The sequence below is a fragment of the Marinobacter sp. EVN1 genome (assembly GCF_000475375.1).
Lineage (GTDB): Bacteria > Pseudomonadota > Gammaproteobacteria > Pseudomonadales > Oleiphilaceae > Marinobacter > Marinobacter nauticus.
Window position 1 is genome coordinate 111,080 of the sequence record NZ_AXCB01000070.1, and the last position, 114,490, is coordinate 225,569.

Here is a 114,490-nt window from a genome sequence, read left to right on the forward strand (position 1 = left end):
CTGCACTCCACCCGCGCTGCCGTTGAAGAAGGCATCGTAGCTGGTGGTGGTGTTACCCTCATCCGCGCTATTGCGGCTCTGGACAAGGTAGACGCCATCAACGACGAGCAGAAAGCCGGTGTGAACATTCTGCGTCGCGCCATGGAAGCTCCGCTGCGTCAGATCGTATTCAATGCAGGCGGTGAGTCTTCTGTGGTGGTTGCCAAGGTAAAAGAAGGCGAAGGTTCCTTCGGCTTCAACGCTGCTACCGAGCAGTATGGCGACATGCTGGAAATGGGTATCCTGGATCCCGCCAAGGTAACCCGTTCTTCCCTGCAGGCAGCGGCTTCTGTCGCTTCTCTGATCATCACCACCGAGGCGATGGTTGCAGACGAGCCGGAAGACGAGAAAGCCGGCGGTGGTATGCCGGATATGGGTGGCATGGGCGGAATGGGAGGCATGGGCGGCATGATGTAATGCCGGCCAGATCCCGAACAGGTCTCAGTTTCTGAGGCCTGGCCCGATCTACCCCTGAAAACCCCGCGCTGGTTCACACTGGCGCGGGGTTTTTCGTTTTTTTGTCATGAACTTGCCCAATGGCTTTGTTAGACTCGGCTACCGGTTTTTAAATGTGCCAATTGCAATGACTGAATCCCGACCAAAATCCTTTCTCGGCCCTGGCAAAGTGGTTCTGCTGCTGTTGCTCGGTCTGCTGGTTTACGGGATCACGCTGATTGTTCTGGTTCCGGCTGGCTGGCTCTGGCAGCAGGCCTCGGCCCAGGTGCAGCTGCCAGAGCAGGTTCGGGTGCAGCAGGTATCCGGGCGTCTCTGGGATGGGGCCGCAGGGGTTGTTGTGGCTGGTTTTCCGGCGCGCCTGGAATGGCAATTTGGCTGGCCATCGTTGTCCGGGGTGACATTACCGCTGCAATTTTCTGTGTCTTCATCACAATCCCGCGTGGAAGGGGTTGCCCGTGCCGGTTGGCAGGGTAATTTTGAGGTCAGTGCCAATGGGGTGGTAGCGGTTGCCGAGTTCGAGCAGCTGATACGCCAGAGCGGTGGCGCCATGATTGAGGGAACCGTGTCTGTGGATCGCTTCGAGATGTCCTGGGCAGACGGTCGCCTGAAGTCAGCAGACGGGCTCGGGCGCTGGGATGGTGGTAGGGTTACCTGGCCGATGGGCAATCAGGTGGGCCAGGCCGTGTTTCCGCCCATGCAGGCAGACCTGGACACCGTGGACGGAGGCGTTTCATTGGTAGTGGCAGAGCAGGGTGCAAGCGGGCCGGCGGCTGATGCCAGCATACTCTGGGATGGCATGATGGAACTGCGGGTGTACAAGCGCATGGTCGATCTGGCGCAACAGCCCTGGCCAGATTCTGCAAGGCCGGGTGACGTAGTGTTCCGGGTCCGGCAGCCATTGCTGCCCGGAGGCCTGTAATATGATGAAGCTGTCGGTGGGGCGTCAGGAGCGGTTCTCGCGTACATTGGCGAATCTGCTGTTGCTTGCGCTGGTGCTTTACCTTGCGGTAGAGCTGGCGAAACTAACCTGGTTGATTGCCTGGAACGACCGGCCTGTACCGGAAATCTTCGGGCAGACGGCTGCCGGCGCTGAGGTCCGTAGCCGAGTGGTAGGGGCTCCGATCGCCGGTTATGAATTCTTCGGGCGACCGGAAAATCAGGCTGGCGTGGCCGATGTGGTGCGTCGATCGGCACCGGAAACCGGGTTGCGCCTGAGGCTGGAGGGTGTGCTAGTCGGGCAGCGTCCTGAGGACTCCGGTGCTATAGTTGCCGGAAGTAACGGCGAAACCGAATACTATCGGGTTGGCGACCAGTTGCCGGGCAATGCTGAGCTGGCGGAAGTCGAAGCTGGACGAATCCTGCTACGCCGGGGAGGAAGGTATGAATCCCTGGCGTTTGAGGAACAGATGGATACCGGAGCTCTGGTTGCGGAAGAGCCTGTGCAAACGGCAGAATCGCCGGATACCTACCTGGAAGACGCCAGAGCGCGGCTGGACAGTGAAGGCGTGGCTGCATTGGCAACCTACGGTCTGCAGCCTGCAGAGGATCGCGGCGGGTATGTGTATGATGGCTCGAACGCCATGCTGAACGCCGTGAATCTGCGTCCGGGAGATATCATTACCTCGGTGAACGGTCAGCCTCTGGGCGACATCGAGCAGGACAAGCAGCTGCTGGACAGTTGGCGCAGCCAGCCGCAGCTGGATATAGAAATTGAACGTGACGGAACCCTGCTGACGGTCAGTTACGCCATACCCGAACAATGGCGCTGACAGGGTACTCAAAATAACAGGACGATATCGCCAGATGTATAACCACAAGATCAACCTCCTCCAGGCAATCATGTTCGCGCTTTTATTGCCGCTGGCTTCGCTGGCTCAGGCGCAGGAAGAAACCTGGAGGCTGAACCTCAAGGATGCGGACATTCGGGCCTTTGTCACCCAGGTGGCAGACATAACCGGCTACAGCTTTGTGGTGGATCCCCGGGTTAAAGGGAAAGTGACGGTATTGTCCAGTGCCCCCATGAACAAGGACGAAATATACGATCTTTTCCTGGCAGTGCTGAATGTGCACGGTTTTACTGCGATCCCCGGAGAGGAAGTCGTCAAAATTGTCCAGCAGGTCGATGCCAAACAGTCTGCAGAGAACCTGAACAGGTTTCCGCAAACGCCTTCCGAGCAATTGATTACCCGTGTTATCCAGATTGATAATGCCAACGCCCTGGAACTGGTTCCGATTCTGCGTCCCCTGGTCGCCAAATACGGCCATTTGGCGGGCGTGGCTGCGGCAAACGCCCTGATTGTCAGTGATCATGCCTCTAACATCGCTCGCATTGAACAGATCGTGCGGGAACTGGACAGCCCCTCTAAATACGAAGTGGAAGTGATTCAGCTGCAGGAAGCCTGGGTTGGTGACATGGTGACCCTGCTGCAGGAGCTGGCACCGGAAGAGCTTGGCCGCGCTGGCGGTGAGAATGCCGCACGCAAATACAGCGTGACAGCCGACGAGCGCAGCAATCGATTGATTCTGCGGGGCGACGAAACCTTTCGGGACAAGATGCGCGGTTTGATTCTCCAACTGGACCAACCGTCTGCAAGTGGCGGAACCACCAAGGTGATTCGTCTTCGTCATGCCGATGCCAAGACCCTGACCGAAATACTCAAAGGTGTGATGGGTGAGGTAGTGAAAGAGGGTAGCGCTGGCGGCAGTTCGGGTGGCTCTGCCGGGAATCCGGGCAGCAGCTTTTCAGTCTTTGCCGACGAAGGGCTGAATGCTCTCGTCGTCCGGGGGGACCCCTCCCTGATGCAGGAAGCCGAGCAGATTGTAGCACAGCTGGATGTGCGCCGTGCCCAGGTTATGATTGAAGCGGCCATTGTGGAAATCAGTGATGAGCTGGGGGATCAGCTCGGGGTGCAACTGGCGGCTGGCGATGAGTCTGCAGGTTCGTTTCCTGTACTGGGGACTAATCTGACGAGCAGTCAGGGTATGGTTGGGCTTAACTCAGTAATTGGGGCGTTGGTGGGTGACACCATCCCACAACTCGCAGGTGGATTGACGGTCGGTGCGGGACAGCGCGATGAGGACGGCGTTACTTGGGGTGTTCTTATTCAGGCGCTTTCCTCCTCGGCGGCTGCAAACCTGCTGTCCACACCCAGTATCATTACTTTGGATAATCAGGAGTCCGAGATTATCGTCGGACAGAACGTACCGTTTCGTACTGGGCAGTCCACTGTCACCGGAGACGGGACCACCAACCCGTTTACTACCATCGAAAGACGTGATGTGGGCCTTTCACTCAAAGTGACGCCGACCATAAGTGCAGATGGCTTGGTGCGACTTGTGGTTGAGCAGACGACTGAAGACATTTCCACGACCGCTGTAGATAACGCTTCTGATCTGATCACCAACAAACGTGAGATCAAAACTACCGTGCTGGCGGATGATGGTGAGACCGTGGTGCTGGGCGGTCTGATCAAGGATGATTATCAGGTCAGCAAGAGCAAGGTGCCGCTGCTGGGCGATATCCCGGTACTCGGCCGGCTGTTCTCTTCTGAATCCGAGACCCGCGTTAAGCGCAACCTGCTGGTTTTCCTGCGCCCCACGATTATGCTGGGTAAGGCAGATGCCGTGGCGGCGACCACTGAAAAGTTTAACCGCCTCTGGGATGTGAACCTGGAAGTGCGCGAGAAGCTTGGCTTGCCCCAGGAAGAAACCGATCCGTCAGTCGATATGCTGTTTGAAGGCCGTCGGCAGTAATCAAATGGTTCTGGCCAGACAGCGTGGATAACCACGCTGTCTGATACTCCCGTTGGCGATGTGAAGTGGAGCAGTGCTTTCGATTGCCCTCAGAGCGGGGGCATAGGGCAGTCCAGTTGGTCAGCGACCAGTCTCATTAATTCGTATTCCTTAACTTCCACCTTACCGTCGTGGCTGATGCAATGTCCGCAGGCATCAATAATGGCAGGCTTCAGCAGTGGTGAGAGCTGGCTGAGAACATTCAGAGCAGCTCTCAGGTTCTGCATGGTGATCTTGCTGTGCAGGGTTTCGTCGTTTCCGTTGCCAAACCCTGAAATAGCCTCCTGATAGAGCCCTTGAGCCTTTTCCGGTGCTTCGGTGCCGGCCCGGGCGAACAGGCTCAGCACTTGTTCTATGGCGGGTTTGACTTGCCGGAAGCTTCGGTATTTCACGGGCACGACCTGCCCGGAACCACGGCCCAGATGCCGCCACAAAAACGTGGTGAGCGCGAGCTCAAACAGGGTCACCCGGTTGTCCGCCTGAACCAGCTTCTGAACGTTTGCGAGAAGGGTATCCCTCTCCTCCGGATCGAGCTTTCGCAATGCCGGCATGGCCAGTTCAAGCATTGGAAAACGTGCACGCTCGCCAAGTTCGAGCAGGGATGGCAGCAGTTTGCCAAGCAATTCGGGTTGGGCGCCCAGCACGGAGTGCTCTGGAATGAGAGCAAGCCTCTCGGTTTGCTCGACGTCCGCCAGTTCGTAAATCACCAGGCCATAGCAAAGCTGTACAGCACCAGCCCGGGTGTATAACAGGTTGCGAAAGGTCGATGGCAGCCTCTGCAGGAGGTTGCTGGCGAAGCGCTCGCTGTCCGCGGAAACCGTGCCAACGCGGCTGGATAGCGCAGGGCCTGCCGTCGGAGATTCGTTGCTCAGGGAGCTTGCCAGAGGGGACAGGCTGTACTTTCGGGTGCCTTGAGCGGGTTCGACCACCTGGCTTACCAGGTCTCCGATGCCTGCCTTCTCCGGACTGGTGCCTTGCCCCTGCAAACGTGATCCCGGTTCGGTATCCCTGAGCCTGCTGCGCAGGCGGGCCATCAGCCCTGGCTGGATGGCGTTGATCCGCTCGTCAATGGGAGGGTGGGAAGCCAGCAGGGAAGTGAATTTCATCCGTGCCGCCTCGCCGAAGCACATGTGGTTCATATCGCTGGCGTGGCTGGTGGTGTCCAGATACCCGCCTTTCATTCCGATTTTGAACAGGGCTGCGCCAATGCCTTCGGGGTTACGGGTGAACTGAACGGATGAAGCGTCGGCCAGCATCTCCCGTTGGCGTGAGACGGCCGACTGAATGAGCCGGCCAAAGAACACGCCGACATAGCCGATCACCATCAAGGCCAACCCGATAAGGCCCATGGCAGCCTGTGCCCGGCCGTCCCGATTTCGGCTGCGTCCACTGCTGTAGAAGCCAGCTCTCAGGAGAAACTGGCCAATCTGGCCGATCATCAGGATGCCGGCCAGCAGGGCGATCAACCTCACGTTGATGCGCATATCGCCGTTGAGGATGTGGCTGAATTCGTGGCCTACCACGCCCTGGAGTTCGTCACGGTTCAGCTGTGTCAGGGCCCCATGGGTGACCACCATCACCGCTTCACCAGGGGTATAGCCGGCGACAAAGGCGTTGATGCCGGTTTCATGGTCCATCACGTAGAGTTCCGGTACCGGCACGCCGCTGGCAATCGACATTTCTTCCACGATGTTGCGCAGTTTGCGTTCTTCCGGATCGCGGGTATCCGGATCAATAGCTCGAGCGCCCACCATTCGTGCTACCCGGGTGCCGCCTCCGGCCAGATCCACCCAGCGTACCAGGGAACCGATGCCAATCAGCGCGACCACCGCACCGGCGGTCGTCAGGCCGTGGCTGGACAGCAGCCAGTAATGGAAGGGCAGGGCTGAGGTCTGGCTGCGGGTGACCATGTAACCCACCAGGCAGACCGCCAGAGTAATCAGGGTGACTGCGGTTAGAAACAGAACGACCAACAGGCCAGTGTTGCGCCGGGCATTGGCCTGGCGCTGGAAGAAACCGGGGCTCGCCATGAATCAGGCCTCAGAAACTGACTTTCGGAGCCTGGCGGGCCTCTGGAGATTCGAGCTGCAGCTGGGCGGTTTCCTTGAACGCAAACAGGCCGGCCACGATATTGTTAGGGAACTTCTCGCGGAAGATGTTGTACGTCATCACGCCATCGTTATATGCCTGGCGCGCGAACGCTACGCGGTTCTCGGTGCTGGAGAGTTCTTCCATCAGTTGCTGGATGGTCTCGTTGGCTTTCAGCTCAGGGTAATTCTCGGCCACGGCGTAGAAGTTGGCGAGGGCTTTGGTCAGCAGGTTCTCGGCACTTCCAAGGCGTTGGATCTTGGTACTGTCGCCTGGGTCTCGGGCGGCATCTTTCTGAGCACTGACCGCGTTATTGCGCGCTTCCATCACCTGGGTGAGGGTGGACTTTTCATGGTCCAGATAGGCTTTGGCGGATTCCACCAGGTTCGGGATCAGATCGTGGCGGCGCTGCAGCTGGACATCAATCTGGGCAAAGCCATTCTTGAACTGGTTGCGCAAAGAGACGAGCTGGTTGTAGATAAACACCAGATAGAGGATGACAACGGCAATTACTACAAGACCGATGACAGTCGTTCCCATGACTACTCCTAAGGGCTAAAGGTTCAGGCGTTATTTTCCACGATCCGGGCGTGGAAAGTCTGTACGAAATTCTCAAAATCTCTGGGTAACAGGGGCTTGGAGAAGAAATACCCCTGAGCAAGCGCGCAGCCACGCTGGCTGAGGTAATACTCCTGCTCTGCTGTTTCCACACCTTCTGCGACGACGGTCAGATTCAGGCTCTTGCCAAGGTCGATGATGGTGTTGGCAATTCGGGTATCTTCCTCGTTGATCAGCAGGTCCCGAATGAACTGCTTGTCGATCTTCAGATGCTGTACCGGCATCTGCTTCAGATAGGTCAGCGATGAATAGCCCGTGCCGAAATCATCAACCGCAATACTGATGCCGGCCCGATGCAGCCGATGCAGCTTGGCGACCGCATCGGTGAGGTTGGTCATAAAACTGGTTTCGGTCACTTCCAGTTCCAGGCGTCCCGCCGGAATATTATGACGTTTCAGGGTGTTGAGAATATCGTCAACAATGGATTCCTGGCGTAGCTGAACGGCGGAAAGGTTCACGGCGATTCTGAGGTGAGTACCTTCGGATGCCCAGCGAGCGGCCTGCCAGCAAGCCTGATCCAGGACCCATTGACCAATCTCGACGATGGAACCATTCGCTTCCGCTACCGGAATGAAAAGGTCCGGGGGAATCATGCCGTGTTCAGGGTGTTCCCACCGCAGCAGTGCTTCTGCACCAATAACGCGCCGGGTCTCCAGATTGATCTGTGGCTGGTAGACCAGATGGAATTCGTGGTTTGCGAGGGCCTGGGCCAGGTCCTTTTCCATCTGTTTGCGTTCGCGAATTTCCTTGTCGATGCTGGCCACATAGAACTGGAAGTGGTTGTGCCCGGTCTGCTTCGCCAGTGCCATGGTTTGTTCGGCGCTCTGGAGCAAGCGATCGGCCTGGTCGGCATCTGACGGAAACAGGGAAATCCCCAGGGTGGCGGTCATGGAAATCCGGTGGTTGCCCGAATTGATGGGGGAGCCGATGGTAGCGAGTACCTTCTCGGCGGTTTCTGCTGCCTGGAAGCCATCGCGCAGGTGCTTTTCAACGATGACAAACTGGTCACTGCCCAGTCGGGCGACATTGAATCTGTCTGAGGAAAGATTGGCGGTCAGGCGACTGGCGACGGTTTGCAGGATGGTGTCCCCGGTACGGAAACCGCACTGTTCATTGACGGATTTGAAGTCATCAATGCCACAGACCATAAGCGCGATCGAGCTGTGTCCTTCTCTGGCCCGTTCGATAGCGCCCTGCAGATCTTCCATAAAGGCATCCCGACTGGGCAGGCCGGTCAGTGTGTCGTAGCGGGCAAGGCGGGTGACCCGGTCTTCGGCTTCACGATGTTTTTTCTGGGTGTCGCCGATAGCCACAAGCAGATTGTTGGTGGCGTTAACCCAAAGGCCAAGCTCATCGGCCCGGTGTCCTTCCGGAATCGACACCAGACGATCGTCCGGATGTGCCGGATCAACCTTTTTGACCGACTGCACAATGCGCAGCAGCGGGCGGGTCAGCAGCAGATGGAACACCACGAACAGTACGATGCCAAGAATGAGTGCCAGGGCAATGCCTGATGCAAACGTCACCATTGCTCGGCCGAGCCAGGTTCGAGCATAGGGGGCGGTGTCGTAGTGAACCTCAAGATAGCCGTAGACAAGATCCGGATTGCTGCCTCGCGTGAGACTCTCGCGGTATTCGCGAACCTGGCCGAATATCGGATCAGTTAAAGGGCGAAACGGGGAGTCCTGCAGAGGCCGTAGCCGATCACCCAGTTCATCACCGTCGGGATGGGTGATTTTGGCCATGTGAATGGGTTCCAGGGCGAACAGTCCATCCACCACCTGTTGGGCGAGCGTGTCATCAATGCTGAAAACGGCCTGGGTGGCAGAGTCTTCCACCATGGCAAGGGTCTGGGCTGCATCACGCTCCAGTTCAGCGGATACCCTCTTTGCATCCAGCACCACCTGTACCGCGCTCATCAGAATACCGCTCAGCAACGCGACGAGCAGTACCCATCGGAGAATGCGGTATCCGAGGTGGTTCTCTACTTCAAAGGTTTTTTGCATCCGCTGTTCTTGGCTCATCTGTCTGATTGGTTCTGTCGGACCCTGCGGCAGGATCTATCACGCGGCACATGACAGTATGGTTCAGATTCCTTTCAACTTCATGGAGTATGGACGATTTTTTCAGAGTTTCTTGTGGATGCGTGTGTCGATTTGTTTCGGTTTCGTCGCATTCAGATACAGAAACGCCCGCAGGGGTTCCCGTGCGGGCGTTTGGTCAACGGTCAGGTTGTTGCTACCTACCGTTGTTCCGGCTGGATCAGGCCAGGTTTTCGTTCACGAAATCCCAGTTGACCAGGTTCCAGAACGCTTCCAGGTAATTCGGACGGCTGTTCCGGTAGTCGATGTAGTAGGCGTGCTCCCATACATCAACGGTCAGTACCGGCTTGTCGGCGCCGGTCAGCGGAGTTTCGGCGTTGCTGGTATTAGCGATGGCAACACTGCCGTCAGCTTTTTTCACCAGCCAGGTCCAGCCAGAACCAAAGTTGTTGGCGGCCTTGTCGTTGAATTCTTTCTTGAAGTCTTCGAAGGAGCCAAAGGCCTTCTCGATGGCTTCTTTGGCAGCGCCGGTGGGTTCACCGCCACCGTTCGGGCTCAGGCAGTGCCAGTAGAAGGTGTGGTTCCATACCTGGGCTGCATTGTTGAACAGCGGGCCGCTGGCGCTCTTGATGATGTCTTCCAGAGACTTGTTGGCATTCTCAGTACCTTCAACCAGACCGTTCAGCTTGGTTACGTAGGTGTTGTGATGTTTGCCGTAGTGGTACTCAAGGGTTTCCTGAGAGATATGCGGTTCCAGTGCGTTTTTTTCGTAAGGCAGTGCGGGAAGTTCAAATGCCATGAGGTCGTTCTCCCTGGTTCTCTCTGTTTATGTGAGTTGACACTCTCGCAATATAAGGGCGGTTTGAGTTAAATCAACCCTTTGTTGTGAGAGAGCTTTTAAACTCGGGGCTGCCGGGCAGAAACTGAGCGCAGTTCCGGACCCGCCAGACCAGCTCTTCATAACTGTCTGCCAGAATGTTCACATGCCCGAGCTTGCGCCCTGGGCGCTCCCCTTTATTGTAGAGGTGAAGATGAGCGTAGGGCAGTTCCAGCATCCGTTCAATGTCGCCGTGCTCGCCGATGATATTAATCATGCAGCTCAGGCCGCGTGCCTGAACATTGCCCAGAGCGTGTCCGCTGACCGCGCGAATGTGATTCTCGAACTGGCTGGTCATGGAACCCTCAATGGTCCAGTGCCCGGAATTGTGGACCCGTGGAGCCATCTCGTTTGCTACCAGGCCGTCCTCGGTCTCAAACAGTTCCAGAGTCAGTACGCCCACATAGTTCAATTCGTTCAATAGTGCCTTGATGTACTTTTCAGCATCTTGCTGGATGTGGGGTTGCAGTCCGGGTGCCGGGGCAATGGAGTAGCGCAGTATGCCCTCGTGGTGGCTGTTCTCGGCAATGGGGTAAAAGGCCACATCGCCATCCTCACCGCGAACAGCGATGATGGACACTTCGCGTTTGAAGTTAACGAACTTCTCCACGATTACCCTGGGGTGGCCGATGGCGGTCCAGGCTTCTTCTGCCTGTTCCGGATCTCTCAGGACGGCCTGGCCTTTGCCGTCGTAGCCCTCAGTGATGGATTTGGCTACCACCGGGCAGCCAAGTGCCTCGGCAGCGGCTTTCAGGGAAGCGGCGCTATCAGCGATTTTCCATTCCGGCGTTGGAATGCCAAGCTGGCCGAACAGGGTTTTCTCTGCCTCCCGGTTCTGGCAAACCTGAAGTGCCCTGGGGCAGGGGTGAACCGGCTTGTGTTGGGCCAGCTTCTCCGCCACTTCAACAGGCAGGTGCTCGAATTCGTAGGTTACGCGGTCGACGCGGGAGAGGAAGTCGTCCAGGTAGCTGCCGTCGCGATCCACAATGACTTCCCCCAGACCAGCGCTGGGGCTGCCGGACATGTCGTAGAACACAAATTCCTTTGCGAGGGGGTATCCGGCAAGGGCCAGCATGCGCCCGAGTTGGCCGGCTCCGAGTACACCGATTCTCATCTGGTTCTCCTGCTCTTTATTTGGGGCGACGCCAGAGCGGGCCGGGGAGGGCTTTCCAAAACTGTTGAGGGCCATGGACGGCCCGAAACAAGCGCACAGCGAGGTGCTTGTAGCGTGTTTTGGAAAGCCCTCCCCGGCCCGCTCGCCTGGTCTCGGTAATAGGTTATTGATCCCTGGGGTCAGGGTTGTCCAGAATCGTCTGGGTCTGGTTTTTCCTGAAGTCTTCCACTGCCTGGCGAACCTTGTCGTCGAACGTGCCAACGATCTGTGCTGCCAGCAGGCCTGCGTTGGTGGCGCCGGCCTTGCCAATCGCCAATGTGCCAACAGCAATGCCGCCTGGCATCTGCACGATGGAAAGCAGCGAATCCAGGCCATTCAGTGCTTTTGATTGTACGGGCACGCCCAGCACCGGCAAAGACGTTTGTGAGGCAACCATGCCCGGCAGGTGCGCCGCGCCGCCGGCGCCACCGATGATGACCTTCAGTCCGCGATCGGCCGCGGTCTTGGCGTAATCAAAAAGCAGATCCGGTGTGCGATGGGCGGAGACAACCCGGGTTTCGTAGGGCACGCCGAGTTTGTCGAGCATATCGGCAGCGTGTTCCATGGTGGGCCAGTCAGATTTGGAGCCCATGATGAGTCCAACAAGCGGCTGCATAAGCAACAGTCCTGTGATAATTGGAAAGCCGGCCATTGTATGTTCTGGCCAGTTGCCGTGCAACACGGCAAGCCCGGGCGTCCGGGTGCCGGAGCGCTTTCTTTAAAAGCCTTCATTTTAACCTGTCCGTAACTGCAGGTATTATCGTCGGTTATACAATTAAACCATCCATTTCCAGGAGCTGTAATGGAACCCATCCGCCCGGACGAAGATGAGCTGAGAGCAGAACCCCCGATCGGCGCCGGGGAAGCGCGAACCCCTCGTGCCAGTAAAGAGCGTGAGACTGGGCGTGGGGCTCCCAAAGCCAGGCCGCCAGGTGCAGCTGCGGGCTCTGGCGGAGGCGGTGGTCGTGGTGGACGAGTTCTTGTCTGGGGGGCGATTTTCGGGCTTGCGGTGGCTGCTGGCGCAGGGTGGTATAGCCAGAGTCAGCGCATCGCGGCGCTGGAGAGTCAACTGGAAGAGGCGGATTACTGGGCGCGGCAAAGTAAGCTGGCGCTGGCCCGTTTTGAGGGCGAGCTTTCGGAAACCGGGGAATCCTTGCAGGAGCGGGGTGCCTCTCTGGAGGAAAAGATAGCGGCCAATGCGGAAAAGGTTGAGACCGCCAACAGTGAAATCCGCAAGCTCTGGGTGGTTGCTAATGAGCGCAACCGGAAACAGCTTGAGGAGCATGGTCAGCGGCTCTCGGTGCTGGATCAGAATCTGGCCGAGACCGGCAAATCGGTGTCAGATCTGGAAACCACGCTCGAGCAGGTTCGTACCACGTTTGCTGGAGATATCGCCCAACTGAGCCAGAAGCTGGAGACGTCTGTGGCTGCGCTGGAGCAGGCAAATAGTGAGGCGACGTCGCAACTGACCAGGCTGAGTCAGCAGATCGGTGATATCGATCAGGTGGTAGAGAGCCGTATCCGCCGGTTTGAGCAGGAGCAGAAACTGGGTATCGATGGTATTGAAAGCCGGCTGTCCTCCGTCGAGGCTCGAACGGACGGCCTCGCAGGAGCCGGTGATGTTCGGGCGCTGCGGAATCGACTGGCAGAACTGGCCCGGACCGTGGAATCCATCGATGCTTCCCGTGCCCAACTTACCTCACGCCTCGTGCGCCTGTCGGAGGAGGTCAATCAGCTCAGGGCGTCGAACTCAGGGCAGTAACGGTTGCCGGGGGTGAATGTAACGGTTTGTATTCATCCCTTGCGGTAGCTCTCATTTCTTGTGGTGGCCAGTTGTTATGATCGTCCCTACTCGATAAGGGATGAAGAGTGCATAACAATGAAAATCCGAGTGCCTTTCGTTAAAAGTGCCGCCGTTGTGGCGTGCTTTCTGGTGTTGTCTGGCTGCACCGTTTATCAGTCTATCGGCAAGAGTGTGGGTGGCTTTCTCCACCCGGTGTCGGGCCATGATTTCGTGCATATCGACACCGATCAGTGGGATCAGGGCAATGCCTTGTTGTATTTCTACCGTACCCACTCCCAATGGGCGGCGGATGAGATCGAGTCTCCCAGCGTCTATATTGACGACAAGCACTATTTCAACATTCGCAATAACAGCTTTACCTGGCTGGAAGTGAGCCCCGGTGAACGGCACATCGCCATGCGTCGGCCTTTGCTTGGGCTTGAAGGCCTGAACTCCTTCAGTTTGAGCCTGATTGCGGATGCCACTCTGAAGGTGGAGCCTGGCAAGATCTACTACCTGAGATACAACGAACTGGAGGAGCCCTCGCGTCCTCATCCGGACCTGGATCCGGAGCACCCGCTGGCCTCCGGCGAGCTGCAACTGGTTACCCGTGAATACGCCATGCAGTCGGACGAAATTGTGTCCACGCTGTTCCTGAACAGCGATCTACTGGCGCCGAACCATGCCGCAACGTCGATTGTCGAAGTTAACGAAGATACCGACTACGAGAAGCGGAAGCTGGCTCTTGAGCAGGAGCGCGAGCTGGAGATTGAGCGTCTGCAGCAGCAGGGTAAATATGAGGAGACCTCCTGGTTCTGGCCATTCGGGGGTGGGCCAACGGTACCGCTGGAAGCCGATCGCAAGCTGAAGGCGCTGGAGCAGGAGTATGCCCAACTGGAACTTGAGCGCGAGCGCAGGGAAGAGGCAGAATCGGGAGGCTGGTGGATCTTCTAGGCAATGTCTACACTGGGGATGGTGTAGTGAAGAGAGATAAAAAAAATGTCCTTCAAAGATACGTTCCGGCTGCGTATTGGCAGGCTGGCCGGGCAGGTTGGTCCGTTGCTTGAGGAATCCTGGCGGGAGGCTCGGCAACGCCTGGATGACCTTAACCAGGCGCTTGCCAGTCAGGCGGTGCCTGGCGAGCGCCGGGCGCGAGTGAGTGAGCTGGCTCTGAAGCGAAAGGGGCAGCAGGCAGGCCAGAAGTCTGCGGAAATACGGCACTTCCCTGAGCAGGGTAAAACAGTACAACGTTCTGATTTTGATCAATAAATGTTCGCCTGAGAGCGTCTCGGAAAAAAGTTCAGTATTTTTCGGAAAAACATTTGACACAGTGAGCGAAATGCTTAAAATGCGCGTCTCACTTGGTTGAGACAGCAACGCTGACTCAGCAGGCGCCAAGCGCAGCAAGTGACTGTTTTGAGCCTGAAGTAAAGTAAGGCAGCGAAAGTGGGTGGTTAGCTCAGCTGGGAGAGCATCGCCCTTACAAGGCGAGGGTCGCAGGTTCGATCCCTGCACCACCCACCACTTTCAAAACAGAGTTCAGATTCGGCAAAGCTGAATCGATGCGGAGCGGTAGTTCAGTTGGTTAGAATACCGGCCTGTCACGCCGGGGGTCGCGGGTTCGAGTCCCGTCCGCTCCGCCACCTTACCCTGGGTGGTTAGCTCAGCTGGGAGAGCATCGCCCTTACAAGGCGAGGGTCGCAGGTTCGATCCCTGCACCACCCACCAGATTCTAAAAAGCAGACCAATCTGGTCTGCTTTTTTTATTCCCTCAGAAAACGCCAAGCTCCTTTGGTGAGCCGCAAAAAGGCCGGGCAGGGTTACCCTGACCGGCCTCTTCCTGTAGTGCCTTTTCTGAATTACTTGCCGATCAGGGATTGGCCACATACCCGAACCACGTTCCCGTTCACGCCCGCAGACGCTGGGTTGCAGTACCAGGCGATAGCCTCGGCCACATCAACCGGTTGCCCGCCCTGAGACAGGCTGTTCATGCGTCGACCGGCCTCACGGATGGTAAACGGCATGGCGGCGGTCATCTGGGTCTCAATAAAGCCCGGGGCAATGGCATTGATGGTGATGCCGTTCTTCAGATGACGGGCCATGGCTTCGACATAGCCGATCACGCCGCTTTTGGCGCAGGAGTAGTTGGTCTGGCCGAAATTGCCTGCGATGCCGCTGATCGAAGAAATGCAGACGATGCGGCCGTTTTCCCGTATCAGTTTGCGCTCAGCCAGTTCCTCGTCAATCAGCTCTTCTGCGGTCAGGTTGACGGCAATGGTCATATCCCAGAAATGTTCGGGCATGTTGCCTAGGGTTTTGTCTCTGGTGATGCCGGCGTTGTGGATGACGAAGTCGACACCGCCGGTTTCCTTTTCGATAAAGTCTGCGATCAGCTTTGGCGCCTTTTCGTCGGTGATGTCGCAGGCGAGCGCCTTGCCTTTCAGAGCGCCGGTTACTTTCTGCAATTCCTCGAGTGCCGGCGGAATGTCGAGCCCGATGACGGTTGCCCCATCTCTGGCGAGGGTTGCAGCGATAGCGGCGCCAATGCCTCGGGACGCGCCGGTCACCAGGGCCACTTTGCCTGCCAATGGTGCGACCGGATTGGTGGCTTTGGCTTCGTCGGCTTTGCCGATGCGAACCACCTGCCCGGAGACGTAGGCTGAGCGTGGCGACAGGAAGAACCGAACCGAGGAATCCAGCTGGTTTTCAGCATTGGGTGCTATCCAGACCAGGTTCGCGGTAGCGCCCTTTTTGCCGATCTCTTTGCCAACGGCTCGTACGAAGCCTTCCAGTGCCTGTTGTGCAGCGGCCTGGGGCGCCTTGCGGCAAGTGTGCGGGTCCTGGCCAATCACCAGAACCCGGCCATTCGTCGCCAGTTTCCGGATAGTGGGGTGGAAAAAGTCATACAGGGCGCGCAATTCATCCGGTTTCTGCAGGCCGGACGCATCGAAAATCAGTGCCGAGAACTTGCCGGAGACCTCGCCGGTGATATCCAGTGCCTGAGCCTTGTTGCTTGTCTTGGCCGATTCGGCCAGGGTTTCCGGCCCGGTGGCGTGGTGCAGGGTGGCCGGGCTGGCGCCAACAATGCTGCCAAGGGTGGCGATGGCGCGGGCACCATTGCCGGCTCCAATGAGGACGTCGCCCTCAATAAAAGGCTGATCCACTCGCTTGAGGCGTTTCAGCGGGGCCGGTGACGGCAAGCCAAGAGACTGGGCGGCGGTTTTTCCCACCGGGGTATTCACGAGTTTGAGGTAGAGGTCAGACATGTTTTCTTCCTTGTGCATCTGGTTGATTGCAAATTAGCCTAAAGGGTAAGGAATCTTCCAGCTATTGTATTGACTGAACGCAGGTTGTGCGTTGTCAGAGTTGCCAATGAGAGACTGCCGTCAGGCGCTAGACTCATCAACAGTATCGGTGAACCGAAACAGAATCATCTGACTCACAAGGAAACACAGCGATGGCACAGGCAAAGAAAACCTCATCACCCGTGAAAGGGGCAAGCCAGGGCATTCGACGGGTTGCCGTTATTGGCGGTAACCGTATTCCGTTTGCCCGCTCCAATACTGCCTACAGCAAGATCAGTAACCAGGAATTGTTGACTTCGGCGCTTCGTGGGCTGGTGGATCGCTTTAATCTGGACGGCATGAAAATGGGCGAAGTGGTCGCGGGCGCCGTGATCAAGCATTCCAGGGACTTCAACCTGACTCGTGAATCGGTTCTCAGCTGTGGTCTGGCACCTGAAACACCGGCCTACGATATCCAGCAAGCCTGCGGAACCGGCCTGGAAGCCGCGATTCTGGTGGCGAACAAAATCGCGTTGGGGCAGATCGAGTGCGGCATTGCCGGCGGCACCGATACCACGTCTGATGCGCCGATCGGGGTGGGCGAAGGGCTCCGGGAAATCCTGCTGGACCTCAACCGTGCCAAGACCACCAAGGAGCGCCTGAAAATTCTTGGCCGTTTCCGGCCGAGCCATCTGGTGCCGGAGATTCCGGAGAACGGCGAGCCCCGTACAGGCATGTCCATGGGGGACCACTGCCAGGTGACTGCCAAAGAATGGAGTATCGCCCGTGAAGATCAGGATCGCCTGGCCTGGGAGAGTCATCAGAAGCTGGCAAAGGCCTACGAGGAGGGCTTTTTCGACGATCTGATGACTCCCATGGCCGGTCTCGATAAAGATAATATCCTGCGTCCGGACACCACGCTGGAAAAACTGGCCACCCTCAAGCCCTGTTTTGATCGGGAAAACGGCACCATGACTGCAGCCAACAGCACGGCGCTGACCGATGGCGCGTCGGCAGTGCTGTTGGCCAGCGAAGAGTGGGCAAAGGCCCATAACATGGATGTCAAAGCCTGGCTGACCTTCTCCGAAGTGGCTGCTGTGGATTTCGTCGACAAGAAAGAGGGCCTGCTGATGGCGCCAGCCTATGCCGTACCCCGGATGCTGGAAAGGGCCGGCCTGACCCTTCAGGATTTCGACTTCTATGAGATTCACGAGGCATTTGCGGCACAGGTTTTATCTACCCTGAAAGCCTGGGAAGATCCGGGATTCTGCAGGGAGCGCCTCGGGCTGGAAAAACCATTGGGCACCATTGATCGCGACAAGCTGAACGTGAAGGGTTCGAGTCTGGCCACGGGGCATCCGTTTGCCGCGACCGGAGGCCGTATTGTCGCCACGCTGGCCAAGCTGCTGGAGCAGAAAGGTAGTGGTCGTGGCCTGATCTCAATCTGCGCCGCTGGCGGCCAGGGCGTGACGGCAATTCTGGAGCGCTGATCCGGGCGGGATAGGTAATAACCGAAATCCTCTTTGACAGCTGGCGGCCAGAGCTATAGTATTCGCGCCACGTTGATCGGGCCTCTACCTGATTGATGAAAAGTTTGATGCGGGATGGAGCAGTCTGGTAGCTCGTCGGGCTCATAACCCGAAGGTCGTTGGTTCGAATCCAGCTCCCGCTACCAAAAAAGAAAAAGGCAGGTCAGTTACCTTCACTGATCTGCCTTTTTTGCTTTCTGGGCGGCAGATTATTCCCATGGCCATTATTGCCGGGTGATGCCCCTTTCTGACCAAGCAAAAGGAGCCCAAAGATGTCTTCCCGGCGACTTGGCGTTGTACGCCCCCTGCTGCAGATGGGGTTGATACCCCAGATTACCATCGGAATCATTGCCGGCGTTTTGCTGGCCGTGATTTGGCCTGATACTGCCCAATCGGTTTCTCTGCTTGGCCAACTGTTTATATCCGCCCTGAAAGCGGTTGCGCCTATCTTGGTGTTTGCGCTGGTGACGGCAGCCATTGCCAATCACCAGCAGGGACAGCCAACCCACATTCGTGGGGTGTTGCTGCTCTATGTGATCGGTACGCTGGTGGCGGCTGTGGTAGCGGTGATCGCCAGCTTTGTCTTCCCCACGGAACTCACGCTGGAGCTTCCGGAGGTCAGCGGCAACCCGCCTGGCGGGGTCGTCGAGATCCTGCGCAATCTTCTGCTGAGCGCGGTGACGAATCCGGTCAGCGCCCTGATGGAGGGGAACTTCATTGCTATTCTGGCCTGGGCCGTTGGTCTGGGATTAATGCTGCGCCAGGGCCGTGACGCCACCCGGCAAGTGGTGAACGACCTGTCCGATGCAATTTCCGGCATTGTCCGGGCCGTTATCCGGTTTGCGCCCCTGGGAATCTTCGGGCTGGTTGCCAATACCCTGGCAGATGCCGGCATCGGCGCGCTGCTGGAATACGGCCGCCTTCTGGCGGTCATCGTTGGCTGTATGCTGTTTGTGGCTCTGGTGACCAATCCGTTGATTGTCTTCCTCCACACCCGCCAGAATCCTTACCCCCTGGTATTCGCCTGTTTAAGGGGCAGTGCCATCACCGCCTTTTTTACCCGCAGTTCCGCTGCCAATATCCCGGTTAACCTTAACCTGTGTGACCGGCTGGGGCTGGACCCGGATACTTACGCTATTTCCATCCCGCTTGGTGCCACTATCAATATGGCCGGTGCCGCCATCACCATCTCCGTGATTACCCTGGCGGCTGCGAATACCCTGGGTATTCCGGTGGATTTCCCGACCGCACTGCTGCTTTGTGTGGTTTCGTCTATTGCGGCCTGCGGGGTTTCCGGCGTGGCTGGGGGTTCACTGCTGCTTATTCCGCTGGCGACCAGTCTGTTTGGTATCTCCACGGAAGTGGCCATGCAGGTGGTTGCCATTGGTTTTGTCATCAGCGTGGTTCAGGATTCCACCGAAACCGCATTGAACTCATCAACCGATGTTCTGTTCACCGCGGCGGCCTGCCGTTCGGCAGAGGCTCGTGAAGCAGCATGACCATCGGGCGCAGAAATCTGGTGTTTATCGGCATGCCTGGCAGCGGCAAAAGCACCGTCGGGGTGTTGGTGGCAAAACGCCTGGGCCTGGGGTTTATCGATACCGATCTGCTGATACAGGAGCAGGCCGGGCGAACGCTGCAGGAGATCGTTGACCAGGACGGCTATCTGGCCCTGCGCCGGATTGAAGAGCAGGTACTGCTGGCTCTTGAGGTTGAAGGTCAGGTCATTAGCACCGGTGGTAGCGCGGTGTACAGTGAGGCCGCGATGACACACCTGAGGCAGAAGGGCACCGTAGTGTTTCTCGATATTTCTCTGGATGAGGTGCGCAGACGTATCGGCAATTACAGCCTCCGCGGTATCTCCCGTCGGCCCGACCAGTCGCTGGAAGCGTTATTTGAAGAGCGTTTCGCCCTTTATACCCGCTACGCGGACCTGGCCATCAAGGGCCAGGGGTTGAACCAGGAACAGGTCTGTCAGGCGGTCATCGATGGGTTGCCACAGTAACGAGCAACTCCTGTCAGGGCAGATTCTCGCGCCAGTGTTTGACCCGGACCTGGTCCTTGATGGCGTCGATCACCTCCAGTATCAGGTTGATTAGCGCTTCGTTTTCGGCCTCTTCCTGTTGTTGGCCAGGTTCGGGCAGGAACACGTTGACGATATCTTCAATAAACGCATGGTTAGAAGTGGAGGCCAGGTCTTCGAGAATCTGGTGAATCACATTGGCGACAATGTCACCCACCGCATTCTCCAGTGTGTCCTGGATGGTTGGCCCCACCACTGGCAGGTATTTCAATCGGGATAGCTCCAGATTCTGCTTCAAGGCCTGGTCAACCCGGTTTTCCAGGTAGGCCCTCAATGCGCTGCGATTTGGTACGTAACCCTCCTTGGCTGCCACTGCCACCCGTTCTGAAATCCAGTCTGACAGCATTTCCCGCCGCGGATAAAGAATATCCTGCTGGATACGCTCAAACAGAGGCGAGCCCCGCCGAACTTCTTCCTGAACACCGCTGAGTACTTTCAGGACAATCCGGTCAGACAACTCCTCCATGAATGCTTCGTAGTAGAAATTAACGAACCGGAACAGCCGGGTGTTGGTGAAATCGATGATCTTGTACTGATGCAGCCGGTAGATAATAGAGATCACCCTCAGGATTCTCAGAAACCGGAGGCTGCCAACCGGAATGCAGCCCACCAGATCGTACCAGTGGATGAACGGATAGAAGTACCAGCGGTCATAGACTTTTGCCCTGATTGAATAACCCCAGCGCAGTACAAATTCGCTCAGGAAAATGGCCACGAAGATCAGGTCGTAGAAGATGAAGCGTTCATGAATGGGGTGGTAGGCAGATTGCAGTGCCGGCGCGTAGTCTTTGAGGAGATTCTGCACAGCCACGAAGTTGTAGATGGAATCCCAGATGATGAACGAAAGGTTGACGATCAACAGGCCGAGCATCAGAAAGTCGATCACGAACCAGATCAGCTGATGACTGGATTTCAGGTTTTCGCGGTTTACATGAAGCATCCGTAGGACCTGTCTATGGCTCTATAAGTGTCTGACAGGTTAGCCTATTTCTGGAACGGGTACGAGACTGGCGGTGGCAACGGAAGCGGCGTTATGCTGCTAATCTTAATACGGCGGGCATGGATAGCGCCCCGGTCTTGCGGGTAAACTCTCGCCCCTGTGACAGGGAACACTCACTTTATCTGGTCAGGGCAGCCATCCTTTGATGCGGTTATTCGGGACTCACATTCAAGCAGCAATCAGGTCGGTGATATGGCTGCTGTTATGGCAGGCGAGTTCTGTATTAGCCAACCAGGTTCGGGTGGAGGTCGAGGGGGATTACGACCAATTACAGGAGAACGCGGAAATCCTGCTGGGTGAGGTGCAGGACAGAACCGCTGACGGACTTCGCCGCTATGCCTCCAGCGCCGTCTCTCAGGTGGAAGAAGCAGTCCGGGCTCTGGGTTATTACAACCCGACCATTCGCTGGCAGGTCAATGAACAGGATGAAGCGTCGGCGGAGCTGGTGCTGACCATTATTCCGGGCGAGCCAGTGCGCGTGCGGTCCCGGCGTGTGGATATTCAGGGTCCGGGGGCAGACGATCCCGACCTGGTGCAAGACCTTCCGGAGCGCCCTCGGGAGGGTGACATTCTGAATCATGGTGAATACGACGGTTTACGGCAGTCGATACAGAACCGGGCAGGGCGCCTGGGCTATTTTGATGGTGAGTATGAGACCCGAAAGCTGAAGGTTGACCCGAAAGCCAACGCCGCCGATATCCTGCTTACCTATCGCACCGGTGAACGCTACCAACTGGGTGAAGTCACCTTTCTCGAAGGCCATGGTTTTGAGGAGCAGTTGCTGAGGCAATTTGTGACCACAGAGCCGGGCGAGCCGTTTCATGCTGACAAGGTGGCGCGGCTTAACCGGGATCTGTCCAACAGTGGGTATTTTTCTGGCGTCGACATTGATGCCTCACCTTCCCAGGCCGAGGATCGTGTTATTCCAGTGAATATCGGTCTGACCCCAAGGCCTCCCAGGTCGGTCTCTGCGGGTGTCGGGTTCTCGACCGATGTGGGGCCGCGTTTCCGCGGCAACTGGCGTGAGCACTATATTAACTCCATGGGGCACAAGAGAGGGGCAGATACCGAGCTCTCTGAACTGCGCCAGAGTGTCAGTGGTTGGTACGAACTGCCTCTTGACCCGCCCATGACCGATTCCATCCGCCTGGGCACCGGGTATCAGCGGGAACATGTGGAAGACGTTGAGTCCGAACGCCTGACCTTCGGTCAGCAATGGAACCATCAACTGGACAACGGTTGGATGCAGGTGTTGTCGATGCGCTGGGAAGGCGAGCGCTTTCGCATTGGTGACGGTGAGCGAGGAACCTCCAGCCTGCTTCTGCCGGGTGTGAGCTATTCAAAGCTGCAGGCGGATTCGCCACTGGATCCGTCCCGGGGATTCCGTTTACAGCTGGATGTTACCGGGGCCCACCGGGCTGTGCTTTCAGATGCGGATATTCTGCATGTCAATCTGCTTGCCAAGGGTCTGTACACCTTGGCTGACAACCATCGTTTTCTTGCCCGATTCAACTTCGGCGGTGTTGCCACCAATAATTTTTCCGATGTGCCGCCCTCTCTGCGGTTCTTTGCCGGTGGTGACCAAAGCGTACGAGGGTATGGTTATGAGACGCTTTCACCGGAGGACAGCGATGGTGTGGCCGTTGGCGGTCGATATCTCATTGTGGGGAGTGCTGAGTACCAGTATGAGTTTGCCAGGAACTGGCGTGTGGCCGCCTTTGTGGATGAGGGTAATGCCGTGAACGATGTCTTTGATCCGCTGGCGACCGGTGTTGGGGTGGGGATTCGTTGGGTCAGCCCCGTGGGACCGCTTCGCCTGGATGTTGCCAGGGGTTTGAATGAGGAGCTTGGCGGTGGCTGGCGGATTCACTTTTCCATGGGGCCGGAACTGTGACCGAGGCGCAATCCAGAAATACACAGGCCCCGGATGCCGAACCGGAAACCCGAAAATCCCGGCATTGGTGGTTCTGGCCGCTGGTGATTGTCCTGGTACTGCTGCTGGTGCCCCTGTTGCTGGTGGTTGCAGTTCTGCTGGCCCTGCGCAGTGAGACGGGAACCGCCTGGGTCATTGAACAGGTACCAGGCCTGCGGACGGAAGCTGCCGAGGGCTCGATGCTGGGGCAGTGGCGGGCCGATGGCCTGGTCTGGCAGGGCTATGGTGTTGGCGTTCAGGTGAGCGAACCGGAAATTGACTGGTCACCGTCGTGCCTTTTTGAGCTGACGGTATGTCTGGACACGCTCAAGGCGGCCAGTATCGCGGTTACTGTGCAGGAATCCCCCGACCAGGCTGATCAGCCACGAGGTGATATCCAGTTGCCTTCAGTCAATCTGCCCCTGGGTGTGAATATCCGTGAAGTCCGGCTCGGGGCACTGACGGTAAATGACAACCTGGTCTGGAATCGGGTCGAGCTGGATTCCCGGGCGTCGGGTGCCACCCTGAACATTGACCACCTTCTGTATGAACGCGGTGATATTCTGGTGACCGCCAATGGCCGAGCCGAGATGCGTCGGGACTGGCCATTGAATCTTTCAGTCAACGTTACCTTGCCACCACCGAGCGGAGACGACTGGCAGATTGCCCTGGATCTGTCCGGCAGCGCCCGGGATCTTCGTTTGGCAGGCGCCAGCAGCGGCTACCTCGATGCCCGCCTTGAGGGGGAATTGGATCCGCTTGATGTCGATCTGCCGGCTACCCTGAAGCTTCAGTCGCCGAAATTTTGGCCGCACAGCGCCGTGCCTGAAACCCTGACGCTGGGCCAATGGCGGCTGGAACTCGATGGTAGCCTGGCTCGGGGCTTCGATACCCGAACCCGGGCGATGCTCCCGGCGTCCACCGGGCCAGTGGAGGCGTCAGTTCAGGGTCTGGTGACCCTCCAAGGCGCTTCCGGCGTCGAGGTTACGATGATCGCGCGGGATCGGGAGGGCAATTCCGATGGCCGCTTCGGTGCGAACGGCAAGGTATCCTGGCGTGACGGTATTGATGCCAGCGCAGACATAACCCTGGAGGAGTTTCCCTGGTACGGCCTGATTCCGGGCCTGGAGCCGCCACCGGTTGTGCTGAAACGTCTGGATGGCCAGGTTCAGTATGGTAATGGTCGTTATCAGGCAGCGCTGGATGCTTCAGTGGCGGGGCCCCTGGGTGAAGCCGAACTGACATCCCGGCTGATAGGGGATCTGCAATCGGTGAGCCTTAGCCAGCTGGACATGACCACCGGTGCCGGCGCGCTTTCCGGACAGGCAGAACTGGTGTTTTCCGGGCCGCTGAGCTGGGAGGCGCAGTTTGAGCTCGATCGATTCAATCCGGGCTTTTGGGTGCCGCAACTGGAAGCGCGTTTGAATGGAACGGCGGCTACCCGAGGCCAGTTGCGGGAGGGGGCGCTGCCCGAATTATTCGCAGATCTGGATCTCAGCGGCCAATGGCGGCAGCAGCCGGCACAGGCAAAAGGAACCTTGTCCACCCAGGGGCGAGACTGGGTTGTGCAAAACTTCAACCTGTCCGTCGGGGATAACCGGCTTGAGGGCAGTGGACGGTATGGCGAATCTCTGGCGGGCGACCTGCGCTTTGATCTTGCCGCACCGCAACAACTGTTGGCTGGTCTGGGTGGGGAGGCTGCCGGACGGCTTCGGCTGGCTGGCTCGCCGGAAGCTCCGGAAGCTGAGCTCTCACTGACGGCGGGCAATCTGGCCTGGCAGGATCAATTCCTGGTTACCGAGGCGCAGCTTGAGGCGGGACTTGATAGTGACGGGGTGCTGGACCTTGATCTGTCGGGCACTGAGCTGCGTCTCGCTGGCCAGGAACTCGACAAGGTTGTAGCGTCCCTCAGCGGCACCCGGGAGCGCCACACCCTGGCTTTGCAAGTCGATCATCCTGAAGCTTCGGTTGAGCTGGAATTCGCGGGCGGGCTGGGAGAGAAACTACCGGATTGGCGCGGACAGCTGACCCGGGGTCGGATTTCCGTACCAGAGCCAGGGCAGATCTGGCAGCTGGATACGAGAGCGGATCTCACCTACGTGGCCGGGACTCTTGAACTTGGCAGTCACTGCTGGCGCTGGCAGCAAAGCTCGGTCTGTGCGGCTGACCAGAGACTGTGGCCAGACTCCCGCATTGCTTATGAAGTGCGAGGTTTCCCGGCCAGTGCTTTGGCACCGTTGTTTCCAGAGACTTTTCGGTGGCAATCGACTATAGACGCCGACATTGCCGTAGCACTCACGGATGCGGGTCCTGATGGCACTATCCGGATTGATGCTGGCGCCGGCGAGTTCGGGGTTCTGGTGCTGGACGACTGGCAGCCCATCACTCATGACCAGCTAGTGGTTGAGGCTAATCTTAAACCGGATGAGGCCAATGTCAGCCTGGATTTCAGCGGCCCGGAACTTGGCCAGTTTGACCTGGATCTTGCTGTGGATCCTCTGGCCAGTGACCGCACGGTTGATGGTGAATTCCGGCTCCAGGCCCTTAATCTTGCCTTCCTCTCGGCATTTAACGGTATTGAAGACATTCAGGGGCGGGTTAATGGCAGTGGTCGTTTGAACGGTCCCTTGATGAAGCCTGACGTCACCGGCGAGCTGGTGCTTAGTGAAGGGCGAGTGTTTGATCCTGGCCTTCCCCTGCCACTGGAGGAATTGCTTGTAGTGCTTGAGTTTAGGGGGCAGTCGGCCGATATCAGCGGGCGCTGGAAAAGCAATGATCGCAGTAAGGGCCAGGTCTCCGGGAGCTTGGAGTGGGCACAGTCGCCGCAAGTCGCGATCAACCTGAAAGGCGAACGGCTGCCGGTGACGCTGGAACCTTATGCCCGGTTGGAGGTGGCGCCGGATCTGGATATTGCCTTCAAATCTGGAGAGCTGTCGGTCTCCGGCCGCGTTGAGGTGCCCAGAGGCGAAATCGAAATCCAGAGCGTTCCCCCATCGGCGGTATCGGTTTCCGAGGATGAAGTCATCGTGGGTGTCGAACGGGAAGAACCTGCCATTCGGTCGATGCTGATGGATGTGACGGTGGTGGTCGGTGAGGATGAGGTGTCGTTTGCCGCGTTTGGTGTCACCGGCAACCTCGAAGGCACGTTGCGCATTGGCAACAACATGGATACGCGGGGTGCGCTGCAGTTAGTGAATGGTCGCTATGAAGCCTTTGGCCAGGAACTGGACCTGCGCCGGGCACGGATTCTCTTTGTAGGTGCGCTGACCCGACCCTATTTGGACATTGAGGCAGTCCGTGAAGTTGATACGGTGGTTGCCGGGATCCGGTTGTCCGGCCCGGTGGATGAGCCGGAAACGGAAGTGTTCTCGGAACCGTCGATGCCGCAGAGTGATGCCTTGTCGTACGTTATTCTTGGCCGTCCGCCCCGGGGCCAGGGGGATGAGGGGCAGATGAGCCGGGCTGCGTTGTCACTGGGTCTTACCCAGGCCAGCAAGATCACACAAGGTATTGGAAACGAGCTGGGTATCCGTAACCTGACATTGGAGGCGGAGGGTTCAGGGGAGCAGGCCTCCGTGGTGGCGAGCGGCTATATCACAGACGAACTAAGCCTCCGTTATGGTGTTGGCATATTTGAACCCATTACCACGGTAGCCCTGCGCTACGATTTGGGCCGCTACTTCTATCTGGAGGCCGCCAGTGGTCTGGCGGCCTCACTGGATATTTTCTATACACGGAACTTCTGAGTGGCCAGGTCAGTCCAGCTCGAAGGTGGCGCTGACGGTGGCCTGGATTTCCCTGGGGCCCACGCTTGAAACGGCGTCACCGACCATTTTCGATTCCGCTTGCATCATCGGTACCGGACGATGGCCGCCATTCACATTCAGACTGACCACTTCGCCACAACGTTGCTCGAGTTGCTTGGCGACAAACTCGCAGCGGCTTCTGGCATCGGCGATGGCCCTTGCCAGAGCCTCGCGTTCCAGCCCCTGCTCGTCTGAGTGGAAAAACTGGTGGCTGCCAAGATGATATTGCAGCCCCAGCTTGTTGGCTTCACCAATCAACGGATTCAGCAGATCCAGATCGTTGATCGAGAAGCTGACGGTCTGGCTTGCCACCGATACTCGCTTCGGATCCTGGCCTTGTTCCCGTACAGGAAGCATGCGAGTGTAAACGCTGAGATCGGCATCAGAATAGTCGTCCAGCTCATTACGATAGGCCGCAATGGCCTGGCGCCACTCGTCCATGGTGTCGGACACCTGTTCAGAGGCCTTTGCGGCATCCGGGTGCTCGGCCGTGACCGAGAACTGTAGTCTGGCGCTGTCTGGTTCGTAACGAACAATACCTTCGCCACTCAGGCTCACTTCTCCGGCACTGGCTGCCGCGGGTATTACGGTGACGGCGGCGGCGAGCGCAAGTGGCAGTCGACGTTTGATCATGGTCATTCTCCTTATGAGTGGAACTCCTGGCCTTCCCGGTTATCCAGTCGTTCCAGTTTCCGGGCCCGGGCAGCGTGCACAAAGTGGCTGAAGATGCGACGGTGCCCGGTGTGGTAAAGCAGGTATTCGGGGTGCCATTGCACTCCCATCAACCATTGTCGGCCGGTGTTTTCGATGGCCTGCACAAACAGGTCGTTGTCCACGGCCGTCACTCTGAGATTCTGTCCAAGGCGCTTGATGGCCTGGCTGTGAATGCGGTTGGCGCCAATCACGTGGCTGTACATCAGGCCTCCCAGACGGCTGTCCCGGACCAGGCGAACCGTTTGGAGGGGTAATAACAAAGGTCGATGTCGGGTATGTACCCGCAACGGGGTAACGTTCTGGCACAGGGACCCGCCGTGAAAGACGTTGATAAACTGTGCACCGCGGCAGATACCCAGCACCGGAATGTTAATCGCCTCCGCCTGGCGGAGAAGCTCGGTGTCGGTAGCATCCCGTTTCAGGTCATACCTGGCCGTCACCTGGGGTTGTTGACCATAGCGGCCCGGATGCACGTGGGTGCCGCCCGAGAGTACCAGCCCGTCCAGTAGTTCGACGTTGGTACGGTCGCCCGGGCGGATGTAGTGTGTTCTGGCGCCATGCAGGCGCAGGCCCAGGCTGATCAGCCGATGGGCCATACTTCGCCGGGCCGGGCCACTGATGCCGATGGTGAGGCCGGGGATGTCCGTTTCGCTTTCCCAGTCAGACATAACCGTGCTGATGCAGCCATTCATCGGTGGTCTCACGCCAGGAGCGGGTGAGATTGCGGAAGCTGAACTTCCGGGAGTCGTGGAATTCGCCCCGCAGGGCATCAAGATCCTGACGGTTGTTGGCAAGCTGCTCCAGCACTACCCAATCGTTCCAGACTGTGGAGAAGTGCCAATTGGGATTGTCGATATCACAATCCGGCAGCCGGTAGTGCAGAGTAGGACGACTTTTGATCCTGGGGTCCTGAACGTATTCGGACAACAGCGATTCGTTCAGATGAGCGAACAGTGGCAGAAGATCCAATGCCTTGTTCCGGGTAGGGTTGTAGTGCAGATAGTCCCTCATCAGTGTGTCCAGGTCAGGACGGTAATCGTCCGCCATCAGCTTGTCTGTGTAGCGGCTGCTCCAGGGCTCGATGTAGGTGGTGAACTTCCGGCTGATATCCAGCTGATGCCGGGACTTGAGCCAGTCATACAGCAGTGCGAACGCCTGCAGGTAACGTACCAGGGTCTCTGGTTCAAGATCGGGCAGTTCCGGGTTAAGTTGAAGCCCGAACGCAAAATAGATGGCCTCCCGGCTGCCTTCAGCACCCAGGTCTCGCAGTTCGTCTACCAGATTTTCGATCATGCCCAGAGCCGACATTGCGAGCGGTGGCCCCACAATCTCTAACGGCACAATCTTCTCGGCGGCAAAATCAATGACGTCCATGGCGTGGTTGCCGAGTTCCCGAATGGATTCCGGGAGCCGCTCGTCGGCAAGATCCAGGTCTTTGATAGGATCAGAGTCCAGCTCAATGGTGAATGCTCCGGCGTCCGTATCCAGTCGGGTGACATAACGGGATGTCAGCTCCGGCTCGCCCCCAAGCAATCGGGCGGCATGCTGGACCAGGGCCTCGTAGGTCAGGCCGGACAGTTCAATCTCAACCCCGACTTTTCGTTCCTGGCCGTCCCGGTTTGTCGTTTGTTCCGGCATCTTGCAGCGGTCGTGTGCGGTCATGGTTGTGTGTGGCTTCCCTGTGTCTGGTTTGCGTCACCATAACATACAGGCTGTTGGTCGCCCGTTACAGGAAGGAAACGAAACGTAGAGGGCTTTACACTGGATAAAACACTGTATATAGTCAGTTCACTGTATAAAAAAACAGGATCGAAATTCCGGAGCCCGACTGATGAAACTGACCGCAAGACAATCCCAGGTGCTGGACATTATCCGACGTTACGTGGATGAAACCGGCTACCCGCCCACCAGGGCTGAAATTGCCGCAGAGCTGGGATTCCGTTCCGCCAACGCGGCGGAAGAACATCTGAGGGCTCTGGCAAGGAAGGGCGCCATAGAGATGGTCCCGGGGGCCAGCCGGGGCATTCGCTTGCCGGAGGCCGAAGAGGATCTGGGCCTCCCTGTCATCGGGCAGGTTGCCGCCGGCAGCCCGATTCTGGCGCAGGAACATATTGAAGATCACTGCACGCTGCAGCCGGGCTTCTTCTCTCCTTCAGCAGATTACCTTTTGCGGGTACGGGGGATGAGCATGAAAGACATCGGGATTCTGGATGGTGACTTACTGGCGGTGCACAGTACCCAGGATGTCCATAACGGTCAGATTGTTGTCGCTCGTGTCGGAGAGGAGGTCACCGTCAAGCGTTTCCGCAGGGAAGGCAACAAGGTCTGGCTGATTGCAGAGAATGAGGAGTTTGCTCCGATTGAAGTCGATCTCGCGGAGCAGGAATTGTTTATTGAAGGTCTCGGCGTAGGCGTTATCCGCCGCTCCGATCTTCACTGAATACCGTATTCGGCAGCGCATGGCGCAGGTAGGTGAGTAATGGAACAGTTGAGCTTCACTCAGAACATGGCATTTCAGCCGGCAGCTGTTGTTGCGGCTGGCGCGGTTTCCTCTGGCCAAAGGGCACCGGCGGCCAGGGCAGCAGCGTCCGGTTCGGAGCGACGTTCAGCGTCTGGCTTCGGTGGCAATGTTACCGAGATTATTCTTCCGGAGGAGCAGGTGGAGAATTTCCAGTTGCTGCTGCCAATGCTCACACAACTCAACCAGGAGAAACGTTGGCTGGCGTGGATTGATCCTCCCCAGTCCCTGGTGGCCAAGTGGCAGAAAATGCACGGCATTGTGGCCAGTGAGATTCTTGTGTTGCGGTCAACGGCAGAATTCCCGGCACAAGAGTTGGCTGAGCGAGCGCTGGGCGCAGGCACCTGCCATGCCGTTGTGCTCTGGACTCACAAGCTGGGCCGTGCAGCGCTGGAAACCTTGCAAAAGGCATCTGCCAAGGGTAATAGCCACGGTGTGGTGTTGCGCCAGAGATAACGGGTGCTCAATGCAAGGTGTAGTGGGGCTGATTGTCGGCGAACTCGCCTTCGTCCTCTTCCCAGTCAATGTCGTGGCTGATGTTGCCAGCGGCCTCGATGCCAGCGGCAATCATCGCCTTGGCGACGTTCATGTCCCGGTCTTCCAGCATTTCTCTGGCCTCGTCAGAGAATGAGATGCGCACAAGTGGAGCTGCGTCGTCATCAATCCGGCGAAGCGCGTAGTCGCCGTCGGCGAGTTGTACAATTTCAAAAAACGAAGGTGACATTCATTCAACCTATATCTGCTGTCAGCGTATGTTAATGGATTGGCTCCGGCAGGCGGATTACCACTCGCTGTGTTGCTCGTCTATCTCTCTGGTCAATACGGTCATGGCAGCCAGTATCTTGTTCAGAGCCTGAATGGACCGATCTGGCCCCTGATCCGCCGAAACCGCAATGATGTTTTCTTCCGTCACGGTTTTCCGTGTCTTGGGCGGTTCTCCAGCGGCAGCCTCCAACTGATTCAGCTGTTGCCACCAGCTGCCTGGTGTTTCAGCCAGTTCCTTCAACATCCCGCCTTCCGCAATCGCATAGGGAAACAGCGCCTCCAGCTCGTCAATGGAGGCCGGTCTGTCGACCTTGTTCTGGTGACATCGGGCAATCATTACCAGCAGGAGTCCGCGAGCCCGCAGCAACAACTCAATGGCACCTTGCAGTTGGGCTTCTCGTTCTGGCGCAGTCGCCGCTTCGTCTTGTTCAACCCGGACTAGTAACGTTTTGGCCAGAAACAGCTTTTGCGAAACCAGGGTGTGCCATTGTGATGCCATGAGGAAACCTGCGAACGAAAAACCAGAGAAACAGGGCCGGTAAAACTTTGGGAGTTTATCATTTTTGGCTGTTTATTTCTCGCTCTATCCGCTTTGTGGAAATGCTCTTGTCACAAGAAACTACAAACAACCACTTGAAACGGGCGTTTGAAACTGGCACAAAGAGCGTCAAATTGGGTGAGTATTGACCACTCATGTGACTCACGCTGGAGGTTGAGGATGCGAAACCGATTTATTGCTGCCATCGCAGTTGCTGTTATGGGGGCGTCCAGTCCGCTGCTGGCAAAGGTAACACAGGCTGAAGCCGCGCGCCTGAACAATGAGCTGACACCGGTTGGTGCCGAGCGCGCGGGCAACGCGGCGGGCACCATTCCAGCCTGGGATGGCGGGCTTGCCACGCCACCGGCGAATTGGCGCGAGGGGTCTGTAGAAATCAATCCGTTCCCTGGCGATGACGCCCTGTATGTGGTGACGGGGGATAACCTTGATCTTTACCGGGATAAGTTGTCGGACGGCCACATCCGGATGCTGGAGCAATATGGCCCGGCATTTTTCATGCCGGTGTATGAAACCCGTCGGACAGCGGCGTTTCCCGAACATGTATACGAGAAGTTTCGCCAGAATGCCCTGACCGCCGAGCTGCTGGATAATGGAAACGGGGTAAGAGACACCATCATGACCAGCCCGTTCCCCATTCCACAGAATGGTCTGGAAGCGATCTGGAACCACATTCTCCGGTATCGTGGTGAGGAAGTGTCCTTCCGTAGTGCTTCAGCCACCCCTCAGGAAGACGGTTCCTTCAACCCGGTGGTCAATCACTATGATTATTTCTTCGCGTACAGTCAGGTAGGCGCGGATCTTGCCGATATCGACAACAAGATCTTCTACCTGAAAACCGAGACGATCGCCCCAACCACGCTGGCGGGCACCATCACCCTGGTGCACGAGACTCTGGATCAGGTTCGTTCACCTCGCCTTGCATGGCGTTATGACGCCGGCTCCCGACGCCTGCGCCGGTCTCCGAACCTGGCCTACGAGACAGACCTGCCGAATTCGTCCTCTCTGCGTTCGGTAGACCAAAAAGATATGTATAACGGCGCTCCAAACCAGTATGACTGGGAACTCAAAGGTAAACGGGAGCTGCTGGTTCCCTACAACGGATACAAGCTTCACGATTCCAGTGTTCGCCCTGAGGACGTCATCCGCCCCAACCACATCAACCAGAGTCTTGCTCGCTATGAGCTGCATCGGGTGTGGGTGGTAGAGGCCAAGCGTCGTACCGGTATCGGCCACATTTATGAGCGCCGTGTGTTCTACATTGACGAAGATAGCTGGCAGATTCTGGTTTCTGAGGAGTACAACGAGAAGGGCGAGCTATGGCGCGTTTCCGAGGCTCACAATATCAGTTACTACAGCGAGCCGGTCTTCTGGACCACCATGGAAATGACGTATGATCTGAAGGCAAACCGTTATTACATTGATGGTCTGGACAATGGTTACCCCGCCTATGATTTCGCGCCGGGGTATCGTGGTAACGAGTTTACCGCCTCTGCGGCCCGTCGCGCTGCACGGCGTTAACCGTCCGCTTGCGGGGCGCCATCGTTTCCGGTGGCGCCCTTTCGTTGGCCAGTCTGTCCCGCAGACCCCGGAGATTGCCAATGGCCAACCCTGAAAACCTCCTTTCCGATCTGGATCAGCTTCAAAACGAATTAACCCTGGCCCTGGACAACCAGGATTGGGAACGCTTGGGCCAGCTTAATGCCCGGGTCCGACCGACGGTGGAACCGTTGATGGCTGAACTCGAGCAGGGCCGAATTGATGCCGCACTGGTGCGAGAGCGACTGGAAGCGCTGAATCGTTTTGTGGCCGAGGCTGATGCTGCCGCTGTGAAGGCCCGCGACGAGGCGAAAGCCTCGTTGAAGGGGGTCAGCCAGAACCGTAACGCCGCCAAAACCTATCAGAACGTCTCCTCGAATCGTCAAAGATAGCGTCATAAAATTGACTCGGGCCGGCATACGGTCTTAAATACCGCACAAATCCATGAAGAGATTCCTGTGAATGTCCAAAAATAACAAAGTGCTGGTGCTGAGTGAGGATGAAACCAGGCGGCGAGATCTGGTCACCATTCTGGAGTTTGTCGGTGAAGAGCAGGTGATTTCCGGCGACGAGGCTTTGGCGCTTTTGGCGAGTGACGATGATCAGGCCTGGGATAGTGTTTCAGTGGCGGTCGTCAACGGCACCGAATCCGGCGCCTGTTCCGCCATAGAGCAGGTATGCCGAGCCATGACCGGTGTGCCAGTGTTGCTGGTTGGCGACCCTGAGCTCAAGGGTTTGTCAGAGGACGATGCGGCACGAGTGATTGCACGGATGGAATGGCCGCTGAACTACACCAAGTTCGTGGATTCCCTGTACCGCGCACAGATCTATCGTGACCAGTTCAGCCGCAACCAGCAGCGCGGCCAGCAGCGTGGTGTGCAGCTGTTCCGCAGCCTGGTGGGAACCAGTCGTAAAGTCCAGCAAGTGCGCCAGTTGATGGAGCAGGTGGCCGACAAGGATGTGAGCGTGCTGATTACCGGAGAGTCCGGTACTGGGAAGGAAGTGGTTGCTCGCAATCTGCATTACCATTCTTCCCGCCGCGATAAGCCCTTTGTGCCGGTGAACTGTGGTGCTATTCCGGCAGAGCTGCTGGAAAGCGAGCTCTTTGGCCATGAGAAAGGCGCGTTTACCGGTGCCATTACGGCGAGGGTAGGGCGCTTTGAGATGGCGGAAGGCGGCACCTTGTTCCTGGATGAAATTGGCGATATGCCCCTGAACATGCAGGTGAAGATACTGCGGGTTCTGCAAGAGCGCACCTTTGAAAAAGTGGGCAGTAACCGCACCCAGACCGCTGACGTACGGGTGATTGCGGCGACCCACAAGCATCTTGAGGACATGATTGAATCCGGTGATTTTCGGGAGGATCTGTACTACCGGCTGAACGTGTTCCCCATCGAAATGCCGGCACTCCGGGAGCGAGTCGAAGACATTCCACTGTTGATCAACGAGCTGATTTCCCGGATGGAAAAAGAGAAGCGTGGTTCATTGCGGATGAACTCGGCGGCCATCATGAGCCTGTGTCGTCATGATTGGCCGGGCAATGTCCGTGAGCTGGCGAACCTGGTGGAGCGTCTTGCCATCATGCATCCCTATGGCGTGATCGGAGTGCAGGAATTGCCGAAGAAGTTCCGCTATGTGGATGATTACGATGAGAATCGCCCGGTAGAGGATTCCGGTATGCCCTCTTCCATACCAGGGCTGGTGGGGCTGGATGCGCCAGCGTTGCTGCCGGTGAACGGCATTGATCTGAAGGATTATCTCTCCAATCTCGAAAAGCAATTGATTCAGCAGGCTCTCGATGAAGCCAGCGGCGTAGTCGCCCGCGCCGCCGAGAAGCTACGGATACGGCGCACGACGCTGGTGGAGAAAGTGCGAAAGTATGGTCTGAGGGACGACTCAGAAGAAGCCTGATGACACCGGGGTGGCCGGTAAAAGGTGGCGTCAAAGGTTTGTAACCTGCGACGCCATTGTTGTTTCTGGCCGACGGTAATTCGTCACCCCGGGTATCGTTGATTTCGTTACTATCTGAAAATAAACAATAAATACTAATTGGCACGCTGTTAGCTTTAACCTTTCCGAACAAAAGTATTGATGGCCCCGCCGGGCCTGTCAGGGGGAAAGGTTATGAGCCACGCACATGTCGTTATGGAGTCCCGCCACCAGCCGGATGCCAACGCTGCGGCTGATGTCAACGACAAGGTGACAGCACTGTTTCCACAGCAGGACGATGAGGCTGTAGATTCTGCGCTGGAACTGTTCAATCGCATGTCTCGTCAGATTACCGATTCCTATCGCACACTCGAGTCTCGGGTGAACCAGCTGTCCGGTGAGCTGTCTTATGAATCGCGACAGCGCCAGCAGGAGCTGGAGCAGAAAGAGCAGCTGGCAGATCGCCTGTCTACCTTGCTCAATGCTTTGCCTGCGGGCGTGGTGGTGCTGGACAAACATGGTACTGTCAGCCAGAGCAACCCGGCCGCCATTGCCTTGCTGGGCGAGCCGCTGGAGGGCGAGCGCTGGATTGACGTAATCCGCCGCTGTTTCGCACCCCGTAACGATGATGGCCATGAGGTGTCCCTGAAGGATGGTCGCCGGGTCAGCATTGAGATCCGTACCATGGAGAATCAGCCGGGTCAGTTGATCCTGCTGACCGATCTGACTGAAACGCGCCAGCTCCAGTCGCAACTGGCTCATGCCCAGCGCCTCTCTGCCATGGGCAAGATGGTTGCCTCCCTGGCCCACCAGATTCGCACACCGCTGTCTGCTGCCATTCTCTATGGTGGCCATCTGAGCCAGCCGGATCTCGATGAGGAGCTACGTCAACGTTGCGCCTCCCGGCTGATGTCCCGCCTCACCCATCTGGAACAGCAGGTTCGCGACATGTTGATCTTCGCCCGGGGCGAAACCCGACTGGCGGAAGAGCTGGATTCGTCGCGCCTGGTGGAGGCGCTGGAGTCTGCTGTGGATGGGCTCAAGCTTGCGCCAGGTGTGCAGGTGGCCCTGGACAACCAGGTGCAGACGCCTTGCCGGCTGATGTGCAATCGCGATGCCCTGGTCGGCGCCTGTACCAATCTTGTGAATAACAGTCTGGAGGCGGGGGCCGCCGACGTTTCAATCGTTGTTTCCGCCACCTCCGGCCGCCTGGAGATCCGGGTTTCCGATAATGGGCCCGGGTTCGAGCCTGGTGAGGCAGGTCGGATTATGGAAGCCTTCTACACCACCAAGTCCCATGGCACCGGCCTCGGGCTGGCCGTGGTGCAGGCTGTGGTCAAGGCCCATCAGGGCGAGTTTTCGATTTCATCCCCCGGACAGCAAGGTGCCGACGCGATAGTTCGGCTGCCGATTCTGACAGCCCGGTTTTAAAGAACAGGTTGGAGGTGCATAACATGGCAAAGGCCCAGATTCTGATTGTGGAAGATGACCACGACCTGCGCGAAGCTTTGGTAACGACGCTGGAACTGGCGAAATTCCAGGTGCGGGAAGCGGCCAGCGCTGAAGATGCGCTGGCAAGCCTGGCCCGGGCGCCGGTCGATATGGTGGTCAGCGATGTCAATATGCCCGGCATGTCCGGCCATGAGTTGTTGGCGGAAGTTCAGCGCTTGTATCCGGGGCTGCCCATGATGCTGATTACCGCGTACGGCCAGATCAGCCACGCGGTGTCTGCCATGCAATCTGGTGCCATCGATTATCTGGTCAAGCCGTTTGAGCCTCAGGTTCTGGTGGAAGCGGTCAGTCGGGTCGTGGGCGGAAGCCGCCAAAAGTCTGGCGATGAGCCGGTGGCTGAGGATCCGGTCAGCAAACGCATGTTCCAGTTGGCCGCGAAAGTGGCGGCCAGTGATTCCACAGTGATGATTTCCGGTGAGAGTGGTACCGGTAAAGAAGTGTTGGCCCGCTATATCCATCAGCAGTCACCCCGAGCGGATTTGCCGTTTGTCGCGATCAACTGTGCCGCTATTCCGGAGAATATGCTGGAAGCCATTCTGTTCGGTCACGAGAAAGGTGCATTCACGGGTGCCGTTGCAGCCTCCCCAGGTAAATTCGAGCAGGCCAATGGCGGAACCATCCTGCTGGACGAGATTTCCGAAATGGATCTTGGTTTGCAGTCCAAGCTGCTGCGAGTGTTGCAGGAGCGGGAAGTGGAGCGCGTCGGTGGTCGCAAGACCATTCAGCTGGATGTTCGTGTGCTGGCGACCACAAACCGTGATCTGGCGGACTACGTGCGCGAGGGCAAGTTCCGCGAAGACCTTTATTATCGATTGACGGTGTTCCCGATGCGGTGGCAGCCCCTGCGGGAGCGGCCGCTGGATATTCTGCCCCTTGCCCGTTCACTGTTGAAAAAGCATTGCCGCAAGATGAAGCTGACCGGCATCACCCTGGCCGAGGATGCCCGTAAGGCACTGATGGCTCATGCCTGGCCGGGTAATGTCCGGGAACTGGACAATGCCATTCAGCGGGCGCTGGTGTTGCATCAGGGTAATGTAATCCACGCCGGCGATCTTTGTCTGGAGCTTGGGATTACCGGTGCCGCTGACTTTGGTGCTCCCGCCGAGCCGGCCATTTCCGCCAGATCCATTGAGGTCCCAGCGGCCGACTTGCCAGACCCCGAGGCGGGGCTGGAAGCGGATTCAGCGGCTGATGAGGCGATTGGCTCACTGGGAGATGATCTGCGCCAACAGGAGTTCCGTATTATTATCCAGACCCTCAAGAAAGAGCGTGGCAGGCGCAACCGGGCAGCGGAGCAGTTGGGCATCAGCCCGCGAACGCTTCGTTACAAACTGGCCCAGATGCGAGATGCCGGTATCGATCTTGATGCGGAGCTGGCCATGGCCTGAGTCAGGGCCTTTGTTGTCGACCTTATACTCCTTCGGGCACCCTTCGGGGTGCCGTTTTTTTACCCGCCTGCCTGGTCTTCTTTTTCGGTCTGGTTTCACTCCTGTCAATTCTTTGTCACGTAGACGCCTTCCACTGTAAAACGATTTATTAACCTGTTGAAATAAATGGTTTAATTGTTTCTGGCCTGTTGCTTGCTTCCAGTTAATTTGAGTCAGCAACAAGTACAGGCCCGACGGGGCCACCGGGAGAGTGTGATGGTTCAACGTGCCGACATAAACAATGTTCTGTCTGAGATCCGGAATCTGCGTACCCAGATGATGCAGAACCAGAGGATTGAACAGGATCAGTCCGTACGTGGCCGCATCGATGGCCCACGACAGGTTCAGGAAACCCAGGAAGTTCCCAGCTTCAGCGATATGCTGGGCAAGGCCGTCAACAATGTACACGAGGTCCAGAGTCAGGCCAGCGAACTCAGGACGGCCTATGAAATGGGCGATCCAAACGTGGACATTACCCGGGTAATGATTGCTGCGCAGAAATCTTCCGTGTCTTTTGAGGCTCTGACCCAGGTGCGTAACCGGGTCGTGCGCGCCTATGAAGACATCATGAATATGCCGATCTGATAACGGAGCAACAGCATGGCAAGCGTACCCGCGGAAACCGCCGCCTCTGACCTGCCGGCTACCCAGGAGAGTGATACTCCTGAGAGCCGTAGCAATCCTTTGCTCGGGTTCAACCGATTGAATCTGCTGCGCCAGGTCGGGCTTATGGTGGGGCTGGCCGCCAGCGTGGCACTGGGTTTGGCTGTGGTGCTCTGGGCCCAGGAGCCCAATTACCAGCCGGTGGTGGGGGATCTGTCTGCCTACAACCCGCAGGACGTGACCACCATCCTCGACAGCAATGGTATCGATTACAAGATGGACCCCCGCACCGGAGCATTGCTGGTGCCGTCTGAACAGGTCTATAACGCGCGCCTCAAGCTTGCTGCTGAAGGCGTAACCGACCAGAAGACCATGGGTTATGAGTTGCTGGACCAGGAACGTGGTCTGGGAACGTCCCAGTTTATGGAAACCATCAGCTACCGGCGCGGACTGGAGGGCGAACTGGCCCGGACCATCGCCGCCATGCGTGGTGTTCGAAATGCCCGGGTGCACCTGGCCATTCCCGAGCGTTCGGTGTTTATCCGGGATGCCCGTGAACCGACCGCCTCGGTGTTTCTTGAAGTGTTTGCGGGCCGTCGTCCTGAGCCAGAACAGATTCGGGCCATCGTCAACCTGGTGGCCGGCAGCATCCCGATGATGAACCGGGATCAGGTCACTGTAGTTGACCAGAACGGCAATCTGTTGACGGGCGATGATGTTCAGGCCGAAACGGATCGGATGAAAGACCAGTATGAATACACGTCCAGGGTTGAAGAACGGCTGACCCGCCGTGTCGCGTCCCTTATTGGCCCGATTGTCGGCGAAGGGCGTTACCGCGCGGAAGTCACTGCGGACCTGGACTTCTCGGCGGTCGAGCGGGCCGAAGAGTTATACAACCCGGAGCAGCAGGCGGTGCGCAGTGAGCGCGAGTTGTCTGAGCAGCGTGTGGCGGGAGCCCAGGGTGGCATTCCCGGTGCGCTGGCCAATCAGCCGCCAGGGGCCGCCACGGTTCCGGAGCAGGCCAATGCGGCCCAAGGTGAAGATGGCGCCCCCGCGGCTCCGCCGGTGAATGTCCGGAGTGAATCCACCCGGAACTATGAACTGGATCGTACCGTCAGCTACACCCGTCAGGAGCTGGGTGCGGTCAAGCGGGTGACCGTGGCCCTCGCCGTGGATGACATGAAAGTGGTCGACCCTGAAACCGGCGAGGTGAGCTATCAACCCTGGCCAGAGGCCGAACTGCAACGGCTGAGCATGCTGGTGCGTGATGCGGTTGGCTATTCCGCGTCCCGCGGAGACAGCGTTACCGTCATGAATACGGCGTTTGCCCCTGAGGAAGCGGTGGAGTTTGAAGCTCCGGGCTTCTGGGAGCAGCCCTGGTTCTGGGATTTTATGAAGCAGGTATTGGCAGGACTGGTCATTCTGATTCTGGTTCTTGGCTTGCTGCGCCCCACCCTGAAGACACTGTCCGGTGGCGGTCGCCGCGAGCGTGGTGAAGGCGGAGAAGAGGGTGAGTATGGTGGCCTTGCTGATATTGAAGGCGGGCAGGCACTACGCGATGCCATGTCGTCTCAGGATGACCTGCTTTTGCCGGGCGCCACAGACAGCTATGATAGACAGTTGAATGCACTCAAAGGCCTGATTGCGGAAGATCCCGCCAGGGTTGCACAGGTTATGCGCCAGTGGGTGAATGTCGATGACTGAAGAAAACGGCCAGTTGCAGGGGGATGCCCCGAAAAAGCCGCAGCGCAAGATTCCGCGAGTGGAGCAGGCGGCGATCCTGCTGATGTCTCTGGGTGAAGCGGACGCTGCTGAGGTGCTCAAGCACATGGGGCCGAAAGAGGTTCAGCGGGTTGGCGTCGCCATGGCGCAGATGAAAGACGTCAGCAAGGACGACGTCACCTACGTGCTTAACCAGTTTGTGGACGCTGTCGGCGGCCAGACCGGTTTGGGGGTTGGTAATGACGATTATATCCGGGCGATGCTCACCCAGGCGCTGGGTGATGACAAGGCCGCGAGCCTGATTGACCGAATCCTGATTGGCGGCAATACCACCGGCCTGGATACTCTTAAGTGGATGGAGCCCCGGGCTGTGGGCGATATTATCCGTTACGAGCATCCCCAGATTCAGGCCATTGTTATCTCCTACCTAGACCCGGACCAGGCCGCTGAAATTCTCGGCACACTTGATGAAAAAGTGCGACTGGATGTGATGATGCGGGTGGCGTCGCTGGAAAGCATTCAGCCACAGGCCCTGCAGGAACTGAACGACATCCTTGAGAAGCAGTTCTCCGGTGGCGCGGCCTCCCAGACCAGTCGGATTGGTGGCGTGAAGCGAGCGGCCGATATCATGAACTTCATGGATCGGGGGATTGAGGGCTCGTTGATGGATTCCATCAAAGACATGGATCCGGATCTGGCGTCCACCATTGAAGACCTCATGTTCGTGTTTGATAACCTCAAGGATATTGATGATCGGGGTATTCAGGCGCTGCTTCGAGAGGTCTCCTCGGAGGTGCTGGTGGTGGCACTCAAAGGTGCCGACGAAGCCGTCAAGGAGAAGATCTTCAAGAACATGTCCAAGCGTGCTGCGGAGTTGCTGCAGGATGATCTGGAAGCCAAGGGGCCGGTCAAGGTCAGCGAAGTCGAAGCGGCCCAGAAAGACATTATCACTGTTGCTCGCCGTATGGCTGAAGCCGGCGAGATCTCGCTGGGTGGTAGTGGCGAAGAAATGATGTGATGAAAGATTCCGATCAGGACAGCAAGCGCATACCGAAAGAACAGATGACCGCCTGGGAACGGTGGGAATTGCCCCTGCTTGATGAGCGCGGAAACCAGGTTGTCGAGGAAGAGGAAGTCAAGCCGCTGACCGCGGCCGACCTGGAAGATATTCGCCAGGCTGCCCGCGAGGACGGTTTTCAGGAGGGCCGGCAGGCCGGTTACGCGGAAGGCTTTGAGCAGGGTTGCGCAGACGGGCGCAAAGATGGCTACGCCGCAGGCGAGGCGGAGGGGCGGAGCGAGGGCGAGCAGCAGGCTGCGGAGCAGACGCGTCAGGAAGTTGCCTCCCGGATGGAACGGCTGGAGCATCTGATGGGTGAGCTGTTGTTGCCCATCGAGCGCCATGAAGACGAGCTGGAAGCGGTGCTGGTCAACCTCACTACCGTATTGGCCCGGGCGGTGGTCTTCCGTGAGCTCAGCATTGATTCCTCCCAGATTCGCCAGGTGGTGCGTCGGGCTCTGTCGTCACTGCCCTCTACCGCCGATAATCTCCGCATTCATATTCACCCCGACGATATCGAGCCGGTACGGGAAGTCACAGAGCGCCTGGAATCACCGGCGGTCCTCATTGAGGACGACTCTCTCATGCCTGGTGGCTGTAAAGTGGAATCGCGCCATAGTCTGGTGGATTACACCGTGGAGAAGCGCTTCCAGCGGGTGGTTCAGGCTATGCTGGAAGAACAGCTGGCGGAGCCTGTCGGTCCGGATCAGGAGGAGCTGGCACCCAGTATGGGGGAGCTGACCGATTTTCACCGGGATGTGCTGAGTGATTCGGGCATGACATCACCGCCAGAATCCGAGTCTGACGAATTCAACGACCAGGGCCAGGACGATGACATCACGCCTGGCTGAACGGTTACGGCAGCTTCAGGGGGCCATCAGCGACGAGCCGGCGCCAGAATTGTCTGGCCGGCTTACGCGCATGGTGGGTCTCACGCTGGAGTGCGTGGGTTGCCCGATGGTGGTGGGGGACCGTTGTCTGATTCAGGGTGATAGCGCCACCAGTGTTGAAGCGGAAGTGGTGGGGTTTGAGGAAGATAAGGTTTACCTGATGCCGCTGACCGCCATCGAAGGTCTCAAGCCCGGAGCCCGGGTGATTCCTCTGGCCTCGGCCAGCAGGGTGCCGGTGGGCCCGCAAATGCTGGGGCGAGTGGTCAATGGTGCCGGCGACCCGTTGGACGGCAAGGGACCGTTGCAGGCAGAGGCCAGAGTGCAGCTGACCGGCGACATCATCAACCCATTGAACCGGGCTCCGGTGCGTCAGTCCATGGATGTGGGAATCCGTGCAATCAACGCGTTGCTGACCGTAGGGCAGGGGCAGCGTCTCGGCCTGTTTGCCGGCAGTGGTGTCGGTAAGAGTATGCTGCTGGGAATGATGACCCGGTTCACGGATGCGGACATTACCGTGGTTGGGTTGATTGGTGAACGGGGCCGGGAGGTCAAGGAATTCATAGAGGACATTCTCGGCGATGAAGGCCTGGCTCGTTCCGTGGTTGTAGCCGCTCCGGCAGATGACTCGCCGTTGATGCGCCTGCGCGCTGCCATGCTCACCACCCGAATTGCCGAATACTACCGCGATCAGGGTAAGCGCGTTCTTCTTTTAATGGATTCTCTCACCCGCTACGCCCAGGCACAGCGGGAGATCGCCCTGGCCGTTGGCGAACCACCGGCGACCAAGGGGTATCCGCCCTCGGTTTTTGCCAAGCTGCCGCAACTTGTCGAGCGCACAGGCAATGGCCGACCCGGCGGTGGTTCCATTACCGCGTTTTATACCGTTCTGACGGAAGGCGACGATCAGCAGGATCCCATTGCCGACGCAGCCAGGGCCATCCTTGATGGTCACATCGTCTTATCCCGGCGGCTGGCGGAAGAAGGCCATTATCCGGCGATTGATGTGGAGGCCTCTATCAGCCGGGTAATGCCCCAGGTGACTGATTCTGAGCATTTCTCCCGGGCCCAGAGATTCAAGCAGGTTTACTCCCGTTACCAGCAGGCTCGTGATCTGATCAGTGTGGGTGCCTATGTGAAAGGTTCCGACCCGGAGACTGACTTTGCCATCCAGCACATAGGCAATATGAGCCAGTTTCTGCAGCAGGGGCTGAATGAAAGTGCTCCCCTCACGGAGGCGATTGAGCAACTGATGGCGGTAGTGCCGGAACGACGTTCACCGGAACGAAGAAAGACGGCGGTGCCGAACCCCGCCGGCAATCGGGATAATGTCTGATGCTGCGATCGAAACGGCTTGAAGTTGTCCTCTCCCTTGAAGAGCGGAAAGAACAGGAAGCGTTGGAGCGCCTTGGTGAGGCCCGTAAGCAGGTGGAGGCGCATCGCGAACAGGTGGAAAACCTGGAGCGCTATCAGCAGGAGTATCGTGACCAGATCCGCGCGAGCCAGCAGGGTGTTGTTCCTGTGGCGCGGCTGCAGGCCTGGCAGGCTTTTATTGCCCAGCTGGACCAGGTGATTGCCCAGCAACAGCGGCAGCTGCAACAGGCGGAACAGGTGTTTGAAGCCAGGCGCCGGGAGTGGCAACAGGCCTGGGAACGTCGCCGTGGTATGGAAAAATACATTGAGTCCTGTCGGCAACAGGAACAGCGGGAACAGGATCTCAGAGACCAGAAACTGGCGGACGAAGCTGCCGGTCGGGCCTTTGCCCGGCGACAGCGATAATTGTAGTCCCCGGTGATCTGCATCAGATAACCCGGATGCAATTTCCGTTTATTTGACTATCCTTTACCAGATAAGCTTGCCATCAATGGCTGGCAGCGAAGGAAAGTCATTGGTGGAATGTGCCGGGAGGTTCAGGAATGCCTATAGAGACACGCCGGAGCGATGACGGCAAGACCCTCACGATCTGCGTGGAGGGTCGGTTCGATTTCAGTACCCATCAATCCTTTCGGGATGCCTACGAGCACAGCGAACCCACCGTCAGCCACTACGTCATTGATCTTTCAGACACCACTTACCTCGACAGCTCTGCTCTGGGCATGTTGCTTCTGTTAAGGGATCATGCCGGCGGAGATGGCGCCCGCATCTCAATCGAGAACTGCAACAGCGATGTCCGGCGAATTCTCTCCATTTCCAACTTCGAGCAGTTGTTCAGCATTCGCTGAGGCGATTCCCTTGAAGGTACTTCTTGCCGAGGACAGTGCCAGCGACAGGTTGATTCTGGCGCGGCTTGTAAGCCGCCTGGGCCATACCGTGATTGAAGCCGAAGACGGTACCGAGGCGGTGGATCTGTTCCGGGAGACCCAGCCGGATCTGGTGTTGCTGGACGCCCTGATGCCGCGGATGGACGGAATGGAGGCCGCTCGTCAGATCAAGGCTCTGGCAGGCGAGCGCCTGGTGCCGCTCATCTTTCTCACCTCCCTGTCGGGGGCGGGCGATCTGGCCCGGTGTCTTGAAGCCGGCGGCGACGACTTTCTCGTCAAACCCTACAATCGCGTGATTCTTGAAGCGAAGATCAACGCGTTTAATCGTATGAGGGGGTTGCACCAGGCATTGTCGGACCAGCGTGACCATATTCGGCGCCAGAATCAGCAGATGCTGGACGAGCAGCGCACGGCGCGGCGGGTGTTCGATAACATTGCCCATACCGGTTGTCTGGATGCCCCCAACATCCGCCACCATGCATCCCCCCTCTCGGTTTTCAACGGCGATGTATTGTTTGCTGCTCAGCGCCCCGGGGGCGGCACTCTGGTGTTTCTGGGTGATTTCACCGGGCACGGATTACCTGCCGCCATCGGCGCCATGCCGGTTGCTGAAATCTTCTACGGGATGGCAGCCAAAGGCTTCGGCGCCCCGGATGTCCTCCGGGAAATCAACCGCAAGCTTCGGCGAATACTGCCGGTAGGCATGTTCTGTTGTGGTTTGATGGTTGAGGCTGACTTCAAACACAACAGCCTGCGTGTCTGGAATGGTGGCTTGCCGGATGGCTGGCTGTTGCGTGCCGCAGGCGACCGTGTCGCCATTCCGTCCCGGCATCTGCCGCTGGGTGTCCGGGAGCCGGACCAGTTTTCGGCCTCCATGACCGTGCTGGATGCGGCACCGGGCGACTGGCTGGTGATGATGACCGACGGGCTCCCCGAGGCGCCCAATAGTGGCGGTGAAAGCCTGGGCGAGGAAGGTGTCTTGAGCGTTCTGGCGGGTCTGGAAGCAGGGCAGGAGCCGTTCGAGGCCCTGCTGGAGAGAATGCAGCAGCACACCGGGAAGCCAGAGCTGGCTGATGACCTGACGCTCTGCTGCCTGCAAATGGTCCGGGCGGAGGCGCCAGAGGCAATGCCCGACAAGATTCCTGAATCGGCGTTGACGGGCCCGGCGGACTGGCGCTGCGTCTATGAGCTGAGGGAACAGACTCTGGCAGACTTCAACCCACTGCCGCTTTTACTGCATATCTGTATGGAAGTGCCCGGACTGAGGAGCCGAAGCGGTGAGGTCTACACCCTGTTGTCGGAACTCTACAACAATGCTCTTGAGCACGGTGTTCTGGCCCTGTCCTCAGAGTGGAAAACGTCACCTGGCGGTTTCAGCCGCTATTACCAGGAGCGAACGCGCAGACTGGGGAGCACCGATGGGCATTTCATACGGTTTTCTCTTGAGCATCAGCCCAGGGAGGGCGGAGGTACGCTTACCGTTGTCTGTGAAGACAGTGGTGATGGTTTTGATTTTGCTGAATATTCTGACACAGTGATGCAACAGCAGGCGGCTTCAACCGGCCGATACGCGGGCCGGGGGCTGGAAATCCTCCGGCGTATGACGCGAATTCTCAAGGTTCACGGACGGGGCAATCGCGTGGAAATCGTCTATGATTGGTGGTTCCCCGACGCGGCCATAATCAGTGGCGCCTGAGTGCCGACAAACGAGGATAGCGAATGAACGACAAACCCCATCTTGACGTGGAGGCGCTGGCCGAACTGCAGGATGTGATGGAAGACGAGTTTGATGTCCTGATCCAGACCTACCTGGCAGACTCCCGTTCACGCATTGACGGCCTGAGGGAGGCGCTGGCAACGGCCGACCCGGAGCACTTCGCCAAGACCGCGCACAGCTTCAAGGGCAGTTGCATCAATATCGGTGCTCCCAGGCTCGGAGGCCTGTGTTTTGAGGCCGAGCAACTGGGCAAGGACGCCACTCTGGAACAGGCCCCTGCAGTGCTTGAACAGATTGAGGCCGAGTTTTCGGAGGTGGCTAGACGTTTGCAAAACTTTGGCCAGGAGGCCTGAACGTCAGCCCGTGTGAAGGTTTGGCACCGCTTTTGCAGCTCTCAGGAAAACGCTCCGAACAGGGGCTACCTGAGATCTAAAGCGGCAAGAGGTTGCCATGCAACAGACCATACTTCCCCAGGCACCGGCGAAAACGAGTCAGCCAGAGGTCGGTGCAGCGAAATCGCAAGGCCGGAAGGACCCGGAGGCCGGTGACAGTCGTTTTGACGAGCTGTCCAGGGCCGAGCAGAAGCGGATGGATGCCAAGCGCGCCGAACGTCGGGATCAGGCTGATGCCGCGCAGGAACGCAAGGCGGCCGACCGGGCCGATGAGAAAGCCGAAGCCTCCGGTACCCGGCCAGAAAAAAATGATACGCCCACTGACCAAAAGCAGGTAGCGGACTCCGATTCACCGGCCCGTCCTTCCTCGGCCAGTGACACCAGCAATACCGGCGATACTGAGGCAGACGATGCCCTGGTCGTTGCCGAACCGCTGATGCCCCTGACATTCGCCAATCTTCAGTCGCTGTATCCTGCAGCCGCCAACCAATCCGGTACGGGCGGACCTGAGAGCCTGGCATCAAATATGGCGCTCACAGGAACTCAGGCCACTCCCGGACTGATCAAGGGCCTGCCGGGGCAAACATCTGCCGGGGGAGGCAGCACCGCTCTGGCTCCGGGCATGCAGCTAACCGACCTGCTTGCCGGTGCGACAAGCGCTGAGAGCGCCCGTCCCGTTGATCCGACCAGTCTGCTCTCCAATCCCAGATTCCAGAGTGTAATGGATACCGCAGCGCAGCAGGCAGCACAGCCCGGAAAACTGGCTGCGGACGCCAACATTCCGCTCCGGGGCTACACCACCTCGGTGGATGTGCCGGTTGGACAGGCGGAGTGGGGCGACAAGGTCATGGGCAAGCTCAGTTGGCTGACCGCCCGCAATATGTCGGTTGCCGAATTACACCTCACGCCTCCGGATATGGGGCCAATGGAAGTCAAGGTAAAAGTCCACAACGATCAGGCCAGCGTCACCGTGCATGCGGCCAACCCGGTGGTGAGGGAGCAGCTCGAACAGCACTCCCACCGGCTCCGCGACATGCTGGGTGAACAGGGGTTGTCCCTGGGGCAGTTTGATGTCTCTGACCAGGGCGGTCAGCAGGCCGGTGGCGAGAGTGGTGAGGCCGGTGAGGGCGATGGTCGGTCTTCTGGTGGATCATCCCTGGCCAGCCACGATGCTGATGCAGAGTCGTTGAGCACCGGCCAGCTTGATCTGGGCTGGCGGGGTGAAGTGGACGTCTTTGCCTGAGTCCGGATGATTTCTGACCAATTCAGCCTGCTGTCTTCCGACTTCTTTGCCCATCCCCTCCGGCAACGCTAAACTGCGGTTCTGAATACAGGGGATGGGCTGTCTGGCCCGGCCTTTGCATCACATCAGCGAAAGGTTGTTCGGAGCTTTCCGGACGCCAAAAAAGTGACAAGCGAGTGTTATGGCCGAAAATACTGCGACCGAAGCGCCTGCCAAAAAAGGCAAGCTGAAACTGATCATCATGCTGGTGATCATCATTATCCTGGCGGTGGGCCTTTCCGTGGTCGGGACACTCTGGTTCCTGGGCGGAGGATTGCCCGGCGCAGATGACGCCGAAACCACGACTTCGGCAGAGCCCGCGTTTGTCGCCAGCAGTTATACCGAAATTGAGAAAGCCCTGGTGACCACCGTTCAGGCTCAGGGTCGACAGCGCTATGCCCAGGTCTATGTATCATTCGAAGCCAAAGATCCTGCTGCACTGGCCGCCGCTGACGTTCATATGCCGCTTATCCGCAGCCAACTGGTGATGGTGCTGGGCAGCAGCGACTTCATGCAGTTGCAAACGCCGGAAGGTCGTCAGACGCTGGCCGACAGCATGCTGCAGACTGTGAATCAGGTGCTGGAGCAGGAAGGGGAGCCGGCAATCGACCGGGTATTGTTCCGGAATTTTGTGGTTCAGTAATCGTACCGGGCGGATAACCAACAGTTAGGGGCAGGAACAGGTATGCAGGATTTACTGTCACAGGACGAGATCGATGCCCTCCTCCACGGGGTGGATGATGGCGACATCGATACCTATGAAGAGACCGATGATACCGGCGTAAAGAACTACGACCTCGCCAGCCAGGATCGGATCGTCCGTGGCCGCATGCCAACGCTCGAGATGATTAACGAGCGTTTTGCCCGCTATACCCGTATCAGTCTGTTTAACCTGCTGCGCCGCAATGCCGATGTCTCCACCGGCGGTGTCCAGATCATGAAATTCGGTGAGTACATCCATACCCTGTATGTGCCCACCAGCCTTAACCTGTGCAAGGTTCGCCCGTTACGCGGTACATCCCTGTTCGTGCTGGATGCCAAGCTGGTGTTCAAACTGGTGGACAACTTCTTCGGTGGTGAGGGTCGCCATGCCAAGATCGAGGGCCGGGAATTCACCCCTACCGAAACCCGCATTGTGCAAATGGTGCTGAATCAGGTCTTCCACGACATGAAAGAAGCCTGGCATGCGGTCTTGCAGGTGGAATTCGAATACCTCAGTTCGGAAGTCAACCCGGCCATGGCCAACATCGTCAGCCCGAGCGAAGTGGTGGTGGTCAGTACCTTCCATATTGAACTCGATGGAGGAGGCGGCGAACTTCATTTTGCACTGCCGTACTCGATGATTGAGCCAATCCGCGATGTGCTGGATGCGGGTGTGCAGAGTGATATTGATGATGTCGACGAACGCTGGGTAAACGCCTTGCAGGAGGACATCAAAGAGGTCAATGTGCCAATCAATACCACCGTCTGCCGGCGCCGCATCTCTTTGCGCGACATTGCCCGGATGAAAGCCGGGGATGTGATTCCGGTAGAAATTCCCGAGCACCTGACGGTGACCGCCAATGGTATTCCAATCTACAAGGCAACGCTGGGCACCCGCGACGGTAAGTTGGCGCTGAGGATTCACGACCGGGCCAAGTTGCCCAAGGTAAAGAAACAACTGAAGGTGGGACGCAATGGCTGACGACGACAAGAAAGACGAGCAGGAACTCAGCGAAGACGAAAAGCTGGCGGCCGAGTGGGAAGCGGCAATGGACGAGTCTGGCGATGCAGAGGGCTCCCGGGAAGACGAGTGGGCAGCGGCTATGGCTGAGGCTGAAGGTGGCGACGACCAACCTGAAGCGGAACACCAGGACGTGCGCACCGCTCCCATGGAGGAGTTTGGTGCGGATCAGGGCGCTGGTGGTGGCGAGTCTCCGGACATCGACGTGATCCTGGATATCCCCGTCACCATCTCCATGGAAGTGGGCAACACCCAGATTCCGATACGCAATCTGCTCCAGCTGAACCAGGGCTCGGTGATCGAACTGGATCGGCTGGCGGGCGAGCCACTGGATGTGCTGGTCAATGGCACCCTGATCGCCCACGGTGAGGTGGTCATGGTGAATGAGAAGTTCGGTATCCGGCTGACGGACGTTATCAGCCCGGGCGAACGAATCAAACGGCTGCAGAAATAATATGGCAAGACTGATTGGCTGGTTGCTGCTTTGGGCACCGTTGCCGCTGTTGTCTGAGGAAGCGGCAAAGGCGGGAGATACCGCTGCCTCTGGCGGGCGTGCCCCGGATACTGTGGCGACGATACTGAGCCTGGGAGCAGGCCTGCTGGCGGTGGTGGCCATCATTTACGGTTGTGCCTGGCTGATCCGGCGGATGAGCGGCATGACCGGTATGAACAACAATGCCATTAAAGTGGTGTCCGTACTGGCCATCGGCGCCAGAGAACGTATCGCGCTGGTGGAAGTGGGGCAGCAGCAGATTCTGCTTGGTATCACACCCAGCACGATCAGAACCCTGCATGTGTTTGATGAACCGGTGGTGGATGCCGGCAATGCCGGTTCCAGTGACTTCGCCCGCAAGCTGCAGTCCATGATTGGCAAATCCTGGTCAGCGCCGGAAAGGAAAGACTAACGTCATGGTGGTGGCCATTCTCAAACGCGGTTTTCCCTGGCTTACCCTGATTGCCGGCCTTTGTCTTCCCGCCCTGGCCCAGGCTGATCTGCCCGGCATCCCCGCATTTACAGTTGAACCAGGTGAGAACGGCACCGAGGAATATTCGGTAACCCTGCAGATCCTGGCGCTGATGACCGCGCTGACCTTCCTGCCGGCCATGCTGATGATGATGACCTCGTTTACCCGGATCATCGTGGTCTTTGCGATTCTTCGTCAGGCTCTGGGGCTACAGGCCACACCCTCCAACCAGATCTTGCTGGGGCTGGCGCTGTTTCTGAGCATTTTTATCATGAAGCCGGTGCTGGAAGAGGCGAACCGGGTGGGCCTGCAACCATACCTGCAGGAAGAGGTGACTTCACTGGAGGCGGTGGAACTGGCCAGCCAGCCGTTTCGCAAGTTTATGCTGGAGCAGACTCGAGAAGACGACCTGGCGCTGTTCATGAGGATTGCCGATGTTCAGTATGAAACACCGCAGGACGTGTCTTTCTGGATTCTGATGCCGGCGTTTGTCACCAGTGAACTGAAGACGGCGTTCCAGATCGGGTTTATTCTGTTTATACCATTCCTGATCATCGACATGGTGGTGGCCAGTGTTCTGATGGCCATGGGTATGATGATGCTGTCACCCATTATCATCTCGCTGCCGTTTAAAATCATGCTGTTTGTGCTGGTGGATGGCTGGGCCCTGATCATGGGAACCCTGGCCGCCAGTTACGGGATCTAGGAGGTATCATGACTCCGGAAACGGTTATCGACATACTGCGAGAAGCGCTCTGGCTGATTGTTTTGCTGTCTGCCGTCATCATCGGGCCGGGGCTGGCGATTGGTCTTGTGGTCAGTACCTTCCAGGCTGCCACCCAGATCAACGAGCAGACCCTCAGTTTCCTGCCTCGCCTCCTGATCACACTGATCGTGATCATTGCCGCCGGGCCCTGGATGCTGACCACCTTGCTGGACCACGCCAACGGGCTGATCTCCCGCATTCCCTATCTGATCGGCTGAGCCCATGCTGCCGGCGGAGTTCAGTGCAGATCTGATCGGCCAGTGGGTGGGGCAGCATATCTGGCCATTGTTCCGGCTGGCCAGTTTTCTCATGGTCATCCCTGTTTTCGGTACTCAACTGGTGCCGGCGAGGGTGCGGCTGGGACTGGCGTTACTGATGACCATCCTGATTGTGCCCATGATCCCTCCCGTTCCCCAGGTGGAAGCGCTCAGTGCCGACGCGGTCGTCATCACGCTGCAGCAGATCCTGATTGGTGTCGGCCTGGGCTTCGCGCTGACCGCACTCTGGCAGTTATTTGTGATCGCCGGGCAGATGATTGCCATGCAGATGGGCCTGGGCTTTGCCTCCATGGTAGACCCCACCAATGGTGTTAACGTGCCAGTGCTGGCTCAGATCTACACCATCACCATTACTTTGCTGTTTCTGGTGATGAATGGCCATCTGGTGGCCTTCGAGGTGTTCATCGAGAGTTTCTACACCTTGCCTATTGGCCTGGAAGGGCTGGGGCAGGATGGTGTGTGGGCGCTGGCCCATCGCATTTCATGGATGTTTGCCTCTGCCATGTTGCTGGCATTGCCGGCCGTGACTGCGGTTCTGATTGTGAACATCTCTTTCGGTGTAATGACCCGTGCGGCGCCTCAGATGAACATCTTCGCCCTCGGCTTTCCGATTGGCCTGATTTTTGGGTTGTTTGCTATCTGGGTCTTACACGCCAATTTCCTGCCACACTTCGATCAGTACACGCGGGAAACGTTTGATTTCATGCGCGCTCTGCAAGGGCAACCCTGACCATGGCCGAAGAGAACGACAACAGTCAGGAAAAAACCGAAGAGCCTACCCCCCGACGCCTGGAGAAGGCCAAGGAGGAAGGCCAGACGGCTCGTTCCAAGGAACTCGCCACCATGGCGGTATTGCTGGCCGGTGCTGGCGGGCTTCTGATTTTTGGTACGTCGCTTGGCGCTTCTATTGAGTCCATCATGCGCGACTCCTTCGTAATCGAGCGCTCAGCGATTTTTGATACCCGGCATATGAGTGTTCAACTGATACTGGCGGCCAAAGAGGCGGCCTGGGCGCTGTCACCGATACTGGTGATGTTGCTGATTGCCGCCATTGCCGGCTCCATTGGCATCGGCGGTCTGCTGTTCAGTGCCAAGGCCATCGCACCGAAATTCAACCGGATGGATCCGATCAAGGGCCTGGGACGAATGTTCTCCATGCGCTCCCTGATCGAGCTGGTCAAGGCGATTGCCAAGGTGGGCCTGGTGATGGCGGTCGCCATCCTGATTCTGAACCTTCGCACCGAAGACTTGCTTGCGATTGCCGAAGAGCCGACCGTACCTGCCATGGAGCACGTGCTGTGGACGCTGGGCTGGAGTTTCTTCTTCCTGTCCTGCGCCACCATTGCTATTGCCGCCATCGATGTGCCTTTCCAGATCTACGATCACCAGAAAAAGCTCCGTATGACCAAGCAGGAGGTCAAGGACGAGTACAAGGACACCGAGGGCAAGCCGGAGGTCAAAGGCAAGATTCGCCAGCTCCAGCGGGAGATGGCCCAGCGCCGGATGATGCAGGACGTTCCCAAGGCCGATGTGGTGATTACCAACCCGACCCACTATGCCGTGGCATTGAAGTACGATCAGAAAACCATGGGCGCGCCAGTGGTGGTGGCCAAGGGGGCAGACGAGGTGGCCTTCAAGATTATGGAAATTGCCAGGGAGAACAAGGTCGAGGTCCTGCGAACACCGCCACTGACACGGGCGGTGTATCACAATACCGATATTGGTGAAGAGATTCCGGACGGCCTGTACATGGCCATTGCTCAGGTGCTGGCCTACGTCTTCCAGCTGCGTCAGTTCCGCAAGGGCCGGGGGCCGAAGCCCGGCATGCCGGACTTCCCGATTCCGCCCGATATGCGGCGTGATATCTGAAGCCCTCTATTCCGGGGATCGGAATAGAGGCAGGATATTGCTTTCCGCGGGGTCAGCTGGATTCGTGCTCGTGAATCCGCTTGCCCCAGGCTTCCCGTTCGCCCGGCAGGATCAGGTTAAGGATGATGGCAACCACTGCGCACAGGGCGATGCCTTCCAGTTGGCCCAGCGCCATGTTGCCGATACCAAAGACCAGGGTCACGCCTACGATCACCAGATTACGGGACTGGGACAGATCCACCTGATGTCGGATCAGGGTATTCAGGCCCACAACGGCGATTGAACCGAACAGCAGGCAGAGGATGCCGCCCATAACCGGTACCGGAATGGTCTGCAACGCGGCGCCGAACTTGCCGACAAACGCCAGAACAATGGCAACCACCGCCGCCCACCACATAACTTTCGGGTTGAAGTTCTTGGTCAGCATCACCGCACCGGTTACCTCGGAATACGTGGTGTTGGGAGGACCGCCAAGCAGCGAGGCAGCGCTGGTGGCCAGACCATCACCCAGCAGGGTACGGTGCAAGCCCGGTTTTTCCAGATAGTTCTTGCGGGTAACGTTACCGATGGCCAGAACGTCGCCGATGTGTTCGATGGCTGGTGCGATGGCGACCGGAATCATGAACAGGATAGCGCCCCAGCTGAACGCCGGTGCTACGAAGTTTGGCATTGCCAGCCACTCAGCCTGCTGGATCGGCGTTGTGTCAACAATGCCCATGATGGCAGAGAGAAGGTAACCCACGAGGACACCGAACATGATCGGGATCAGCCGGAAAATGCCCTTGGCCCAGACCGACATGATGATGGTCACGGCCAAAGAGATCATGGCAATCCATATGGCAGTGTTGTAGGGCACCAGCTGAGTCTGGCCGTCACCGGTTTTGCCTGTAGCCATAAACACGGCTACCGGAGCCAACCCCAGGCCGATGGTCATGATGACCGGTGCAATCACCACCGGAGGCAGCAGCCGGGTAATGAAGCCGGTGCCACGCAGGCGAATCGCCCCGGACAGAATGATATACAGAATGCCTGCGGCCATCAGGCCACCGAGGGTTTCTTCCAGGCCAAAGCGGCCTTTGGAGGCCAGCACCGGCGCGATAAACGCGAACGATGAAGCCAGGAAGATCGGGATCTGGCCACCGGTGACAATGTGAAAAATCAGAGTGCCCAGGCCGGCAGTGAACAGCGCGACGTTCGGGTCCAGGCCGGTAATCAGTGGCATCAGTACCAGGGCGCCAAAAGCCACCAGCAGCATCTGGGAACCGGCAATAGCCTGTTTCCAGACCGGATCGTTGTTATGGTCCTGCATGCTCAGACGTCCTTCTGCTTGGTGCCGAAGATCTTGTCGCCGGCATCACCCAGGCCCGGCAGAATGTAGCCTTTCTCGTTCAGGCGCTCATCCACCGATGCGGTGTAGATGGACACGTCCGGGTGTTTTTCCAGAACCTTTTCCACGCCCTCCGGCGCAGCCACCAGAACCAGAGCCCGGATTTCGGTGCTACCGGCCTTTTTGAGCAAATCGATGGTGGAAATCATGGAGCCGCCGGTAGCCAGCATCGGATCGATGATCAGGGCCATGCGCTGATCCAACTCGCCTACCAGTTTTTCCAGGTAGGTTTCCGCTTCGAGGGTGTCTTCGTTGCGGATCTGGCCAACCACGCTCACCCGGGCCACCGGAATCAGGCTCAGGACACCGTCCAGCATGCCCAGACCGGCACGTAGGATGGGCACGATGGTTACCTTCTTGCCGTGGATCTGCTCCACGGAGACCGGGCCGGCCCAGCCCTCAATGGTTTTTTCCTGAAGATTGAAGTCTTTGGTGGCCTCGTAAGTCAGCAACGCGCCAACTTCCTGTGCCAGCTCTCGGAAGTTTTTGGTACTGATGTCGGCGCGGCGCATGAGGCCGAGCTTGTGGCGGATCAGAGGGTGCTTCACTTCATGGATCGGCATGGGGTCACCTGTGTGTTCGGGTTTCTGGCTTGAATCGGGATAATGCAAATGGCGAAAGGATACCGTATCTGGGCCGCTGCGTCAGGCGTTGAAAGGTGCTCAGACGTCAAATTTTGCAAGGGCTGGTACGGTTCTTGCGATACCACCCGGAAAGCGACCCCCGGTGTCAGATTTTCGACCCGGAAAATGCCCGCAGGCACAGATACGTGGAGACAGACCCGGCATGGACAGAGCTCTAGTCCTTAACAACGTCAAATCCCTGACGCGGGGGAACCTCGGCATCCCCCTGATGCTGATGGGGCTGCTTGGCATGATGATTCTGCCCATGCCGGCGTTCCTGCTGGATGTGTTCTTCACCTTCAACATCACTCTGTCCATCGTCATTCTGCTGGTCTGTGTGTACGCCATGCGGCCGATGGAATTTGCCTCCTTCCCCACGGTATTGCTGGTGGCCACCCTGTTGCGGCTGGGCCTGAACGTGGCGTCCACCCGGATTGTATTGCTGAACGGCCATGAGGGCGGCGATGCTGCCGGTAAGGTGATCGAGTCCTTTGGTGAAGTCCTGATTGGGGGAAACTACGCTGTTGGTCTGGTGGTTTTCGCCATCCTTATGATCATCAACTTTCTGGTTGTCACCAAAGGTGCCGGCCGGGTGTCTGAGGTCAGTGCCCGCTTCACTCTGGATGCCATGCCTGGCAAGCAGATGGCGATTGATGCCGATCTGAACGCCGGGCTGATCAATCAGGACGAGGCCAAGTCACGCCGTTCGGAAATCGCTCAGGAAGCGGACTTTTACGGTTCTATGGACGGCGCCTCGAAGTTTGTGAAAGGCGATGCCGTTGCGGGGTTGCTGATCCTGGCTATCAACATCGTTGGTGGTGTGGCTATCGGCATGATGCAGCACGGGTTGGATTTTGGTCTGGCAATGGAGCGTTATGCCCTGCTGACCATCGGTGATGGTCTGGTTGCCCAGATTCCCTCGCTGTTGCTCTCCACGTCGGCCGCCATCATGGTTACCCGGGTAACGTCCAGCCAGGACATGGGTGGCCAGATCATTCAGCAGATGTTCAGCGCTCCCAAAGCGTTGGGCATTGCGGCCGGTATCCTGATTCTGCTTGGCCTGATTCCGGGGATGCCCCACATCGCGTTTCTCGGCCTTGGTTTGCTGGCCGCTGGCGCAGCCTGGTTTATCTGGAAGAAACAGCAGCAAACGGTTGAGGATGAAGGTGGTTTTGTTGGCCGCGGCGGCATGGCTGGTGGTGCGGCCCGGCAGGGTGCGGAAATTTCTCCGGATCGTCCGGGCAGCGAGGGGCAGGCACTGCCGGCGCCGGGGGAAACCCGCGAGCTCGGATGGGATGACGTGGCCACGGTGGACATTGTCGGGCTGGAAGTGGGTTACCGGCTGATCCCGCTGGTAGACAAATCCCAGGGTGGACAATTGCTCAGTCGGATCAAAGGGGTTCGTAAGAAGCTTTCGCAGGATCTGGGCTTCCTCATGCCTTCGGTGCACATTCGCGACAACCTGGATCTTATGCCGAACGTCTACCGGATTACCCTGATGGGCGTGACCATTGCCGAGGCCGAGATCCATCCGGAGCGGGAGCTGGCCATTGATCCGGGGCAGGTGTTTGGCAAAGTTGAAGGCATTGCCGGCAAGGACCCCGCCTTCGGCCTGGACGCCATCTGGATTGAGTCCGACAGGAAGGATCAGGCCCAGACCCTGGGGTACACCGTGGTGGATGCGAGTACCGTGGTGGCGACACATCTGAATCAGATCCTGCAGAAACACGCTCATGAACTGATTGGCCACGAAGAAGCCCAGAAGTGGCTGGACCAGTTGGAGAAGATTTCGCCCAAGCTGGCGGAGGAACTGGTGCCGACCACGATTTCCATCAGCATCCTGTTGAAAGTTTTGCAGAACCTGTTGAAAGAAGAAGTGCCGGTGCGGGATATGCGCTCCATTGCCGAGGCCATCGTGAACGTGCATCCAAAGAGTCAGGACCCGAAAGTACTGACCACGGTAGCCCGCCAGGCGCTGCGCCGGATGATTGTTCAGAGTATTTGTGGCAACGACGCCGAAATCCCTGTTATCACGTTGGATCCAGACCTGGAACAGTTATTGCTGAAGTCTGTTCAGCAGAGTCAACAATCCGGCGGTCAGGATGACATTGGTCTGGTGCTTGAGCCCAACATGGTGGAAAAGCTGCAACGATCCCTTCAGGACAGCGTGCAGCGCCAGGAAATGCTCGGCAAGCCCGCCATCCTGCTGGTTTCGGGGCCCTTGCGGCCAGTACTGGCGAAGTTTGCCAGCTACGGGGTAGAGCGTTTGCATGTGCTCTCTTACCAGGAAATCCCGGATAACAAACAGATCACGATAGTCGCTTCTGTGGGTCAATAAACCGACGGAGCATCGCGGGGAGCCAGAGTGCTTGCCGGTGGGAGGATGAAACAGCATGAAAGTAAAACGGTTTTTTGCGCAGTCCATGGCTGAGGCCCTGAAGCAGGTAAGCCACGAAATGGGGCCGGATGCCGTTATTCTGTCTAACCGCCGGGTTGATGGTGGTGTTGAGATCGTGACGGCACTCGACTACGACGAAAACATGGCGCGTCAGCGTCTTGGCGATAGGGCGGTTGAAGCCACCAACGGCTCCCGGCTGGCAGAGATGCAGGCCGAGCAGCATCGTCGGCTGGAAGAGGAGCTGAACCGGTCCCGCAGTCGCATTCGTGAGGTTCGGGAAAAGCGCGCAGGAAGTGGCGCCTCAGGTGGCGTGGCGTCGTCCTTGTCTTTCGAGACTGCCGATTTTCCGGCGTCACGTCCCAGTGATGAAGCGCTGGCAAAGCCGTTTGCGGGTAGCGAATCCGGCGCCGGTGGCTATGCCGATGAACTGGCCAGTATGCGTGCCGAAATCAGCTCTCTGCGTGATCTGGTCAGTGGTAAGGCTGCAACTGCCACGCCGACCGGCAACAGCGCAGTTCAGCAACGATTGGCCGAGCGCCTGCAGGAGTTCGGTTTGGGCGCGGAGCTGGCCGGCTCTCTGTCCCGTCGGCACCGGGCCGGGCGTCTGGAGGACGGCTGGAAGCAGTCACTGAAAATGCTGGCGACCGGCGTTCGTACCGGTCGCGAAGACTGGCTTGATGCCGGCGGTATCTATGCCCTGGTCGGGCCAACCGGGTCTGGCAAAACCACCACCATTGGCAAGCTGGCGGCCCGCTACGTCCTTGAGCATGGTCCGGATTCGTTGGCACTGGTGACCACCGACCGCTATCGTGTGGCCGCTCATGAGCAGCTCTTCGTGTTCGGCCGCATCCTGAATGTGCCCGTGCGTGTGGTGGATGAGAGCCATTCCCTGGATGACATTCTTGATGAGTTATCGGATCGACACCTGGTGCTGATTGACACTGCCGGCCTGACCAGTGCCGACCGCGGTTACCAGGAACAACTGGCGGAGTTGGCTCGCAGCGATCACAATATCCGTACACATCTGGTGGTCTCCGCCACCAGTCAGCCACGTATCATGAAATCCGTGTGGCATTGCTATAAGATGGCAAACCTTGCAGGCTGCATCATGACCAAGATTGATGAGGCCCTGACCCTGGGCGAAGCGCTCGGGTTCGTTATGGAGACCAGCTTACCGGTGGCCTGGTACACCGATGGCCAGAAGATACCGGAAGATCTCCAGAGGGCGGAGGCCATTCCGTTAGTGCGCCTGGGCGTAGAACGGCTTAAGGCCGTGCAGAGCGCACAGACAGTCGCCGAAGGTGCCTGAGCCTCGTTGGCGACCAGAATAAAACACCGGCACGCGTGCCCGTACAAGAACGTAGTAAGAGACTGATAACAGTATGAGCAGACCACATCCGGTTCAGGTGATTGCGGTTTCCGGCGGCAAGGGCGGTGTCGGCAAGAGCAATGTTTCGGTCAATCTCGGTATCGCCCTGGCCCAGAAGGGGCGCCGGGTTGTCTTGCTGGACGCGGATCTCGGGCTCGCCAACATCGATGTGTTGCTCGGCATTACCGCCAATCGAAATCTGCAAGACGTACTCAGCGGCGATTGTGATCTGAAAGACGTGCTGGTGAATGGCCCTGGTGGTATCAAGATTGTACCGGCTTCCTCCGGCACTCAGCGTATGACCCAGCTCAGCGCCATGGAACATGCCGGCCTGATCAACGCTTTCAGTGAGCTGGGCGACCAGATTGACGTTCTGATTGTGGATACCGCCGCAGGTATTTCTGAATCGGTGGTCAGCTTCCTCAGGGCCTCGCAGGAACTTCTGCTGGTGGTCTGCGACGAACCTACTTCCATTACCGATGCCTACGCGTTGATCAAGCTGATGAACCGGGATTATGGCACCAACCGCTTCCGTATCCTGGCAAACCAGGTCCGCAATGAGCAGGAAGGCCGCCATCTGTTTGAAAAACTGACCCGGGTCACCGAGCGTTTTCTGGATGTGGCACTACAATATGTAGGTATCGTGCCTTACGACGAGGCCGTCAAGAAAGCCGTCCAAAGACAGAAAGCGGTATTGGATGCCTATCCGAGGGCGAAAGCCTCGCTGGCTATCCGGGCTCTGGCCGAAAAAGTGGACAGTTGGCCTTTGCCGTCCTCTCCCAGGGGGCATCTCGAATTCTTCGTGGAGCGGCTCGTCGAAGTCTGATCTGAATCCAGTCCTACAAGAAAACCGGATACATGACATTGGCGAAAAATCTGGGAATTTACCATCAGGCCGGCGCCAGGAGCCCTTCAGCCCTGATTGAAGAGCATGCGCCGCTGGTCAAGAAAATCGCCCTTCATCTCATGGCCCGGCTGCCGCCATCAGTGCAGCTGGAAGACCTTATGCAGGCCGGTATGATTGGACTGCTGGAGGCCGCGCAGCGCTATTCTTCCGGCAAAGGTGCCACCTTTGAAACCTACGCAGGGATTCGCATCCGCGGCGCCATGGTGGATGAGATCCGCAAAGGCGACTGGGTGCCCCGCTCAGTGCATCGCAACGCCCGGCGAATCGCCAGTGCTATCAAGCAGGTGGAAGATCGTACCGGGCGCGAGGCCCAGGATGCCGAAGTAGCTGAAGAGCTTGGCATTGGTCTGGACGAGTATCATGCCTCACTCGCCGACGCTAACAGCGGTAGACTTTTTAGTCTTGATGAGCTCAATGAATCCGGCGAGCTGCCGATAGAAGAAGCAGAAGCGAGTGATAATCCGCTGGACGGTATTGCTTCAGGCGCTTTCCAGCGAAGTCTCGCAGACGCCATTGAGCAGTTGCCTGAGCGTGAAAAGCTGGTATTGAGCCTGTATTACCAGGAAGAGCTCAACCTCAAGGAAATCGGTGCGGTGCTAGGGGTCAGTGAGAGCCGGGTAAGCCAGATTCACAGCCAGGCGGCGTTGCGACTTCGCAGCCGGCTGGCCGAGTGGCGGGATGGTGACAACGACTGATCGGCCAGGTGCTGTGTTTCTCTTTCAGCAAGCTGTGTAGCTTTTGGTAAACGATGCTTTACAACGTGCGCAAACACCACACAATAAGCGCTTAAGGTAGCAGCCTGCTAGACTTCCAAAAGGCTGAATGAATTCCGGGTGTTACTGACTGGAGGTCCCATTGGACAAGAACATGAAAATTCTCATTGTGGATGACTTCTCCACAATGCGACGCATCATCAAAAACCTGCTGCGAGATCTCGGCTTCACCAATACGGATGAAGCAGACGATGGCAACACCGCGTTGCCCATGCTCCGAAGCGGCAAGTATGACTTCCTGGTGACTGACTGGAACATGCCCGGCATGTCGGGCTTTGACCTTCTGAAGGCTGTCCGTGCTGATGAAAACCTGAAGAACCTGCCGGTTCTGATGGTAACGGCAGAGGCCAAGCGGGACCAGATCGTGGCTGCGGCTCAGGCCGGGGTGAACGGGTATGTGGTCAAGCCTTTCACGGCAGCCGTGCTGAAGGAAAAGATCGAGAAAATCTTCGAACGAATCCAGTAACCAGAGGTCGGATGGCTCGCCATGAGTGATACCAAACAGAACCATCAGGGCCTTGATCCGGAGGTGGCGGAGAAGCTTCAAAAGCAGGCCTCCGACCTGGCCGAGAATGTAAACGCCGGGAATTATGCCAAGGCGATGACCCTGATCAATGAACTGAGCGAGGTTCGCGATCAGAGTCTGTATCGGGAAGTGGGGCGACTGACCCGCAGCCTCCATGAGGCAATCCGGAACTTCCAGATAGACCCGCGTAATGCCGAGCAGAAAGAAGTGCTGTCGAAGATGAGCGACGCTTCTGACCGTCTGGCCTATGTGGTTCAGATGACCAGCCAGGCGGCGAACCGCACCATGGATCTGGTTGAGGAAAGCATGCCGGTGGCTCACGCCATGCGGGATGAAGCGGTTGCCCTGCGGGATGAGTGGCAGCGTCTGCGCCGTCGTGAAATGGAGCCTGCGGAGTTTCGGGAGCTTTACGGTCGCATCGACAAGTTCTTCGCTGGCCTGACGACAGACTCCGACAGTCTGTACCAGAACCTGTCGGAAATCCTTCTGGCTCAGGATTTTCAGGATCTTACCGGTCAGGTTATCCAGAAGGTCACCGCGTTGGTGAAAGAGGTGGAAGACAACCTTCTTGGTCTGGTGGTGATGGCCAGCCACGTTGATCAACTGACCGGCACAGTGCATCAGATTGAAGAAAAAGAAGAATCGGCCGAAAAAGGGGTAGGGCCCCAGATCAAGGCCGATGAGCGGGAAGATGTAGTTTCGGGACAGGACGATGTGGACGATCTGCTGTCCAGTCTCGGATTCTGATAATAAAGAGGGTGACGCATGGCGTTAGATGCTGATGAAGAGATCCTGCAGGACTTCCTGGTAGAAGCCGGCGAGATACTCGAAAAGTTGTCGGAGCAGCTGGTGGATCTGGAGCAGCATCCCGATGACAGCGATCTGCTGAACGCCATTTTCCGTGGCTTCCATACCGTGAAAGGGGGCGCAGGCTTCCTTCAACTGGAGGCACTGGTTAATTGCTGCCACTCTGCGGAGAACGTGTTTGATATTCTCCGGAATCACAAGCGCAAGGTAACACCGGACCTGATGGACGTGGTGCTGGAGGCGCTGGACAACGTTAATGCCATGTTCGAAGAAGTCCGCAACCGGGAAGAACCGACGCCCGCGCCGGACGAACTGATTGAAGCTCTGGATGCACTCGCCAAACCCGAGTCCGAGGATGCACCGGCGGTGGAAGCACCAACCCCGGCACAGGAGCCGTCGTCTGCGGATGTCGGACAGCAAGGGGATCAGGGCGATATCACTGACGAAGAGTTCGAGCAACTGCTGGACGCGTTGGCGGATGAAAAATCCGATGGCCAGAAACCGGTCGGCAACGAGCAGGTGAGCACCCCGGCAGAATCCGCCGGCGGCTCAGACAGTGATGAGATTACCGACGATGAATTTGAGGCCCTGCTGGATCAACTCCACGGCAAGGGCCAGTTTGCCGGCGCGCCTGCGGAAGATGAAGCGCCCAAGGCAGATATCGACACCAGCGGTGGCTCGGAGAAATCATCCGGTGACGCCGATCTGATTTCCGACGACGAATTCGAGAACCTGCTGGACGAACTGCATGGCAAGGGTGCAGGCCCAAGCGCGGGGGCTGCCGCAGGTGAGCCCAAGCCTGCGCCGGCTCCATCAAGCAAGGCCGAACCAGCCCCGGAACCAAAGAAAGCGGAAGCCAAAGCCGAGAGCAAGGCCGCTGCCAAGCCGGCCCCTGCACCTGCCCGTGAGGCCGCACCAGCGGGCGAAACCACGGTTCGGGTTGATACCAAGCGCCTGGACGACATCATGAACATGGTGGGCGAACTGGTGCTGGTGCGTAACCGCCTGCAGCGTCTGGGTTCCGAAAGCGAAGACGAACACATGCACAAGGCAGTGGCCAATCTCGATGTGGTGACCACGGATCTGCAGGCTGCCGTCATGCAAACACGGATGCAGCCGATCAAGAAAGTTTTCGGCCGTTTCCCCAGAGTGGTGCGCGACCTGGCCCGCAGTCTGAAGAAAGAAGTGAATCTGGTCATGCACGGTGAGGAAACCGACCTGGATAAAAACCTGGTTGAAGCTCTGGCCGATCCCCTGGTGCACCTGGTGAGAAATTCCGTGGATCATGGTGTCGAGGCACCGGACGTACGGGAAAAGGCCGGCAAACCTCGCGCTGGAACCGTGACTCTGTCGGCGGAGCAGGAAGGCGACCATATTCTGCTGTCCATTGTCGACGACGGAGCCGGTATGAATCCTGATGTCTTGCGCCGCAAGGCGGTCGAGAAGGGCCTGTACGATCAGGATGCGGCAGACCGCCTTACCGATAACGAATGCTTCAATCTGATTTTTGCGGCCGGTTTCTCCACCAAGGACCAGATTTCCGATGTCTCTGGTCGGGGTGTCGGCATGGACGTGGTGAAAACCAAGATCGGCCAGCTCAATGGGCAGATCAATATCATGTCCGAACAGGGCAAGGGCACCAGCATTATCATCAAGGTGCCGCTGACTCTGGCCATTATGCCAACGTTGATGATCATGCTCGGTGACCAGTCTTTCGCGCTGCCGCTGGTGAATGTGGTGGAGATTTTCCACCTGGATCTGACCAAGACCAACATTGTCGACGGCAAAGAGTGCATTGTCGTGCGGGACAAAGTGTTCCCACTGTTCCACATCAAGCGCTGGCTGGTGCACGGTGCGGCAGGTCAGGGCGAGCCGGAGAATGCGCACGTGGTGATTGTGGCCATGGGGACCAAACAGGTCGGCTTTGTCGTTGATCAGCTGATTGGCCAGGAAGAGGTGGTGATCAAACCTCTGGGCCGGGCCCTGCAGGGGACGCCAGGAATGGCCGGCGCCACCATCACCGGTGATGGCCGTATCGCCCTGATTATTGATGTGCCGAGCCTCCTGCAGCACTACGGCTGAGCAGGAATTTCCGGGATTGTGTAGGAGAAATGGATGACAGTTTCTGTCCTGGTCGTGGATGATTCGGGCTTTTTTCGCAAACGGCTGACGGAAATCCTGACGGCCTCGGGCCAGATTAAAGTGGTAGGCGCCGCCACCAACGGGCGGGAAGGTGTCGAGCTGGCAGAAAAACTGCGCCCCGATGTGATCACCATGGATTACGAGATGCCGGTGATGGACGGCATCTCTGCCGTGCGCGAGATCATGCGCAAACATCCCACCCCGGTTTTGATGTTCTCGTCCCTGACCTATGAAGGTGCCCGCGTTACCCTGGATGCCCTGGAAGCCGGGGCAGTGGATTTCCTGCCCAAGAACTTCGAGGAAATTGCCAGGGACACCAGTCAACTTCAGAAAATCCTTATCCAGCGTATTCTGGATGTGGCCGGTAGCCGCCCGGGTGCCCGATCGGCGCCTGTGGCCCCGAGGCCGGCGGCACCGGCTACGGAACCTCGCCGTGAACCTGTCGAGCGCGCTGGTTCGCGCCTGCATCGCCCGGTAACGACGGAACCGCGTAAAGACCCTGCGACCTCCGAGCCGGTTCGTAAACCCGCCAGAAAAACGGCCGCCAGGCACTACAGTGTGGTAGCCATCGGCACTTCCACCGGTGGCCCCGTTGCGCTGCAAAAGGTGCTCACGGCGTTACCGGCTTCGTTCCCCGCGCCTATTGTGCTGGTTCAGCACATGCCCGCCAGCTTCACTCCGGCCTTTGCTGAGCGGCTCAACAAGTTGTGTCGCATTGAGGTGCGTCAGGCCGAGGACGGCGATGTGCTTCGTCCGGGACTGGCCCTGCTGGCGCCCGGTGGTAAGCAGATGATGATTGAAAGTCGCGGCGGGCAGGCGAAAGTGCGGATTCTTCCGGGTGATGACCGCTTGAATTACAAACCCTGTGTGGATGTTACCTTCGGCTCTTTGGCCAGGAGCTTCCCAGGCAAAACCCTGGGTCTGATCCTCACTGGTATGGGTTCCGATGGCAAGGAAGGCTGCAGGATGATGAAGCAGTCCGGTTCCGTGATCTGGTCCCAGGACGAGAAATCCTCCGTCATCTATGGCATGCCGATGGCTGTGGCCAAAGCCGGACTGAGCGACGAAATTCTGGCGCTGGAAGATATTGGCGCGCGGCTGGTTGAAGGTGTGAGCTGATGGATGTTCTGAGCCTGCTCGGAATCATCCTGGCGTTCGTGGCCATCCTGGGTGGCAATCTGCTGGAAGGTGGTGCTGTCAGTTCACTGTTCAACGGCCCGGCCGGGTTGATCGTGGTGGGCGGAACTCTGGCGGCAACCATCCTGCAAACCTCCTGGCCAATGCTCAAACGTGCCTTCGGTCAGGTTCGCTGGGTGTTTATTCCGCCCTATATCTCGTTGGAAGATGGCATTGGCAAGGTCATCGACTGGAGCGTCAAAGCCCGAAAACAGGGCCTGCTGGGCCTGGAAGGGCTTGCGGAGAGAGAGCCCGAGCCGTTCGCCCGGAAAGGGCTGCAGTTGCTGGTTGATGGTGCAGAGCCCGAGTCCATTCGCAGTATCATGGAAGTGGACCTGGAAACCCGGGAGCAGCGCGATCTGGAGTCGGCCAGGGTCTATGAGGCCATGGGTGGGTATTCCCCCACTATCGGTATTATTGGCGCGGTGATGGGCCTTATTCAGGTCATGACGAACCTGGAAGATCCCCAATCACTGGGGGGCGGCATCGCCACGGCCTTTGTGGCGACCATCTACGGCGTTGCCCTGGCCAACCTGTTGTTCTTTCCGGTGGCCAATAAATTGCGGGGCATCATCAAGGAACGCACCCGTTATGAGGACATGATGATCGATGGCATTATCGCCATTGCCGAGGGCGAAAACCCGAAATCCATCGAATTGAGACTGCGGGGCTTCCTGCAGTAATTCCGGGCCAGGGCTTCCTATGCGCCGTCGCAGACCACCCCAGGATGATCTCCACAACAAGGAACGCTGGCTGATTTCCTACGCGGATTTCATCACGCTTCTGTTTGCCTTTTTCGTGGTGATGTATTCGGTATCGTCCGTGAATGAGGGCAAGTACAAGGTGCTGTCGGAAACCTTCACCGGTGTCTTTAACGCCCCCCAGCGCTCATTGCAACCGGTCACCGTAGGCGGCCAGCCGGTCCGGGCGCCGCAACAACAGCATGAAGATGTTATTCCGCCGCCGGTTACCGAGGCGCCCCGTAATCCGGAACTGGATGCAGAGGGTCGCACCGAGGCTTTGCGAACCATGGCCAACCAGCTTGCCATGGAATTCGACGAACTGATCAATCAGGGGGTAGTGAGTCTGGAAACCAGCAGCGAGTGGATTGAACTCAATCTGCCGAACAGCATGCTCTTTGGCAGTGGTGATGCTGAGCCCCATTACGACTCTTTTGAAGTCATTGAAAAGATCGCCAGTGTACTGCGCAACCGCGACAATGCGGTCAAGGTGGAAGGCTTTACCGATAACCAACCCATTCGTACCAGCCGCTTTCCGTCCAACTGGGAACTTTCGACCGCCCGTGCAGCGGCTGTCGCCCGGATGTTGATGATGGAGGGCATCGAGCCAGAGCGCCTGGCAGCGATGGGTTATGGTCAATACCAGCCTGTGGCCCGCAACGATACCGAGGAGGGCCGGCGGCGTAACCGCCGGGTGGTTCTGCTGATCTCCCGGGATGCAAGCATCCGGGGGGCGGTGCGCTGATCACCTGCCGGTGGCAGATGCGTATGGCTGAGCTGGCACACTTCCTGTATTACCTGTTGTTCATCGTCCGAATCGGCAAGGGGTTGCCGCAAAACCATCGATTCGGCTTTCAAGTTACCCGTATCCTTGCCGATAAGTTGAACAGAGGCCGGCGCATGACGCCAGGCTGAGCCGTTACCGGAGAACAAAACGTGCGTATCTGGGCTGTAGCCAATCAAAAAGGTGGAGTGGGGAAGACAACCTCTGTGGTCGCCCTGGGCGGACTGCTGGCCCAGCGCGGCAAGCGTGTGCTGGTGGTTGATCTGGATCCGCACGGATCGCTGACCAGCTGGTTTGGTTATGACCCGGATACCATTGCCCACAGCGTATTTGACCTGTTTCAGCATCAGGGCAAGGTTCCTGAAGGCCTGCCGGCGCAACTGATCACCGATACCGGTTGCCCCGGGCTGTCGCTGCTGCCTGCCAGTACTGCACTGGCCACCCTGGAGCGTCGGATGATTGGCGTTGAGGGTATGGGGCTGATTGTCTCCCGTGCCCTGGCCCAGTTGTGGGATGATTTTGACTACGTGATTCTCGACAACACGCCGTCGCTGGGTGTGCTCATGGTGAATGCACTGGCCGCTGCCCAGTACCTGGTGATTCCGGTACAGACCGAGTTTCTGGCCATCAAGGGCCTGGAACGAATGCTGCACACCCTGCAAATGATCATGCGCTCCCAGAAGAACGAATTACCGTACATGATCGTTCCCACACTCTATGATCGCCGGACCCAGGCTTCGGTCAAGAGCCTTAATCTGTTGCGCAAGACCTATCAGGATACCCTCTGGCGTTTCGCCGTACCGGTTGATACCAAATTCCGGGATGCCAGCCAGGCCGGGGTTATTCCCTCGCAACTGGATGCGGAAACCCACGGTGTCCGGGCCTACGATCATTTGTTGGACGACCTCCTGAAGCGAACCGGTTCGGTGAAGGAGCGTCAGCATGGCTGACAGAAAAATGACGCAACTGGCAGCGCCGGAAGCGGCCATTGCCAGTTATCTGGATGAATTGCTGCACACCGCCACCAGCACTGCGTTGCAGGAAGAACAGGTACAGCCTGAGCCGGAGCCGTTAGTGGCGCAACCGGAACCGGAGCCGCCGAAACCGGTAAAAACCGAAGCAAAGCCTGTCACCAGAGCCCGTCCTCGCCCGATCGTTCAGGCACCTGTGGTGGAACAGAAAGCGCCGGAACCGGTTCAGACGGAGGCGCCGGTAACGGCCACGGGCAACGATGGCGAGGTGCCGCCGGCGCGCCCGGACTGGTCGGAAGAGCCGTTCGAGTGCCTTATTTTTACGGTGGCCGGGCTGCAGTTGGCAGTGCCACTGGTTCTGTTGGGCGCCATCCATCGTATTGAAGAAGAGATCAGGCCAATTCCTGGCAGTCCCCGGTGGTATATGGGGATACGGCCTGATCGGGACCACAACCTGCGGGTTGTGGACACCGCCGAGTGGATTATGGCTGGACGGGTACCGGCTGGGGCCCGGGACAATTATCGGTTTGTGATCCGGCTGGATGACAGTGAGTGGGGGCTGGCCTGTGACGATGTGGCCCAGTCTTTCACGCTGCGACCGGATGAAGTGCGCTGGCGCACAGCGCGCAGCAAGCGCCCCTGGCTGGCGGGCACCGTGGTTGACCACATGTGTGCGTTGATCGATGTGCGCACCATGGCGCATCTGCTGGTGCGGGCAGAGCGTGAACACCATCTGGATCTGAGTTAAACAGGTCCGTTACTCAATGAAACCGTGTGAGGCTGGCACGGTTTGTGCCCTTAACTATAGTATTGGGCACTGATGATGAATTTTTGACGATCAGGTTGCCCGCCGGGCAGCCGAGAAGGAGAGAGTGCTATGGCATCCCCGAGCGGACAGCAAAATCAGGCCCAGGACGATCAGGTACTGCAGTACGTGACTTTCCGCCTGGATGACGAAACCTATGGCATCAACGTGATGCAGATCCAGGAAGTACTGCGTTACACGGAAATCGCGCCGGTTCCCGGAGCCCCGGATTATGTGCTGGGGATCATCAACCTGCGGGGTAACGTGGTTACGGTCATCGATACCCGTCGCCGGTTCGGGTTGGCGGACGCGGAAGTGACCGATGCCACCCGGATTGTGGTCATGGAGTCGTCCAGCCAGGTGATGGGCATTCTGGTGGATTCTGTGGCAGAGGTGGTCTATCTCAAGGCCAGTGAAATTGAAACTGCACCGAACGTGGGGAACGAGGAAAGTGCCAAGTTCATCCAGGGCGTGTGCAACAAGAACGGCGAGCTGATTATTCTCGTCGAATTCGACAAGATGCTGTCAGACCACGAGTGGGCTGAAATCGCGTCGCTGTAACCGGCTTTTCACAGCGCAGTGATGGACGTCTCCCGTGGTCACCAACAACGGAGACGTCCACTATGAGTTTCACCATTCCCTCCTGGCTCCCCTGGGGCCTGACCGCTGCAGCCATCACCCTGGTTCTGGTTCAGGGCATTATCCATGGCCGTCGTATCCGGGCCTTGCAGGCTTCTGTCAAACAACGTTGCGATACCCTTGGCCGTGAACTGCATGCCACTACCAGTGGCAGCCTCGGCGTGGGGCAGCGCCTGGTAGCCTGTGAGCGGCAGATTCATGAGCTCAAGAACACTCTGGAAGAAATGCGGCAGAATGATCCGTTGCGAATTTCCTACGACGAAGCCGCGCGACTGGTTGATCTTGGCGCGGATATCGACGATCTTATGAATACTTGCGGAATTTCCCGTCCGGAGGCCGAGCTGGTATCTGCCCTGAAGCGGCGACAGGCGGCCTGATCCGGCGTTTTATCGGATGCTGCTGAATGAAGAAACTCTATCAGAGGGCCGTTGAGGCCCTCGCTGTTGTTTCCCGCCCCGATTTTGTTTCCGGTGCGGATCTCGTCCCCTCCATCACCGGCCACTCAATCCCCCGAGAAGAAACGGTTCGACACCTGCTGAGCCTGATGCCAGAGATCGAGCCCGATCAGGTCGTCATGCACGTTGGAGGCGGCTCAGGTTATGTGACCGCCGTGCTGGCGGATCTGGCTCACCGGGTGGTCTATGTTGACCGCAACCCGGCACTGGTGGAGAAAGCCCGCGAGCGCTTTTTCAAGCACGGCGTCCATAATGTGGATGTCGTTGAGGCCTCGGCAGATACCGGGCTGGAACTGGACTCGCCCTGTGACCTGATTCTGTGTACGACCTTCATCCAGGACCCCAAGGCGCTTCTGCCGAACCTGCGCGAGGGCGGGAACCTGGTGTGCCTGGAGGGTCGGGCGGGGCCGGTGCCCAGTGTCGCCATGTTCCAGCGCAAAGGCGACAAGCTGGAGCGGGTCAGAACCCTGGGCTGGGTGGATTTCAACCGTAACTCCGAACAGATTCTGATTGATCTTGGCGTGGTCTCCGAAGCGGCACTGGCGGATGCCCGCACCGAGGCAGCGACCAAAAACGAACGGGTGCTGGATGTCCTGCGTCGCCGGTTGAATCTGGAAGAGATTGATCTCTACCGGTCTCTTGCCCAGCAGCGGGGCATGACGTTTACCGATGGTGATGACGTACTCAGTCATCTGAATACGGACCTGTTCCGGCGTTTTTCCCGAACCTTTCTGGATCTCTCCCGGGTGATCCCGGTGTCGGAAGAGGACAGCACGTTGACCGTGGTCACCGACGACCCGGATGCACGCACCGATCAGATGGAACGGCTGACACCCAAGCATCGAATTGTCTGTCTGCTGGTGACACCGACGGACTTCCGGCGGATCTGGTCGGCGCTGGATCTGACGGTCAAAGGCAGCCGCTTTGTGGCGGAGCATGGCGTGTCGGTGGGCAGCACCGAAAAAACGGAGACATCGGGCAAGGATCTGCTCGGCAAGGACAGCAACAAACATATCAGCCCGTATCTGGTGTCGGTGTATGAGGCTATTCTGCTGGATGCCGTCAGCGAGAAGGCCAGCGATATTCATATCGAACAGTATGAGAACCGGGTGCGCATTCGCTTGCGGGTGGATGGCGATCTGCACGATTTACCGCAATACCAGTTGTCGGCCCGGGAAATTCGAGGCGTTATCAACGTCATCAAGCTCCGGGCGGAGCTGAATATCGCCGAGCACCGGTTACCCCAGGGTGGGCGTTCCAGGCTACAGCTCGGAGACACCTCCTACGATTTGCGGATCCAGACCCAGCCCTCACTGCACGGTGAGAACGCGATTATCCGTCTGTTGCCGCAAACCGGTCGAGCAATGACCATCGCTGAGTTGGGGATGTCATCGGCCATTGGTTCCCGTTATCAGCGCCTGCTGGATAACCCGGCTGGACTGGTGCTGGTGGTCGGGCCGACCGGGTCTGGTAAATCCACCACACTCTATGCGGGCCTGCAGACCCTGGCTGATGATGGTCGCCGTAAGGTGATTACCGTGGAGGATCCCATTGAGTACTCCATCGACAACATCCAGCAAACCCGAGTACGTTCTGAAATCGGGTTCAGTTTTGCCGATGCCATGCGGGCGTTTGTTCGGGAAGACCCGGATGTCATCCTTGTCGGTGAAATCCGGGATCAGGAGACCGCGCTGGAAGCCATTCGCGCCTCTCAGACCGGTCACGTGGTGCTCTCCACACTGCACTGTAATGACGCCGTGGATTCCCTGCAGAGACTTTACGACCTGGGCGTTCATCCCAACTCCATCGCCGGCGAATTGTTGGCAGTGATTGCGCAACGGTTGGCGAAGCGAATCTGCAAGCATTGCCGCAAGCCGGCCAGGCCCGATCCTGCCATTATGGCGGAGGTTTTCCCGGACGGTGCGCCGGCGGATTTCCGGTGTTTTGAAGGGGAGGGTTGCGACAAGTGTAACGGCCGGGGTACCCAGGGTCGGGTTGCGATTGTGGAGTACATGGAGGTGGACTCGGATATCCGTAATGCCATCTCCAGTCAGCCGCCCATCGGGGAGCTGCGCTGGCGAGCGCTGGATGCCGGCCTTGTGACCATGCGGGATAGTGCCCTGGATCATGTCATCGAGGGCATCATTCCGCTGGCTGAGTTGCCCCGAATTCTGCCCAGGGAGCGCATGGCTCCGGAAGTTCGTGGTGGCCGCAGGAGTATCGGATGAAAAATACCAGATCCAACAACAAGGCAGCCCAGCGCGAGCCGGCAGAAGTAACCTATCGCGAGGAACTGGACAAACTGATGTCCATGGATCCGGGCCCGATGCCTCCTGGCTGGCTGATGTCGCCCCGGGGCGTCGAGAAGTTTCTGCTGGGCGATGAAAAACTGGGTATAGAGCGTAAGTTTGTCGCCGACCGGGCCATGGTGGTCCGGATCATCATTTCCCTGTGTACGTCCCGGGGGTGCTTGCTGGTGGGGGAGCCGGGTACGGCCAAATCCTGGCTGTCGGAGCTGCTCGCTGCGGCGATTTCGGGTAATTCCACGCTGACCTTGCAGGGCGGCGCCATCAGCCAGGTCAGCCAGTTGCTCTATAGCTGGAACGAAGCTCTGCTTCGTACCGAGGGCCCCAGCCGAAAGGCGCTGGTGCCAACCCCGCTGTTGCGGGGCATGATGGAGGGGCAGCTGGTCCGGTTTGAAGAAATCGCCCGCTGCCCGCAGGCGCTGCAGGATGCCATGCTGTCTGTACTTTCCGACAGGGTCGTGGTGATCCCGGAATTGCCGGGGGAAGACGGCGTTATTCTGGCACGGGAAGGCTTTAACCTGGTGGCCACCTCAAACAGTGTTGATGAGGGTGTTCACAGCATGAGTGCGGCCCTGAAACGACGGATGGACTTTGAGGAAATCCGGCCGATACGGCACCTGAACGATGAGATCGATGTGGTTCTTCGGGAAGTGGCCAGAGCCAACCGGCGTGCCGGAATCGATGTGGCGCTGGAGCAGTCGGTGGTGGAAGTGCTGGTGACCATCTTCCACGAATTGCGTAACGGGCAGACTCTGGACGGGCGAAGCACCGACCGGCTGGCAGGGGCGGCCCTGTCCACCGCCGAGGCGGTATCCGTGGCCCACGCCGCCAGCCTGAATGCGTGGTATTACGGTGGCGGCGCCATGACCGTTGAACACATGATGCACCACGTTATAGGCTCGGCCCTGAAGGATCAGCCGGAGGACCGCCGACGCCTGAAGCATTACTTCGATACCACTGTGGCGCCACGCAAAGGTGAGCATTGGCAACAGGCCTGGGCGTTACGTTCCCTGATCCACTGACGGGTTATCTTCTTCTGGCCGGGCATCTCCGGGTGTCCGGCCCCGGATGTGGAAAGCAAACGCCAGAATCTCCGCGATCACCCGGTACAACTCTTCCGGAATCTCTTCATTCAGCGACAGACGCGCCAGAATGCCGGCAAGCTCGGCATTCTCGTACAACGGAACATTGTTGTCGCGGGCCATCCGGATGATTTCCTCGGCCAGTTCCCACGTGCCGGTTGCCGAGATAACCGGTGCCCGTTCACCGTCGTACTTGAGGGCGACAGCGGCCGGGATATTGTTCTGTGCGTTTTCGGTCATGCCTTGGTATCCACCAGTCGGTGCTCCAGCCGGGTTTGCATCTGCTGAGGGCTGCCCCTGCGACAATCCAGGTCAGCAACTTCCAGCCCGAGGTCGTTCAGGCTCTGGCGCAGCAGCGGCAGCTCGCGATGCACGGTTCTCAGGGTGGTCTGGTTTTCAGCCCAGACCATAGCGCTCACGGACGGCGGCCGGAAGGTGACATCGAAATGCAGCGGGCCCGCATCGTCCAGATCCATAGACAGGGACAATCGCCACTCACTGGCGCTGGTCCGTTCCGGTCGTTTGTTGCCGTCTTTCTCCTGTGAGTACTGTTCCAGTCGCAATTGTGCCGTTCGGGGTTCCTGTTGCGGCGTTAACCATGGCAGTTCAATCAGCAGAGTGTTCACGGGCACGCCAGGTTCGCCGCCGGCTCTGGCATTCAAGGTCTGGCTGTGCAACTGGTTTACCGTAATCCGGTTCAACATGCCTGCAAGCAGTCGCAGGGTCTGCCCGACCGTGGCAGGTTCCCCGGTGTTCTGAGAGGCCGCGGGCGCTGGTGCCCTGGGAAACTGTAATGGCGCCTGTAGCAAATCCTGGCTGGCCAGGGGGGTCAGCCGGTTGAATTGCTCCGGCCCCTGATTCTGGCTGGTGAGCAAAGCCGACACCACCTTTGCGAGTACCAGTTTAAGATCCGGTTGGCTGGCGGCGGAAGGGCCGGTCTGTAGCAATCGAGCCTCGGAAAACAGGCCGCTTTCAGACAACCACTGCCGCACCTGAGTGGCCATGGATTCGGTCTTGCCGGCGCCTGGCGCCAGGGCGTCAGCCTTGGGTAACTGGTTGATCAGCTGTTGCAAGGCCTGCTGTGCGGGCGCTGGCAGAGGCTGTGCGCTGGTGGTAGATGGCAATTGCCCGGGTGGGGGTGGCAGTTTCAGGCCCTGGCTCAGGGCACCGAACAGTTGTGTCAGTCCAGCCTGAAGGCTCTGTTGCCAGGGTAGTCGCTGGGCCAGGGCCCGGGCTACGGCACTCTCCTGGCCCGGCGCCAGCTTGCCTATCAGCTGCAATTCGTTACCGGCCCGCATGACCTTGATCAGATCGCCCACGGACAGATCCGGTGGCTGGTTGCCGGCAGCGACTTTCAGGGATTGTCCGCGCAGTTCCAGCAACAGCTCATGGCCCCCGCCTTTCTGCCTCAGGATCTCGGCCACTTTGGCCAACGCTGTCTCCCGATCAGCCAGCTGTAACTGGGCCAGTTGTTGTCTGGCCGAAAGCGCAGCCCCGGGCGCCGTGCTGGTGCCGGGAGTAACCGTGGCCGGACTCCGGGGGGGCTGGTCCGGCGCGGGCTGTTTCGGGGGTAAGGGTGGTGGTCCGCCGTTCAGTTTCATTGGTGTCGATTTGATGTCGGGCAAGAGTAATATGCTGGCGCTTTCGTTATAATACGCCGCGCTGGCAGTGAATGCCCTGATTTCATGTTGGCACCTGTGTGTCCTTCATTACATGCACCTGATGCCTGCTGCGCATCCATCGCTCTGAAACGGAGCCCTGATGTCCGAGCCGTTACTACAGGCGATAGATCTTGAGTGTGAACGGGACGAGCGCCTGTTGTTCCAGAATCTGTCCTTTTCCATACTGCCCGGTACGGTTACCCGTGTCGAGGGCCCCAACGGTACCGGTAAGACAACATTGCTGCGAATCCTTGCTGGCCTGAACGACGCCTGGTCGGGTCAATTACTGTGGTGCGGCGAGCCCAGGGCCGGGCAACGCGAGTCTTTTCTTCGTAACACCCTTTACATTGGCCATCGGCCCGGCATCAAACCATTGCTTACCCCGGTCGAGAACCTGAAAGCGCTGATGGCCGGTCGTCGGGAGGTGAGCGACGAGGTGCTGGTTCAGGCACTGGCAGGTACCGGGCTGGCAGGATTTGAAAACGTACCATGCCGGAATCTGTCTGCCGGGCAGCAACGCCGTGTGGCATTGGCCAGGTTGCTGATTGCCGACGAGCCACTCTGGCTGCTGGACGAAGTCTTTACTGCGATTGATGCAGACGGTGTCCGAGCGATTGAGTCGCTGCTACAGCAACGTGCCGCGGAAGGGGGGGCGGTGCTGGTGACGACCCACCATGAACTCCAGTTGCCAGGTATGAAACGCATCACCCTGGGTGCCGGAGGTGTGCATGAATGCTGATCGGCGGCCGGCACTGAAGCCGGTGTCTGAATCGGTTGGCCCGATAGCCGCCATGGCGGCAGTTTTTGCCCGGGATGTCCGGGTGGCTTTCCGGCAGCGGCAGGATCTGCTGAACCCGTTGCTGTTTTTCATCATGGTAGTAACCCTTTTTCCCCTGGGAGTCAGCCCGGAAGTGGCATTTCTGAAACAGTCCGGAGCCGGTATCCTTTGGGTAGCGGCTTTGCTGTCGGTGTTGCTGTCGCTGGACCATCTGTTTCGTCACGATTTTGACGATGGGACCCTGGAGCAGCTGGTACTGCAGCCTCAGCCTCTGTTCCTGCTGGTGCTGGCCAAAACAGCCGCACACTGGGTGTTGACGGGCCTGCCACTGGTGCTGTTAGCGCCGGTTTTAGGCGTTATGGTGCACCTGGACGGGAACTCTATTGCAATTCTGTGTCTAACGCTCCTGATCGGCACCCCGGTACTGAGCATGATCGGAGCTATTGGCGCCGCTTTGACCCTGGGATTGCGCTCGGCAGGCGTGCTCTTGTCACTGCTGATCATTCCGCTGTACATTCCCGTGCTGATTTTTGGTACCGGCACGGTAGCGGCGGCAGCTGAAGGCGCGCCGGTTGGCGGATACCTGGCTCTGATGGGCGCGTTTCTGGTTCTGGCGGTAACCCTGTCGCCTTTCGCCTCGGCAGCGGCCCTGAGAATCAGTCTTTCGAACAGCTGACCGGTTCTTTGGGGCCGGCAACCAACCAAACGATAACAGTGAAGATGGTGACCAACTGATGTGGCAATTCTTTCACAAACTGGGTTCTCCCAAATGGTTCTTCGGGATTGCAACCCGGTTTATGCCGTGGTTGCTGGCGATCGGTATCATTCTGCTCCTTGCCGGCCTGGTCTGGGGGCTGGCGTTTGCTCCCAAAGACTATCTGCAGGGCAACAGCTATCGCATCATTTTTATCCACGTTCCCACTGCCTTTCTCGCCCAATCCATTTACATCATGATGGCGTCCGCCGCCATCGTTACGTTGGTCTGGCGCATGAAACTGGCGGATGTCTTCGTGAAAGCCGTGGCGCCGGTTGGCCTGGTGTTTACCTTCCTATCGCTATTCACCGGCGCCGTCTGGGGTAAGCCTACCTGGGGGACCTGGTGGGTGTGGGACGCCCGGCTGACTTCCATGCTTATTCTGCTTTTCCTCTATGGCGGTGCTATCGCCCTCGATCGGGCCATCAATGACGAAAAATCCGCTGCCAGGGCGGTAGCGGTGCTGGTGCTGGTGGGGGTGGTAAATATCCCGATTATCAAATACTCCGTGGAGTGGTGGAATACACTGCACCAGCCGGCCACGTTCAAACTCACCGAAAAGCCCTCTATGCCCGTTGAGATGTGGGTTCCGCTGCTGCTTTCGGTGCTCGGTTTATACCTGTTGTTTGGCTGGCTGGCGTGTCTGCGCATGAAAACCGAAATTGTCATGCGGGAGCAAAAAACCCGCTGGGTGAGAGAGCTGGTGATGGCGGGGAGAGGCTGACCGATGGCGTTTGATTCTTTTTCAGCATTTATCGCAATGGAAGGCCATGGTCCCTATGTCTGGGCCTGTTATGCCGTGTTCGCCGTTCTGCTGGTGGGCCTGATGATCTGGTCGTCCCGGCATCATCAGGCGGTTATGGCCAGCTGCAAACGCCGTTACCAGCAGCAGGATAGCAGCACCAGTGCCCGGCCAAAACAGGCCGCTACGTTCGCCCGTGTCGAAGTTTCCCAGGAATAAACAGCAGGTAATCCATGCATCCGATCCGAAAAAAACGACTGACCATTGTGCTCTTTCTGGTGGCCGGTATTGCCATTGCGGTAGGCCTGACCACCTATGCCCTCCGACAGAATATCAACCTGTTTTACGATCCTACGGAAATTGCAGCGGGTAACGCGCCGGTTGATGTCCGGATCCGGGCCGGTGGCATGGTTGAAGAGGGCAGTGTGGCAAGGGATACCGACAGCCTGAAGGTGAACTTCCGGGTGACCGACTATGCCGCGTCGGTGCCGGTACAGTACGAGGGCATACTGCCTGATCTGTTCGCCGAAGGGCAGGGCGTGGTTGCCATGGGGCGGCTGAATGAACAGGGCGTGTTCGTGGCCGATCAGGTTCTGGCCAAGCACGATGAGAACTATATGCCACCGGAAGTGGCCGAGGCGCTGGAGCGCTCTTCCAAGGGGCAGCACAAGTCTGCTGATGTGGAAAAAGCCGCGGAAACCACGGCGTACTGAGCGCTCAATTCATTTCTGACGTTGGAGAAACCCGATGTATCCGGAACTCGGACAGCTTGCACTGATTCTCTCGTTGCTGCTGGCAGTACTTCTCTCCGTGGTGCCGCTTGCGGGCGCTCTGACCGGGCGTGACAGCCTGCAGGCATTTGCCCGGCCACTGGCGTCCGGCATGTTTGTGTTCACCGCCCTGGCGTTTGCGATCCTGACCCACGCCTTTCTGGTGGATGACTTCTCGGTGGCCTATGTGGCCAATAACAGCAACAGCATGTTGCCCTGGTACTACAAGTTCAGCGCGGTCTGGGGCGGCCATGAGGGCTCGTTGCTCTTGTGGATACTGATGCTCATAGGCTGGACGCTGGCCGTTGCTATCTTCAGCCGTAAACTGCCTTCGGTGATGGTCTCCCAGGTGTTGTCGGTTCTGGGCATGGTCTCCGTTGGCTTCCTTCTGTTTATCATTCTGACCTCCAACCCGTTTGACCGTCTGCTGCCGAACGTACCGGCAGATGGGCAGGATCTGAATCCGCTGTTGCAGGACATCGGCCTGATCATGCACCCGCCCATGCTCTATATGGGTTATGTTGGTTTTTCGGTGGCCTTTGCGTTTGCCATTGCGGCACTGATCAACGGCCGACTGGATGCGGCCTGGGCTCGCTGGTCGCGCCCCTGGACCACGGTTGCCTGGTCCTTCCTGACTGTGGGCATCGCCCTGGGCAGCTGGTGGGCCTATTACGAGCTTGGCTGGGGCGGCTGGTGGTTCTGGGACCCGGTTGAAAATGCCTCACTATTGCCCTGGCTCTCGGGTACCGCCTTGATGCACTCGCTGGCAGTCACGGAAAAGCGCGGGGTCTTCAAAAGCTGGACCGTGTTGCTGGCTATTGTCACTTTCGCACTGAGCCTGCTGGGTACCTTCCTGGTTCGTTCCGGTGTGCTCACCTCCGTTCACGCCTTCGCGTCGGATCCGGAGCGAGGCAGTTTCCTGCTGGCGTTGCTGGGCATTACCATTCTGGCCAGCCTGACACTCTATGCCTTCCGGGCGCCGGTAGTGCATGTCCGCTCCCGTTATGGCTCCCTGTCCCGGGAGATCTTCCTGCTCCTGAACAATGTCTTGCTGGTATCGGCCACGATGCTGGTGGCCATCGGCACGCTTTACCCGCTGGTGCTGGATTATCTGGACCTGGGCAAGCTGTCTATTGGTGAGCCGTTCTTCAATACCACCTTCAGTCCTCTGGCGGTGGCAACCGGCCTGCTGCTGGGCGCGGGGATTTTCTCTCGCTGGAAGAAAACCGACGGCGGCTGGCTGGCCCGCAAACTGCTGTGGCCGCTGGCTGTCAGCCTGATTGCCAGTGCCGCGGTGATGATCGGCTACGGAGGGTTTGCACCCTGGGCCTTCCTGGGTGTGTTTGCGGCCATGTGGGTAGCGGTGGCCACCGCCTGGGATCTTTGGGATAAATCCGCCTCCCGCAAAGGGCGCTGGCATGGACTGAAGCGCCAGTCCCGCAGTTACTGGGGCATGGTTCTCGGGCATCTGGGGCTTGCCATGGTGATGGCCGGTGCGACGGTGGTTTCCAACTACGGGATTGAGCGTGATGTGCGCATGCAGCCGGGTGACCGCGCTATGGTGGGGGATTATGAGATTGTATTCACCGACATTGGTGAGCGTCGTGGCCCCAACTTTACCGCCCAGTACGGCAGCTTCAATGTTTACCTGGATGGGGAGCTCGTGACTGACCTGCATCCGGAAAAGCGGCAGTATCCGGTTGGCATGAGTGTGATGACCGAAGCGGACATTGATGCCGGCCTGTTCCGGGATATATTTGTAGCCATTGGTGAGCGTATCAGTGACGATGCCTGGGCTATCCGGCTGCAGTATAAACCGTTAGTGCGATGGCTTTGGCTCGGATCCCTGGTGATGGCCATTGGTGGTTTCCTGGCGATTGCCGACAAGCGATACCGTATTCGTGTGCGCGATGAGGAAGCCGTGAAAAGCGGCGAGCCGGCAGCGCCGGGTAAAGTGGCGGAGGCGTCCTCATGAAGCGGGTATTGCTGTTCCTGCCGCTGGTGATTGCCGTCGGCGTGGGGATATTCCTGTTTGCCGGCCTGGGCAAGGACCCCACCAAACTGGAATCCGTGCTGATCGGCAAGCCCGTTCCCGAATTCAGCCTGGAGTCTCTGGACAATCCGGAGGTTCAGCTGGATCCCTCAGTGTTCCAGGGCGAAGTATCCTTGTTGAATGTATGGGCCGAGTGGTGCCCCTCTTGCTGGGATGAGCATGAATACCTGATGTATCTGGCCCGGGAACAGGGAGTTCGCATTGTGGGCTTGAACTACAAGGATCAGCGGGAAAGTGCCTTCCGGTTCCTGAACCGGCTGGGCAATCCCTACGAGACCATTATCTTCGATCCGAAGGGAACGCTGGGTTTTGACCTGGGCGTGTATGGCGCGCCGGAAACCTTTGTTATCGACGCTGAGGGAGTGGTGCGCTATCGCCACGTAGGTGTTGTGAACCAGAAAGTCTGGGATGAAGTGCTCTTGCCGGTTATCGCTCGGGCCCGGGGGAACAGCTGATGCGTTTGTTGCCTGCTTTCTTTGCCGTGTTGATGATGCTCTCGGTGCCGGCAGTTGCCGAGGTGTTTGAAGTCTATGACTTCGATACCCGGGCTGAAGAACAGCGTTATCAGCAATTGATCTCAGAATTGCGCTGTCCCAAGTGTCAGAACCAGAACATCGCCGATTCCAATGCGCCGATCTCCAAGGATATGCGAGACGAGGTCTACCGCATGATGCAGGATGGGGCCTCCAATGAACAGATCGTGGGTGCTCTGGTCGACCGTTTCGGCGAGTTCGTTCAGTACAAACCGCCGGTGGATAACCGCACCATTCTACTCTGGGCCTTTCCGGCGATTGCCACCATTGGCGGTTTTCTGATTGTGGCCGGTGTGGTGTGGCGTGCCCGCAGGCGTGAAGACGAACCGCCCCTGAGTGCGGAAGACCGGGCCCGGGCAGAGCAGATTCTGGCCAGTCAAAGTGACAAGGCTGATCGCCGATAACTCCCATTCATTTCGAGACGTGACGATATTTCCATGACCGATACCTTCTGGATTGCCGGGACCGTACTCATTCTGGTGGCCCTGGCCTTTGTGCTTTATCCAGTCTTTTTTCATAAACCCCGGGCCCGCCTGGAGGCAGATCTGCGAAATCAGAATCTTCTGGCCTATCGCACCCGGCTCAAAGAGCTGGAGAACGAGCATGAGGCCGGCATACTGGATGACGAGAGCTACAAGCAGCTGAAGGAAGAGCTGGCGGGCGCCATGCTCGATGATGTACCGGAGGAGCCCGTTACCCAGCGACGAGTACCCGGGCGGCGTAGCGCCATGGTTGTCGCCTTGCTGGCGATCCTGGTCTTGCCGGTGGGCACCTATTTCGGGTATCAGGAATGGGGTTCCATGGATCAGGTGGAGCAGTTCCTTGCGATGCAGGAAATGAATGCCACGCAAGGCGACCAGACGGCCCGCATGGCGGCATTGGCCGACCAACTGCGCAAGCGACTTGAAGAAAGCCCGGACAATGCCGATGGGTGGGCGATGTTGGGGCAGACCTACATGCGTCTTGAGCGCTATGAGCAAGCGGCCGAGGCCTATCGCCGTCTTGCCGATGTGGTATCCGAGGACCGAAACGCCAGCGCGGTGGCCCTGGGGCTGGCTGCACAGGCTAACTATTTTGCCAGCGAAGGCGAGATGACCCCGGCGGTTACCGATGCTATTGCGGCTGCCCGGGCCCTGAACCCGGATGAGGTCAATGCACTGGGGCTGATGGGCATCAATGCCTTCGGTCAGCAAAACTACCGGGAAGCCATTGAATACTGGCAGCGTATTACCGAGGTAGCGCCGGACCATCCACAGCTCGGGGCCATCCGTGGCGGTATCGAGGAGGCCTACCGACGCCTGGGCGAGACCCCGCCTGAGGGAGTTGCCTCCGAGCCTCAGCAGGCTGCTGGACCGGGCGTGTCCTTACGGGTATCGCTGGACGAAGGTTTGCGCCAGCAAGTGGCTGACAATACCGTGCTGTTCATCTTTGCGCGGCCAGCGGCTGCGGCGGGCGGTGCACCGGTTGCTGTTGCCAGGATGACAGCCGGCGATTTGCCCGCCGAGATCCGGCTGGATGATCGTTATGCCATGTCCCCTGAATCTGCGATTTCTGCACAGCAAGATGTGGTGGTGGTCGCCCGTTTGAGCCGCTCAGGCAGTGTTAATCCGCAGCCGGGAGACTGGGAAGGCCGGGTTGAGGCAGAGGTGCTGCCCCCGGCGGAAGCGGAACCACCTGTCGAGTTGGTGATTAACCAGGAACTGACCAACTGAAATTGAAAAGCCCGTCACTTCGACGGGCTTTTTTCTGGGCCGGAATCAGCGCGAGAGAGACGCGGGATACAGCGGCGGTAGGTCTGGCGATGACGCTTCGTTGTCCCAGGCGGTGTTCCGGCGCAGGCTATCCAGTGCCTGTTGCAGTTGTTGCCTCGCATTCTCTTCGTGGGTATGGTGCTGGCCCGAATACAGTCCGGCCTGAAAGCGGTCAAAGGCGGTTTTCAGTGCGCGGTCTTCTGTCAGTTTGAACAGATCCGAAACGGAATCAAATGAGAGCCTTGGGAAGCGCAGTCGGGCCCAGCGCAGCAGCAGCGTAGACGTTTCCCCGGAGCCTCGTTTGACCGCAGCCTGAAGTGCTTCAAACGCTTCACGTTCGTTGTCGATGCCGCCATCGACGGGTTCTTTGGAGCCCGGTGCTGAGGTTTGACGAGCCCGCCACCAGAGCGCCAGGGTCAGCAACCAAAGGGCCGCAAACACAACCGTAGCCCAAAGCCAGAGGCGGTTTCCGTATGGTTCTGAGCCCTCGGTTGTCTCCGGGGTTACCGGTGAACCTGTGGGCCCCGCTGAATCGTCCGTTATCTGTGCGGGCGGCGCGGAGGTGGCGTTATCGCCGGTAATCCGGAAACGGCGCTCCGGCAACACGGCGTGCTCCAACTGGTCGGTGTCGGTGTTCCACCAGGGTATACGAAGCGCGGGCAGGGTGGTTTCGCCCGCCTGGACAGGCACCAGGGCGGTCACCTGCTGCAGTGTGGCGCGAAGTCCCTCCGGAGTGGTTTCGGTATTGCGCAGGGGCTGTTCCGGGTAGCTGCGGATGGCGTCCGGTAGCTCCCGGGATATAGGCGGCAGGGCTTCGGCGGGCAATCCTAGCGCCTGTAGGGTCACTTTCCGGCTGAGATTGCTGCCGACGGCGAGTTCCTGGGTAGAGGGCAGGCCTTCGTCGCTCAGGGTCAGACTTCGTGCTGGTAACCAGGGCTGATTGTCCGGATATCCGGCAGGTACGGGTTTGACCGGTACGTCATAGAGTTGCTGCCGGTCGCGAAGGAAGCGCAACTGGCCCGAGGCATCCCTGGCCTGGCCCTCAAACCGGATAGGCTCCAGGCTGAGAGTGCCCGGTGTTTGGGGAAAGATGGCGTAACGCCGCTCAACCACCCGATACCGGATTCCGTCGCGATAGCGGGTAAACTCACGCTGTTTGCCCAGTGACTCGATGATGGCGTCCGGGTGCTCAGGCTCCGACAGCTCTCCCCGGATCAGGTTGCCGGAGAAGAACAACTGTATGGTCAGTACCAACTGTTCCTGAACGTACACTTCCGCCTTGTCTGCGGACAGCTCGATAAAGCTGTCACGGCTGGCCGCCGGTTGATCCGGCGGGGTGCCGGAAATAACCTCGATGTCGACCGGGTCGGAAACGGAATCTTTGAACGTCAGTTCGGGAATTGTCAGTGTACCGGTGCTGGTCGGGGCGAGCTGATAGGTCCAGGTTATTTCGCCTACCATTTCGTTGTTGACGGTTTGCACGCTGTAGCGCTGGTTGCGGGCCAGAATTTCGAAATCCGGCTCGACCTTTTCGATATCTGGCGAAGGCAACTGTGACAGATCGAAGCTGAACAAATTGCTCAGATTAATGTCGATTTTCATGGAGCCCTTGACGGTCAGGGTCAGTACCTCACCTTCGTAGAGCTGGGTTCGATCCGGTTCCACCACCAGTCTGTCGGCAGCGTGACTGACGGCTGACAGGAACAAAAGAATGAGTGTCGCGGCAAGGGAGAGAACGCGCGTTACCATGGTGTGTCGCCCTCATCGGGTGTTGTCTGTCGTTGTTGGTACTGTTGCAGGAACTTGCGTTGCAGTAACCCGCCGGGGTTGTCCGGTATACGGCGCAGCCACTGTTCCTGGCCCTGGCTCAGGGGCTGTTCTGATATTTCGGCGGGCGCACTGGCACCACTCTGGCGCTCTCCGGAAGGCCCGTCCGGGCCTGCCTGGGCATTCCGCTGTTGCTCCTGTGAGCCATCCTCTGGTTGTGTCTCTCCGGCGTTATCCTGTGAACTTTCGCCGTTCTCGGAGGGCTGCTGTTGCTCGCCAGGCCGGGGATCCTGATTCTCGCCATTGTTGTTTGCAGAATCCTGCCCGGCGCTGTCCTGGCTGTCATTGCCCTGGCCCTGGCCTCTGGAGCCATTCTGCTGTCCGGGATTCTGATCGTTGTTTTCCCGGTTGTTGTCGCCTTCTCCCTCGCCCTGAGACTTCTGTTGCTGGTTCAGGAGTTGCTCTACCAGTTGCCGGTTGAAGCGCGCATCTTCGAAATCCGGCTGCTGTTCCAGTGCCTGTTGATAGGCGTCAATGGCCTGTTCCAGTTGGCCGGCCCGGGCCAGGGCGTTGCCCCGGTTGTAGTCGCCGGCGGCCCCCGGTTGATTGGCAAAGGCTTCCGCGGCGTCATTGTACTGGCCATCGCGATAGAGTGCTGAACCGCGCCAGCCCGGCTGTTCAAGAACGGTGGCGGCCCTGGCCGGATCCTGCTGGATAAGATCCGGCCCACGCTGGTCTTCTCGCAGCCAAAGGCTGCCCCAGTCCAGAGCCTGAACCGGGCGCGGAGCGCCTGCCAGCGGAATCAGCGCGACGGCCAGAATGGCAAAGGCTCCCCGACGCCAGCCCAGAATGAGTAACGGCAGCACCAGCCAGAGCAGCCAGTAACCGTCGTCCTGCCAGCGATTAACGGTCATGCCGTCCTGTTCGTTCTGCCATTCATCGGTTTGTGATGGCTCCAGCGCCAGGGCGCGAATATCCCGGTCATCCAGCGTCAGTTCGTGGCTGGTTCCGCCGTTGATGCTGGCCAGTTGGGCCAGGGAGTCTGGTTCGGCCTGGCTGATGACAATCCTGCCGTTGTCCCGAATGAATCCGCGCTTTGCCAGGGGAATGGGACCGCCTTCGCTGGTGCCCACCACCAAGGTGTTCAGGGGATAGGGAGTATCTGTCAGTTGCTGACGGATTGCACTGTATTGCTGTTCCGGTACCGCCTCGGAGATCAGCAGTATGCGACCCTGGCCCGGTGCGCCCTGGTCCAGCAGGTCGACCGCCTGACGCACGGCCAGATCGGCGCGGTTGCCCTGGGCAGGCATGATGGTGGGGTCCAGCACGCTGAGCATGGCCTCAATGGTGCGGGTGTCGCCGGTAAGTGGCGTTACCGTGTGGGCGTCGCCGGAGTAAACCACCAGCGCCGTCAAACCGCCTTTTCGCTGCGTGAGGATGTCGCGGACCTTGCGCTTGGCCAGCGTCAGCCTGTCTGGTTCTACGTCGGTGGCCAGCATCGAAAGCGACAGATCCAGAAGAATGACCAGGCTGTCCTGGGTTTGTTTCAGGGGGGTGGGTGCCTGTCGCCAGCTTGGCCCGGCGAGGGCAATCGCGAGCAGAACCAGCGCCAGACTCAGAGGCAGCAGTGGCGAGCGGGTGGTGCCAGTGGTCTCGTTGGTCCGGGAACGAATCAAGGGCTGTAACAGGTGAGCGGGGATGTATCGGGCCCATCCGGTCTCACCCTGGCGAAGTTGATGTCGGGCCATAAACAGGACCGGAACCGCCAGCAACAGAATTAACCACAAGGGGCGCAGAAAATGGAAGTCAGCCATGGCCAGCCTCCGTAGCGGTGTTTTGCTGATATCGGTTGGATGCCAGTCGCAGGGCAGTCAATAGCAGCCAAAGCCCGGCGGCGATGCCGGCCGGCCAGGCGTAGAGTTCTGTCACCGGCCGGTAGAACTGGCCATCCTGTTCTATCGGTTCGAGCTGATTGATGCTGTCGTAGATCATTTCCAGCTCTGGCAGGCTTCGGGCCCGGAAATACCGGCCACCGGTCTGTTCTGCCATGCGTATGAGCAGTTCCTCATCAAGATCCCTTGAGGGGTTGACCCGCCTTGAACCCAGCAGCCCGCGCTGGATCATGGTATCGGCGCCGATGCCGATGGTGTAAAGCCGCACGCCGGCTGCCTGGGCAATTTCCGTGGCCTTGTCCGGGCTGACCTGGCCAGCGGTATTTGCCCCGTCTGTCAGCAGGATCACCACGCGTTGTTCCTGTGGGCGTTCGCGCAGACGTTTCACCGATAATCCGATGGCGTCCCCGATGGCGGTGGCCCGGCCAGCCATGCCCAGGCCTGCCTCGAACAGCAGGGTCCGTACCGTTTCCCGGTCGAAGGTCAGTGGCGCCTGAACGTAAGGTTCGGTGCCGAACAGAATGAGCCCCAGCCGGTCGCCCTCACGCTGGTCTATGAAATCATCCAGCACCCGTTTCACCGCCTGCAAGCGGTTGATGCTGCGGCCCTGAAGCACCATGTCCTGTTCGTCCATGCTGGGAGAAATGTCGACCACTAACATCAGATCGCGGCCGGTTACGGGCATCTGGATTTCTTCGCCAACATGCTGAGGGCGGGCCAGGGCGACCACCAGGCATAGCCAGGCCAGCAATAGCAGAAGCTGGCGCCAGAGCGGCGTTGATCTTCCCCGGGAGCTCACGCCCGGCATTCCGGACAACCAGTGCCCGACCGGAATGACCGGAGCATCCACCGGTTCGCTCTGCCGCTTGCGGTTACCAAGTAGCAGCGGCAGCAATGCCAGTAACAGCACCCACGGGTAAGCCAGACTGATCATGACTGGGCCTCCAACCAGGTTCTGGCGAACGCCAGCGCCTGTTCAGTCTGTGCGCCGGGCCGTGGTTGCCAGGTGCTTGTGACCATGGCCTCAACGACGGGGCGGGAGGCGATGCGGTCTTTCGGCGCGGTTGCCAGGAGAAAGTCGATCCACTGCTGCCCGGTCATGGCCTCTGGATGCTTTTCCGGATGGCTCTGCCGTGCTGCTCTTTTGAGCAGGGCGTTGAGCGCCGCGAACCATTCCGGCGCAGGCCGGGCATTGGTTTCAAGCTGCTGCAGTTCGGACCAGGCGCTGCGTTTCCAGCGGTGCTTTCGGCGCTGACGGCGCCACAGCCACGCAAATGCCAACACAGCGGCAATCGTCAATATCGCCACCAGCCACCAGCCAGGGGCGGGGGGCCACCAACCACCGGTAGCTGGTAACTGGATATCACGAAGCTGTGCCAGGGGATCCTGAGGGTTCATCCGATGCGACCTCCGGGGCCTAGCAGCAGGCGCAGGGCCGTAGCCGGATCCTCTCCGGTCGACAGCGTTGCAGAAGCCACGCCGGATGCCCGAAAACAGTCGGCCAGACGTTGCTCATGGGCGTCGATTTTGCCTTGCCAGGCCTGCTGGAAGCGAGGATTGGAGGCATCGAACCAGATCGGGCCGTCCGGGCCGGCAACGGCAAACCGGCCGGATGAAGGCAGGGCCTTTTCCAGCGGATCCTGAATCCGTATGGCGCTGACCGAGTTGTGCCGGCTCATGGCGCCCAGCAGGGTGGTGGTCTGCTCGGTGATATTCATGAAGTCACTGATGATAAAAACGCGGGAACCGGTGTGTGTGACCCGGCGGGCTTCTGCCAGCGCTGTGTCCAGCCCATGGCCGGAGTTCGTTGCGGGGGTTGGTGGTGTTTTGCCCTGGTGCTGGTGGTTGGCCAGGTGATCCAGAAGGCGCAAGACGGACTTACGGCGCCGGGCGGGCCGGAGTACGGCCAGGTCCCGGTCATTGAATACCAGCCCCCCCACCTGGTCACCTGCCCAGAGTGCCAGCCAGGCCAGCAGAGCCGCAACCTGGGCACCCCGGACCTGTTTGTAGGCGCCGGCACTGGCAAAGAACAGGGTCGGCCCGAGATCGACAATCAACAGTACAGGTCGTTCCCGCTCTTCCTCGTACAGCTTGGTGTGTGGTGCCTGGCGCCGGGCCGTTACCCGCCAGTCTATGCTGCGAATGTCATCACCGGGTTGGTACTGGCGCACTTCGGAAAACGTCATTCCGCGCCCTTTCTGCCGTGACTGGCGTAGCCCGGCCTGGCGTGACCGGACCGGTTTTACCGATGGCAGCTTCAGAGCTCGTGCATCTGCCTGCAGGCGCACCAGCTCCGGCAGAGTAATGAGAGTGGCTGGGCTGAAATCTGCCATGACGCTGTGATGGTCTCCTGTCAGCAACACCTCAGGCGGCAACCGGCACCCGGTCGATCAGCCTCTGCAACACGGAATCGGCGGTCATGCCTTCGGCCTCGGCTTCAAAGGTCAACAGAATCCGGTGGCGCAGCACATCGTAAGCCATGGTCTGGACATCGTCCGGTGTCACGTAATCCCGTCCATCGAGCCAGGCCAGTGCCCGGGCGCATCGGTCCAGTGCGATAGTGCCGCGGGGGCTGGCGCCGAAGGCGGTCCATCGAGCCAGTTCAGGGTCCAGGGTCGCGGCATCGCGGGTGGCCAGAATCAACGCCAGCAGGTACTGCTCCACAGGTTCCGCCATGTAGATATCCGAAACCGCCTGCCGGGCGGCCATCACCTGTTCCTGGGTTAGACGAATGTCTACGTTCGGGATTCCCTGACGGTAGTCGCTGCGCGCAAGGTGCAGAATCTCACGCTCGGCATCGGCAGAGGGATAGTCGATCACCACATGCATGAGGAAGCGATCAAGCTGGGCTTCCGGCAGCGGGTAGGTGCCTTCCTGTTCAATCGGGTTCTGGGTCGCCATCACCATGAACAGTTTGGGCAGGGGAAAGGTTCTCATGCCAACACTGATCTGGCGTTCGCCCATGGCTTCGAGCAGGGCCGACTGGACTTTCGCCGGTGCCCGGTTGATTTCATCGGCCAGCACCAGGTTGTGGAAAATGGGGCCGCGCTGGAATTCAAAGATGCCGGTCTCCGCGCGGTAGATTTCGCTGCCGGTGACATCAGAGGGCAGCAGATCCGGAGTGAACTGGATCCGGTGGAAGTCGCCCTCCAGATGGTCGGCCAGTGCTTTCACTGCGGTGGTTTTGGCCAGCCCCGGCGCGCCCTCAACCAGAAGATGGCCATCGGCCAGAAGGGCAATCAGTAGCCGGTCGACCAGTTTGTCCTGGCCAATAATACGCTTGGCCAGTTGTGCTCTGAGATCACCGAACGTTTGCTGTAACGACATGAAATAACTGCTCTTGATGTATGAATGCCTGCGTAAGTGATTGCCGCAGTTTTGGCGTCTGGCCGGCAAAAATCAAGGGTTTGACTATGCTTATGTGACGATACCCTGATTACGTTTCTTTCACACAAACCAGAGGTCGGATATGAATGCGCTGACAATCGCCAGCAAGGATCAGTTTTTCGAACAGTTGGCCGATGCGTTCTCAGAAAAGATTGCAAAAACCGAGGCAAAGAAGATCGCGGATTTTGCCAGACAGCATTACGCTCATATTCCTCTGGAGGAGTTGGCCAGTCGCCGCTTCTCGGATACCTACGGTGCCGTCCTGGCGGCGTGGCAGTTCCTGCAAAAACGCAGTGCCGATGAAACCCCGGTTTCGGTGTTCAACCCGGACCTGGAAAGCGACGGCTGGCAGTCCACCCACAGCGTTGTTTTCATTCTCCATCCCAATATTCCGTTCCTGATTGATTCCCTGCGCATGGCCATCAATCAGCGGGAAATCGGCACCCACTCCATTCAGCATTCCATCCTGCGAGTGGAACGGGATGACAATGGTAAGCTGAAGAAACTGCACACCACCAAAAAGGCATCGAAGGACGCAAGCTACGAAGCGTTCATCGTGCTTGAAATCGACCGCCACAGTGCCCCGGAAGACCTGCGCGACCTGGAGCAGACTCTGCAGAAAGTGCTGCATGAGGTACGCATTGCGGTGGGTGATTTCCCGATTGTGAAAGAGAAGGTCAGCGAGATCGTCAAGGAGCTGGATGCCACCACGGCTGGAATCAGTGAGGAAGGTAAGGAAGAAGCCCGGGCTTTTCTGACCTGGCTGGTGGATGACCACTTCACATTCCTGGGGTACGACGAATACGACTTTGCCAAGGACAAGCAGGGCATGGTTGTACGCCGGGTGGAGAACTCGGAGCTTGGTATTCTTCGGGTCAACAACGAACGCCCGGATCGGGTCCGGCTGAATGAGCTGCCACAGCGTACCCGCCATGAAATGACCCGTTCCGATGACATCTTCATCTTCGCCAAATCGGCGCAGCGGTCTCGCGTGCACCGGCCGGCCTATCCGGATTACATCGCGGTCAAGAAATTCAACAGCAAGGGCGAAGTGGTAGGTGAGCGCCGCTTCCTCGGTCTATACACCGCTCGGGTCTACAACGAGCGCCCCGATGAGATTCCTCTGTTACGGCGCAAGTTCCAGAGCGTGATGAAGCGATCCGGCTTCCTGACCGACGATTACGCTGGCAAGGAGCTGGAGCAGATCCTGACGCTGTATCCGCGGGACGAGCTGTTCCAGATTGAAACCGACGAACTGCTGCGTGTTGCCAAGAACATTCTGTACATCCAGGAACGTCGCCGGATTGAGCTGTTCATGCGGGAGGACGTTTACGGCCAGTTTGTAACCTGTCTGGCCTTCTTCCCCAGGGACATCTACAACACGGAGCTGCGCCTGAAGGTGGAACAGGTGCTGCTGGATCGCCTGGAGGCCGAGGACATTGAGTTTGTTACTCATTTTTCCGAGTCGGTGCTTGCCCGGGTACAGTTCACCATCCGGGTGCCACAGGTGGAAAACCGCCAGTTGCCGCTGGCGGAGATCCGCGACAAGGTTATTGAGCTCGCCCAATCCTGGCGCGACGGCCTCTACGAGGCATTAAGCGAAGCCTATGGCGAAGAGCAGGGCAATGAGCTGTATCGCGTCTGGGCAGGCGGTTTCCCGGCCAGCTACACTGACATGTTTTCACCCCGCCGGGCGGCCATCGACCTGGAGCACATCACTGCCTCTGCCCGCGACGATGATCTGGCCATGAGCTTCTATCGGGCCCTGGAAGAAGACGAGAACACGCTGCATTTCAAACTGTTTTATCCGGACGAGCCGCTGCCACTGTCGGATGTGATGCCGATTTTCGACAATCTCGGTTTCCGGGTGATTGGCGAGCACCCGTTTGAGGTGATTGATCGAACGGGTAAAACGGTTTGGATTCATGACTTTACCCTGCAATCCCACACCGGCAATATGGTGGATATTCACCGTATTCGCCCGATTTTCGAAGAGTTGTTCCGCCGGGTCTGGCACGGTGAAGCCGAAAACGACGCCTTTAACCGCCTGTTGTTGTCCTCCTACATGAGCTGGCGTGAGATCGCGTTGCTGCGTACTTACGCCCGCTACATGCGCCAGATCCGGTTCTCCAACAGTCAGACGTTCATTTCCAACACGTTGGTCAACCACGTCAACCTGACACGGATCCTGCTGGAATACTTTGAGATCCGATTCAACCCTGAGCGTTTCAAGAGTAAGGGTAAAAGCGAGGCGGCCCAGCAGAAACTGGAAATCGAATTCAACGCCGGCCTGGATGAAGTGGAAAACCTCAGTGAGGATCGCGTGCTACGGCTGTATCTGGAGCTGATGCAGGCGACGTTGCGCACCAACTACTACCAGCCGGATGGCGAGGGCCAGCCCAAGCCCTACATCAGTGTGAAATTTGACCCGTCGCAGATTCCGGACATGCCGCTGCCATTACCCATGTTCGAGATCTTTGTGTATTCCCCTCGTGTGGAGGGGGTTCACCTGCGTGGTGGCAAAGTGGCCCGTGGTGGTTTGCGCTGGTCGGATCGGTTCGAGGACTACCGCACAGAAATCCTGGGCCTGGTAAAAGCGCAGCAAGTGAAAAACGCCGTCATTGTGCCGGTGGGCGCGAAGGGTGGCTTTGTGGCCAAGCGTCTGCCCGATCCGTCTGACCGGGAGGCATTCCAGGCAGAGGGTATTGCGGCCTACAAAACATTCATCCGGGGCTTGCTGGATATCACAGATAACCTGGTGGATTCCGGCATCCAGCCGCCGGAGCGGGTAATCCGCCATGACGAAGACGATCACTATCTCGTGGTGGCGGCTGACAAAGGCACCGCCACCTTCTCCGACATCGCTAATGGCCTGGCCGCGGAATATGGCTTCTGGATGGGAGATGCCTTCGCCTCCGGTGGCAGTAACGGTTATGACCACAAGAAAATGGGCATTACTGCCCGGGGCGCCTGGGTCTCCGTGGAACGGCATTTCCGTGAGATGGGCATCAATCCGGCCGTGGATGAATTTACCGCCATCGGCATCGGTGACATGGGGGGCGATGTGTTTGGTAATGGCCTGCTGTGCTCGGAAAAAACCCGGCTGGTGGCCGCCTTCAACCATATCCACATCTTCATTGACCCGACCCCGGACGCCGAACGCAGCTACAAGGAGCGTAAGCGCCTGTTTGAAATGCCGCGTTCCGCCTGGACCGATTACGACAGCAAGTTGATTTCAAAGGGCGGCGGCGTATTCAGCCGCAATGCCAAGTCCATTCCGGTCAGCCCGGAAATGAAAAAGCTGCTGGGCATCAAGGCGGACCGCGTTCCGCCCAATATGCTGATCAGTCACATCCTCAAGGCCGAAGTGGACCTGCTCTGGATTGGTGGTATTGGCACTTACGTGAAGGGCAGCGGTGAAAGCCACTCCGACGTGGGCGACAAGGCCAATGATGGCCTGCGGATCAATGGTGCCGAGCTGCGTTGCAGGGTTGTAGGCGAGGGCGGTAACCTCGGCTTCACCCAGATGGGGCGGATTGAATACGCCCTGAAGGGTGGTCGCCTGAATACCGACTTCATCGACAACTCGGGCGGCGTGGACTGCTCTGACCATGAAGTGAACATGAAGATCCTGCTCAACCGGGCGGTAGCCATGGGCGATCTGACTGGCAAGCAGCGCAACATCATGCTGGAGGAAATGACTGATGATGTTGCCTCGCTGGTGCTGAAGAACAACTACCGTCAGACCCAGGCCATCAGTATCGCCAGCGAGGATGCCGCCACCCGGCTGGAAGAGTATCGTCGGCTGATGAATACCTTCGAGAGCGAAGGCAAGCTCAACCGGGCACTGGAGTTCCTGCCGGATGACGAAACTCTGTCAGAGCGCAAGCTGGCCAAGAAAGGGCTGACGCGGCCGGAACTGTCGGTGCTGATCTCCTACGTCAAAGGGGATCTGAAGCAGGTGCTGATCGACAGTAATCTGCCGGACAATCCTCTGCTGGCGGGTGAGATGTACAAGGTCTTTCCGCGGGATCTGACCAAGCGTTTCTCGAAAGAGCTGGGTGAACACCAACTGCGACGGGAGATCATCGCAACCCAGATCGCCAACGACATGGTTAACCACATGGGCATTACCTTTGTGGAGCGCCTGAACCAGTCTACCGGGGCGGACGCGGCCTCCATTGCCCTGGCCTGGATTATTGCCCGGGATGTGTTCCGCATCGACAGCTGGTGGGACAAGATTGAAGCGCTGGATTTCCACGTTTCCGCGGATCTGCAGATGGAGCTGATGCAGGATCTGATGCGTCTGATGCGTCGGGCTGTGCGCTGGTTGCTTCGTAATCGCCGGGCAGAGCTCAATATCCAGAGTCACATGGAGCGGTTTGCCGACAGCGTCTGGGCCATTACCTCGGGTCTGCCGGAATACCTTGGCGACCAGGCTCGTGCCAATTGGGAAAAACGCAATGATCAGCTGATGGTTGCGGGCTTGCCGAAGGAACTGGCGTCGGTGCTGGCAGGAACCGGCTATCTGTATTCCTCTCTTGGTATTATCGAGGCACAGGAAGCCACAGGCATGCCGCTGAAAACAGTGGCCAACCTGTACTACGATCTGGGTGACCGTCTCGACCTGACCTGGTTCGCCAATGCCATCGCAGCGTTGACGCCAAGTTCCCATTGGCAGGCCTTGGCGCGGGAAAGCTTCCGGGAGGATCTGGACTGGCAGCAACGGGCTCTGACCACCGGTGTGCTGAAAACCGCTGAAAGCCCGGAGAAAGTCACCGATAGTGTGAACGCCTGGGAGCAGCGCAACCAGCACATGATTGATCGTTGGAACGCGATGCTGGCGGAACTCAAAGGCGTAAGGGAACCAGAATACGCCATGTTCTCGGTCGCACTGCGGGAGCTGCTGGACCTGGCGCAAAGCACCATGCATCAGAGCCCGGAAGACGTAACGACCAACTGACTATTGCGTTATGTCGTTGATTCCCGTTCAATCCCGCAGCGGGAATCAATGGCAGGAGCAACAAGATAATGGCACCACTGAAACATCTACTGGACAAGAACCGGGCCTGGGCCAATGGCATCAAGTCGGTGGACCCGAAGTTCTTTGACCGGCTCTCGAACCAGCAGGCACCGGAGTACCTGTGGATCGGCTGTGCCGACAGTCGGGTACCTGCGAACCAGATTGTGGACTTGCTCCCCGGTGAGCTTTTCGTGCACAGAAACGTGGCCAACGTGGTTGTGCATACAGATTTCAACTGCCTGTCGGTGCTCCAGTTCGCCATTGAAGTGTTGAAAGTTAAACACGTATTGGTAGTGGGGCATTACGGTTGTGGTGGCGTGCGCGCGGCATTGCTGAACGAAGGCTTTGGCCTGATTTCAAATTGGCTGCGCCATGTTCAGGACGTGCGTGACCGTCACCAGTCCGTACTGGGCGCCATTCCCAATGTGCAGGACCGGGTAGACCGCCTGTGTGAGCTGAACGTGGTAGAGCAGGTAGGGCATGTGTGCCAGAACAACATCGTTCAGGAAGCCTGGCGTCGCGGCCAGCCATTGACCGTGCACGGTTTCGTTTACGACGTGGCCGACGGGTTGTTGAGGGATATGGGGCTCTCGATCGCCAGTGAGGCAGACCGGGAAACGATTCGTCAGTCCAGCCTGGATGAGCTGATCGAACGACCGGTCCGCTCCGGGCGCCAAAAAATATAATGCGAAGATTGTCAAAAACTGTCAAAAAATCGTGATGTCCGTCACTTCCTGACCCGTGGCGTCATCACAGTAGTGACCTTCTGCGTCTGTTACAGTAGCAACTGTAAGCAGTAAGGGAGGTAAACCATGAAAGAACTGATGCAGAAAGCCCTGCAGGCACTGGGAACCCGCAGAAACGAAAGTTCTGCCATGGATAGCGCAAGGGCTGAGGCCAAGCGCACCGAAGCACGCACCCCGGAAGATTGGGGAATGTCACCTGAAGACGCCCTGCGTGTGGGTACGGTTGCACGTTACAAATAATATCTGGCTCTTCCCGGGCGGCCCCAGAGGCCGACCCCGATAGCGACAGCCCCGACTGATGTCACAGGGCAGACTCGGGGCTTTTTTCCGGTTAGCATACGCGGCTCATGATTCTGGCAATGGTCCGCTACCCATGTCTGCACTGCCCAATACCCACGAAGTTCTGCTCCGCAATGCGCATCTGTTGAATGGACGCCCAGCGCTGTTAGGCGTCTCGGATGCATCGCTTTTGCCCCGATGCCCGGTTCCCGGTATCGCGATGACCGAGCACGCCGGTCTTTGGCAAATCCTGTCCCATGACACTGACTGGGCTGGCTGTTTTGGTTACGAGCCTGATCGGCAGCAGCAGGGCTCTTGCGATACCGTGGTGGTATTTTTGCCTAAAGCCCGGGCTGAGTGTGAGCTCCGCCTGGCTTTGGCCCGTTACCTCGGCAAACCAGGTGCGGCACTGGTGGTTATTGGCGAGAAGAAGGAAGGCATTGCCGGTGCCATAAAGCAGTTTTCCGTCGTCGCCGGGGAGGTTGTAAAGGTCGACAGCGCCCGCCATTGCCAGGTCTGGTGCGGCAGAAATACCCAACCCCTGACCGAATTCCGGTTGACTGACTGGCTCAGCTGGACGGAGCTTTCCTGCGCTGGCGTGGCGCTCTCTGTTGCCGGCTTGCCAGGCGTTTTCAGTCTGGGTCGACTGGACGATGGCACCCGGATGTTGTTGGAAACCCTGGCTGAGTCACCCCTGGGTGTCGATCGGGTGCTCGATTTCGCTTGCGGTGCAGGCGTTATCGGATCCTGGTTGCATGGTTTTCATCAGTTGGCGGGGAAGAAGCCGATTCGAGTAGATGGGACCGATGTTCAGGCGCAGGCCGTGTTCTGTGCCCGGGAAAGTTACCGTAAGGCAGGGGTAAACGGTGAGATTTTTGCCGCTGATGGCCTGGCTGCCGTTCAAGGTAACTGGCCGGCTGTGATCAGCAACCCGCCTTTCCACACCGGTGTAAAAACCGATACATCCATGACCGAGCAGTTCCTGGCCCAGGTGGCCGCGCATCTCGCGCACGGCGGCGAGCTGAGGCTGGTGGCCAACAGTTTTCTGCCGTATGAAGCCCTGATTCGACAACACATCGGCCCGGTTGAGAAACTTGCGCAGGACCGGCGGTTTACCGTTTACCGGGCATTTCGGAAAAAGTCGGGCTGAAAAACAGACAGAAAAAAGCCCCTGGGGTAAGGGGCAAAAGATCTTGTCCGGAAAAATGCGGCCGGCCAGCCGGGTCAGGGCTGGGGCATGACCGGAAAGGTGTTCGGCGTGAACACCCCTAACTTAGGTTTAATTTCTAGAATAAACAGCCTAAAAGTGTTTATTTTCCCGAAAGCTGCCAACGGAAGCCCAAAATGACAACTGCCAGACTCCAGACACCTGCCGGTGAACTCCGCCTGATCCGGCCTGGCGGAACGGCTGGGCTGCGCGCCTGGGACGCTGCCGACGAGTTGTTGTTGTCGGCTGCGGAGCCTTATCTGGCAGACGGTTTGCGCGTGCTGGTGGTGGACGACCAGTTTGGTGCGCTGACCCTCGGGCTTGCCTGCTATCAGCCGCAGACAGTTGCCGACAGCGCGACGCTCGCCCACTCCCTGTTGACGAACGCTTCGCTCAATCCGGCGTTGCCCGACTGCCCCGCGGTTTTGAACTGGCGTCGGCCACCCTCAGGGCCCTTTGATCTGGTGCTGCTCCGTATTCCCCGTCAGGCCGGTTATCTGGCCTGGTTGTTGCGGTGGCTCAACAGCGTGCTGGCGGAAGACGGACAAATACTGGCGGGCGGTATGATCAAGCATCTGCCCGATCGTAGTGTTGATGTGTTCGCCAGTGCGGTGGTCACCGAACAGGTGTTGCCTGCCCGTAAAAAGGCGCGGGTAGTGGTGTGTCTTGGTGGCTCGGCCACATTGACGGAATGGCAGGAGCAATGGCGTGGCTACCCGGTGGCAGGATTGCCCGGGCCGGTCGAGGCGCTGCCCGCAGTATTTGCCAGAGATAAGCTGGATATTGGCACGCGGGAGTTGTTACCGCTGATTCCTCAGGCGGTTAGTCGAGTGCCCCCGGCCGGGCGGATTCTGGATCTGGCGTGTGGAAATGGCGTGCTCGGGTTGTCTGCGCTTGCCGGCAGGCCGGGCGCCGAAGTGCATTTCAGTGACGTATCCAGCCAGGCCATTGCCAGTGTTGAGCATAACCTGAGCCGGTATGAGGGCGGCGATTGCGTGCACTTATGGCATCAGGACGGCATCGCCGATGATTTGCCTGACTATCAGCTTATTCTACTGAACCCACCCTTCCATGAGGGTGGCGTGGTAGGCGATCACATCGCACTGAGACTGTTCAGGGATGCCGCCCGGCATCTGGCGCCGGGCGGCCGCGTATTGATGGTGGGCAATCGCCACCTGGGGTATCACCGTTCCCTGAAACAGTACTTCAGCAGCGTTGAACAGAGAGCTGCAAGCCCGAAATTCGTGGTGTTCGAAGCCCGGAATGGCGCGGTGTGAGTCTCAGACCGTCGCCGGGCGATCGTAGCCGAGGCGCGCGAGGGTATCCACGATGGTCTGGGTTTGACTATCAATCTCGATGTTGACCTTTTGCCCCTTAGTGGCCTTCCCAAACGTGGTGGCACGCAGGGTCTCCGGGATAAGGTGGACGTTGAAGCGGTTACCTTCCACCTCGCCAATGGTCAGGCTGGCGCCATTGATGGCAATGTAGCCTTTGGGGAAGATGTACTTCGCCCAGGTTTCCGGTAGTTCGAACCAGAGGGTCACGTTGTTTTCCGGCCGCAGAATATCGACGATGGTTGCGGTAGTGTGGATATGGCCACTGAGCAGATGGCCGCCGATTTCATCGCCGATTCGGGCGGCGCGCTCGAAGTTGATTTCGTCGCCGGGTTTCAGGTCGCCGAGGGTGGTCAGGCGCAGGGTTTCCTGCATGGCGTCGAAGTACAGCCGTTGGCCTTCCTGGCGGGTAACCGTCAGGCAGGTGCCGTTGATGGCAACCGAGGCACCGATGGTTACGCCCTGAACCCGATCTTCCGGGAAATCGATCAAAAAGGTACTCAGGCCCGGCGCCGCGATCACGTTTTCGACCCGTGCAATGCCCTGAACGATACCGGTAAACATACATAATCTCCTGAAACCCGTTGATTGGCGCAAGCATACCGGTGCCTGTCAGTGTTGCCAAGAAGCCAGCAAGCCGCGTATGCCGGCAAAGCCGACATTCAAGAATTGTTCGTAAAGGTCGATACTTGCATAAAGAACCTGAAGAACAGTGAGCTCAATGGCGGAAAATACAGCAGTAGACAAGACAGATCCGGCCAATGCATCCGGAGCGGTCCTTCGCCCCGGTCGGGCCGCTGATCCGGTGCCGGCAACACCGGAATCTGCCCTCAATGCCGCGCAAAGAACCGCTGCTCTGCAGGCTGACGATGACCAGGGCCCGAACGCTGAATCTGGCAGCGAGCAGCCCGGGGCGCAGGAGTCGCAGGATCGGACTGCCGAGACCGGGTCGGAGAATCCGGATATCGAGCAGGCGCTGGCGGAGTCGCGACAGCGCAAGCTGCGTCTTATGCTAAGGCAGTGTGACCGGGTTCTGCTGATGGACTTCAACTTGCTGGCTATGTCGGACTGGCCGGATAACTATCAGATGGCAGCTGCGCGGCGTAGCCGGGACCTGTGGATCTTCAGTGCCCTTTTTGCTGCGACGTTTTTCCTCAGTGGTTTGACCGGTTTTGTGCCGGCCTGGGTAGCCGGTGGAGGTTTTGGTGCTTTCGTGATTATTCTGTTGCTGGGAGTGCCGTTTATCCGTCGGATTTACACGTCCAGCCCCTCCTATATGGATTTAATCATTCGCCGTCAGCGCATGCTTCGGGATGCCCGCAAACATGCGGCCCACCTGGAGGGAAAGGACGGACTGATATGGCAGTGTGCGCGTATGGCAGAGTACAACCCGACACTGCGTCATACCCGCTTCAGTGAATTGCTCAGACTGTCTGAGCAACGGGTGTTGCCGCGTTATCTTACCCGGCGGGAACATGTTCGGCTGTATCTTATCTATCTGCTGGAAGCCGAGAAAGCCTATGGCAAAGTCCAGCAAGCGTTTTTCGACGGCAATCAGGACGCGATAGACCGGGGTTGGCAGGCGGTGGCGGCGGTTCCTGAAGACCGAGCTTGACATGACAGGCCTTCAAACGTATGTTTCAAACAGACGTTTGCTAGAGGCTCTGACGACAAAATGGCGCAGTCTGATACCGTTGACCGCATTCTTGACGCTGCCGAAGAGCTGTTTGCCGAGCGTGGGTTCTCGGAAACATCGCTTCGTATGATTACCAGCAAGGCTAAGGTAAATCTGGCCGCTGTCAATTATCACTTTGGGTCAAAGAATGCCCTGATCCACGCCGTGTTCGCCCGGTTCCTGACGCCGTTTTCGGCCACCCTGGATACCGCCTTTGATGAACTCGAAGAGCGTTGTGATGGCCAGCCGCCCACGCTGAACCAGACCCTGTGGGCGCTTACGGAGAGTGCCGTGCGCATGCCTCAGCGTAATGAGAAAGGCATATCCATCTTCATGCGCTTGCTCGGTCTTGCCTATACCCAGTCTCAGGGCCACCTGCGTAAATTCCTCGAACAGGAATACAGTGAGCCATTTGGTCGTTTCATGCGCTTGCTCAAAGAGGCCACGCCCGAGTTGTCCTCGGTTGATCGCTACTGGCGCATCCAGTTCATGTTGGGAGCGACGGCCTTCACCATGTCCAGCAGTGATGCCCTGATTGATATTCTCGAAAACAAGCTGGGCGTTGAAACCACGGTTCAGGAAATTGCCGCACGCCTGGTGCCGTTCCTGGCCGCAGGCATGAAGGCGCCAGACAAAATGCTGGTGCCGCCTACCGCTTCAGGCGTTTCGGTTGCCTGAACTCCCCCGCCTCGGGTAGTCTTCCCTCTGGTTCGCAGCCGGAGGGAAGTCGTTACCAATGCCCGATAACAAGCCCCCCGGGGTTACCCTGTCCATTGATATCGCCAATCAGTTCCTGACACTGGCTACTCAATCGGGTGATATCATTGCCCGCTACCCGGTATCCACTGGCCTGAATGGCCCCGGCCAGGCCGACGGCAGTGGCTGTACCCCTGTTGGCAAGCATTATGTCCGCGCCCGAATCGGGGCAGGGCAGCCATTAAATACGGTGTATCGCGGGCGCCGTCCCACTGGCGAGATCTACAGCCAGAGTCTGGCATCAGCGAATCCGGGGCGCGACTGGATTCTTACCCGTATACTCTGGCTTTGTGGCTGTGAATGGGGGCGAAACCGTGGGCCGGGGGTAGACACCTTTCGTCGTTTTATCTATATCCACGGCACGCCGGACAGTGAACCTATGGGGGTTGCCAGATCCCATGGCTGCATCCGGATGCGCAATACCGATATTGTTGAGCTTTTTGACCGGGTTCCAGCGGGGACCCCGGTCAGTATCTATTAACCCGCATAATTCAGAGGGACAGGATGATTGGCGAAGTTTTGGGTGTACTGAATGGCTGGATAGAGCAGTTCGGGTTGCTGTCTGAGGGTTGGCGGGCCGGTGTGCTCGTCTTCCTGCTCGTGCTGGGTACGGCGGCGGTTGCCTACATTGCCAGTCATGTGATTTCTGCGCTGGAGCGCAAATTCGCCAGCACTCATAACCTGTGGGACGATGCTATTCTGCACGCGGTCCGTCGGCCTGTCGTGGCTTTCGTATGGCTCCAGGGGGTGTATTGGGCTGCCGAAGTGGCACACCATTTTTCCGAGGCTGAGGTCTTCAAGGCCAACGGAACGTTGCTTCAGATCGGTTTTGTCTGGGTGGTGGTCTGGTTTTTTATCCGGCTGATCAAACAGTTCGAGAACATCCTCACCTCTCCGATCAAGATGCGCAAGCCGATGGATTACACCACGGTCAATGCCATCAGCAAGCTGTCGCGAGCGGTCGTGATTATTACCGCCGCGCTGACCGCCCTGCAAACCCTGGGCTTCAGTATTTCAGGCGTGCTGGCATTTGGTGGTGTCGGGGGCATCGCGGTTGGTTTTGCCGCGAAAGATCTCCTGGCGAACTTTTTCGGTGGGTTCATTATCCATTTGGACCGTCCGTTCAAGGTGGGGGATTGGGTTCGATCCCCGGATCGGAGCATTGAGGGTACGGTTGAGCATATCGGATGGCGACTGACCACCATTCGCACCTTCGACAAGCGCCCGCTTTATGTCCCCAATGCGGCGTTTACCACTATTGCAGTGGAAAACCCATCACGTATGACCAATCGCCGGATCTACGAGACCATCGGCATTCGCTATGCCGACGTGCATTCCATGAAAACCATCGTGGACGAAATCCGGGAGATGCTGAAGAATCATGAAGAGATTGATGCCAACGAGACCTTGATTGTTAATTTTCTGGCATTCAATTCATCGTCACTGGATATCATGGTGTACACCTTTACCAAAACCACCCAGTGGGTGCGTTTCCATGAGGTGAAGGAAGATGTGTTACTGAAAATCAGTGACATCATCGAAAACCATGGTGCCGAGGTGGCCTTCCCGACGCGCACGCTGCATCTGCCGGATGGGGTGCGGGTAGACGGGCGTGATTCCTCAAAACGTGAGGACTCAAACGACAAGTCCTCGGACAAGGATGCTGATTCCGGAAAATCCGGAAAAAACATCGATCATGATGGCGGTTACGGTGAAGCCGATTCAGATTCCGGAGACGGGGAATGACAGTAACGAATGACAATGTACCGGTAGGCATTATCGGTGGTACGGGGCTGACCAGCCTGAGCAATATCCAGATCACCGGAGAAGAGACCGTGACAACTGCGTGGGGTGAGCCCTCCTCCACGCTGGTGCGGGGGCAACTGGGTGATCAGCCTGTTATCTTTCTGGCGCGTCATGGTAACCCGCACCGCATTCCGCCCCATCAGGTCAATTACCGGGCCAACATTCAGGCGTTGCATGATGCCGGCGCTCGGGTGCTGGTGGGAGTAAACGCGGTTGGTGGCATACATGCCAATATGGGGCCGGCCCACATCGTGATCCCGGATCAACTGATCGACTACACCTGGGGCCGGGCCAGCACTTTCTTCGAAGGCGAGCTGGAGGAAGTTACACACATTGATTTTACCTGGCCCTACGATCAGGAAGCGCGTCAGGTGTTGATTGATGCTGCTCGCGCGGCGTCGCTGTCATTTTCCGGGTTTGGCGTCTATGGCGCGACGCAGGGGCCCAGGCTGGAGACGGCGGCGGAAATCCGCAGGATGGAGCGGGATGGCTGTGACATCGTTGGTATGACCGGCATGCCCGAGGCAGTGCTGGCGGCAGAGCTGGGCTTGCGGTACGTCAGCCTCGGGCTGGTGGTGAACTGGGCTGCGGGTAAAACCGACCACATTATTACCATGGCCGAAATTGAAGAAGCGATTGCCCAGGGCATGTCCGGCGTTCGGCAGATTCTGGAGCGTTCAATGGCAAGTCTGGGGCAGCTTGCGCTTACCCCTCAATCTTCTTGAAGAAAACCAGGACGCCGACGGTGGGGGAGTCGATGAAGTGGATTTCCTCACTGCGCATCCGCCGCGTTTCACGAATCCAGGTCACCAGTTCTACTGGTGCCGGACGAAGTTGGTAAGCGGTACCGGTGCCTTCTGATGCTGAACCACCGGTTTCGCTATCAAGTGTATTGCCAGAGTTCTGATCGGAAAACTCCGCAACCGCTTCGGTCTGAGGCGGTGTTTCAGGCTCTGCCGGCACAGCCTCGGGATCGTCGCTGACGGCCCAGTGGTTAAGCTGCACATTAACGTGCAAGTAGCGTTGGCGGTCAATGGTGATCTGGCCTTCCACCGCTCGTTGGCCAGACTCGGCCAGCCAGTCACCGATTGCGACACGCAGAGGTTCGCCCTCGTAGTCGGGCGGAAAAGCTTCATACCAGCCGGCACTCGCCAGTACCCGGTAGTTACCGCTTCGCTCGAGCCGGTTGGCCGCCTCGCCCAGGTGCAGTTGGTTGCGGGGTACCAGGTTGAGTTCGGTTACCCGCTCCCCGGATTCCTGCTCCACCCAAAGGGTTTTGCCGGCCTCTTCGACAGGTTCCACCGACTTGTTCGCCATCTGCTCTTCAATGCCGGCCGGGTCCACCAGACGCTGTAAAATCACCAGCTCTGCCCGGTAGTAGTCGTTCGGGACATTGCCTGAAGCGCCCTGGGCCCAAAGGGTAGCCGGTGTGAATGCAACTGAGGCGAACAGCGCCGCACTGGCCAGGGTTTGCCGGGAGCATAAAATGTGAGCTTGCAAGGGCGTTACTCCACCTGAATCCTTTTTTATCACGATGCTTTTGCCGGGGCCTTGCCGGGCGCCAGTTCTTCGAGCATCGCTGCGATGGCGTCGAGTTTACCATCGGTTGAGTCATCATTCAGCCGGAAGCGAAAGCTGTTGGCGCCTTCGAGCCGGTATCGATCCGGAGCGGATTGCACTTTTTTAACCAGTTCGAGAGGGTCGACCGGTGTCGTTGCCCCGAACTCAAGCCGCACCCATTCCTTACCGGCATCCACTTTCACGATGCCTAGAGTCTCTGCCTGCAAACGTAGCTGTGCCTGGCGCATGAGGTTCTTGGCCGGGGCTGGTAATAATCCGAAGCGGTCAATCATCTCAACCTGAAGTTCTTTTAATGCCTCACGATCCTTCACGCTGGCAATGCGCTTGTACAGCATCAGGCGGTTGTGGACATCTGGCAGGTAGTCGTCCGGAATCAGGGCCGGAATGCGCAGGTTCATCTCGGTGCCGTGGCTGAGAGGCAATTCGGCGTTGGGCGTGCGGCCGTCGCGAATCGCTTTTACGGCTTCGTCCAGCAGCTGCATGTAGAGGGTAAAGCCGATGCTTTCGATCTGACCGCTCTGTTCTTCACCCAGCAGCTCGCCAGCGCCCCGGATTTCCAGGTCGTGGGTGGCCAGCATGAAGCCGGCGCCCAGGTCCTGGGATTCGGAAATCGCATCCAGCCGCTTCCTGGCATCGGCGGAAATGGCCTTTGGCGGTGGTGTCAGCAGATAGGCGTACGCCTGGTGATGAGACCTGCCCACGCGGCCCCGAAGCTGGTGCAGCTGCGCCAGGCCAAATTTGTCTGCCCGTTCAATAATAATGGTGTTGGCGCTGGGGATGTCGATGCCGGTTTCCACAATAGTGGTGCACACCAGTACGTTGAAACGCTTGTGGTAGAAATCCGACATGATCTGTTCCAGCTGGCGCTCGCGCATCTGACCATGCGCCACACCCACCCGCGCCTCGGGAATCAGCTTGCGCAGATCTTCCGCGGTTTTCTCGATGGTGGCGACATCGTTGTGCAGGAAATAGACCTGACCGCCCCGCAGGATTTCCCGGAGAATAGCTTCTTTCACCATGGCGTCGTCGCGCTGGCGCACAAAGGTTTTCACCGACAGCCGGCGGGCTGGTGGGGTGGCGATAATGGACAGGTCGCGCAGGTGGCCCATGGCCATGTTCAGGGTTCTGGGAATCGGTGTGGCGGTGAGGGTCAGCATATCCACCTCGGCCCGCAGGGATTTCAGTTTTTCCTTCTGCTGAACGCCAAACCGGTGTTCTTCGTCGATAATCACCAGCCCCAGATTCTTGAAGTTGATATCGCCTTGCAGAAGCTTGTGGGTGCCAATGACGATATCTGCCTTGCCTTCCTCTATGGCAGTGATGGCCTTGCTGGTCTGGCTGCCGCTGCGGAAGCGACTCAGAAGCTCTACAGTTACCGGCGTATCCGAGAACCGGTCACGGAACGACTCGTAATGTTGCTGGGCCAGAAGAGTAGTGGGTACCAGCACGGCCACCTGTTTGCCAGACCAGGTGGCCAGAAAAGCCGCGCGCATGGCGACTTCGGTTTTACCGAAGCCGACATCGCCGCATACCAGCCGGTCCATCGGGCGTTCGCTGGTCATATCCTCGAACACCGATTCGATGGCCACCTGCTGGTCCGGCGTCTCCTCAAACGGGAAGCCGGCGGCAAAGGCTCGATAGGCCTCTTTCGGGTCTTCAAACTGGAAGCCTTTCCGGGCTTCCCGGCGGGCGTAAACATCCAGCAGTTCTGCGGCGGTGTCGCGGATTTTTTCCAGCGCTTTTTGCTTGGCGTTGCTCCAGCGTTCCGTTCCAAGCTTGTGGAGTGGTGCATGTTCCTCATCGGTGCCGGCGTAACGGGAAATCAGGTGCAGGCTGGACACCGGTACATAGAGTTTGGAGCCCCCGGCGTATTCCAGGGTCAGGAATTCGTCGGATTGGCCGCCGGCGGTGAGTGTCTCCAGCCCCTTGTAGCGCCCCACGCCATGGTCGATATGCACGACCGGTGCGCCAATTCTCAGTTCAGACAGGTCCCGGTATCCGGCATCGTCGGTTTCGGTTGGTTTCTGGCGCCGGCGACGCTGTAGCACCCGCTCGCCAAACAACGCCGTTTCGGTAATCAGTGCCAGATTCTGGCCGGGCAACACCATGCCCTGTTCCAGTGGGGCAATGGTGATGGCCAGAGTGGTGCTCTCGTTTTCGAGGAATTCCGACCAGTTCTGCACGGTTGACAGCTTGAGCTTGTGATCGGCCAGGTTGTCAATCAGCGCCTCCCGGCGCCCGGACGATTCAGCACAGATCAGGATGCGCCCGTGGAACTCCTGGATAAACCGTTTGAGGCGCCCAGCCGGATCAGCGGCGCGCCCGTCCATGGCGACATCCGGGAGAGATTCGGTACCGCAGTTGCTGGCGCCCGCGCCGTCTTCGGCCTGACTGCTGCAGGTAATGCGGGGGTAGTGTTTGAGTTGCCCGAACACTTCATCCGGCTGCAGAAACAGCTCGGATGGGGGCAGAATAGGGCGCAGGCGATCGTGACGGCGGTCTTCGTAACGGGCCCGGGTTTCCGCATCAAAGGCATTGACGGCATCATTGAGACCGTTGGCGGTGAATACCAGGGTGCTGCCCGGCAGATAATCAAACAGCGTGGCGGTTTCATCGAAAAACAGTGGAAGATAGTACTCAATGCCAGGCGGTGTGATGCCGTGGGTAACATCCTGGTAAACCGGCGCGTCTTTGTCGGCATTGGGGAAATATTCAAACCAGCGATTGCGAAAGCCTGAGCGGGCTTCCTTGTGCCAGGGAAATTCGTTGGCTGGCAGAAGTTCGATGCTTTCGGTTTTATCGATGGATCTCTGGGTTTCCGGGTCAAAGGTCCGGAGGGTTTCGATTTCGTCATCGAAAAGATCAATGCGGTAGGGCAGGTTAGAGCCCATGGGGTAAATGTCGAGGATGGCCCCCCGTACCGCATACTCGCCGTGTTCATACACGTTGTCGGTATGATGATAACCGGCTGCCTCCAGTTGCATTCGCCAGCTGTCGATATCCAGGGTCTGGCCCACTTCCAGTAGCAGGGTATTGCCCTGCAGATAGCTCGGGGGGGCAAGCCGGTGCATCAGCGTGCGCGCCGGAACTACCAGAATGCCGTGGCGTGTGCCGGGTAGCCGGTGCAGGGAGCGAATCCGCCTCGAGGTAATGTCCTGGTGTGGCGAAAACAGATCGTAGGGCAGTGTTTCCCAGTCGGGGAGCGACAAAAGCTCAATGCGATCGGAGGAAACGGTGGCGCCGTCTTCATCCGTGGGCAGCCCCAGGAAAAACCGGATGGATTGCTCCAGCTGGATGGCTTCGCTAGTACTTTGGGTGATGACCAGTGTCAGACCTTTATGGGCGCGGGCGCTCTCGCAGATGGCCAGGGCGTCGGCACAGCCATTCAGTTGCCCCCATTTTCTGTGGTCGGCAGCCTTTTCAGGGGCAGCGGGGGCGATAAGCGGGGCGTGGGCCTGGCCTTTGGTCATGGGGCAAGCGTTCTCCTGAATAAATGCATCATTTGCCGGGGCGGCGCTATTCTATCGCCCGGTTGTGACAGTGTCATGGTCGGGGCAGACAAACGGCTATTTGCCGTATCGCCTTTTAAGTTGGATAATGTGCGCCCCAAATTATTTCCAGTGCTATACGAGGTTCCAACCGTGAGTCACGAACAGATCAACCAGCACCTGTCCAACTGGACTGATCGGGAGTCTACCGCAGAAGCGATGATCCCGTTGATCGGCCGCCTTTACCGTAAAAACAACGTTGTTACGTCCGTATACGGCCGTGCGATCATCAACCAGTCTGTTATCGATATCATCCGCGCCCATCGTTTTGTGCGTCAGGTTGAGGACAGCGAGCTGTCTGTTCACGATACGCTGCCCATTCTCGAGGCGATGGACAAGCTGGAGCTTGGCCGCGCTCACGTGGATATTGGCAAGCTGGCGGTCAAATTCAAGGCAGAGGGCGGTGACCTCACCGAGTTCCTGAAACAGGAAATCGGCCCGGTGGTTGGCAAGTACGCCGAAGAGGCGGCCAAGGATGCCAAGGAAGAAACCAAGGATGTGGTGCTTTACGGCTTTGGCCGGATCGGCCGACTGCTGGCGCGGATCCTGGTTGAAAAGGCCGGTGGCGGCAACAACCTGCGCCTGCGTGCGATCGTTGTTCGCCAGGGTGGTGCTGACAACGATCTGGAGAAGCGTGCCAGCCTGCTGCGTCGTGACTCCGTGCATGGTCCTTTCGATGGCACCATCATGGTCGATGCCGAGAACTCTGCGCTGATCGCCAACGGCAACTTTATCAAGGTGATCTACTCCGATGGCCCGGACAAGGTGGACTACACCGAGTACGGCATCAACAACGCCATCGTGGTCGACAACACCGGTAAGTGGCGCGATGAAGCGGGCCTGGGCCTGCATCTGAAGTCCAAGGGTGTCAGTCGCGTGATTCTGACTGCGCCGGGCAAGGGCGACATCAAGAACATCGTTTATGGCATCAACAACGACTGGATCACCGACGAAGACAAGATCCTGTCTGCTGCTTCCTGTACCACCAACGCCATCACTCCGGTACTGAAGGCCATCAATGACGAGTACGGTATTGAGGATGGCCACGTTGAAACCGTTCACTCCTACACCAACGACCAGAACCTGATCGACAACTACCACAAAGGCAGTCGTCGTGGCCGCAGCGCCCCGTTGAACATGGTTATTACCGAAACCGGCGCGGCCAAAGCCGTTGCCAAAGCACTGCCGGAGCTGAAAGGCAAGCTGAGCGGTAATGCTATCCGGGTGCCGACACCGAACGTGTCCATGGCGATCCTGAATCTGAACCTGAAAAGCGATGTGGATGCCGAGCAGGTAAACGAATATCTGCGCGATATGGCGCTTCACTCCGAGCTGCAGAAGCAGATCGACTTTGTGAACTCTCCGGAAGTGGTTTCCACCGATTTCGTGGGCTCCCGCCATGCCGGTATCGTCGATGCCCAGGCTACCATCGCCAATGGCAAGCGTTTGATCCTGTACGTGTGGTACGACAACGAATTCGGCTACAGCGCCCAGGTTGTGCGTTGTGTGAACCAGATGGCCGGCGTAACCTATCCGATCTTCCCGAAGCGCGCCCGCGACTAAAGTCGTAGGCCGGTCTCGGCAGTTGATTGGCAGAAAGCCCCGGTAGCGCCAGCTGCCGGGGTTTTTTGTTACTTTGGCCGTACAAAACCATTTTTGTTACCGGTGGAAATAGGTTTCCTTAATCTCTATAATTGGCGCGATTTTGGGTATGTCTGGCACCCCGTTTCTCATCTTTTCCTGCGTCAAATGGCAAACAGCAGCAACTGCTATGGCATTTGAATCTCAAGGTGCAGCCGTTCGGCGCAATCCGGACAGGAAACCAGGGCCGCAGGGGCCGGGCGTTACAAATCCACAGAATAGTTTCTGATGATTGGATGAGGCTAATGATCAAGATCAAAAAAGGCCTGGATCTTCCCATCAGCGGCGCTCCCGAACAGACCATTACTGACGGCAAGCCGGTTCGCCACGTGGCGCTCATCGGTTTTGACTATCACGGCATGAAGCCGACGATGGCTGTGAAAGAGGGAGACCGTGTCAAGCGCGGTACGCTGCTGTTCACGGACAAGAAGACCGAAGGCGTTCGTTATACTTCCCCCGCTGCAGGCGTGGTGAAAGAAATCAATCGCGGTGAGCGTCGCGTTTTCCAGTCTGTCGTGATCGAAATTGATGGCGACGATGCGGAAACCTATGCCCGCTACAGCGATTCCGACCTCGCCGGCCTGGAACGCCAGCAGGTGGTTGATAACCTGGTAGAGTCTGGCCTGTGGACAGCTTTCCGTACGCGCCCCTACAGCAAGGTTCCTGAAATCGACTCTGCGCCGAATTCGATTTTTGTGTCTGTTATGGACACCAATCCGCTGGCGGCAGATCCCACCGTTATCATTGGCGAAAATAGCAAGGCTTTTGAAAAGGGCCTGACTATTATCTCCCGCCTCACCAACGGCAAAGTGTTTGTGACTGGCAAGCCCGGCTCTAACGTTGCCGTGCCCAAGGCTGACAATATTGAAGTGCACCAGTTTGATGGCGTGCATCCGGCAGGCAATGTCGGTACCCATATCCATCACCTGGATCCGGTATCGGCCAGCAAGACTGTCTGGTCTATTAACTACCAGGATGTGATCGATATCGCCAAGCTGTTCGAAACCGGTGAAGTGCCGGTCGAGCGCATTGTTGCTATTGGTGGCCCCAAGGCTGTGAAGCCGCGCCTGGTCCGTACCCGTCTGGGTGCCAGCCTGCCGGAACTTCTGGACGGGGAGGTTGCCACAGACTGTGAAGTCCGTGCCATCTCCGGTTCCGTGTTCGGTGGCCGTCGTGGTGATGGCCCCTGTGCCTACCTGGGGCGGTTCGCCAACCAGATTACTGTTCTGGAAGAACACAGCAAACGCGAGTTCATGGGCTGGTTGTCGCCGGGTCCCAACAAGTTCTCCGTGCTGAACATCTACCTGTCCAAGCTCAATCCCGGCAAGCTGTTCAACTTCACGACCACGACCAACGGTAGTGAGCGTGCGATGGTGCCGGTGGGTGCCTATGAACAGGTGATGCCTCTGGATATTCTGCCAACGCAGCTGCTGCGCTCTCTGATTGTGGGCGACACTGAAATGGCACAGAAACTGGGTGCCCTGGAGCTGGACGAAGAAGATCTGGCGCTGTGCACCTTCGTGTGCCCCGGCAAATATGAATACGGTCCGATTCTCCGTGAGAACCTGACCCGAATCGAGATCGAGGGCTAATACGATGGCAATCCGACAGTTTCTCGATGGAATCGAGCACCACTTTGAAAAAGGCGGCAAGTACGAGCGCTGGTACGCACTGTACGAAGCCGTTGATACCATTTTCTATTCGCCTGCGAGCGTGACCAAAACCACCGCTCATGTGCGTGACGGCATAGACCTCAAGCGCATCATGATCACGGTGTGGCTGTGTACGTTCCCGGCCATGTTCTTCGGCATGTGGAACATTGGCTTCCAGGCCAACAACTTCCTGGCTTCCAACCCGGATGCGATGATTGCCGACGGTGGACTGCGTGAGGCATTCATTACCGCACTGGCGGTAACCGGAGCCGGCGCTGGCTTGTGGGATAACTTCGTGTATGGCATGGCTTATTTCGTGCCCATTTACGCGGTTACCTTTATTGTAGGTGGCTTCTGGGAAGTCCTGTTCGCGACCGTGCGCAAGCACGAGGTGAACGAAGGTTTCTTCGTCACTTCCGTTCTGTTCGCGCTGATCTGCCCGCCGACCATCCCGCTCTGGCAGGTGGCGCTGGGTATCACCTTCGGTGTGGTTATCGGTAAGGAAGTGTTCGGCGGTACCGGCAAGAACTTCCTGAACCCGGCACTGACCGGCCGTGCTTTCCTGTACTTCGCTTATCCGGCACAGATCTCTGGCGATACCGTCTGGACGGCGGTAGACGGCTTCAGTGGCGCTACGGCCCTGAGCTGGGCTGCCTCTGGTGGCCTCGAAGCACTGGAAGCCCAGATTGGCTGGATGAACGCTTTTGTGGGCACCATTCAGGGCTCCATGGGTGAAACTTCCACTATCGCCATTCTGATTGGTGGTCTGATCCTGCTGGCCATGAAGATCGCCTCCTACCGGATTGTCGGTGGTGTGCTGATCGGCATGATCGGTATGTCGCTGCTGCTGAATCTTATCGGTTCAGAAACCAATCCGATGTTCGGCGTACCGGCACACTGGCACCTGGTTATGGGCGGCTTTGCCTTCGGTATGATGTTCATGGCAACGGATCCGGTATCTGCCGCCATGACCAACACCGGTCGCTGGTGCTTCGGCATCCTGGTGGGCGTGATGACGGTGCTGATCCGTGTGATCAACCCGGCCTTCCCGGAAGGCATCATGCTGGCGATCCTGTTCGCTAACCTGTTTGCGCCGCTGATGGACCACTACGTGGTTCAGGCCAACATCAAACGGAGGCTTGCTCGTGGCTAAAGCAAAAGATACCGTCTCCAGAACCCTGATGGTGGCGTTGGTACTGAGTATTGTGTTCTCGGTTGTGGTTTCCACGGCTGCGGTCATGCTCCGTCCCGCGCAGATCCAGAACCAGAATCTGGACATCAAAACCAACATCCTTTCTGCCGCCGGCATGCTTGAGCCAGGCTCAACCGCGCAGGACATTGAAGAGACGTTTGCACGCTTCGATGTCCGCCTGGTCGACCTGGACAAGGGCGATTTTGTAGAGCCGTCTGCTGTGGGTGTTCAGGATCCCATGAAGTACGACATGTACAAGGCTGCTTCCGATCCGGAGATGTCGACCAACATCCCGTCGTCTGAAGACAAAGCTGGCATCAAGCGTCGTCCGAACGTTGCCAAGGTCTACACCCTGAGCGAGAACGGCGAGCTGGTTCGTGTGGTGCTTCCGATTCACGGCTACGGTCTGTGGTCTACCCTGTACGGCTTCGTTTCCCTTGAAGGTGACCTCAACACTATTGAAGGTTTGGGTTTCTACGCCCACGCGGAAACGCCGGGCCTGGGTGGTGAAGTTGATAACCCGCGCTGGAAACAGCAGTGGGTAGGCAAGGAACTCTACAGTGACGATCCGACCGAACCTCAGATCCGTCTGGTGAAAGGTGGAGTCAGCGCCGATGCCAAGGACAAGGAACACAAGATTGACGCGCTCTCTGGTGCCACACTGACCAGTCGTGGTGTCGAGCAGCTCGTGAACTACTGGATGGGTGAGCGCGGCTTCGCCCCGTTCCTGAAAAAACTTCGTGAAGGGGAGGTCTGATCATGGCAGGCTCAACAGCCAAACAGGTTCTCTTCGAACCAATCTTCAGTAACAACCCGATCGCCCTTCAGATCCTTGGTATCTGTTCGGCGCTGGCGGTAACCACCAGCATGAGCGTGAGTATCGTCATGTGTCTGGCGGTTACAGCCGTTACCGCATTTTCCAACCTGGCGGTCTCTCTGGTAAGAACCCAGATCCCGGGAAGTATCCGGATCATCGTGCAGATGACCATCATTGCTTCCCTGGTCATCGTGGTAGACCAGATTCTCAAGGCCTATGCCTATGAAATCTCCAAGCAGCTATCGGTATTCGTTGGTCTGATCATCACCAACTGTATCGTTATGGGCCGCGCGGAAGGTTTCGCCATGACCAATCCGCCGCTGATGAGCTTCCTGGATGGTATCGGTAACGGTCTGGGTTATTCGGTTATTCTGCTGTTCGTGGCGTTCTTCCGCGAGCTGCTGGGTGCCGGTTCGCTGTTCGGTGTAAGCCTGATGCCTGTCGTTAACGAAGGCGGCTGGTACGTACCGAATGGCCTGCTGCTGCTGCCGCCGAGTGCGTTCTTCATCATCGGCCTGGCAATCTGGGGTCTGCGTACCTGGAAGCCGGAGCAAGTAGAAGAGCCTGACTACAAGCTGTCTCGCCATACCGTCAAGGAGGCCTTTTGATGGAACACTATCTGAGCCTCCTGCTTAAGGCGATCTTTGTTGAAAACATGGCATTGGCGTTCTTCCTGGGGATGTGTACCTTCCTGGCCATCTCCAAGAAGATCGAAGCGGCGACTGGTCTGGGTATCGCCGTTGTGGTGGTACTGACCGTCACCGTACCGGTGAATAACCTGCTTTATAACACCATCCTGCGTGAAGGTGCCCTGGACTGGGCCGGTCTGCCGAATGTGGACCTGAGCTTCCTGGGCCTGCTGACATACATCGGTGTTATCGCCGCGATCGTACAGATCATGGAAATGGTGCTGGATAAATACATTCCGGCCCTGTACGCGGCGCTGGGTGTGTTCCTGCCGCTGATTACGGTTAACTGCGCCATCCTTGGTGCGTCACTGTTCATGGTTGAGCGTGACTACACCTTTGGCGAGAGTCTGGTGTATGGCTTCGGCGCTGGCGTTGGCTGGGCTCTGGCCATCATTGCTCTGGCGGGTATCCGTGAAAAGCTCAAGTACAGCGATGTTCCGAACGGACTGCGTGGCCTTGGCATCACCTTCATTACCGTTGGTCTGATGTCACTGGGTTTCATGTCGTTCTCAGGCATCTCCCTGTAATTCACCCGGTGATTCGGTTTAACGAAAAGGCGAGACCATGAATACAGAAATTATTCTCGGCGTGGTCATGTTCACCGTTATCGTTCTGGCGCTGGTTGCGGTTATCCTCGCAGCCCGCTCCAAGCTGGTAAGCACCGGTGACGTGACCATTGAGATCAACGACGACCCCGAGCACACGCTCAAGACCGCCGCTGGCGGCAAGCTGCTGGGTACTCTGGCCAACAGCGGCATCTACCTGTCCTCTGCCTGTGGCGGTGGCGGTACCTGTGCCCAGTGCAAGTGCAAGGTTCTGGACGGCGGTGGCGCCATGCTGCCCACGGAAAAGACCCACTTCACCAACCGCGAAGAAAAAGAAGGCTGGCGTCTGTCCTGCCAGGTTCCTGTGAAGCAGGACATGAAGATCGAAGTGCCTGAAGAGTTCTTCGGTGTGAAGAAGTGGGAATGTGAGGTTATCTCCAACCACAACGTGGCCACCTTCATCAAGGAACTGGTACTGAAGCTACCGGAAGGCGAGGAAGTGGACTTCCGCGCCGGCGGTTACGTGCAGCTGGAGTGTCCTCCGTATGAAATTCCGTTCAAGGATTTCAACATCGAGGAAGAGTTCCACGAAGACTGGGACAAGCACGATATCTGGCGCTACAAGGGCGTGAACAAGGAAGAAACCATCCGGGCCTACTCCATGGCGAACTACCCGGAAGAAAAAGGTCTTCTCAAGTTCAACATCCGTATTGCCACGCCACCTCCTGGTACCGACCATCCGCCGGGTATCATGTCCACTTACGTGTTCAACCTGAAGCCGGGCGACAAGGTTACCGTGATGGGGCCGTTTGGTGAGTTCTTCGCCAAGGATACCGATGCGGAAATGGTATTCATCGGTGGTGGTGCCGGTATGGCGCCGATGCGTTCTCACATCTTCGACCAGCTCAAGCGCCTGAACTCCAAGCGCAAGATCAGCTTCTGGTACGGTGCGCGTAGCGTACGCGAAATGTTCTATGTGGAAGACTTCGACGGTCTGGCTGCAGAGAACGACAACTTCGAGTGGCACGTGGCGCTTTCAGACCCCCTGCCAACCGATGACTGGAACGGCCCTACGGG

General features: G+C 58.2%; 106 protein-coding genes and 4 tRNA genes (2 of these 110 cut by a window edge). 84 read left to right on the top strand and 26 right to left on the bottom strand.

Annotation, left to right across the window (positions count from 1 at the left end; genetic code table 11):
• From groL to gspD, 4 genes are all read left to right on the top strand, one after another.
• A protein-coding gene (gene groL / locus Q674_RS37740) for a chaperonin GroEL (RefSeq protein WP_014421008.1) crosses the window boundary here: on the top strand, positions 1-456 show its end. It extends 1,197 nt beyond the left edge of the window; only the last 456 of its 1,653 coding nucleotides appear in the window; the start codon falls outside the window, past its left edge; its stop codon occupies positions 454-456.
• Positions 457-622: 166 nt separating this feature from the next.
• Positions 623-1,414, top strand: coding sequence for a type II secretion system protein N (gene gspN / locus Q674_RS37745; RefSeq protein ID WP_023009841.1), 792 nt, complete (start codon positions 623-625; stop codon positions 1,412-1,414).
• 1 nt (position 1,415) lies between these two features.
• Positions 1,416-2,264: a type II secretion system protein N gene (locus Q674_RS37750; protein WP_023009842.1), complete on the top strand. Its 849-nt coding sequence runs from the start codon at positions 1,416-1,418 to the stop codon at positions 2,262-2,264.
• 34 nt (positions 2,265-2,298) lie between these two features.
• Positions 2,299-4,248, top strand: coding sequence for a type II secretion system secretin GspD (gspD, locus tag Q674_RS37755; protein WP_022991649.1), 1,950 nt, complete (start codon positions 2,299-2,301; stop codon positions 4,246-4,248).
• Positions 4,249-4,337: 89 nt separating this feature from the next.
• Here gspD and Q674_RS37760 read toward each other — a convergent pair whose 3' ends face one another.
• The 6 genes from Q674_RS37760 to purE all read right to left on the bottom strand — a co-directional run bounded on the left by Q674_RS37760 (position 4,338) and on the right by purE (position 11,681).
• Positions 4,338-6,317 carry a M48 family metallopeptidase gene (locus Q674_RS37760; RefSeq protein ID WP_023009843.1) on the bottom strand — a complete coding sequence of 660 codons (1,980 nt, stop codon included), beginning with the start codon at positions 6,315-6,317 and terminating at the stop codon, positions 4,338-4,340.
• A gap of 10 nt (positions 6,318-6,327) precedes the next feature.
• Entirely contained in the window at positions 6,328-6,915 is a 588-nt protein-coding gene (locus Q674_RS37765) for a LemA family protein (protein ID WP_022991647.1), read from the bottom strand.
• Positions 6,916-6,938: 23 nt separating this feature from the next.
• Positions 6,939-8,999, bottom strand: a complete 2,061-nt coding sequence (locus Q674_RS37770) for a putative bifunctional diguanylate cyclase/phosphodiesterase (protein WP_023009844.1) — start codon at positions 8,997-8,999, stop codon at positions 6,939-6,941.
• A 256-nt stretch (positions 9,000-9,255) separates the two neighbouring features.
• Positions 9,256-9,834, bottom strand: coding sequence for a superoxide dismutase [Fe] (gene sodB / locus Q674_RS37775; RefSeq protein ID WP_011785497.1), 579 nt, complete (start codon positions 9,832-9,834; stop codon positions 9,256-9,258).
• 73 nt (positions 9,835-9,907) lie between these two features.
• On the bottom strand, positions 9,908-11,026 hold the full coding sequence (locus Q674_RS37780) for a 5-(carboxyamino)imidazole ribonucleotide synthase (RefSeq protein WP_023009845.1): 1,119 nt from the start codon (positions 11,024-11,026) through the stop codon (positions 9,908-9,910).
• 163 nt (positions 11,027-11,189) lie between these two features.
• Entirely contained in the window at positions 11,190-11,681 is a 492-nt protein-coding gene (gene purE / locus Q674_RS37785; protein ID WP_011785495.1) for a 5-(carboxyamino)imidazole ribonucleotide mutase, read from the bottom strand.
• 186 nt (positions 11,682-11,867) lie between these two features.
• Between purE and Q674_RS37790 the strand changes: the two genes are divergently transcribed.
• The 6 genes from Q674_RS37790 (at position 11,868) to Q674_RS37815 (ending at position 14,576) form a co-directional block, all read left to right on the top strand.
• Complete coding sequence (locus tag Q674_RS37790) at positions 11,868-12,827, top strand: hypothetical protein (RefSeq protein WP_014421014.1); 960 nt, start codon at positions 11,868-11,870, stop codon at positions 12,825-12,827.
• Positions 12,828-12,944: 117 nt separating this feature from the next.
• Entirely contained in the window at positions 12,945-13,802 is an 858-nt protein-coding gene (locus Q674_RS37795; RefSeq protein ID WP_022991642.1) for a DUF2846 domain-containing protein, read from the top strand.
• A gap of 45 nt (positions 13,803-13,847) precedes the next feature.
• On the top strand, positions 13,848-14,117 hold the full coding sequence (locus Q674_RS37800; RefSeq protein ID WP_022991641.1) for a hypothetical protein: 270 nt from the start codon (positions 13,848-13,850) through the stop codon (positions 14,115-14,117).
• Positions 14,118-14,296: 179 nt separating this feature from the next.
• Positions 14,297-14,372 (top strand) — tRNA-Val (locus tag Q674_RS37805).
• 42 nt (positions 14,373-14,414) lie between these two features.
• A tRNA-Asp gene (locus Q674_RS37810) sits at positions 14,415-14,491 on the top strand.
• 9 nt (positions 14,492-14,500) lie between these two features.
• A tRNA-Val gene (locus Q674_RS37815) sits at positions 14,501-14,576 on the top strand.
• Between the two features lie 131 nt (positions 14,577-14,707).
• On the opposite strand, the gene Q674_RS37820 is transcribed toward Q674_RS37815, so the two are convergent.
• The gene (locus tag Q674_RS37820; RefSeq protein ID WP_022991640.1) at positions 14,708-16,114 is read right to left on the bottom strand and encodes a 3-oxoacyl-ACP reductase; all 1,407 of its coding nucleotides are present in this window, start codon (positions 16,112-16,114) and stop codon (positions 14,708-14,710) included.
• Between the two features lie 191 nt (positions 16,115-16,305).
• On the opposite strand from Q674_RS37820, the gene Q674_RS37825 reads away from it, so the two are divergent.
• From Q674_RS37825 to Q674_RS37840, 4 genes are all read left to right on the top strand, one after another.
• Positions 16,306-17,622 carry an acetyl-CoA C-acetyltransferase gene (locus Q674_RS37825; protein WP_023009846.1) on the top strand — a complete coding sequence of 439 codons (1,317 nt, stop codon included), beginning with the start codon at positions 16,306-16,308 and terminating at the stop codon, positions 17,620-17,622.
• 108 nt (positions 17,623-17,730) lie between these two features.
• Positions 17,731-17,807: transfer RNA gene (locus Q674_RS37830), tRNA-Met, on the top strand.
• A 126-nt stretch (positions 17,808-17,933) separates the two neighbouring features.
• Complete coding sequence (sstT, locus tag Q674_RS37835; RefSeq protein WP_014421019.1) at positions 17,934-19,160, top strand: serine/threonine transporter SstT; 1,227 nt, start codon at positions 17,934-17,936, stop codon at positions 19,158-19,160.
• On the top strand, positions 19,157-19,666 hold the full coding sequence (locus tag Q674_RS37840; RefSeq protein ID WP_023009847.1) for a shikimate kinase: 510 nt from the start codon (positions 19,157-19,159) through the stop codon (positions 19,664-19,666). Before sstT ends, Q674_RS37840 begins: the two co-directional genes overlap by 4 nt.
• Before the next feature lie 13 nt (positions 19,667-19,679).
• Here the strand turns inward: Q674_RS37840 and Q674_RS37845 are convergent, their stop codons facing one another.
• Positions 19,680-20,684: a hypothetical protein gene (locus Q674_RS37845; protein WP_023009848.1), complete on the bottom strand. Its 1,005-nt coding sequence runs from the start codon at positions 20,682-20,684 to the stop codon at positions 19,680-19,682.
• A 205-nt stretch (positions 20,685-20,889) separates the two neighbouring features.
• Here Q674_RS37845 and Q674_RS37850 point away from each other — a divergent pair, with 205 nt between their 5' ends.
• A complete protein-coding gene (locus tag Q674_RS37850) occupies positions 20,890-22,638 on the top strand; it encodes an autotransporter assembly complex protein TamA (protein WP_023009849.1) in 1,749 nt (582 codons plus the stop codon).
• Positions 22,635-26,402: a translocation/assembly module TamB domain-containing protein gene (locus Q674_RS37855; RefSeq protein ID WP_023009850.1), complete on the top strand. Its 3,768-nt coding sequence runs from the start codon at positions 22,635-22,637 to the stop codon at positions 26,400-26,402. Before Q674_RS37850 ends, Q674_RS37855 begins: the two co-directional genes overlap by 4 nt.
• A gap of 9 nt (positions 26,403-26,411) precedes the next feature.
• Here Q674_RS37855 and Q674_RS37860 read toward each other — a convergent pair whose 3' ends face one another.
• Genes Q674_RS37860 through Q674_RS37870 form a run of 3 tightly spaced genes read right to left on the bottom strand, consistent with a single transcriptional unit; the run spans position 26,412 to position 28,838 of the window.
• Positions 26,412-27,095 (bottom strand): SIMPL domain-containing protein, encoded by a 684-nt coding sequence (locus Q674_RS37860; RefSeq protein WP_023009851.1) that lies wholly within the window; start codon positions 27,093-27,095, stop codon positions 26,412-26,414.
• A gap of 11 nt (positions 27,096-27,106) precedes the next feature.
• The gene (locus tag Q674_RS37865; RefSeq protein WP_031210454.1) at positions 27,107-27,844 is read right to left on the bottom strand and encodes a gamma-glutamyl-gamma-aminobutyrate hydrolase family protein; all 738 of its coding nucleotides are present in this window, start codon (positions 27,842-27,844) and stop codon (positions 27,107-27,109) included.
• Positions 27,837-28,838 (bottom strand): amidoligase family protein, encoded by a 1,002-nt coding sequence (locus tag Q674_RS37870; protein WP_022991632.1) that lies wholly within the window; start codon positions 28,836-28,838, stop codon positions 27,837-27,839. Before Q674_RS37870 ends, Q674_RS37865 begins: the two co-directional genes overlap by 8 nt.
• A 166-nt stretch (positions 28,839-29,004) precedes the next feature.
• On the opposite strand from Q674_RS37870, the gene lexA reads away from it, so the two are divergent.
• Both lexA and Q674_RS37875 read left to right on the top strand, forming a co-directional pair.
• Positions 29,005-29,616: a transcriptional repressor LexA gene (gene lexA / locus Q674_RS0121015; protein ID WP_031210455.1), complete on the top strand. Its 612-nt coding sequence runs from the start codon at positions 29,005-29,007 to the stop codon at positions 29,614-29,616.
• Between the two features lie 39 nt (positions 29,617-29,655).
• Positions 29,656-30,150: a cell division inhibitor SulA gene (locus Q674_RS37875; RefSeq protein ID WP_014421027.1), complete on the top strand. Its 495-nt coding sequence runs from the start codon at positions 29,656-29,658 to the stop codon at positions 30,148-30,150.
• Between the two features lie 7 nt (positions 30,151-30,157).
• Here Q674_RS37875 and Q674_RS37880 read toward each other — a convergent pair whose 3' ends face one another.
• On the bottom strand, positions 30,158-30,418 hold the full coding sequence (locus Q674_RS37880) for a hypothetical protein (protein ID WP_011785479.1): 261 nt from the start codon (positions 30,416-30,418) through the stop codon (positions 30,158-30,160).
• Positions 30,419-30,475: 57 nt separating this feature from the next.
• On the bottom strand, positions 30,476-30,958 hold the full coding sequence (locus tag Q674_RS37885; RefSeq protein ID WP_022991631.1) for a DUF6586 family protein: 483 nt from the start codon (positions 30,956-30,958) through the stop codon (positions 30,476-30,478).
• A gap of 219 nt (positions 30,959-31,177) precedes the next feature.
• On the opposite strand from Q674_RS37885, the gene Q674_RS37890 reads away from it, so the two are divergent.
• From Q674_RS37890 to flhB, 23 genes are all read left to right on the top strand, one after another.
• A complete protein-coding gene (locus Q674_RS37890) occupies positions 31,178-32,536 on the top strand; it encodes a DUF1329 domain-containing protein (RefSeq protein ID WP_023009852.1) in 1,359 nt (452 codons plus the stop codon).
• A gap of 80 nt (positions 32,537-32,616) precedes the next feature.
• A complete protein-coding gene (locus Q674_RS37895; protein ID WP_023009853.1) occupies positions 32,617-32,946 on the top strand; it encodes a hypothetical protein in 330 nt (109 codons plus the stop codon).
• Between the two features lie 70 nt (positions 32,947-33,016).
• A complete protein-coding gene (locus tag Q674_RS37900; RefSeq protein ID WP_011785475.1) occupies positions 33,017-34,465 on the top strand; it encodes a sigma-54 dependent transcriptional regulator in 1,449 nt (482 codons plus the stop codon).
• A gap of 213 nt (positions 34,466-34,678) precedes the next feature.
• Entirely contained in the window at positions 34,679-35,914 is a 1,236-nt protein-coding gene (locus tag Q674_RS37905) for a sensor histidine kinase (RefSeq protein WP_023009854.1), read from the top strand.
• A 23-nt stretch (positions 35,915-35,937) separates the two neighbouring features.
• On the top strand, positions 35,938-37,383 hold the full coding sequence (locus Q674_RS37910; protein ID WP_023009855.1) for a sigma-54-dependent transcriptional regulator: 1,446 nt from the start codon (positions 35,938-35,940) through the stop codon (positions 37,381-37,383).
• Between the two features lie 255 nt (positions 37,384-37,638).
• Complete coding sequence (gene fliE, locus Q674_RS37915; RefSeq protein ID WP_011785472.1) at positions 37,639-38,007, top strand: flagellar hook-basal body complex protein FliE; 369 nt, start codon at positions 37,639-37,641, stop codon at positions 38,005-38,007.
• Positions 38,008-38,022: 15 nt separating this feature from the next.
• Complete coding sequence (gene fliF / locus Q674_RS37920) at positions 38,023-39,729, top strand: flagellar basal-body MS-ring/collar protein FliF (RefSeq protein ID WP_023009856.1); 1,707 nt, start codon at positions 38,023-38,025, stop codon at positions 39,727-39,729.
• Positions 39,722-40,765 carry a flagellar motor switch protein FliG gene (gene fliG, locus Q674_RS37925; protein ID WP_011785470.1) on the top strand — a complete coding sequence of 348 codons (1,044 nt, stop codon included), beginning with the start codon at positions 39,722-39,724 and terminating at the stop codon, positions 40,763-40,765. The genes fliF and fliG overlap by 8 nt, the downstream gene beginning before the upstream one ends.
• The gene (locus Q674_RS37930; protein WP_023009857.1) at positions 40,765-41,655 is read left to right on the top strand and encodes a flagellar assembly protein FliH; all 891 of its coding nucleotides are present in this window, start codon (positions 40,765-40,767) and stop codon (positions 41,653-41,655) included. The genes fliG and Q674_RS37930 overlap by 1 nt, the downstream gene beginning before the upstream one ends.
• On the top strand, positions 41,636-43,027 hold the full coding sequence (fliI, locus tag Q674_RS37935) for a flagellar protein export ATPase FliI (protein ID WP_011785468.1): 1,392 nt from the start codon (positions 41,636-41,638) through the stop codon (positions 43,025-43,027). Before Q674_RS37930 ends, fliI begins: the two co-directional genes overlap by 20 nt.
• On the top strand, positions 43,027-43,470 hold the full coding sequence (gene fliJ, locus Q674_RS37940) for a flagellar export protein FliJ (protein ID WP_011785467.1): 444 nt from the start codon (positions 43,027-43,029) through the stop codon (positions 43,468-43,470). The genes fliI and fliJ overlap by 1 nt, the downstream gene beginning before the upstream one ends.
• Before the next feature lie 137 nt (positions 43,471-43,607).
• Positions 43,608-43,913 (top strand): STAS domain-containing protein, encoded by a 306-nt coding sequence (locus tag Q674_RS37945; RefSeq protein ID WP_014421036.1) that lies wholly within the window; start codon positions 43,608-43,610, stop codon positions 43,911-43,913.
• Between the two features lie 10 nt (positions 43,914-43,923).
• Positions 43,924-45,648 (top strand): fused response regulator/phosphatase, encoded by a 1,725-nt coding sequence (locus tag Q674_RS37950; protein ID WP_023009858.1) that lies wholly within the window; start codon positions 43,924-43,926, stop codon positions 45,646-45,648.
• Positions 45,649-45,671: 23 nt separating this feature from the next.
• Positions 45,672-46,022: an Hpt domain-containing protein gene (locus tag Q674_RS37955; protein ID WP_023009859.1), complete on the top strand. Its 351-nt coding sequence runs from the start codon at positions 45,672-45,674 to the stop codon at positions 46,020-46,022.
• 97 nt (positions 46,023-46,119) lie between these two features.
• Complete coding sequence (locus tag Q674_RS37960; RefSeq protein ID WP_023009860.1) at positions 46,120-47,304, top strand: flagellar hook-length control protein FliK; 1,185 nt, start codon at positions 46,120-46,122, stop codon at positions 47,302-47,304.
• A gap of 181 nt (positions 47,305-47,485) precedes the next feature.
• Positions 47,486-47,986 (top strand): flagellar basal body-associated protein FliL, encoded by a 501-nt coding sequence (fliL, locus tag Q674_RS37965; RefSeq protein ID WP_011785462.1) that lies wholly within the window; start codon positions 47,486-47,488, stop codon positions 47,984-47,986.
• Between the two features lie 42 nt (positions 47,987-48,028).
• Positions 48,029-49,027: a flagellar motor switch protein FliM gene (gene fliM / locus Q674_RS37970; RefSeq protein ID WP_011785461.1), complete on the top strand. Its 999-nt coding sequence runs from the start codon at positions 48,029-48,031 to the stop codon at positions 49,025-49,027.
• The gene (fliN, locus tag Q674_RS37975) at positions 49,020-49,520 is read left to right on the top strand and encodes a flagellar motor switch protein FliN (protein WP_023009861.1); all 501 of its coding nucleotides are present in this window, start codon (positions 49,020-49,022) and stop codon (positions 49,518-49,520) included. Before fliM ends, fliN begins: the two co-directional genes overlap by 8 nt.
• A gap of 1 nt (position 49,521) precedes the next feature.
• Positions 49,522-49,971 (top strand): flagellar biosynthetic protein FliO, encoded by a 450-nt coding sequence (fliO, locus tag Q674_RS37980; RefSeq protein WP_023009862.1) that lies wholly within the window; start codon positions 49,522-49,524, stop codon positions 49,969-49,971.
• Between the two features lie 4 nt (positions 49,972-49,975).
• The gene (gene fliP / locus Q674_RS37985) at positions 49,976-50,737 is read left to right on the top strand and encodes a flagellar type III secretion system pore protein FliP (protein ID WP_023009863.1); all 762 of its coding nucleotides are present in this window, start codon (positions 49,976-49,978) and stop codon (positions 50,735-50,737) included.
• Between the two features lie 8 nt (positions 50,738-50,745).
• Positions 50,746-51,015: a flagellar biosynthesis protein FliQ gene (gene fliQ / locus Q674_RS37990; protein ID WP_014421042.1), complete on the top strand. Its 270-nt coding sequence runs from the start codon at positions 50,746-50,748 to the stop codon at positions 51,013-51,015.
• A 4-nt stretch (positions 51,016-51,019) separates the two neighbouring features.
• Positions 51,020-51,805, top strand: coding sequence for a flagellar biosynthetic protein FliR (gene fliR, locus Q674_RS37995; RefSeq protein ID WP_023009864.1), 786 nt, complete (start codon positions 51,020-51,022; stop codon positions 51,803-51,805).
• A 2-nt stretch (positions 51,806-51,807) separates the two neighbouring features.
• Positions 51,808-52,944 carry a flagellar biosynthesis protein FlhB gene (gene flhB, locus Q674_RS38000; protein ID WP_011785455.1) on the top strand — a complete coding sequence of 379 codons (1,137 nt, stop codon included), beginning with the start codon at positions 51,808-51,810 and terminating at the stop codon, positions 52,942-52,944.
• Between the two features lie 52 nt (positions 52,945-52,996).
• Here the strand turns inward: flhB and Q674_RS38005 are convergent, their stop codons facing one another.
• Positions 52,997-54,253, bottom strand: coding sequence for a uracil-xanthine permease family protein (locus Q674_RS38005; RefSeq protein ID WP_011785454.1), 1,257 nt, complete (start codon positions 54,251-54,253; stop codon positions 52,997-52,999).
• A 2-nt stretch (positions 54,254-54,255) separates the two neighbouring features.
• The gene (upp, locus tag Q674_RS38010; protein WP_011785453.1) at positions 54,256-54,894 is read right to left on the bottom strand and encodes a uracil phosphoribosyltransferase; all 639 of its coding nucleotides are present in this window, start codon (positions 54,892-54,894) and stop codon (positions 54,256-54,258) included.
• A gap of 223 nt (positions 54,895-55,117) precedes the next feature.
• Here upp and flhA point away from each other — a divergent pair, with 223 nt between their 5' ends.
• The 17 genes from flhA to Q674_RS38090 all read left to right on the top strand — a co-directional run bounded on the left by flhA (position 55,118) and on the right by Q674_RS38090 (position 72,774).
• Positions 55,118-57,292 carry a flagellar biosynthesis protein FlhA gene (gene flhA, locus Q674_RS38015; RefSeq protein ID WP_011785452.1) on the top strand — a complete coding sequence of 725 codons (2,175 nt, stop codon included), beginning with the start codon at positions 55,118-55,120 and terminating at the stop codon, positions 57,290-57,292.
• A 55-nt stretch (positions 57,293-57,347) separates the two neighbouring features.
• Positions 57,348-58,661, top strand: a complete 1,314-nt coding sequence (flhF, locus tag Q674_RS38020; protein ID WP_023009865.1) for a flagellar biosynthesis protein FlhF — start codon at positions 57,348-57,350, stop codon at positions 58,659-58,661.
• Positions 58,662-58,734: 73 nt separating this feature from the next.
• Positions 58,735-59,547 (top strand): MinD/ParA family protein, encoded by an 813-nt coding sequence (locus Q674_RS38025; RefSeq protein ID WP_011785450.1) that lies wholly within the window; start codon positions 58,735-58,737, stop codon positions 59,545-59,547.
• Positions 59,548-59,579: 32 nt separating this feature from the next.
• Complete coding sequence (locus Q674_RS38030) at positions 59,580-60,323, top strand: RNA polymerase sigma factor FliA (protein WP_022991610.1); 744 nt, start codon at positions 59,580-59,582, stop codon at positions 60,321-60,323.
• 160 nt (positions 60,324-60,483) lie between these two features.
• A complete protein-coding gene (gene cheY / locus Q674_RS38035) occupies positions 60,484-60,867 on the top strand; it encodes a chemotaxis response regulator CheY (protein WP_011785448.1) in 384 nt (127 codons plus the stop codon).
• A 21-nt stretch (positions 60,868-60,888) separates the two neighbouring features.
• Positions 60,889-61,674: a protein phosphatase CheZ gene (locus Q674_RS38040; protein WP_011785447.1), complete on the top strand. Its 786-nt coding sequence runs from the start codon at positions 60,889-60,891 to the stop codon at positions 61,672-61,674.
• Positions 61,675-61,692: 18 nt separating this feature from the next.
• The gene (locus tag Q674_RS38045; RefSeq protein ID WP_023009866.1) at positions 61,693-63,816 is read left to right on the top strand and encodes a chemotaxis protein CheA; all 2,124 of its coding nucleotides are present in this window, start codon (positions 61,693-61,695) and stop codon (positions 63,814-63,816) included.
• Between the two features lie 33 nt (positions 63,817-63,849).
• The gene (locus Q674_RS38050; RefSeq protein WP_023009867.1) at positions 63,850-64,995 is read left to right on the top strand and encodes a protein-glutamate methylesterase/protein-glutamine glutaminase; all 1,146 of its coding nucleotides are present in this window, start codon (positions 63,850-63,852) and stop codon (positions 64,993-64,995) included.
• Positions 64,995-65,735, top strand: a complete 741-nt coding sequence (locus tag Q674_RS38055) for a flagellar motor protein (protein ID WP_023009868.1) — start codon at positions 64,995-64,997, stop codon at positions 65,733-65,735. The genes Q674_RS38050 and Q674_RS38055 overlap by 1 nt, the downstream gene beginning before the upstream one ends.
• 19 nt (positions 65,736-65,754) lie before the next feature.
• Complete coding sequence (gene motD, locus Q674_RS38060) at positions 65,755-66,537, top strand: flagellar motor protein MotD (RefSeq protein ID WP_023009869.1); 783 nt, start codon at positions 65,755-65,757, stop codon at positions 66,535-66,537.
• Positions 66,538-66,560: 23 nt separating this feature from the next.
• Positions 66,561-66,707 (top strand): hypothetical protein, encoded by a 147-nt coding sequence (locus Q674_RS41255; RefSeq protein ID WP_157680627.1) that lies wholly within the window; start codon positions 66,561-66,563, stop codon positions 66,705-66,707.
• Positions 66,708-66,728: 21 nt separating this feature from the next.
• Positions 66,729-67,526, top strand: a complete 798-nt coding sequence (locus Q674_RS38065) for a ParA family protein (protein WP_011785442.1) — start codon at positions 66,729-66,731, stop codon at positions 67,524-67,526.
• Entirely contained in the window at positions 67,519-68,295 is a 777-nt protein-coding gene (locus Q674_RS38070) for a chemotaxis protein CheW (RefSeq protein ID WP_023009870.1), read from the top strand. The genes Q674_RS38065 and Q674_RS38070 overlap by 8 nt, the downstream gene beginning before the upstream one ends.
• Before the next feature lie 129 nt (positions 68,296-68,424).
• Positions 68,425-68,913 carry a chemotaxis protein CheW gene (locus Q674_RS38075; protein WP_011785440.1) on the top strand — a complete coding sequence of 163 codons (489 nt, stop codon included), beginning with the start codon at positions 68,425-68,427 and terminating at the stop codon, positions 68,911-68,913.
• 62 nt (positions 68,914-68,975) lie between these two features.
• Entirely contained in the window at positions 68,976-69,368 is a 393-nt protein-coding gene (locus Q674_RS38080; RefSeq protein ID WP_023009871.1) for a DUF2802 domain-containing protein, read from the top strand.
• A gap of 26 nt (positions 69,369-69,394) precedes the next feature.
• On the top strand, positions 69,395-71,674 hold the full coding sequence (locus tag Q674_RS38085) for an ATPase, T2SS/T4P/T4SS family (RefSeq protein WP_023009872.1): 2,280 nt from the start codon (positions 69,395-69,397) through the stop codon (positions 71,672-71,674).
• Positions 71,671-72,774, top strand: coding sequence for an ATP-binding protein (locus Q674_RS38090; RefSeq protein ID WP_023009873.1), 1,104 nt, complete (start codon positions 71,671-71,673; stop codon positions 72,772-72,774). Before Q674_RS38085 ends, Q674_RS38090 begins: the two co-directional genes overlap by 4 nt.
• On the opposite strand, the gene Q674_RS38095 is transcribed toward Q674_RS38090, so the two are convergent.
• Together Q674_RS38095 and Q674_RS38100 are read right to left on the bottom strand one after the other, a co-directional pair.
• On the bottom strand, positions 72,754-73,074 hold the full coding sequence (locus Q674_RS38095) for an EscU/YscU/HrcU family type III secretion system export apparatus switch protein (RefSeq protein WP_023009874.1): 321 nt from the start codon (positions 73,072-73,074) through the stop codon (positions 72,754-72,756). The two genes, Q674_RS38090 and Q674_RS38095, sit on opposite strands and share 21 nt — an antisense overlap.
• Positions 73,071-74,435, bottom strand: a complete 1,365-nt coding sequence (locus Q674_RS38100; RefSeq protein WP_023009875.1) for a flagellar hook-length control protein FliK — start codon at positions 74,433-74,435, stop codon at positions 73,071-73,073. Before Q674_RS38100 ends, Q674_RS38095 begins: the two co-directional genes overlap by 4 nt.
• 160 nt (positions 74,436-74,595) lie before the next feature.
• Here Q674_RS38100 and ccmA point away from each other — a divergent pair, with 160 nt between their 5' ends.
• From ccmA to ccmI, 9 genes are read left to right on the top strand one after another with little or no spacing between them, the layout of a single operon-like run.
• Positions 74,596-75,234 (top strand): cytochrome c biogenesis heme-transporting ATPase CcmA, encoded by a 639-nt coding sequence (gene ccmA, locus Q674_RS38105; RefSeq protein ID WP_023009876.1) that lies wholly within the window; start codon positions 74,596-74,598, stop codon positions 75,232-75,234.
• Complete coding sequence (gene ccmB / locus Q674_RS38110) at positions 75,224-75,949, top strand: heme exporter protein CcmB (RefSeq protein ID WP_011785433.1); 726 nt, start codon at positions 75,224-75,226, stop codon at positions 75,947-75,949. The genes ccmA and ccmB overlap by 11 nt, the downstream gene beginning before the upstream one ends.
• Before the next feature lie 58 nt (positions 75,950-76,007).
• Positions 76,008-76,751: a heme ABC transporter permease gene (locus Q674_RS38115; protein ID WP_022991601.1), complete on the top strand. Its 744-nt coding sequence runs from the start codon at positions 76,008-76,010 to the stop codon at positions 76,749-76,751.
• Positions 76,752-76,754: 3 nt separating this feature from the next.
• Positions 76,755-76,988: a heme exporter protein CcmD gene (gene ccmD, locus Q674_RS38120; RefSeq protein ID WP_023009877.1), complete on the top strand. Its 234-nt coding sequence runs from the start codon at positions 76,755-76,757 to the stop codon at positions 76,986-76,988.
• Positions 76,989-77,002: 14 nt separating this feature from the next.
• Positions 77,003-77,482: a cytochrome c maturation protein CcmE gene (gene ccmE, locus Q674_RS38125; protein WP_014421059.1), complete on the top strand. Its 480-nt coding sequence runs from the start codon at positions 77,003-77,005 to the stop codon at positions 77,480-77,482.
• A gap of 34 nt (positions 77,483-77,516) precedes the next feature.
• Entirely contained in the window at positions 77,517-79,514 is a 1,998-nt protein-coding gene (locus Q674_RS38130) for a heme lyase CcmF/NrfE family subunit (RefSeq protein WP_022991599.1), read from the top strand.
• Positions 79,511-80,047 (top strand): DsbE family thiol:disulfide interchange protein, encoded by a 537-nt coding sequence (locus tag Q674_RS38135; protein WP_023009878.1) that lies wholly within the window; start codon positions 79,511-79,513, stop codon positions 80,045-80,047. The genes Q674_RS38130 and Q674_RS38135 overlap by 4 nt, the downstream gene beginning before the upstream one ends.
• Positions 80,047-80,529 carry a cytochrome c-type biogenesis protein CcmH gene (locus tag Q674_RS38140; protein ID WP_023009879.1) on the top strand — a complete coding sequence of 161 codons (483 nt, stop codon included), beginning with the start codon at positions 80,047-80,049 and terminating at the stop codon, positions 80,527-80,529. Before Q674_RS38135 ends, Q674_RS38140 begins: the two co-directional genes overlap by 1 nt.
• Positions 80,530-80,562: 33 nt before the next feature.
• Complete coding sequence (gene ccmI, locus Q674_RS38145; protein ID WP_011785426.1) at positions 80,563-81,837, top strand: c-type cytochrome biogenesis protein CcmI; 1,275 nt, start codon at positions 80,563-80,565, stop codon at positions 81,835-81,837.
• A gap of 45 nt (positions 81,838-81,882) precedes the next feature.
• On the opposite strand, the gene Q674_RS38150 is transcribed toward ccmI, so the two are convergent.
• Genes Q674_RS38150 through Q674_RS38175 form a run of 6 tightly spaced genes read right to left on the bottom strand, consistent with a single transcriptional unit; the run spans position 81,883 to position 88,862 of the window.
• Entirely contained in the window at positions 81,883-83,625 is a 1,743-nt protein-coding gene (locus Q674_RS38150) for a BatD family protein (RefSeq protein WP_023009880.1), read from the bottom strand.
• Entirely contained in the window at positions 83,619-85,457 is a 1,839-nt protein-coding gene (locus tag Q674_RS38155; RefSeq protein ID WP_023009881.1) for a VWA domain-containing protein, read from the bottom strand. Before Q674_RS38155 ends, Q674_RS38150 begins: the two co-directional genes overlap by 7 nt.
• A complete protein-coding gene (locus Q674_RS38160; protein ID WP_023009882.1) occupies positions 85,450-86,469 on the bottom strand; it encodes a vWA domain-containing protein in 1,020 nt (339 codons plus the stop codon). The genes Q674_RS38155 and Q674_RS38160 overlap by 8 nt, the downstream gene beginning before the upstream one ends.
• Entirely contained in the window at positions 86,466-86,933 is a 468-nt protein-coding gene (locus Q674_RS38165; RefSeq protein ID WP_011785421.1) for a DUF4381 domain-containing protein, read from the bottom strand. Before Q674_RS38165 ends, Q674_RS38160 begins: the two co-directional genes overlap by 4 nt.
• Positions 86,930-87,868 (bottom strand): DUF58 domain-containing protein, encoded by a 939-nt coding sequence (locus Q674_RS38170; RefSeq protein WP_023009883.1) that lies wholly within the window; start codon positions 87,866-87,868, stop codon positions 86,930-86,932. The genes Q674_RS38165 and Q674_RS38170 overlap by 4 nt, the downstream gene beginning before the upstream one ends.
• Before the next feature lie 31 nt (positions 87,869-87,899).
• Positions 87,900-88,862: an AAA family ATPase gene (locus tag Q674_RS38175; RefSeq protein WP_023009884.1), complete on the bottom strand. Its 963-nt coding sequence runs from the start codon at positions 88,860-88,862 to the stop codon at positions 87,900-87,902.
• A gap of 142 nt (positions 88,863-89,004) precedes the next feature.
• Here Q674_RS38175 and Q674_RS38180 point away from each other — a divergent pair, with 142 nt between their 5' ends.
• The 5 genes from Q674_RS38180 (at position 89,005) to Q674_RS38195 (ending at position 97,454) form a co-directional block, all read left to right on the top strand.
• Positions 89,005-93,885, top strand: a complete 4,881-nt coding sequence (locus tag Q674_RS38180) for an NAD-glutamate dehydrogenase (RefSeq protein WP_023009885.1) — start codon at positions 89,005-89,007, stop codon at positions 93,883-93,885.
• 68 nt (positions 93,886-93,953) lie between these two features.
• Positions 93,954-94,631, top strand: a complete 678-nt coding sequence (can, locus tag Q674_RS38185; RefSeq protein ID WP_023009886.1) for a carbonate dehydratase — start codon at positions 93,954-93,956, stop codon at positions 94,629-94,631.
• Positions 94,632-94,757: 126 nt separating this feature from the next.
• Entirely contained in the window at positions 94,758-94,931 is a 174-nt protein-coding gene (locus Q674_RS41370) for a hypothetical protein (protein WP_014421070.1), read from the top strand.
• A gap of 133 nt (positions 94,932-95,064) precedes the next feature.
• Entirely contained in the window at positions 95,065-96,120 is a 1,056-nt protein-coding gene (locus tag Q674_RS38190) for a class I SAM-dependent methyltransferase (protein ID WP_031210457.1), read from the top strand.
• 194 nt (positions 96,121-96,314) lie between these two features.
• On the top strand, positions 96,315-97,454 hold the full coding sequence (locus Q674_RS38195) for a class I SAM-dependent methyltransferase (RefSeq protein WP_023009887.1): 1,140 nt from the start codon (positions 96,315-96,317) through the stop codon (positions 97,452-97,454).
• 3 nt (positions 97,455-97,457) lie between these two features.
• Here Q674_RS38195 and Q674_RS38200 read toward each other — a convergent pair whose 3' ends face one another.
• The gene (locus Q674_RS38200; protein ID WP_023009888.1) at positions 97,458-98,075 is read right to left on the bottom strand and encodes a riboflavin synthase; all 618 of its coding nucleotides are present in this window, start codon (positions 98,073-98,075) and stop codon (positions 97,458-97,460) included.
• Positions 98,076-98,232: 157 nt separating this feature from the next.
• Between Q674_RS38200 and Q674_RS38205 the strand changes: the two genes are divergently transcribed.
• From Q674_RS38205 to Q674_RS38225, 5 genes are read left to right on the top strand one after another with little or no spacing between them, the layout of a single operon-like run.
• Positions 98,233-99,126 carry a hypothetical protein gene (locus Q674_RS38205; RefSeq protein WP_023009889.1) on the top strand — a complete coding sequence of 298 codons (894 nt, stop codon included), beginning with the start codon at positions 98,233-98,235 and terminating at the stop codon, positions 99,124-99,126.
• A gap of 60 nt (positions 99,127-99,186) precedes the next feature.
• Positions 99,187-99,864 carry a TetR/AcrR family transcriptional regulator gene (locus tag Q674_RS38210; RefSeq protein ID WP_011785412.1) on the top strand — a complete coding sequence of 226 codons (678 nt, stop codon included), beginning with the start codon at positions 99,187-99,189 and terminating at the stop codon, positions 99,862-99,864.
• Between the two features lie 58 nt (positions 99,865-99,922).
• Positions 99,923-100,423 carry a L,D-transpeptidase gene (locus tag Q674_RS38215; RefSeq protein WP_022991585.1) on the top strand — a complete coding sequence of 167 codons (501 nt, stop codon included), beginning with the start codon at positions 99,923-99,925 and terminating at the stop codon, positions 100,421-100,423.
• Positions 100,424-100,446: 23 nt separating this feature from the next.
• Complete coding sequence (locus tag Q674_RS38220) at positions 100,447-101,688, top strand: mechanosensitive ion channel family protein (RefSeq protein ID WP_014421076.1); 1,242 nt, start codon at positions 100,447-100,449, stop codon at positions 101,686-101,688.
• Positions 101,685-102,473: an S-methyl-5'-thioinosine phosphorylase gene (locus Q674_RS38225; protein ID WP_023009890.1), complete on the top strand. Its 789-nt coding sequence runs from the start codon at positions 101,685-101,687 to the stop codon at positions 102,471-102,473. Before Q674_RS38220 ends, Q674_RS38225 begins: the two co-directional genes overlap by 4 nt.
• Here the strand turns inward: Q674_RS38225 and Q674_RS38230 are convergent.
• The gene (locus Q674_RS38230) at positions 102,454-103,248 is read right to left on the bottom strand and encodes a CsiV family protein (protein WP_023009891.1); all 795 of its coding nucleotides are present in this window, start codon (positions 103,246-103,248) and stop codon (positions 102,454-102,456) included. The genes Q674_RS38225 and Q674_RS38230 overlap by 20 nt on opposite strands.
• A 29-nt stretch (positions 103,249-103,277) precedes the next feature.
• Positions 103,278-106,799 (bottom strand): transcription-repair coupling factor, encoded by a 3,522-nt coding sequence (mfd, locus tag Q674_RS38235; RefSeq protein ID WP_023009892.1) that lies wholly within the window; start codon positions 106,797-106,799, stop codon positions 103,278-103,280.
• Between the two features lie 237 nt (positions 106,800-107,036).
• Here mfd and Q674_RS38240 point away from each other — a divergent pair, with 237 nt between their 5' ends.
• From Q674_RS38240 to nqrF, 7 genes are all read left to right on the top strand, one after another.
• Positions 107,037-108,440 carry a glyceraldehyde-3-phosphate dehydrogenase gene (locus Q674_RS38240; protein WP_413540203.1) on the top strand — a complete coding sequence of 468 codons (1,404 nt, stop codon included), beginning with the start codon at positions 107,037-107,039 and terminating at the stop codon, positions 108,438-108,440.
• Positions 108,441-108,763: 323 nt separating this feature from the next.
• Complete coding sequence (locus tag Q674_RS38245; protein WP_014421081.1) at positions 108,764-110,110, top strand: Na(+)-translocating NADH-quinone reductase subunit A; 1,347 nt, start codon at positions 108,764-108,766, stop codon at positions 110,108-110,110.
• 4 nt (positions 110,111-110,114) lie between these two features.
• The gene (locus tag Q674_RS38250; protein ID WP_011785404.1) at positions 110,115-111,323 is read left to right on the top strand and encodes an NADH:ubiquinone reductase (Na(+)-transporting) subunit B; all 1,209 of its coding nucleotides are present in this window, start codon (positions 110,115-110,117) and stop codon (positions 111,321-111,323) included.
• Positions 111,316-112,119, top strand: a complete 804-nt coding sequence (locus Q674_RS38255; RefSeq protein ID WP_022991580.1) for a Na(+)-translocating NADH-quinone reductase subunit C — start codon at positions 111,316-111,318, stop codon at positions 112,117-112,119. The genes Q674_RS38250 and Q674_RS38255 overlap by 8 nt, the downstream gene beginning before the upstream one ends.
• A gap of 2 nt (positions 112,120-112,121) precedes the next feature.
• Positions 112,122-112,787: an NADH:ubiquinone reductase (Na(+)-transporting) subunit D gene (locus Q674_RS38260; protein ID WP_014421083.1), complete on the top strand. Its 666-nt coding sequence runs from the start codon at positions 112,122-112,124 to the stop codon at positions 112,785-112,787.
• Entirely contained in the window at positions 112,787-113,395 is a 609-nt protein-coding gene (gene nqrE / locus Q674_RS38265; RefSeq protein WP_011785401.1) for an NADH:ubiquinone reductase (Na(+)-transporting) subunit E, read from the top strand. Before Q674_RS38260 ends, nqrE begins: the two co-directional genes overlap by 1 nt.
• 37 nt (positions 113,396-113,432) lie before the next feature.
• Positions 113,433-114,490 carry the 5' portion of an NADH:ubiquinone reductase (Na(+)-transporting) subunit F gene (gene nqrF, locus Q674_RS38270; protein ID WP_014421084.1) on the top strand. 169 nt of this gene lie beyond the right edge of the window, so only the first 1,058 of its 1,227 coding nucleotides appear in the window; the start codon lies at positions 113,433-113,435; its stop codon lies beyond the right edge, outside the window.

Excerpts from the sequence above, each read along its gene's own strand:
- gspN (WP_023009841.1), top strand. The coding sequence starts at position 623 with ATGACTGAATCCCGACCAAAATCCTTTCTCGGCCCTGGCAAAGTGGTT.
- Q674_RS37750 (WP_023009842.1), top strand. The coding sequence starts at position 1,416 with ATGATGAAGCTGTCGGTGGGGCGTCAGGAGCGGTTCTCGCGTACATTG.
- gspD (WP_022991649.1), top strand. The coding sequence starts at position 2,299 with ATGTATAACCACAAGATCAACCTCCTCCAGGCAATCATGTTCGCGCTT.
- Q674_RS37760 (WP_023009843.1), bottom strand. The coding sequence starts at position 6,317 with ATGGCGAGCCCCGGTTTCTTCCAGCGCCAGGCCAATGCCCGGCGCAAC.
- Q674_RS37765 (WP_022991647.1), bottom strand. The coding sequence starts at position 6,915 with ATGGGAACGACTGTCATCGGTCTTGTAGTAATTGCCGTTGTCATCCTC.
- Q674_RS37770 (WP_023009844.1), bottom strand. The coding sequence starts at position 8,999 with ATGCAAAAAACCTTTGAAGTAGAGAACCACCTCGGATACCGCATTCTC.
- sodB (WP_011785497.1), bottom strand. The coding sequence starts at position 9,834 with ATGGCATTTGAACTTCCCGCACTGCCTTACGAAAAAAACGCACTGGAA.
- Q674_RS37780 (WP_023009845.1), bottom strand. The coding sequence starts at position 11,026 with ATGAGAATCGGTGTACTCGGAGCCGGCCAACTCGGGCGCATGCTGGCC.
- purE (WP_011785495.1), bottom strand. The coding sequence starts at position 11,681 with ATGCAGCCGCTTGTTGGACTCATCATGGGCTCCAAATCTGACTGGCCC.
- Q674_RS37790 (WP_014421014.1), top strand. The coding sequence starts at position 11,868 with ATGGAACCCATCCGCCCGGACGAAGATGAGCTGAGAGCAGAACCCCCG.
- Q674_RS37795 (WP_022991642.1), top strand. The coding sequence starts at position 12,945 with ATGAAAATCCGAGTGCCTTTCGTTAAAAGTGCCGCCGTTGTGGCGTGC.
- Q674_RS37800 (WP_022991641.1), top strand. The coding sequence starts at position 13,848 with ATGTCCTTCAAAGATACGTTCCGGCTGCGTATTGGCAGGCTGGCCGGG.
- Q674_RS37820 (WP_022991640.1), bottom strand. The coding sequence starts at position 16,114 with ATGTCTGACCTCTACCTCAAACTCGTGAATACCCCGGTGGGAAAAACC.
- Q674_RS37825 (WP_023009846.1), top strand. The coding sequence starts at position 16,306 with ATGGCACAGGCAAAGAAAACCTCATCACCCGTGAAAGGGGCAAGCCAG.
- sstT (WP_014421019.1), top strand. The coding sequence starts at position 17,934 with ATGTCTTCCCGGCGACTTGGCGTTGTACGCCCCCTGCTGCAGATGGGG.
- Q674_RS37840 (WP_023009847.1), top strand. The coding sequence starts at position 19,157 with ATGACCATCGGGCGCAGAAATCTGGTGTTTATCGGCATGCCTGGCAGC.
- Q674_RS37845 (WP_023009848.1), bottom strand. The coding sequence starts at position 20,684 with ATGCTTCATGTAAACCGCGAAAACCTGAAATCCAGTCATCAGCTGATC.
- Q674_RS37850 (WP_023009849.1), top strand. The coding sequence starts at position 20,890 with ATGCGGTTATTCGGGACTCACATTCAAGCAGCAATCAGGTCGGTGATA.
- Q674_RS37860 (WP_023009851.1), bottom strand. The coding sequence starts at position 27,095 with ATGATCAAACGTCGACTGCCACTTGCGCTCGCCGCCGCCGTCACCGTA.
- Q674_RS37865 (WP_031210454.1), bottom strand. The coding sequence starts at position 27,844 with ATGTCTGACTGGGAAAGCGAAACGGACATCCCCGGCCTCACCATCGGC.
- Q674_RS37870 (WP_022991632.1), bottom strand. The coding sequence starts at position 28,838 with ATGACCGCACACGACCGCTGCAAGATGCCGGAACAAACGACAAACCGG.
- Q674_RS37875 (WP_014421027.1), top strand. The coding sequence starts at position 29,656 with ATGGAACAGTTGAGCTTCACTCAGAACATGGCATTTCAGCCGGCAGCT.
- Q674_RS37880 (WP_011785479.1), bottom strand. The coding sequence starts at position 30,418 with ATGTCACCTTCGTTTTTTGAAATTGTACAACTCGCCGACGGCGACTAC.
- Q674_RS37885 (WP_022991631.1), bottom strand. The coding sequence starts at position 30,958 with ATGGCATCACAATGGCACACCCTGGTTTCGCAAAAGCTGTTTCTGGCC.
- Q674_RS37890 (WP_023009852.1), top strand. The coding sequence starts at position 31,178 with ATGCGAAACCGATTTATTGCTGCCATCGCAGTTGCTGTTATGGGGGCG.
- Q674_RS37895 (WP_023009853.1), top strand. The coding sequence starts at position 32,617 with ATGGCCAACCCTGAAAACCTCCTTTCCGATCTGGATCAGCTTCAAAAC.
- Q674_RS37900 (WP_011785475.1), top strand. The coding sequence starts at position 33,017 with ATGTCCAAAAATAACAAAGTGCTGGTGCTGAGTGAGGATGAAACCAGG.
- Q674_RS37905 (WP_023009854.1), top strand. The coding sequence starts at position 34,679 with ATGAGCCACGCACATGTCGTTATGGAGTCCCGCCACCAGCCGGATGCC.
- Q674_RS37910 (WP_023009855.1), top strand. The coding sequence starts at position 35,938 with ATGGCAAAGGCCCAGATTCTGATTGTGGAAGATGACCACGACCTGCGC.
- fliE (WP_011785472.1), top strand. The coding sequence starts at position 37,639 with ATGGTTCAACGTGCCGACATAAACAATGTTCTGTCTGAGATCCGGAAT.
- fliF (WP_023009856.1), top strand. The coding sequence starts at position 38,023 with ATGGCAAGCGTACCCGCGGAAACCGCCGCCTCTGACCTGCCGGCTACC.
- fliG (WP_011785470.1), top strand. The coding sequence starts at position 39,722 with ATGACTGAAGAAAACGGCCAGTTGCAGGGGGATGCCCCGAAAAAGCCG.
- Q674_RS37930 (WP_023009857.1), top strand. The coding sequence starts at position 40,765 with ATGAAAGATTCCGATCAGGACAGCAAGCGCATACCGAAAGAACAGATG.
- fliI (WP_011785468.1), top strand. The coding sequence starts at position 41,636 with ATGACATCACGCCTGGCTGAACGGTTACGGCAGCTTCAGGGGGCCATC.
- fliJ (WP_011785467.1), top strand. The coding sequence starts at position 43,027 with ATGCTGCGATCGAAACGGCTTGAAGTTGTCCTCTCCCTTGAAGAGCGG.
- Q674_RS37945 (WP_014421036.1), top strand. The coding sequence starts at position 43,608 with ATGCCTATAGAGACACGCCGGAGCGATGACGGCAAGACCCTCACGATC.
- Q674_RS37955 (WP_023009859.1), top strand. The coding sequence starts at position 45,672 with ATGAACGACAAACCCCATCTTGACGTGGAGGCGCTGGCCGAACTGCAG.
- Q674_RS37960 (WP_023009860.1), top strand. The coding sequence starts at position 46,120 with ATGCAACAGACCATACTTCCCCAGGCACCGGCGAAAACGAGTCAGCCA.
- fliL (WP_011785462.1), top strand. The coding sequence starts at position 47,486 with ATGGCCGAAAATACTGCGACCGAAGCGCCTGCCAAAAAAGGCAAGCTG.
- fliM (WP_011785461.1), top strand. The coding sequence starts at position 48,029 with ATGCAGGATTTACTGTCACAGGACGAGATCGATGCCCTCCTCCACGGG.
- fliN (WP_023009861.1), top strand. The coding sequence starts at position 49,020 with ATGGCTGACGACGACAAGAAAGACGAGCAGGAACTCAGCGAAGACGAA.
- fliO (WP_023009862.1), top strand. The coding sequence starts at position 49,522 with ATGGCAAGACTGATTGGCTGGTTGCTGCTTTGGGCACCGTTGCCGCTG.
- fliP (WP_023009863.1), top strand. The coding sequence starts at position 49,976 with ATGGTGGTGGCCATTCTCAAACGCGGTTTTCCCTGGCTTACCCTGATT.
- fliQ (WP_014421042.1), top strand. The coding sequence starts at position 50,746 with ATGACTCCGGAAACGGTTATCGACATACTGCGAGAAGCGCTCTGGCTG.
- fliR (WP_023009864.1), top strand. The coding sequence starts at position 51,020 with ATGCTGCCGGCGGAGTTCAGTGCAGATCTGATCGGCCAGTGGGTGGGG.
- flhB (WP_011785455.1), top strand. The coding sequence starts at position 51,808 with ATGGCCGAAGAGAACGACAACAGTCAGGAAAAAACCGAAGAGCCTACC.
- Q674_RS38005 (WP_011785454.1), bottom strand. The coding sequence starts at position 54,253 with ATGCAGGACCATAACAACGATCCGGTCTGGAAACAGGCTATTGCCGGT.
- upp (WP_011785453.1), bottom strand. The coding sequence starts at position 54,894 with ATGCCGATCCATGAAGTGAAGCACCCTCTGATCCGCCACAAGCTCGGC.
- flhA (WP_011785452.1), top strand. The coding sequence starts at position 55,118 with ATGGACAGAGCTCTAGTCCTTAACAACGTCAAATCCCTGACGCGGGGG.
- flhF (WP_023009865.1), top strand. The coding sequence starts at position 57,348 with ATGAAAGTAAAACGGTTTTTTGCGCAGTCCATGGCTGAGGCCCTGAAG.
- Q674_RS38025 (WP_011785450.1), top strand. The coding sequence starts at position 58,735 with ATGAGCAGACCACATCCGGTTCAGGTGATTGCGGTTTCCGGCGGCAAG.
- Q674_RS38030 (WP_022991610.1), top strand. The coding sequence starts at position 59,580 with ATGACATTGGCGAAAAATCTGGGAATTTACCATCAGGCCGGCGCCAGG.
- Q674_RS38040 (WP_011785447.1), top strand. The coding sequence starts at position 60,889 with ATGAGTGATACCAAACAGAACCATCAGGGCCTTGATCCGGAGGTGGCG.
- Q674_RS38045 (WP_023009866.1), top strand. The coding sequence starts at position 61,693 with ATGGCGTTAGATGCTGATGAAGAGATCCTGCAGGACTTCCTGGTAGAA.
- Q674_RS38050 (WP_023009867.1), top strand. The coding sequence starts at position 63,850 with ATGACAGTTTCTGTCCTGGTCGTGGATGATTCGGGCTTTTTTCGCAAA.
- Q674_RS38055 (WP_023009868.1), top strand. The coding sequence starts at position 64,995 with ATGGATGTTCTGAGCCTGCTCGGAATCATCCTGGCGTTCGTGGCCATC.
- motD (WP_023009869.1), top strand. The coding sequence starts at position 65,755 with ATGCGCCGTCGCAGACCACCCCAGGATGATCTCCACAACAAGGAACGC.
- Q674_RS41255 (WP_157680627.1), top strand. The coding sequence starts at position 66,561 with ATGGCTGAGCTGGCACACTTCCTGTATTACCTGTTGTTCATCGTCCGA.
- Q674_RS38070 (WP_023009870.1), top strand. The coding sequence starts at position 67,519 with ATGGCTGACAGAAAAATGACGCAACTGGCAGCGCCGGAAGCGGCCATT.
- Q674_RS38075 (WP_011785440.1), top strand. The coding sequence starts at position 68,425 with ATGGCATCCCCGAGCGGACAGCAAAATCAGGCCCAGGACGATCAGGTA.
- Q674_RS38080 (WP_023009871.1), top strand. The coding sequence starts at position 68,976 with ATGAGTTTCACCATTCCCTCCTGGCTCCCCTGGGGCCTGACCGCTGCA.
- Q674_RS38085 (WP_023009872.1), top strand. The coding sequence starts at position 69,395 with ATGAAGAAACTCTATCAGAGGGCCGTTGAGGCCCTCGCTGTTGTTTCC.
- Q674_RS38090 (WP_023009873.1), top strand. The coding sequence starts at position 71,671 with ATGAAAAATACCAGATCCAACAACAAGGCAGCCCAGCGCGAGCCGGCA.
- Q674_RS38095 (WP_023009874.1), bottom strand. The coding sequence starts at position 73,074 with ATGACCGAAAACGCACAGAACAATATCCCGGCCGCTGTCGCCCTCAAG.
- Q674_RS38100 (WP_023009875.1), bottom strand. The coding sequence starts at position 74,435 with ATGAAACTGAACGGCGGACCACCACCCTTACCCCCGAAACAGCCCGCG.
- ccmA (WP_023009876.1), top strand. The coding sequence starts at position 74,596 with ATGTCCGAGCCGTTACTACAGGCGATAGATCTTGAGTGTGAACGGGAC.
- ccmB (WP_011785433.1), top strand. The coding sequence starts at position 75,224 with ATGAATGCTGATCGGCGGCCGGCACTGAAGCCGGTGTCTGAATCGGTT.
- Q674_RS38115 (WP_022991601.1), top strand. The coding sequence starts at position 76,008 with ATGTGGCAATTCTTTCACAAACTGGGTTCTCCCAAATGGTTCTTCGGG.
- ccmD (WP_023009877.1), top strand. The coding sequence starts at position 76,755 with ATGGCGTTTGATTCTTTTTCAGCATTTATCGCAATGGAAGGCCATGGT.
- ccmE (WP_014421059.1), top strand. The coding sequence starts at position 77,003 with ATGCATCCGATCCGAAAAAAACGACTGACCATTGTGCTCTTTCTGGTG.
- Q674_RS38130 (WP_022991599.1), top strand. The coding sequence starts at position 77,517 with ATGTATCCGGAACTCGGACAGCTTGCACTGATTCTCTCGTTGCTGCTG.
- Q674_RS38135 (WP_023009878.1), top strand. The coding sequence starts at position 79,511 with ATGAAGCGGGTATTGCTGTTCCTGCCGCTGGTGATTGCCGTCGGCGTG.
- Q674_RS38140 (WP_023009879.1), top strand. The coding sequence starts at position 80,047 with ATGCGTTTGTTGCCTGCTTTCTTTGCCGTGTTGATGATGCTCTCGGTG.
- ccmI (WP_011785426.1), top strand. The coding sequence starts at position 80,563 with ATGACCGATACCTTCTGGATTGCCGGGACCGTACTCATTCTGGTGGCC.
- Q674_RS38150 (WP_023009880.1), bottom strand. The coding sequence starts at position 83,625 with ATGGTAACGCGCGTTCTCTCCCTTGCCGCGACACTCATTCTTTTGTTC.
- Q674_RS38155 (WP_023009881.1), bottom strand. The coding sequence starts at position 85,457 with ATGGCTGACTTCCATTTTCTGCGCCCCTTGTGGTTAATTCTGTTGCTG.
- Q674_RS38160 (WP_023009882.1), bottom strand. The coding sequence starts at position 86,469 with ATGATCAGTCTGGCTTACCCGTGGGTGCTGTTACTGGCATTGCTGCCG.
- Q674_RS38165 (WP_011785421.1), bottom strand. The coding sequence starts at position 86,933 with ATGAACCCTCAGGATCCCCTGGCACAGCTTCGTGATATCCAGTTACCA.
- Q674_RS38170 (WP_023009883.1), bottom strand. The coding sequence starts at position 87,868 with ATGGCAGATTTCAGCCCAGCCACTCTCATTACTCTGCCGGAGCTGGTG.
- Q674_RS38175 (WP_023009884.1), bottom strand. The coding sequence starts at position 88,862 with ATGTCGTTACAGCAAACGTTCGGTGATCTCAGAGCACAACTGGCCAAG.
- Q674_RS38180 (WP_023009885.1), top strand. The coding sequence starts at position 89,005 with ATGAATGCGCTGACAATCGCCAGCAAGGATCAGTTTTTCGAACAGTTG.
- can (WP_023009886.1), top strand. The coding sequence starts at position 93,954 with ATGGCACCACTGAAACATCTACTGGACAAGAACCGGGCCTGGGCCAAT.
- Q674_RS41370 (WP_014421070.1), top strand. The coding sequence starts at position 94,758 with ATGAAAGAACTGATGCAGAAAGCCCTGCAGGCACTGGGAACCCGCAGA.
- Q674_RS38190 (WP_031210457.1), top strand. The coding sequence starts at position 95,065 with ATGTCTGCACTGCCCAATACCCACGAAGTTCTGCTCCGCAATGCGCAT.
- Q674_RS38195 (WP_023009887.1), top strand. The coding sequence starts at position 96,315 with ATGACAACTGCCAGACTCCAGACACCTGCCGGTGAACTCCGCCTGATC.
- Q674_RS38200 (WP_023009888.1), bottom strand. The coding sequence starts at position 98,075 with ATGTTTACCGGTATCGTTCAGGGCATTGCACGGGTCGAAAACGTGATC.
- Q674_RS38205 (WP_023009889.1), top strand. The coding sequence starts at position 98,233 with ATGGCGGAAAATACAGCAGTAGACAAGACAGATCCGGCCAATGCATCC.
- Q674_RS38210 (WP_011785412.1), top strand. The coding sequence starts at position 99,187 with ATGGCGCAGTCTGATACCGTTGACCGCATTCTTGACGCTGCCGAAGAG.
- Q674_RS38215 (WP_022991585.1), top strand. The coding sequence starts at position 99,923 with ATGCCCGATAACAAGCCCCCCGGGGTTACCCTGTCCATTGATATCGCC.
- Q674_RS38220 (WP_014421076.1), top strand. The coding sequence starts at position 100,447 with ATGATTGGCGAAGTTTTGGGTGTACTGAATGGCTGGATAGAGCAGTTC.
- Q674_RS38225 (WP_023009890.1), top strand. The coding sequence starts at position 101,685 with ATGACAGTAACGAATGACAATGTACCGGTAGGCATTATCGGTGGTACG.
- mfd (WP_023009892.1), bottom strand. The coding sequence starts at position 106,799 with ATGACCAAAGGCCAGGCCCACGCCCCGCTTATCGCCCCCGCTGCCCCT.
- Q674_RS38240 (WP_413540203.1), top strand. The coding sequence starts at position 107,037 with ATGATCCCGTTGATCGGCCGCCTTTACCGTAAAAACAACGTTGTTACG.
- Q674_RS38245 (WP_014421081.1), top strand. The coding sequence starts at position 108,764 with ATGATCAAGATCAAAAAAGGCCTGGATCTTCCCATCAGCGGCGCTCCC.
- Q674_RS38250 (WP_011785404.1), top strand. The coding sequence starts at position 110,115 with ATGGCAATCCGACAGTTTCTCGATGGAATCGAGCACCACTTTGAAAAA.
- Q674_RS38260 (WP_014421083.1), top strand. The coding sequence starts at position 112,122 with ATGGCAGGCTCAACAGCCAAACAGGTTCTCTTCGAACCAATCTTCAGT.
- nqrE (WP_011785401.1), top strand. The coding sequence starts at position 112,787 with ATGGAACACTATCTGAGCCTCCTGCTTAAGGCGATCTTTGTTGAAAAC.